At 67.6% G+C, this 99,970-nt stretch carries 76 protein-coding genes and 1 tRNA gene; 35 read left to right on the top strand and 42 right to left on the bottom strand.

Translation table 11 applies throughout. The features are described 5' to 3' along the window. Positions 1 to 158 precede the first annotated feature (158 nt). Both LGY53_RS41005 and LGY53_RS41000 read right to left on the bottom strand, forming a co-directional pair. Positions 159 to 239: transfer RNA gene (locus LGY53_RS41005), tRNA-Tyr, on the bottom strand. Positions 240 to 709: 470 nt separating this feature from the next. Continuing rightward, positions 710 to 1,501: an SAM-dependent methyltransferase gene (locus LGY53_RS41000; RefSeq protein ID WP_225732069.1), complete on the bottom strand. Its 792-nt coding sequence runs from the start codon at positions 1,499 to 1,501 to the stop codon at positions 710 to 712. Between the two features lie 189 nt (positions 1,502 to 1,690). Here LGY53_RS41000 and LGY53_RS40995 point away from each other — a divergent pair, with 189 nt between their 5' ends. Next, positions 1,691 to 2,065, top strand: a complete 375-nt coding sequence (locus tag LGY53_RS40995) for a DoxX family protein (protein ID WP_225732068.1) — start codon at positions 1,691 to 1,693, stop codon at positions 2,063 to 2,065. On the opposite strand, the gene LGY53_RS40990 is transcribed toward LGY53_RS40995, so the two are convergent. After that, complete coding sequence (locus LGY53_RS40990) at positions 2,066 to 2,818, bottom strand: SDR family NAD(P)-dependent oxidoreductase (protein WP_225732067.1); 753 nt, start codon at positions 2,816 to 2,818, stop codon at positions 2,066 to 2,068. Positions 2,819 to 2,862: 44 nt separating this feature from the next. Here LGY53_RS40990 and LGY53_RS40985 point away from each other — a divergent pair, with 44 nt between their 5' ends. Next, positions 2,863 to 3,312 (top strand): MerR family transcriptional regulator, encoded by a 450-nt coding sequence (locus LGY53_RS40985; protein WP_225732066.1) that lies wholly within the window; start codon positions 2,863 to 2,865, stop codon positions 3,310 to 3,312. On the opposite strand, the gene lipB is transcribed toward LGY53_RS40985, so the two are convergent. Beyond that, positions 3,297 to 3,965 carry a lipoyl(octanoyl) transferase LipB gene (gene lipB / locus LGY53_RS40980; RefSeq protein ID WP_225732065.1) on the bottom strand — a complete coding sequence of 223 codons (669 nt, stop codon included), beginning with the start codon at positions 3,963 to 3,965 and terminating at the stop codon, positions 3,297 to 3,299. The two genes, LGY53_RS40985 and lipB, sit on opposite strands and share 16 nt — an antisense overlap. A gap of 185 nt (positions 3,966 to 4,150) precedes the next feature. Between lipB and LGY53_RS40975 the strand changes: the two genes are divergently transcribed. After that, on the top strand, positions 4,151 to 5,011 hold the full coding sequence (locus tag LGY53_RS40975; RefSeq protein ID WP_225732064.1) for a helix-turn-helix transcriptional regulator: 861 nt from the start codon (positions 4,151 to 4,153) through the stop codon (positions 5,009 to 5,011). Here the strand turns inward: LGY53_RS40975 and LGY53_RS40970 are convergent. The 3 genes from LGY53_RS40970 to LGY53_RS40960 all read right to left on the bottom strand — a co-directional run bounded on the left by LGY53_RS40970 (position 5,008) and on the right by LGY53_RS40960 (position 17,137). Further along, the gene (locus LGY53_RS40970; protein ID WP_225732063.1) at positions 5,008 to 5,835 is read right to left on the bottom strand and encodes an ABC transporter permease; all 828 of its coding nucleotides are present in this window, start codon (positions 5,833 to 5,835) and stop codon (positions 5,008 to 5,010) included. The two genes, LGY53_RS40975 and LGY53_RS40970, sit on opposite strands and share 4 nt — an antisense overlap. Then, positions 5,832 to 6,653: an ABC transporter permease gene (locus LGY53_RS40965; protein ID WP_225732071.1), complete on the bottom strand. Its 822-nt coding sequence runs from the start codon at positions 6,651 to 6,653 to the stop codon at positions 5,832 to 5,834. The genes LGY53_RS40970 and LGY53_RS40965 overlap by 4 nt, the downstream gene beginning before the upstream one ends. An 83-nt stretch (positions 6,654 to 6,736) precedes the next feature. Further along, the gene (locus LGY53_RS40960; protein WP_225732062.1) at positions 6,737 to 17,137 is read right to left on the bottom strand and encodes a non-ribosomal peptide synthetase; all 10,401 of its coding nucleotides are present in this window, start codon (positions 17,135 to 17,137) and stop codon (positions 6,737 to 6,739) included. Between the two features lie 348 nt (positions 17,138 to 17,485). Here LGY53_RS40960 and LGY53_RS40955 point away from each other — a divergent pair, with 348 nt between their 5' ends. Further along, a complete protein-coding gene (locus tag LGY53_RS40955) occupies positions 17,486 to 17,983 on the top strand; it encodes a hypothetical protein (RefSeq protein ID WP_225732061.1) in 498 nt (165 codons plus the stop codon). Positions 17,984 to 17,985: 2 nt separating this feature from the next. On the opposite strand, the gene LGY53_RS40950 is transcribed toward LGY53_RS40955, so the two are convergent. Both LGY53_RS40950 and LGY53_RS40945 read right to left on the bottom strand, forming a co-directional pair. Continuing rightward, on the bottom strand, positions 17,986 to 18,438 hold the full coding sequence (locus LGY53_RS40950; protein WP_225732060.1) for a DUF4254 domain-containing protein: 453 nt from the start codon (positions 18,436 to 18,438) through the stop codon (positions 17,986 to 17,988). A 266-nt stretch (positions 18,439 to 18,704) separates the two neighbouring features. Then, entirely contained in the window at positions 18,705 to 19,448 is a 744-nt protein-coding gene (locus tag LGY53_RS40945) for an SDR family oxidoreductase (RefSeq protein WP_225732059.1), read from the bottom strand. Positions 19,449 to 19,498: 50 nt separating this feature from the next. Here LGY53_RS40945 and LGY53_RS40940 point away from each other — a divergent pair, with 50 nt between their 5' ends. Continuing rightward, positions 19,499 to 19,825, top strand: coding sequence for a helix-turn-helix domain-containing protein (locus tag LGY53_RS40940; RefSeq protein ID WP_225732058.1), 327 nt, complete (start codon positions 19,499 to 19,501; stop codon positions 19,823 to 19,825). A 71-nt stretch (positions 19,826 to 19,896) separates the two neighbouring features. On the opposite strand, the gene LGY53_RS43885 is transcribed toward LGY53_RS40940, so the two are convergent. Continuing rightward, positions 19,897 to 20,019 (bottom strand): hypothetical protein, encoded by a 123-nt coding sequence (locus LGY53_RS43885; protein ID WP_255663878.1) that lies wholly within the window; start codon positions 20,017 to 20,019, stop codon positions 19,897 to 19,899. A 78-nt stretch (positions 20,020 to 20,097) separates the two neighbouring features. Between LGY53_RS43885 and LGY53_RS40935 the strand changes: the two genes are divergently transcribed. The 3 genes from LGY53_RS40935 (at position 20,098) to LGY53_RS40925 (ending at position 21,162) form a co-directional block, all read left to right on the top strand. Then, complete coding sequence (locus tag LGY53_RS40935) at positions 20,098 to 20,283, top strand: hypothetical protein (RefSeq protein ID WP_225732057.1); 186 nt, start codon at positions 20,098 to 20,100, stop codon at positions 20,281 to 20,283. Between the two features lie 83 nt (positions 20,284 to 20,366). Beyond that, positions 20,367 to 20,549: a hypothetical protein gene (locus LGY53_RS40930; protein WP_225732056.1), complete on the top strand. Its 183-nt coding sequence runs from the start codon at positions 20,367 to 20,369 to the stop codon at positions 20,547 to 20,549. A gap of 46 nt (positions 20,550 to 20,595) precedes the next feature. Beyond that, a complete protein-coding gene (locus LGY53_RS40925; RefSeq protein WP_225732055.1) occupies positions 20,596 to 21,162 on the top strand; it encodes a DUF6817 domain-containing protein in 567 nt (188 codons plus the stop codon). Positions 21,163 to 21,168: 6 nt separating this feature from the next. Here the strand turns inward: LGY53_RS40925 and LGY53_RS40920 are convergent, their stop codons facing one another. Further along, the gene (locus LGY53_RS40920) at positions 21,169 to 21,696 is read right to left on the bottom strand and encodes a hypothetical protein (protein ID WP_225732054.1); all 528 of its coding nucleotides are present in this window, start codon (positions 21,694 to 21,696) and stop codon (positions 21,169 to 21,171) included. 172 nt (positions 21,697 to 21,868) lie between these two features. Between LGY53_RS40920 and LGY53_RS40915 the strand changes: the two genes are divergently transcribed. Together LGY53_RS40915 and LGY53_RS40910 are read left to right on the top strand one after the other, a co-directional pair. Further along, positions 21,869 to 22,369: a peroxynitrite isomerase gene (locus tag LGY53_RS40915; protein ID WP_225732053.1), complete on the top strand. Its 501-nt coding sequence runs from the start codon at positions 21,869 to 21,871 to the stop codon at positions 22,367 to 22,369. A gap of 384 nt (positions 22,370 to 22,753) precedes the next feature. Continuing rightward, positions 22,754 to 23,152, top strand: coding sequence for a hypothetical protein (locus LGY53_RS40910; RefSeq protein WP_225732052.1), 399 nt, complete (start codon positions 22,754 to 22,756; stop codon positions 23,150 to 23,152). A gap of 4 nt (positions 23,153 to 23,156) precedes the next feature. Here LGY53_RS40910 and LGY53_RS40905 read toward each other — a convergent pair whose 3' ends face one another. The 5 genes from LGY53_RS40905 to dxr all read right to left on the bottom strand — a co-directional run bounded on the left by LGY53_RS40905 (position 23,157) and on the right by dxr (position 29,796). Further along, positions 23,157 to 24,956 (bottom strand): penicillin-binding transpeptidase domain-containing protein, encoded by a 1,800-nt coding sequence (locus LGY53_RS40905; RefSeq protein ID WP_225732051.1) that lies wholly within the window; start codon positions 24,954 to 24,956, stop codon positions 23,157 to 23,159. Between the two features lie 72 nt (positions 24,957 to 25,028). After that, the gene (locus LGY53_RS40900) at positions 25,029 to 25,892 is read right to left on the bottom strand and encodes a GNAT family N-acetyltransferase (RefSeq protein ID WP_225732050.1); all 864 of its coding nucleotides are present in this window, start codon (positions 25,890 to 25,892) and stop codon (positions 25,029 to 25,031) included. Between the two features lie 98 nt (positions 25,893 to 25,990). After that, complete coding sequence (ispG, locus tag LGY53_RS40895) at positions 25,991 to 27,148, bottom strand: flavodoxin-dependent (E)-4-hydroxy-3-methylbut-2-enyl-diphosphate synthase (protein ID WP_225732049.1); 1,158 nt, start codon at positions 27,146 to 27,148, stop codon at positions 25,991 to 25,993. A gap of 148 nt (positions 27,149 to 27,296) precedes the next feature. After that, positions 27,297 to 28,502, bottom strand: coding sequence for an RIP metalloprotease (locus LGY53_RS40890; protein ID WP_225732048.1), 1,206 nt, complete (start codon positions 28,500 to 28,502; stop codon positions 27,297 to 27,299). 154 nt (positions 28,503 to 28,656) lie between these two features. After that, a complete protein-coding gene (gene dxr / locus LGY53_RS40885) occupies positions 28,657 to 29,796 on the bottom strand; it encodes a 1-deoxy-D-xylulose-5-phosphate reductoisomerase (protein WP_225732047.1) in 1,140 nt (379 codons plus the stop codon). 127 nt (positions 29,797 to 29,923) lie between these two features. On the opposite strand from dxr, the gene LGY53_RS40880 reads away from it, so the two are divergent. The 3 genes from LGY53_RS40880 (at position 29,924) to LGY53_RS40870 (ending at position 31,047) form a co-directional block, all read left to right on the top strand. After that, on the top strand, positions 29,924 to 30,193 hold the full coding sequence (locus LGY53_RS40880) for a DUF2631 domain-containing protein (protein WP_167476887.1): 270 nt from the start codon (positions 29,924 to 29,926) through the stop codon (positions 30,191 to 30,193). A 143-nt stretch (positions 30,194 to 30,336) separates the two neighbouring features. Continuing rightward, positions 30,337 to 30,654 (top strand): hypothetical protein, encoded by a 318-nt coding sequence (locus LGY53_RS40875; protein WP_225732046.1) that lies wholly within the window; start codon positions 30,337 to 30,339, stop codon positions 30,652 to 30,654. Positions 30,655 to 30,738: 84 nt separating this feature from the next. Then, positions 30,739 to 31,047: a hypothetical protein gene (locus LGY53_RS40870; RefSeq protein ID WP_225732045.1), complete on the top strand. Its 309-nt coding sequence runs from the start codon at positions 30,739 to 30,741 to the stop codon at positions 31,045 to 31,047. A gap of 58 nt (positions 31,048 to 31,105) precedes the next feature. On the opposite strand, the gene LGY53_RS40865 is transcribed toward LGY53_RS40870, so the two are convergent. Then, positions 31,106 to 32,017, bottom strand: coding sequence for a LysR family transcriptional regulator (locus LGY53_RS40865; RefSeq protein WP_225732044.1), 912 nt, complete (start codon positions 32,015 to 32,017; stop codon positions 31,106 to 31,108). A 127-nt stretch (positions 32,018 to 32,144) separates the two neighbouring features. On the opposite strand from LGY53_RS40865, the gene LGY53_RS40860 reads away from it, so the two are divergent. Further along, on the top strand, positions 32,145 to 32,555 hold the full coding sequence (locus LGY53_RS40860; protein WP_225732043.1) for a DUF5997 family protein: 411 nt from the start codon (positions 32,145 to 32,147) through the stop codon (positions 32,553 to 32,555). Between the two features lie 17 nt (positions 32,556 to 32,572). Here LGY53_RS40860 and LGY53_RS40855 read toward each other — a convergent pair whose 3' ends face one another. Continuing rightward, entirely contained in the window at positions 32,573 to 33,400 is an 828-nt protein-coding gene (locus LGY53_RS40855; protein ID WP_225732042.1) for a MerR family transcriptional regulator, read from the bottom strand. A gap of 126 nt (positions 33,401 to 33,526) precedes the next feature. Between LGY53_RS40855 and LGY53_RS40850 the strand changes: the two genes are divergently transcribed. The 3 genes from LGY53_RS40850 (at position 33,527) to LGY53_RS40840 (ending at position 36,139) form a co-directional block, all read left to right on the top strand. Further along, the gene (locus tag LGY53_RS40850) at positions 33,527 to 33,916 is read left to right on the top strand and encodes a hypothetical protein (RefSeq protein ID WP_225732041.1); all 390 of its coding nucleotides are present in this window, start codon (positions 33,527 to 33,529) and stop codon (positions 33,914 to 33,916) included. Between the two features lie 104 nt (positions 33,917 to 34,020). Continuing rightward, positions 34,021 to 35,550, top strand: coding sequence for an MFS transporter (locus tag LGY53_RS40845; RefSeq protein WP_225732040.1), 1,530 nt, complete (start codon positions 34,021 to 34,023; stop codon positions 35,548 to 35,550). Continuing rightward, positions 35,531 to 36,139 carry a TetR family transcriptional regulator gene (locus LGY53_RS40840; protein ID WP_225732039.1) on the top strand — a complete coding sequence of 203 codons (609 nt, stop codon included), beginning with the start codon at positions 35,531 to 35,533 and terminating at the stop codon, positions 36,137 to 36,139. The genes LGY53_RS40845 and LGY53_RS40840 overlap by 20 nt, the downstream gene beginning before the upstream one ends. A 78-nt stretch (positions 36,140 to 36,217) precedes the next feature. Here LGY53_RS40840 and LGY53_RS40835 read toward each other — a convergent pair whose 3' ends face one another. From LGY53_RS40835 to LGY53_RS40810, 6 genes are all read right to left on the bottom strand, one after another. Then, positions 36,218 to 37,906: an ABC transporter ATP-binding protein gene (locus LGY53_RS40835; RefSeq protein ID WP_225732038.1), complete on the bottom strand. Its 1,689-nt coding sequence runs from the start codon at positions 37,904 to 37,906 to the stop codon at positions 36,218 to 36,220. 11 nt (positions 37,907 to 37,917) lie between these two features. Next, positions 37,918 to 39,069: an ABC transporter permease gene (locus LGY53_RS40830; RefSeq protein WP_225732037.1), complete on the bottom strand. Its 1,152-nt coding sequence runs from the start codon at positions 39,067 to 39,069 to the stop codon at positions 37,918 to 37,920. Then, positions 39,066 to 40,010 (bottom strand): ABC transporter permease, encoded by a 945-nt coding sequence (locus LGY53_RS40825; protein WP_225732070.1) that lies wholly within the window; start codon positions 40,008 to 40,010, stop codon positions 39,066 to 39,068. The genes LGY53_RS40830 and LGY53_RS40825 overlap by 4 nt, the downstream gene beginning before the upstream one ends. A gap of 18 nt (positions 40,011 to 40,028) precedes the next feature. Next, entirely contained in the window at positions 40,029 to 41,636 is a 1,608-nt protein-coding gene (locus tag LGY53_RS40820) for an ABC transporter substrate-binding protein (protein WP_225732036.1), read from the bottom strand. Positions 41,637 to 41,687: 51 nt separating this feature from the next. Next, a complete protein-coding gene (locus tag LGY53_RS40815) occupies positions 41,688 to 43,322 on the bottom strand; it encodes an ABC transporter substrate-binding protein (RefSeq protein WP_225732035.1) in 1,635 nt (544 codons plus the stop codon). A gap of 163 nt (positions 43,323 to 43,485) precedes the next feature. Then, complete coding sequence (locus LGY53_RS40810) at positions 43,486 to 45,267, bottom strand: gamma-glutamyltransferase (protein ID WP_308103100.1); 1,782 nt, start codon at positions 45,265 to 45,267, stop codon at positions 43,486 to 43,488. A 71-nt stretch (positions 45,268 to 45,338) separates the two neighbouring features. Here LGY53_RS40810 and LGY53_RS40805 point away from each other — a divergent pair, with 71 nt between their 5' ends. Both LGY53_RS40805 and LGY53_RS40800 read left to right on the top strand, forming a co-directional pair. After that, positions 45,339 to 46,229 (top strand): LysR family transcriptional regulator, encoded by an 891-nt coding sequence (locus LGY53_RS40805; protein ID WP_225732033.1) that lies wholly within the window; start codon positions 45,339 to 45,341, stop codon positions 46,227 to 46,229. A gap of 74 nt (positions 46,230 to 46,303) precedes the next feature. Continuing rightward, positions 46,304 to 46,480, top strand: a complete 177-nt coding sequence (locus LGY53_RS40800) for a hypothetical protein (protein WP_225732032.1) — start codon at positions 46,304 to 46,306, stop codon at positions 46,478 to 46,480. Between the two features lie 4 nt (positions 46,481 to 46,484). Here LGY53_RS40800 and LGY53_RS40795 read toward each other — a convergent pair whose 3' ends face one another. Next, positions 46,485 to 47,651 carry a hypothetical protein gene (locus tag LGY53_RS40795; RefSeq protein WP_225732031.1) on the bottom strand — a complete coding sequence of 389 codons (1,167 nt, stop codon included), beginning with the start codon at positions 47,649 to 47,651 and terminating at the stop codon, positions 46,485 to 46,487. A 208-nt stretch (positions 47,652 to 47,859) separates the two neighbouring features. Next, entirely contained in the window at positions 47,860 to 48,267 is a 408-nt protein-coding gene (locus LGY53_RS40790; RefSeq protein WP_225732030.1) for a hypothetical protein, read from the bottom strand. Between the two features lie 142 nt (positions 48,268 to 48,409). On the opposite strand from LGY53_RS40790, the gene LGY53_RS40785 reads away from it, so the two are divergent. After that, positions 48,410 to 49,039: a TetR/AcrR family transcriptional regulator gene (locus tag LGY53_RS40785; protein ID WP_225732029.1), complete on the top strand. Its 630-nt coding sequence runs from the start codon at positions 48,410 to 48,412 to the stop codon at positions 49,037 to 49,039. 58 nt (positions 49,040 to 49,097) lie between these two features. Here LGY53_RS40785 and katG read toward each other — a convergent pair whose 3' ends face one another. Continuing rightward, positions 49,098 to 51,329 carry a catalase/peroxidase HPI gene (katG, locus tag LGY53_RS40780; RefSeq protein ID WP_225732028.1) on the bottom strand — a complete coding sequence of 744 codons (2,232 nt, stop codon included), beginning with the start codon at positions 51,327 to 51,329 and terminating at the stop codon, positions 49,098 to 49,100. Positions 51,330 to 51,366: 37 nt separating this feature from the next. Next, complete coding sequence (locus LGY53_RS40775; RefSeq protein WP_167476911.1) at positions 51,367 to 51,810, bottom strand: Fur family transcriptional regulator; 444 nt, start codon at positions 51,808 to 51,810, stop codon at positions 51,367 to 51,369. A 235-nt stretch (positions 51,811 to 52,045) separates the two neighbouring features. Between LGY53_RS40775 and LGY53_RS40770 the strand changes: the two genes are divergently transcribed. Next, entirely contained in the window at positions 52,046 to 53,764 is a 1,719-nt protein-coding gene (locus tag LGY53_RS40770; protein WP_225732027.1) for a tetratricopeptide repeat protein, read from the top strand. A 90-nt stretch (positions 53,765 to 53,854) separates the two neighbouring features. Here LGY53_RS40770 and LGY53_RS40765 read toward each other — a convergent pair whose 3' ends face one another. Beyond that, entirely contained in the window at positions 53,855 to 54,583 is a 729-nt protein-coding gene (locus LGY53_RS40765) for a copper homeostasis protein CutC (RefSeq protein ID WP_225732026.1), read from the bottom strand. A gap of 201 nt (positions 54,584 to 54,784) precedes the next feature. Here LGY53_RS40765 and LGY53_RS40760 point away from each other — a divergent pair, with 201 nt between their 5' ends. The 7 genes from LGY53_RS40760 (at position 54,785) to LGY53_RS40730 (ending at position 67,644) form a co-directional block, all read left to right on the top strand. Next, entirely contained in the window at positions 54,785 to 55,465 is a 681-nt protein-coding gene (locus LGY53_RS40760; RefSeq protein ID WP_225732025.1) for an SGNH/GDSL hydrolase family protein, read from the top strand. A gap of 107 nt (positions 55,466 to 55,572) precedes the next feature. Next, positions 55,573 to 57,081 carry a class I adenylate-forming enzyme family protein gene (locus LGY53_RS40755; protein ID WP_225732024.1) on the top strand — a complete coding sequence of 503 codons (1,509 nt, stop codon included), beginning with the start codon at positions 55,573 to 55,575 and terminating at the stop codon, positions 57,079 to 57,081. Next, complete coding sequence (locus tag LGY53_RS40750) at positions 57,078 to 58,289, top strand: acyltransferase (protein ID WP_225732023.1); 1,212 nt, start codon at positions 57,078 to 57,080, stop codon at positions 58,287 to 58,289. The genes LGY53_RS40755 and LGY53_RS40750 overlap by 4 nt, the downstream gene beginning before the upstream one ends. Continuing rightward, a complete protein-coding gene (locus LGY53_RS40745) occupies positions 58,271 to 59,053 on the top strand; it encodes a phosphosulfolactate synthase (protein ID WP_225732022.1) in 783 nt (260 codons plus the stop codon). Before LGY53_RS40750 ends, LGY53_RS40745 begins: the two co-directional genes overlap by 19 nt. Beyond that, positions 59,046 to 59,444: a VOC family protein gene (locus LGY53_RS40740; protein WP_225732021.1), complete on the top strand. Its 399-nt coding sequence runs from the start codon at positions 59,046 to 59,048 to the stop codon at positions 59,442 to 59,444. Before LGY53_RS40745 ends, LGY53_RS40740 begins: the two co-directional genes overlap by 8 nt. Positions 59,445 to 59,586: 142 nt before the next feature. After that, positions 59,587 to 62,478: a hypothetical protein gene (locus tag LGY53_RS40735; protein ID WP_225732020.1), complete on the top strand. Its 2,892-nt coding sequence runs from the start codon at positions 59,587 to 59,589 to the stop codon at positions 62,476 to 62,478. Between the two features lie 6 nt (positions 62,479 to 62,484). Continuing rightward, the gene (locus LGY53_RS40730; protein ID WP_225732019.1) at positions 62,485 to 67,644 is read left to right on the top strand and encodes a PQQ-like beta-propeller repeat protein; all 5,160 of its coding nucleotides are present in this window, start codon (positions 62,485 to 62,487) and stop codon (positions 67,642 to 67,644) included. Here LGY53_RS40730 and efeB read toward each other — a convergent pair whose 3' ends face one another. The 6 genes from efeB to LGY53_RS40700 form a co-directional block, all read right to left on the bottom strand. Beyond that, the gene (gene efeB, locus LGY53_RS40725) at positions 67,645 to 68,877 is read right to left on the bottom strand and encodes an iron uptake transporter deferrochelatase/peroxidase subunit (protein WP_225732018.1); all 1,233 of its coding nucleotides are present in this window, start codon (positions 68,875 to 68,877) and stop codon (positions 67,645 to 67,647) included. A 28-nt stretch (positions 68,878 to 68,905) separates the two neighbouring features. Continuing rightward, the gene (efeU, locus tag LGY53_RS40720; protein ID WP_255663873.1) at positions 68,906 to 71,092 is read right to left on the bottom strand and encodes an iron uptake transporter permease EfeU; all 2,187 of its coding nucleotides are present in this window, start codon (positions 71,090 to 71,092) and stop codon (positions 68,906 to 68,908) included. A 68-nt stretch (positions 71,093 to 71,160) separates the two neighbouring features. Then, positions 71,161 to 71,904: a respiratory nitrate reductase subunit gamma gene (gene narI, locus LGY53_RS40715; RefSeq protein ID WP_225732016.1), complete on the bottom strand. Its 744-nt coding sequence runs from the start codon at positions 71,902 to 71,904 to the stop codon at positions 71,161 to 71,163. Continuing rightward, positions 71,901 to 72,539, bottom strand: coding sequence for a nitrate reductase molybdenum cofactor assembly chaperone (gene narJ, locus LGY53_RS40710; protein WP_225732015.1), 639 nt, complete (start codon positions 72,537 to 72,539; stop codon positions 71,901 to 71,903). The genes narI and narJ overlap by 4 nt, the downstream gene beginning before the upstream one ends. After that, positions 72,536 to 74,095 carry a nitrate reductase subunit beta gene (narH, locus tag LGY53_RS40705; protein WP_225732014.1) on the bottom strand — a complete coding sequence of 520 codons (1,560 nt, stop codon included), beginning with the start codon at positions 74,093 to 74,095 and terminating at the stop codon, positions 72,536 to 72,538. Before narH ends, narJ begins: the two co-directional genes overlap by 4 nt. Continuing rightward, the gene (locus tag LGY53_RS40700) at positions 74,092 to 77,784 is read right to left on the bottom strand and encodes a nitrate reductase subunit alpha (RefSeq protein ID WP_225732013.1); all 3,693 of its coding nucleotides are present in this window, start codon (positions 77,782 to 77,784) and stop codon (positions 74,092 to 74,094) included. Before LGY53_RS40700 ends, narH begins: the two co-directional genes overlap by 4 nt. 165 nt (positions 77,785 to 77,949) lie before the next feature. On the opposite strand from LGY53_RS40700, the gene LGY53_RS40695 reads away from it, so the two are divergent. The 5 genes from LGY53_RS40695 (at position 77,950) to LGY53_RS40675 (ending at position 87,066) form a co-directional block, all read left to right on the top strand. Continuing rightward, positions 77,950 to 80,301: a BTAD domain-containing putative transcriptional regulator gene (locus tag LGY53_RS40695; RefSeq protein ID WP_225732012.1), complete on the top strand. Its 2,352-nt coding sequence runs from the start codon at positions 77,950 to 77,952 to the stop codon at positions 80,299 to 80,301. Between the two features lie 154 nt (positions 80,302 to 80,455). Next, a complete protein-coding gene (locus LGY53_RS40690) occupies positions 80,456 to 81,241 on the top strand; it encodes a DUF4239 domain-containing protein (protein ID WP_225732011.1) in 786 nt (261 codons plus the stop codon). After that, positions 81,238 to 82,182: a hypothetical protein gene (locus tag LGY53_RS40685; protein ID WP_225732010.1), complete on the top strand. Its 945-nt coding sequence runs from the start codon at positions 81,238 to 81,240 to the stop codon at positions 82,180 to 82,182. Before LGY53_RS40690 ends, LGY53_RS40685 begins: the two co-directional genes overlap by 4 nt. A gap of 168 nt (positions 82,183 to 82,350) precedes the next feature. Continuing rightward, positions 82,351 to 85,218, top strand: a complete 2,868-nt coding sequence (locus LGY53_RS40680) for an FAD-binding and (Fe-S)-binding domain-containing protein (protein WP_225732009.1) — start codon at positions 82,351 to 82,353, stop codon at positions 85,216 to 85,218. 3 nt (positions 85,219 to 85,221) lie between these two features. After that, the gene (locus LGY53_RS40675; protein ID WP_225732008.1) at positions 85,222 to 87,066 is read left to right on the top strand and encodes a thiamine pyrophosphate-dependent enzyme; all 1,845 of its coding nucleotides are present in this window, start codon (positions 85,222 to 85,224) and stop codon (positions 87,064 to 87,066) included. Positions 87,067 to 87,077: 11 nt separating this feature from the next. Here the strand turns inward: LGY53_RS40675 and LGY53_RS40670 are convergent, their stop codons facing one another. Further along, a complete protein-coding gene (locus LGY53_RS40670; RefSeq protein WP_225732007.1) occupies positions 87,078 to 88,037 on the bottom strand; it encodes an acyl-ACP desaturase in 960 nt (319 codons plus the stop codon). A 416-nt stretch (positions 88,038 to 88,453) separates the two neighbouring features. On the opposite strand from LGY53_RS40670, the gene LGY53_RS40665 reads away from it, so the two are divergent. Further along, positions 88,454 to 88,759, top strand: coding sequence for a helix-turn-helix domain-containing protein (locus LGY53_RS40665; protein WP_225732006.1), 306 nt, complete (start codon positions 88,454 to 88,456; stop codon positions 88,757 to 88,759). Beyond that, positions 88,756 to 90,012, top strand: coding sequence for a type II toxin-antitoxin system HipA family toxin (locus LGY53_RS40660; protein WP_225732005.1), 1,257 nt, complete (start codon positions 88,756 to 88,758; stop codon positions 90,010 to 90,012). Before LGY53_RS40665 ends, LGY53_RS40660 begins: the two co-directional genes overlap by 4 nt. A gap of 44 nt (positions 90,013 to 90,056) precedes the next feature. Here the strand turns inward: LGY53_RS40660 and LGY53_RS40655 are convergent, their stop codons facing one another. The 6 genes from LGY53_RS40655 to LGY53_RS40630 all read right to left on the bottom strand — a co-directional run. Next, positions 90,057 to 91,118 carry a hypothetical protein gene (locus LGY53_RS40655; RefSeq protein WP_225732004.1) on the bottom strand — a complete coding sequence of 354 codons (1,062 nt, stop codon included), beginning with the start codon at positions 91,116 to 91,118 and terminating at the stop codon, positions 90,057 to 90,059. 224 nt (positions 91,119 to 91,342) lie between these two features. Further along, positions 91,343 to 91,900, bottom strand: coding sequence for a PIN domain-containing protein (locus LGY53_RS40650; RefSeq protein WP_225732003.1), 558 nt, complete (start codon positions 91,898 to 91,900; stop codon positions 91,343 to 91,345). Then, positions 91,900 to 92,376 carry an excisionase family DNA-binding protein gene (locus tag LGY53_RS40645; protein WP_225732002.1) on the bottom strand — a complete coding sequence of 159 codons (477 nt, stop codon included), beginning with the start codon at positions 92,374 to 92,376 and terminating at the stop codon, positions 91,900 to 91,902. Before LGY53_RS40645 ends, LGY53_RS40650 begins: the two co-directional genes overlap by 1 nt. Before the next feature lie 118 nt (positions 92,377 to 92,494). After that, a complete protein-coding gene (locus LGY53_RS40640; RefSeq protein WP_225732001.1) occupies positions 92,495 to 94,849 on the bottom strand; it encodes an SDR family NAD(P)-dependent oxidoreductase in 2,355 nt (784 codons plus the stop codon). After that, positions 94,846 to 96,234: a cytochrome P450 gene (locus tag LGY53_RS40635; RefSeq protein WP_225732000.1), complete on the bottom strand. Its 1,389-nt coding sequence runs from the start codon at positions 96,232 to 96,234 to the stop codon at positions 94,846 to 94,848. Before LGY53_RS40635 ends, LGY53_RS40640 begins: the two co-directional genes overlap by 4 nt. Next, on the bottom strand, positions 96,221 to 99,970 hold a 3,750-nt coding region (locus tag LGY53_RS40630; protein WP_225731999.1), incomplete at its 5' end, for an SDR family NAD(P)-dependent oxidoreductase. The genes LGY53_RS40635 and LGY53_RS40630, both read right to left, overlap by 14 nt.

Genomic DNA, 99,970 nt, shown 5'->3' with positions numbered 1-99,970 from the left:
CGCCCTCCCCCGCCCCCACCCCGCGCCCCCCCCGGGGGGGGGGGGGGGGCCCGCCCCCCCCCCCCCCGGGGGGCGTGGGGGCTCGGCCCCCACAAAACACGACGATGATCGACCCCAGCGAAGGCGCACCCGCCGAGCAGGACACGCCTTCGATCGAGTGGGGCGCGCGGGATTCGAACCCACTCAGCAATGCGCTCGGTTTACAGCCGAGCCCGACTCTCCAACGTCGGCGCCGCCCCGGTGCTCGACGGCGCGGCGTTTCAGCGCGACCGGTCGAGCGGATGAGAACCGAGATATCGCATATCCGATCTCCCCTCGATGCCAGTAGTCCCACAACTAGTTGTCATGGTGCCGGAGCCCGGTTTTCGGTTCAACTCATTTTCGGCGTAACGCGTTGACCAACAGCGCGATTCAGCCGATACAGGGCGATGGCGGGACTGCGAGATGAACGTACGGCGAGAACGGCTGAGGCTGCTACGCCCGATAGCTGGTGGGGCTGCGGCACTGTCCCTTGTCATCGGCGGATTGCTGGCGTTGGACTACAACGGGCCTGACCTGGGTCCACTCTGCTGCATGCGCCTACTACCGGTTATCGGGCCGCTGCCCCCAAGCCAAAGCCCGCCAACGGGTCCTGTGTCGTTCCACGGGAACATGCGCTCGACCCCGTGCCCGGATGGGGTTCGGTGCGGCGACCGATGAGTAGATCCGCCTAAGGTTTGCGGCAGACGCAGCCGACTATCACCGCGCGGGAGGTGAAGTCGGGCTCGTCGAGCCATTCCTGGATGCGAACCACACCGGGGTCGAGGATTTCGAAGCCGTCCAGGTAGCTTGTCAACTTGCTCCTGGAGCGGTACGTGACCTGTATCGGGCTGTCCTCGATGGCCGCCCTGGCCTGTTCGACGAATACGGGGTCGGATTCGTCGGAGACATGAGTGACCACGAAATAGCTGCCGGGCACCATGGCCTCGCGGAAGCGGGCGATGATCCCGGCCGGGTCCGCGGCATCCATGACGAAGTGCAGGACGCCGACCAGCAGCACCGCGACCGGCTTGTCGAAATCGATCAGTTCGTCGTCGCGCAATCGCCCGATGAGCTCATCGGGATCGCGGACGTCCGCGAGTATCGGTGTGACACCCGGCAATCCGGACAGCGACGCGGTGCAGTGCATGTACACGACCGGGTCGTTGTCGACGCACACGATCTGCGCCGACGGGTCGCGCTCCTGCGCGACCTCGTACACGCTCGGCGAGGTCGGAATGCCCGCACCGAGATCGATGAACTGACGCACGCCCGCCTCGGCCGCCATGCGAACGCCCTTGATCAGAAAGCTGCGGCTCGCCTGTGCCAGAATTCGGGAATCGGGCGCGACCGCCAGCACACGACGGGCGTACTCTTGGTCCGCCTCGTAATTGTCCTTGCCGCCAAGCATGTAGTTGTATGCCCGCGCCGAGTTCGGCTTGTACGGATCGACCCCGCGGGGCGCGCGTCCACTGTTCGACACCGCACCTCCCTGCTATCTGCGCCGATCCTAACAAGCCGACTGCGCTGCTCGAATGGAACGGTGCGGGCAACAGGACCACCTTCACCGCATCGGACGGAAACGGACCCGAAAAACCAACCGCTGGTCGCACACTGGGGTCCGAATCAACCGGCGCGCAGTGTCCGGTCACCGCTGATCGAAAAGGGCATTATGAACCTCGCATTGTGGATCGCGGCAGGCGTACTGGCGATCATCTATGTGCCCGCGGGCACGATGGCGCTGGTGACGCCGAAGGAAAAACTGGCCGAGAACCCGAAATTCGGTGGTGTCGCGGCCTTTTCGGCGCCGGCGATCAAGGCGATCGGCGGCGCGGAGATACTCGGCGCCGCCGGTGTCGTCCTGCCGCAGGCCACGGGTATCGCCGCGATATTCACCCCGATCGCCGCCGCCTGCCTGGCCGTATTGCAGTGCGGCGCCGCGACTTTACATTTCCGGCGCGGCGAATACCAGGTGCTCCCGATCAATTTCACCTTGATCGCCGTGGCGGCCTTCCTCGCGGTCGGCCGCTTCGCCGGCTGGCATTGATCACGAAACCCGATGGTATTCCGCGAGCCACTCCTCGAACGACATCGCGGTGATCCGCTCGTTGTGCACCTCCGCGGCCGCATCCGAGGCCAGCCAGACGATGGACGGTCCCATCACCTCCGGTTCCAGCACCGGCAGCCCGTCGGGCACCTCGTCCGGGAACATGCCGGTGCGAGTCGCACTGCCCGGCAACAGGATATTGACCCGGACCGGGGTGTCGGCGAGTTCGGCCGCCATGATCCGCGACAGCGATTCGGTCCCGGCCCGCGACGGTCCGTACGGCGCGAATCCGGCCCGGAGCATCGACATGTGGTTGACCGACACGTTCACGATCCGCCCGGTCCCGGCCGCGAGCATGCGCGGCGTCATCTCCCGCGCCACCAAGAAGTAGCCGGTCAGATTGGTCTCCACCAGATCCCGGAAGGCCGCGGGCGCGATATTCCAGAACCCGTGCGGCCGGACCAGGAATCCGGGATCTATTGTCCGCATACCTATTCCGGCGTTGTTGACGAGCATATCGATACCGCCGAACCGCTCCCAAGCCTCATCGACGGCCGCCGCCACCGAAGCCTCGTCCCGCACATCCATACCCAAACCGATTGCGCCTGGCAGTTTTTCGGCGACCAGCCGGGCCCGCTCGGGATCGCGGCCGGTCACCGCGACACGAATTCCATTGTCCGCCAGGGCGACCGCCATGGCGTACCCGAGGCCGCCGGTCGCGCCGGTGATGAGGGCGGATTTCACTGAGTTCATTTCATCTCCTAGTGCAGGTTCGCCATGACGCTAGGATTTAGAGCGTGCTCGAAGTCAAGCAGCAGCCGATTCCCGCCGAAGGCCTCAGCATCGCCGAGGCCGCCCACCGCACCGGGGTCAGTGTGCACACCCTGCGCTATTACGAGCGCGCGGGCCTGGTCGTCACCGAGATCGATCGAACGGCGGGCGGCAGGCGCCGCTACCGTCGGCTCGACCTGGAGTGGATCACCATCTGCACCCGGCTGCGCGCCACCGGCATGCCCATCAGGGACATCCGGCGCTACGCCGAACTCGTCACCGCGGGCCGCGGCAACGAGGCACAGCGGCTGGAGCTGATGGAGGCGCACCGGGCCGCGGTGATCGCCAAAATAGCTGAGCTGCAAGACAATCTGGCGCTCATCGACCACAAGATCGACATCTACCGCGACCGACTCGTCGCGGGCGACGCCGACCGCCTCTGGGCCCCACTGCCCGCCGATCAGCTCGACGGCTGATCGTCGACCTCGATAGATTCCGAAGCCTCGAATGCGGCCGCCACCGTGCGCCGCACCTCGTCCATATTCGCCGCGCCCAGTTCACGGGCCACCGAGGTCATATCGACATCGGGCAGCCCGCAGGCCACGGCCCAGTGCCAGGGCTCCAGATCTCCGTCGACATTCATGGCGAAACCATGGCTGGTGACACCGCGGCTCTGCCGCATCCCGATCGATACGATCTTCCGGCCACTCGCCCTGGTCCACACACCGGTGAGCAGTTCGGAACCGGGCGGCGTATCCCGGCGCTCGGCCGCGAGGCCGAGTGCGCCGAGCGCATCGATCAGGCGGTGTTCGACCTCGCGGATATAGTCCACGACGCCCTCGCCCGGACCGAGCCGAACAATCAAATAACCGACCAGTTGGCCCGGTCCGTGGTAGGTGAGCTGCCCGCCGCGGGTCGTCTCGATCACCGGAATGTCGTGGGCCGGATCCGGCAGATGCGCGGCCGGCGTGCGCCGGCCGACGGTGTACACCTGCGGATGGCTGAGCAGCCACAGCGTATCCGGCAGCGCACCGCGTTGGCGCTGATCGACCAGCGCGACCATCCGCTCCATCGCCTTCTCGTAATCGACGAGTTCGTCATGGAGCAGGGTCAACGGCCGCGAGCGCATACCTGCGACCTTACGACGACGCCGTCCGAACCACCGGACCGCTCCGGCCGAATCGCCAATAGCGCTGACCCAGTGCGTAATTCGCCGATATGTCCGGCTACCGGCTCGGCCGACCGCACAGATGTCCGAATACGGCGAGGTGAACCGCTCATGGCGGCCGGGCCGGTGCGATAGTCTCTGATGGCATGGCAGGTAAGCGCACCGTCCTCACGGTCCGGTTGCGCCGGCTGGCGGCGCAGCTGTTCGAGCTGCGCGAACACGCCGGGCTCAGCAAAGAAGAGGTCAGCGGGAAGACCGGGATCAACGTCACCACGCTGTATCGCATCGAAACCGCGCAGGCCAGGCCGCAGCGGCGCACGCTGATGGCGATGCTCGACCTCTACGGCGTCACCGAACAGCAGCGCAGCGACGCGCTGCAACTGCTCACCGACGCGCTCAGGCCCGGTATGTCGCGTCCGTACGAGGGCAGCCTGTCGGAGGTGTACGCCGCGTACATCAATTTCGAAGCCGAGGCGCTGTCCGCGCGGCACTTCGAAACCTCGTTCATCCCAGGGCTTTTGCAGACCGAGCAGTACGCCATGGCGGTAATCGACACGGCCATGCCGAAATTGGAGGCCTCGGTGCTCGAGCAGCGGGCGCGGGCCAGAATGGACCGGGCCGGCGTGCTGACCAAGGAGGACGCGCTCGAACTCTGGGTGGTGATGGACGAGGCGGCCATCAGGCGGGTGGTCGGCGGTCCGACGGTGATGCGCGGCCAACTGGACCGCCTGCTCCAGGAAACCAAGCGCAAGAACGTGATTCTGCAGATCCTGCCGTTCGGCGCGGGCGCGCATCCCGCCATGACCGGTGCGTTCACCCTGCTCGACTTCCACGATCCGGCCGATCCGGAACTGGTGTACGTCGAGGGCATCGCGGGTGACGAGCTGATCGAGGGCCACCCGGAGATCCGGCGCTTCGGCGTGATGTTCGACCAGTTGCGGGCCATGGCGCTGAGCCCGCGCGATTCGATGGAGCTGATCACCGAGGCCGCGAAGGGATTGCGTTAAGTGCGGCTGGCCCGCCCGTACCCCACCGCCGCCGGAATCGCGAAAACCACTATGGCGCCGAGGGAATAGGCGACCGTGACGAGCAGTGGCCCGCGCACCGGACCGCCGAGCGAGAGCCCGCGCATCGCGTCGATGGCATAGCTCATCGGCTGATGCGCCACGATCGGCCGCGCCCAGCCCGGGTAGGCGGGCAGCGGAACGAATCCGCTGCTGAAGAACATCAGGATCGATGATCCGAGCGAAACCGCCTCGACCAGAGCGGCTTTCGCGCTGAATACGGCGATCGCGGTGACCATGGTCGCGAAGCCGAGTCCGAACAGCAGCGGCACCCCGAACAGCGCGACACCCGCGAGCAGACCCTGCCGGAACCGGAACCCGAGCGCGACGCCGACCACGAAAAGCACCACGGTGCACAGCAGGATCCGCACGCCCTCGGCCACGATCCGCGCCGCCAGGCCCGACGCGCGGTGCACCGGAAGCACCCAGAATCGCGCCAGCAGTCCGGCGTCGCGTTCCCGGCCCAGGGTGATCGCACCGGCCAGCGACCCGGACATCACGCCGACCAGTGCGACCATCGGCACCGACCCGTACAGCGCGCTCGCCCCGGAGAACGCCGAAATCTGGCGTCCCAGCACGATATTCAGCATGATCAGCAGCAGCGCCGGGAATACCAGCGACTGGATGACGGTGAGCGGATCACGCCACCAGCGGATCAGCAGCCGCTTGGTCTGGATCATTGTCTGCGGGAACAACAGCCGCAGCGTTTCGGTGCGGCCGGAGACCACGGGCAGGCCGAATTCGGCGGGCGTGGCTACCTCGGTCATGCCGACCTCCTGAGCGAGACCACGACGGCGGCGGCGCCGAAAACCAGTGCCAGACCGAGCGGCCAGGCCAGCGCCGGACCCATGATCGGCCAATCCACCGCGCCCGCATTGGGTGTGGAATCACCGGCCAATGCGCGCAGCCCGTAGACGAATTGCGATACCGGCTGGTTGCGCGCGAAAGCCTGTATCCACGTCGGGAATTGGTGAGCGGGCGCGAATCCGGTGGACACCATGCCGAGTATCAGCTGCGGCAGGATGAGCGCCTGCGTCGTGGCCTCGGGACTCTTGGAGAGACTGCCGAGCAGATCGGCGCCCAAGCAGAGCGCCAACCCGATCAACAGCGCGAACCCGATGAATCCCACTGTGTCCCAACAGGTTCCGTAGAAGCGAAAACCGATCACCCGGCCGCATACCAGCGCGGCGGCCAATGCGATCCCGACCCGGTACAGCGCCGCCGTCAGCCGGGCGGCGAGCGGGATCACCGCAGCCATCGGCAGCGACCCGAAGCGCAGGTTCAGCCCGTCCCTGGCGTCGACCGCGGCCCGGAACGAGGCCGAGATGGCACAGAACGCCACCGCCTGCATCACGATCATCGGCATCAGGAACTGTGCGTAGCTACTGAGTCCGTGCCCGTATAACGACATCACCAGGTTCAGCGGGACATAGAAACCGACGGTGAAGATGGTCGGCGCGAGCAACGCGGTGATCACCTCGCCGTTGCGCAGCGACGGGCGGATCAGCCTGCGCGTCAGCACCCACCACTGCGCCAGGGTGGCCGTGCGCGGTGCGGGCGCGTCGACCAGCACCTCGGCCCGCATCCCGATGCTCATCCCGCCGCCGTTCGTCCGCACCCGTCCATGGTGCTCGACTTCCCCGCCGGAATCCGGCGATCCAGGTCCTTTCAGCATGTCGCACGCAGCTCCGGACGGTCCAGCCGCGCGTGCTCCGCCAGCACCCTGCCGATTTCCGGCAGCGCGCGCGGCGCGGTCATCTCATCGTGGGCGACCGGCAGCGGGTAGGTGGTGATCGCGCCGGTGACATGCGGCCGCCACCGCTGGGCGGCCGCATCCGGGTCGGTCTTCGGCGTACCGTCCGGCTCGTATGCCGCGGCGAAGAAGATCAGGTCGCCGTCGTAGCGGGACGGCCGATAGCCGGGCACCATCCGGACCGCCGCGTTGTAGGAGTCGGTGAGCCGGATCAGGTCGGCGGCGGTGACGTCGAGCGCGCCGGCCAGCGTCGCGCGGATGGTCGCCGCCGCGGCGTCGGCGGTCAGCTCCGGCGAATCGGTGTGCACGCCGAACACCGGTCCGAAGGCGTGCACGAATTCGCCGGGTGTCCACGGTTCGGGCGAATCCACCTGCCGCGCGGCGAGATCCGCGTCGAGCAGGGTCAGCCGCACCGATTCGCCCGCGCGCCGCAGCCGGGCGGCGATCTCGTGCGCGACGAAGCCACCGAACGACCACCCGAGCAGTTCGTACGGTCCGTGCGGTGCTACCTCGCGGATCTCGCGCACATACCTGCGCGCGTACTCGCGAATCGTGCTCGGCGCGAGTTCGCCTGCAGTGCCCGATAATTCGGGCGCCTGCAACCCATAGACCGGGCGCTCCGGCTCGAGGTGCGCGGCGAGGCCGGAGTAGCTCCAGGCGAGTCCGGAAGCGGGGGCGACGCAGAACAGCGGCGGCAGTTCGGGATTCGCGACCGGACGGATCGGCAGCAGCACGTCCAGCGCGGAGCGCGCGGCACGGCGTTCGGCCGCACCCGCCGTACCCGCGCAGATCTTCTCGGCCAGCCCACCGACCGTCGAATCGGCGAATATGGCCAGCACCGCCACCTCGGCACCGAGCGCCTCGCGCAGGGCGCGTACCGCGCGCACCGCGCTGAGCGAATTGCCGCCGAGCGCGAAGAAATCGTCGTCCAGACCGATTCCGGCCGGATCGATGTCGAGCACCCCGGCGTACGCCTCGGCCACCGCACGCTCGATATCCGTCCCGGCGGGCCGGAAGACCCCGGAACGGCGGCGGACCGGAATCCGGTTGCCGTCAGCCAGATTTCGCGCCGTCAGCGCTGCCTGCTCGGCCGGTGAGTCGAACAGGTCGATCGCGCCGACGCGAACCCGCGGATCGGCGAGCACCGCCCGGACGGCCCGATGCAGCGCCGCGCCGAATCCGGTAACCGTGTCCTCGTCGAAAAGCTCGGCGGCATAGTCGAAGTGGCCGTCGATACCGTCCGGCGCGCCGGAATCGTCGAGTTGTTCGGCGATATGCAGGTGCAGATCGAACTGGGAGATCCCGGTTTCGATATCCACTGCCGCGAATTCCAGCCCGGGCAGCGCGAATCGGGTGGGTGCGAGGTTCTCGAACGAGAAGGCCACCTGATACAGCGGATGCCATGCGGTGGACCGGACCGGGTCCAGCGCCTCCACCAACTGTTCGAACGGCACATCGGTGTTGGCCAGCGCGCGCAGGTCGCGCTCCCGGATATCGGTGAGCAGTTCGATGAACGATCGATCCGCCCGCACCTCGGTGCGGAACACCACGGTGTTCACGAACATGCCGACGAGATCGTCCAATTCGGGTGCGCCGCGCCCGGCCACCGGGGTGCCGACGGCAATGTCCGCGGTGCCCGACAGCCGGGCCAGCAGCACCGCGAACAGCGAGTGCAGCAGCATGAACAGCGAAACATTGTGGGCGCGTGCCAGTTCCGCCAGCGCGGCATGGGTGGCCGCATCCAGTTCGAAGGGTATGCGGCCACCGCGCGTCCCGAGCACCCGCGGGCGCGGGCGATCGGTGGGCAGCGGCAGATAGCCGGGCAGGCCGGCCAGTTCCTGCCGCCAGAACGTGAGCTGTTGTGCCGCGACCGATGCCGGGTCGTCCGCCGAGCCGAGCAGATCACGTTGCCAGAGCGCGAAATCGGCGTACTGGACCGGCAGCGGCGTCCACTCCGGTGCGGTCGCGGCGGCGCGGGCCGCATAGGCGACGGCGATATCACGGGCCAGCGGGGTGAACGACCAACCGTCACCGGCGATGTGATGCAGCACCAGCACCAGTACATGCTCGCGCGGGCCGAGCCGCAGCACCGCACCGCGCACCGGAACCTCGGCCGTCACATCGAACGGCGCCATCGCCATTTCCCGGACACAGTGTTCGGCAACGGCTTCGGTGACCTCGCGAACGGGCAGTTCGACTTCGGCGGCGGGCCGGACCACCTGTACCGGACCCTGCTCCGTCTCCGGATACACGGTGCGCAATACCTCGTGCCGCGCCACCAGGTCGGCAATTGCCGAGCGCAGTGCGGCCAGATCCAATTCGCCGGTGAGGCGCAGCGCGATCGGCATGTTGTACGCGCCGGAATCGGTGTCGAGCCGGTTCAGGAACCACATCCGCCGCTGTGCGAGCGACAAGGGGGCCGCGCCGGAACGCTCGTAGCGACGCAATGGCGGACGCGCGCTGCGCTCTTCGGTATGCACGGCGGCCAACCGCGCGGCGGTCGGTGCGTCGAACAGGTCGCGCAGACCGACCGCGACGGACCGGGTCGCGTGCAACCTGCTCACGACTTTCGTTGCGAGCAGGGAGTTTCCGCCCAGCTCGAAGAAGGAGTCGTCGATGCCGATCCCCTCGACGCCCAGCACCTCGGCGAACACCTCGACGATCGCCCGCTCCCGCGGTGTGCGCGGGGCGCGGTGGGTCCGGCGCGCGGCCGGACCGGGCGCTGGCAGCGCGGCACGGTCGAGCTTGCCGACCGGCGTCATCGGAATGCTGTCCAGCACAATGATTGCCGAGGGCACCATGTAGGAGGGCAGGGTGGCCGCGAGCTGTTCACGCGCCAGGTCGGTGTCCACCCGCGCGCCGGGCGCGGGCAACACATAGGAAACCAGCGTCGTACCGCTCGTCTCGACCGCGTGCCCGACCGTGACCGCGAAGTCGATATCCGCGAGACCCGTGAGGGCGCTGTCGATTTCGCCGAGTTCGACCCGCAAGCCCCGGATCTTCACCTGGAAGTCGCTGCGGCCCAGGTATTCCAGCGCGCCGCCGTCCGACGGCCTGCGCACCAGGTCACCGGTGCGATACATGCGCTCACCCGGCCCGCCGAACGGATCGGCGACGAAACGCCCTGCGGTCAAACCGAACCGGCCGAGGTAGCCGCGGGCCAGCGCCGGTCCGGCCAGGTATAGCTCGCCGACCGCGCCCGCGGGGACCGGGCGCAACCAGTCATCGAGAACCAGGGCGGTCGCGCCGTGGATCGGCCCGCCGATGGTGATCGATTCGCCCGCCGTCAGCGGGGCGCTTCCGGTGGCCCAGATGGTGAATTCGCTCGGCCCGTACAGATTCCGCATGCGGCGGCCCGGCGCCCACTTGGCCACCAGCTCCGGCCCGCAGGCCTCACCCGCGACGGCGAGCAGCCGCAGATCCGGCAGCCGCTCCGGTTCCATGGTCGCCAGCGCCGACGGGGTGATCACCGTGTGCGTGACGCCCTCGGCACGCAGCAGATCCTCCAGTGCCGCACCGGCGTACACATCCGGGCTCGCTACCACCAGCCGCCCGCCGTGCACGTGGGCGAGCAGCATTTCGAAGACCGACGCGTCGAAGCTCGGCGACGCGACGTGCAGCACCCGGGCATCCGGTCCGGTGTGCAACGAATCACGCTGCGCGGCGACAACTCCGGCCAGGCCACGGTGACCGAGCTGCACCGCCTTCGGCCTGCCGGTGGAGCCGGAGGTGTAGATCAGGTAGGCGGTCTGGTCGAGGCGGATCGGCGCACCGCGTTCGATATCGGTGATCGGACCGGCGGACCGGCTCAGCGAATCGGCAACGGTGGCAACGTCGTCCAGCACCAGCCAGTCCACGGTCGCGGGCAGGTTGGCGCGGCTGCCGTCGACCGTCAGGCCGATTCCGGCGTGCGCGTCCGCGACCACGTTGGCGATGCGGTCGGCCGGATGGCCGGGATCCACCGGGACGAAGGCCGCACCGGACTTGGCGACCGCCCACACCGCGACCACCGAATCGATCGAGCGGGGCAGGGCGAGCAGCACCCGGTCCTCCGGGCCGACACCGCGTTCGAGCAGCAACCTGGCCAAACGATTTCCCCGGCGATCGAGTTCGCGATACGTCAGCCGGATGTCGTTGTGCGAGAGCGCGACGGCATCCGGATACGCCGCGACCGAAGCGGCGAGCAGTTCCGGCAAGGTACGTTGCGCCGGGGCGGCGGGACCGGTGATGACAGCCGGTCCGGCGGGTTCCAGTGCGACGACACGGGTTTCGGCGTCGATACTACCGATCCGGGCCAGCAGCGCCGCGAAGCGATCCAGCAGTGCGGTCGCGGACTCCGCGTCGAGCACACCGGCCTGGTATTTGAGCGTCACATGCAGGGTCTCCTCCGAAGAACCTCCAGCACCCCGGTGCGGCATGACCTGAAGGCTCAGCGGATAAGGGGTACCGTCGGCGCCGGTCACGTCGAGCACCCGCATCCCGGCGATATCCGGCATGGCGGCCAAGGCGTCGCGGTCCACCGGATAGGACTCGAATACCGTTGCCGTATCGAATAATTCGCCGAGCCCGGCGGCGCGCTGAATATCCGCGAGCCCGAGATGCTGATGGTCGAGCAGTTCGGTTTGCGCGGCGCGAGTGCGGCGCAGCAGTTCGGTGACGGTCAGCCCGGGGGCCAGGCGCACCCGGACCGGGACGGTGTTGATGAACAACCCGATGGTCTGCTCGACACCGGCCAGCTGCGGCGGGCGGCCTGCGACGGTACCGCCGAATACCACGTCATCGCGACCGGTCCTGGCGCGCAGGATGAGCGCCCACGCCACCTGCACTGCGGTATTCAGCGTCGCGCCGCTATCGCGGACCACATCCCGCACGGCCGCAACGGTTTCCGCGTCGATCACCGTGGTGATCGCACCGGCGGGCGCACCCGGGACGGGTGTCGCGGCGGCGAGCGTCGGCGCGTCGATGCCGGAAAGCGCACGCGCCCAGGCGGTTTCCGCGGCTGCGCGGTCCTGGGCGGCCAGCCAGGCGAGGAAATCGCGGTAGGACGGTGCGGGCGGCAGGGCGCTCGCGTCGCCGTCGGTCGCGTAGAGGGTCAACAGCTCCTGTACGAGCAGCGGTGTCGACCAGCCGTCGAGCAGGATGTGATGGTTGGTCAGCAGCAGGCGGTAGGCGTCCGCGCCGATCCGGATCAGGTGCAGGCGCAGCAGCGGCGGCTCGGTCAGGTCGAATGGCGTCGCCGCGTCGGCGGCCAGCAGTTCGGCGTAGGCGTCCGCGTCGGCGATTTCGCTGAAACGCCAGGGTATTTTGCCCTCACCGACAACGAGCTGCCTCGGCCCGTCGTCGGTGAGCGCGAATGCCGTCCGGAGACTGTCGTGCCGGATCAGCAGCGCGGTGGCGGCGCGCCGCAGCCGGGCTCGGTCGACGGTTCCGGACAGCGACAGCACGGTCTGCACCAGGTAGGTATCCGCGCCCGCGGCGAGGCCGGCGTGGAAGTACAGACCGAACTGCAGCGGGGACAGCGGCCACACCTCGGTGAGCGCCGGATACCGGCGCTCCCAGCCGTCGATATCGCCCTGCGCGGTCGCGACGAGCGGGAAATCCGACGGGGTGTGCCCGCCCGCGGCGGCGGATTCGGCGTGCCGGGCCAGTGCGCGCAGCGCGGCAACCCACAGCCGCGCCAGCGCCGCCACCTCCTCCTCGGTGACGATCAGTCCGGCATACGTCCAGGTGGCCCGCAGCTGGTCGCCGTCGGTCAGCGCGTTCACGTCGAGCACAGCGGGCAGCGGCATCGCCGGATCCTGGGTGACCGCGAACGGCGTTGCCGCACCGGACCTTTCCCGGCTCGGCAGCCATGGCCCGGTGAACTCCGCCCGCACCCGGCCGAGATAGTTGAAACCCAGCTGCGGCGCGGGCCGCTCGGCGAGCACCGGCGCCGTCACCGGATTCAGATGGCGCAGCAGGCCATACCCGATCCCGTTGTCCGGCACCGTGCGCAGCTGTTCCTTGATCAGCTTGATCGCCCGTCCGGCCGCGGAACCGCCCGCGAACGCCTCGTCGATATCGATTCCGGTGAGATCGAGCCCGACCGGGAAGACAGTGGTGAACCAGCCGACTGTCCGGCTGAGCTCGGCATGGGCCGAAATCCCCTGCCCCACATGCTCCTCACGCCCGTGACCCTCCAGCGCGACAACCAAACGCGGCACCGGCGCTCCCCCACCGATCGCATGCCGCTCGCGCCCATGATCCGCCAGCGCGGCAACCGAGCAGGGTACCGGTGTTCCGGCGATCGCATAGTCCGCACGATCATGCCCCACCTCGCGCTCCCGCCGCCATCGGGCGACTGCCAGCGCCAACGCCGTCAGCAACATATCGTTCGCACCACCGTGGAAGCGCTCCACAAGAGTGCCGAGTACGGCGGTGGTTATCTCGGCGGGCACCTGAATGTCGATGCGCCCCATGGTTGCGACGGTGTCGATCGCGGGATCGAGCTGCCGCACACCGAGGCTCGTCTCCGCACCGTCGAGCGTGCGTTCCCAGAACGGACGCTCGGCGACCCGTTGCGGCCGCACCGCCTCGTCGACCAGCGCCTGCGCCCAGCGCCGCGCCGAGGTGCCGACATCCATCAGTTCAGGCGCGCGCCCGGCCGACACCTGCCCCCACGCGGTCAACAGATCCGGCAGCAGAATCCGCCAGGAAACCCCGTCCACCACCAGGTGATGCAGCACCAACCACAGCGAACCCGGCTGTCCCGCACCACGATCCAGCCACACCGCGCGCGACACCACCCCCGAGCGCGGGTCCAGCAGGTCGGCTGCGGCCGCCAATTCCCGCTCGACCAATTCGGCCTCGGAAATGTCCGCTCCGATGATCGCGGACGCGGTGCGCGGGTCCAGATCGGCAGTCAGCGCGGCACACACGGGAACGCCGAGATGCGCATGCCACAGCATGGATTCAGCCCGGACAGCGCCGACAGGGCGAGCGTTGAGCGTCCATCCGTCGCCGTTTCTATCGAGCCGTGCCCGCAGCATGTCATGCCGATCGATGACCGCTTGCAGAGTGGCGACGAGGGTCGGCTCGTCGATGCCGACCGGCAGCTCCACCAGCATCGCCTGCGCGAATCTATCGAAATGACCGTGAGCGAGCAGACTTTCGGCGATGGGCAGTGGGCGCATCGGGCCGATGCCGCCGCCCGGCAGCTCATCGAGTACCGGCGCGGCCGCCGCGATATCGGTGGCAACGGCGGCCAATCCGGCAACGGTCTTGCGCTCGAACACATCTCGCGCGCCGAAGGCGATGCCCGCGGCCTTGGCGCGGGCCACCAGCTGCACCGAGACGATGCTGTCCCCGCCGAGTGCGAAGAAACTGTCGTCGGCTCCCACCGAATCGATGCCGAGCACCTCGGCGAACAGAACGGCGATCAGCCGTTCGCGTTCGGTCGCCGGTGCGTGCGAAATGCGCTCGCGGACGGTGAAATCCGGTGCGGGCAGGGCCGCGCGGTCGATTTTGCCCGCGGTGGTGAGCGGGAATTCCGCGACCGGCACGATCGCGGCGGGCACCAGGTGCTCCGGCAGGAATCCGGCGACGAAGCTCGTCAGCTCGTCCGGATCGACGCCCGGATCGACGACGACATAGGAAACCAGAACGGCGCCGCCCGCGGGAGTCGCCGTCGGCATCGTAAACGCCTGTGCCACAGCAGGATGCCGCAACAGCCCGCCATCGACCTCGCCCGGTTCGACACGCAGCCCGCGCAGCTGCACCTGTGCGTCATCGCGCCCGAGGAACTCCAGAACGTAGCCTTCGCCCCGGACGACCCAGCGCACCAGATCCCCGGTGCGATACATCCGCTCGCCGAACGGCGCGGCCACGAAACGCGCCGCGGTGAGCGCGAATCGGCCCAGATAGCCGCGGGCCACACCCGGCCCGGTCAGATACAGCTCGCCGACCGCGCCGACCGGCATCGGCCGCAGCGCGCGGTCGAGCACCACCGCCGCGACCCCGCGCATCGGACCGCCGATGGTGACCGGCTCACCCGCGACCATCGGCGCGCTGTAGGTGGCGGCGACCGTCACCTCGGTCGGGCCGTAACTGTTGCTCAACCGCACCCGATTCGCCCACCGCGCCACGAGATCCGGCGGGCAGGCCTCACCGCCGACCACGACGGCCCGCAGCTCGGGCAGCAGCGCCGGATCCACGGTGGCCAGCACCGCCGGTGCGACGGACAGCGCGTTCACCCGGGAATCCCGCAGCACCGCCGCCAACTCCGCGCCCGCATACGCCCGCGGCGGCACGATCACCGAGGTCGCCCCCGTCGCGAAGGCGACGAGCAACTCCTCGATCGAGGAGTCGAAACTCGGCGAATCCGCGTGTCCGACCCGGGAATCCGGGCCGACCAGCAATGCGTCCCGCGATTCCGCGACCAGATTGGCCAGCCCCCGGTGCGAAACCACCACGCCCTTGGGCATTCCCGTCGATCCGGACGTGTAGATGACATAGGCGGCGTTGTCGAGGTGAACCGGCACCGCCACCGGATCGGAAGATACTGCGGCGCAAAGCGTTTCGAGCTCGTCCAGGACCAGCCAGTCCACCTCGTCGGGTAATCCGGACAGCACGGCGGCCACGGTGAGCCCGAGCGAAACGCCGGAATCTCGCACCATGTGTCGCAGTCGCTCGACGGGCAGCGCCGGATCGATCGGCACGAACGCCGCGCCGGTCTTGGCCACCGCCCACACCGCGAGCACCGATGCGACCGATCGACCGATCGCCATCCCGACCATGGTCTCCGGCCCCGCACCGCGCGCGATCAGCACCCGCGCGAGTCGCGAAGAGCGAGCGTCGAGTTCGGCATAGGTCAGCTCAACCGTTCCGGCCAGTACGGCCACCCCGTCCCGGTTCCGCGCGACACCGGCCGCCAGCAGTTCCGGGAGGGTCACCGGCGCAACCGATTCCGTCCCGGATACCGGCACGAGCGCGGCCAGCTCCGCCGGTTCCGACAATTCGATCTCCGAAACCCGTTGCTGCGCACCCGCTGCCAGGAACCGGTGCAGGTAGCCGACGAAACGCTGATGATGGCGGGCCAATTCGGATTCGGTATAGCGATTCGGATTGGCCTGGAAGTCGATATGGGTGCTCTCCCCCGCGATTCCGGGATACAGGTTGACGAACAGATCCTCGATCAGCCCGGAGGTGAGCACGTGCAGCCGCCCCGTCGCCGTACCGAGCACCACCTTGTTGTCGAAGGCCATGATGTTGACCGACGGCCCGAATCCGGCCATCCGGTCGGCGGCGAAGCCGAGGTCGCGCAGGATGTCCTCCTGCCGATACCGCTGCCTGCGCAGCGCGCCGGTGAGTTCGTGCTGGGTGGCGCGAATCGCCTCGCCCACCGTGGTTTCGGCCGTCCCGATCCGCAGCGGCACCACATTCGCCACCATGCCGCCCGAACGCCGCAGCGCGGCCGTGGTGCGCGCCGAGACCGGCAGGCTCAGCAGCACCTCGTCGTGCGCGGATTTCCGAGCGCCACAGGTCATCCGGGACAGGTAGGCGGCGAAGGCCGCGACCAGCACCGGCGCCGCGCTCGAATTCGCCTGGCGCGCGACCCGTTCCAGCAGTTCGGCGGTCTCCTGCGGCAGCGTCGCGCTGACCAGCAACGGATGTGCGTCGGCGGGCGCCGTCGAGGTGGAAAGGCTCGGCGCTGCGGGCGCGCCGTCCAGCCGTCGCGCCCAGTATTCGCGGTCGGCCCGGAATCGGTCCGAATCCCGGTACGCGGCATCGGCGGCCACGATCTCCGTCAGACATTGCGCGCGCGACGGCGGCTCCGGCTCCCCGTGCACCCGCGCGGTGTAGAGCTCGGCTATCCGCGCGACCATGGTCGCCGCGGCGTATCCGTCCAGCGCGATGTGGTGAATCCGGGTGTACCACAGGTATTTGCGGTCCGCGACGCGCAGCACCGCACCGCGGACCAGGCGGTCGCGCAGCAGGTCGAGCGGCGCGGTGTAGTCGGCCCGCATCCACTCCCGCGCGACGTCGAGCGGATCGGGTGCGCCACGCAGATCGATGACGTCCGGTTCGGTCGCCAACTCGGGATCGACCTGCTGATAAGGGATTCCATCGATCTCGAGCAGCCGCAGATAGCCGGTGCCGAATTCGCGGCCGACCCGCAGCCCCACCTCGGTGAGCACATCCAGGTCCAGCTCGCCATCGATCTCGATGTACTGGGCCATCGAGATCGGCGCGGCGCCCGCCACCTGCTGGGCGAACCAGATGCCGCGCTGCGCCGCGGACAGCGGGAACGGTCCGGCCACCGCATCGCGGTATGTCATTTCGTCGGATTCCATGCGACGCTGGGGCATCGTTCCTCGCTCGAAGTCGTCCTACCCACCGAATCCGGGCGTTCGCCACAAACGCGCCGGTCCTTCGGTTTCAAATCTCGCCCGAGCGGCGGCCTTTCGATACCGCCCCAAGTGTCCGGACCACCGCTCCGAGGGTCAACGGATCCACACCTGGGTGTAAGCGCTGTTCAGACCCGGTGAAGCGGGCGGCTTCCGACCGGTCCGAAGGGGCCGCCGGATGGCCCGAATCCACTGCATCCCAGGTGATTACGCGACACTCCGGGACGGCGGCGCGCAGCCAGGTGACGGCCGCCCCGCGGATGGGTAAGGTATGCGCCGATGACCAGCATGGAAGCTCGTTTCCGTGACGCGACCCGGATCGTGCCCCTCCCCAGCCCGTGGAGCCTGAACGCGTACCTCGCTCAGGTGGCCGCGCACCGGGGTAGGTCGATCGCGATCCGGCCCGTCCCGGCGGCGGTGCTGAACGAATCCGGTTGCCGCGGCAGCGGTCTGTGGATCGCCCGCAAGCATGACGACATCATCGTGTACGACGAGGCCGCGACCGGCCGCAATGCCGACCACATCGTGCTGCACGAGGTGGGGCATATGCTGCTCGGCCACGGCCGGGCGGACACCCATCCGGTGGACCGACTGGCCCCGACGCTAGCGACCCTGCTGCCGTCCATCTCCCCGCATTCGATCGAACATGTGCTGGGGCGCAACGAATTCGGCGCGGAGTGCGAGCGGGAGGCGGAGGTGTTCGCGGATATGACGATGGTCTACGCGACGCTGCCGCGACGTAAGGTCCGCTCGTTTCGGCTGTTCGGGCGGCGTTAGCGCTACCAGGGTCCGGTGACGCCGTCGGGCAGGCGGCGGGTGCCGACGCGTAATTCCTCGACCAGATCCTGATAGGTGTCGGCGAGTTCGACCAGACGCACCCAGGCGTCGTAGAACACCGGCTCGGGCGCCTGCGCGAGCGGAACGAACGCCTGGGCGGTGAGCCGCGCTAGTCGGTCCACCAGCTGTCCGACCGTCTCGGTATGCGGCTGCGCAGCGGCGTCGGGCACGGGCGTCACCAGCGTCACCCAGCGGTCGATGGCCCGGACGAGCTGGGTGCGGCGGCGATCCAACTTGTCCATCTCGCACATCGGGGTGCGTTCGCGGATCTCGTGCAGCTGGGCCAGTTCCCCCGCGGCCTCCAGCATCGGGTGGTCGTCGTGCGGCAGCCCGCGGCACGCGGCGATCAGCAGCTCCTTGCCGGGCAGGATCATGCGCTTGTCGGGATACGTCATAGTCTTCGCTCCCCCCGGCCGGCTGCTCACCACCTGTCATCGCTCTCTGCCGCAGTATGCCACCCAGACACCGGCGTACCGACCGGATCCATCCACCTTCGATGGGGTCACCGATATGTCCTTATTTCGCCCTCCGGTTGCGGTCGGCTCGGGTTTGCGATAGCGCATCGGTCGCCGGATACCATGCAGGACAGGACATTTCGATCACCGGACCACAACCCGGATTCGGTGGAATGGTGCGGCGGGCACCCGTCTGGGGCAGCGGCTCAGGACATGGCGACGAGGTAATCGGGTCCGCCGATATAGCTGGTGTGCCCGGACTCCCCGTCCGCGGTGGTGGCCGCGACGATCGCGGCGGCGAATTCCTCGATGGTGGGCAGCGCCGCCTGGTCACGGCGCGTGGCGACCGCGTCCGGATCCCTGCGCTCCAGCAGGCGCACGATGATGGTGCCATCGATCATGTCGCCGGAGACCACCCGCAGGGTGATGCCGTGATCGGCCAGTTCCGGAATCAGCGCGCGCAGCGCGTCCTCGCCCGCCCGCTTGCTCGCCGCGATCGGTTCGTAGTCGGCCGGAACCGGTTTGCGGCCGTGGAAGTGTGCCTGGTGGCTGGTGATGAAGACGATGCGGGACCCGGATGGCATGAGCGGCAACGCCGTTCGCACCAGACGCAGCTGCGCGTCCCGGTTCAGCGCCATCGCGTAGCCGGGCGCGGCGCCGCGCTCCAACCCACCGGATGCGTTGAGTACCAGCACATCCAGGCGGCCGAATTGTTCCGCGATCGAATCCATAAGCGCCCGAACCGAATCCGGGTCGGCAATATCGGCGCCGATGGCCGAGGCGCCGCCGCCGGACGCGACGATCTCGTCGACGATCGATTCCGCGCGCTTGCGCTTCTCCCGGTAGTTGACGATCACCTGGTCGCCGCCCGCCGCGAGCTGCCGCGCCGTCTCCGCACCGATCCCGCGCGAAGCCCCGGTCACCAGCACGATCCGCCGTTCGGTCGACATAGCTCACCCTCCGCTTTGCTTCTAATTTAGAATCACTATGGTAGTTCGAAATGAGAAGTGCAAGCCGGGCAGGCGACCCCGCACATGCGCCGATGCTGGCCGCCATGGACCTACTCGGCCAGCGCTGGATGCTGCGCATCCTCTGGGAGCTGGAACCGGGCCGCCTCGGTTTCCTGGAACTGCGCCGCCGCATGGACAATTGCTCGTCGAGCATGCTGTCGGCTCGGCTGCAACGACTGCAGGCCGCGGGCGTCGTCGAAAAGCGCGCCGACAAGTCCTACGAACTCACCGTCGCCGGAAAAGACCTCGGCCGCGCCATGGAATCGCTGTGGGCCTGGTCCGAACGCTGGTCCGCGAAACTCACCGATTCCGAATAACCGCTCGGACTAGCGATTTCGCGGTCCGGCACCGGAAAATCGCGGCGTCCCCAGGCAGCCGACCTGACGGTTCACAACGCGACCGGCACCGGCGTTTCGGCGGCGACTCGGCGCGGAATGACGAGATACGAGAGCCCGAGTCCCGCCAGGCTCAACAGCGCACCGGCGGGTCCGGTCCAGCACAGTCCGTCCACCGCGACCAGCGCGTTGTCACCGTCGGCCGCATCCGCAACCTGCTTGCCGCCGGGCTGAACACCGCGACCATCGCGACAGTGCTGCCCTGCCTGCGCGAGGACGACCGCAGATTGATCCCGATCTGCGCCGATCTGGTCGCCGACCTCTGCCGGGAACGCGCTCGAATCACCGCCGCCATCACCGAGTTGCAAAGCTCCCTCGGCATGCTCGATCGGGTGATCGACGCGGCGCCGCCGGATGTCGCCGCGCGCGCCGGTGTGTGACCGATTGCTCCATCGCCCCGCAACGGAACCCGGGCCGTGCCCCGCCGGGCGGCGTTCGAATTCATCGAGTCTTCCCTAGCTCGTTGACCGAATACGAGTCCGCCGCGCAGAACGCCTGGGCGGCCTTCCATTACCGCCCCAACCCGAACGATCCGGAGGTCGAGGGACGTCACCTCACCTCGGACGGCAGTTTCCCCGACTGCCAGGACTTCCGCAGCCTGCCCGGTAATACCGTCGTCACCAGGTACACCATCGAAAACTGGTAGTGCCCCGAGTCTGGCGCATCCGGCTCCGGACAACCAGACTGGGGCCATGAGCGAATTCGGGGCGGGCGATTCGGTGCGGGTGCGCGCCGAGCGGTTTCTGAAAGAGTGTGGCGCCGAGGATATTCCACACCCGGGCGGCACACTGCTCGCCCATCTCGGCCGGGTCGCCGATGCGCTGGCGGAATGGGGCGCCACGACTGATATCCAGCTCGCCGGGCTGTGCCACGCCGTCTACGGCACCGACGGCTTCGACCGGTGGCTGCTGGACCCGGCCGACCGGCACCGGATGGTGGAGCTCATCGGCGAGCATGCGGAGGCGCTGGTGTACCTGTACGGAAGTTGTGACCGCACAACGGTTTACCCGCGGCTGACCGCGACGCCGGTACTGTTCCGGGATCGCTTCACCGGCCGGGAATTCGAACCGGATGACGCCGAACTGCGCGCCTTCCTCGAACTCACCGCGGCCAATGAGCTCGACGTGATGGCGCACAATGCCGAGCTCGCCGCGAAACACGGTGCGGCGCTGTTCGGCCTGTTCGAGCAGACGCGAAACTACCTGTCACCGCGCGCCTGGTCCGCTTGCCGCGCCCAACTCGGTTCCGCCGCTTCGTGATCGGCCCTACGGCTCGTCCGCATACCTGGCCCGCGCCCATGCGGCCTCGAACTCGTCGCGGCCGATCTCGAATTCCACCCATTCCGGGTCGTAGAGGTCGACGAGCGGCGGGTTGAACGCCCAGTCCTCGACGGTGCTGCGGATGGCGGGCCCGGCGTCCCGGTCCTCCACCTGACGCAGGCGGCGGCCGTCCGAATCGACCTCCGAATAGTAGGTGGCGGGCTCGACGCCCTCCGCGCCGTCCCAGTGCCGCTTGACATAGAGGATGGTGCGATCGGCCAACGCGCCGAAGCCGGGCAGCGCGCGCTGACGCACCCGCGCGTCGTGCAGCTCGCGCAGTTCCGCCGGGATATCCGCGCTATCGCATGCTATTTCGGTGAGCGACCAGGATTCGGCCGCCTCGACGGTATTCGGGTCCTCGACCACCTCGACCTCGGCGAAGGTCTCCCGGATGCGCCGGGCGGAATCGGCGGTGATCCACCACCACGCACAGCCCATACCGTAGTCGTGCATGACCAGAAAACGCTTCCCCATATCGCGCGAGTTTAATTGAGCGACAACGGAATACAAGAAATCGGCAACGCATACATCGGAGCGGCGGCCACCGCAAGGGTTTGGTTCGGCCGGAGTTCACCGCGACACGGCGACGGCCGAATTTCGCGAGTATCACCAACACCTCGGATAACTCGGGTTTAGGCTGTCCGCCGTGGTCGAACCCCAGCCCCCCATCGCGCCCCACCCCGCTATCGCCCCGCTGGCGCCGCTGCTCGGCACCTGGCGCGGTGACGGACAGGGCGAGTATCCGACCATCCAGCCTTTCGGATATTTGGAGGAAGTCCGGTTCGGCCACCTCGGCAGACCGTTCCTCACCTATCGGCAGCGCACCCGCGCCGCCGACGACGGACGCCCGCTGCACGCCGAAACCGGCTACCTGCGCTGCCCGAGCCCGGACCGGGTCGAGCTGATCCTGGCCCACCCCACCGGCATCACCGAAATCTGTGAAGGGCCATTGACATTCGAGGACGGCACGCTGCGAATGGAATTCGATTCGACCAGCATCGGCCGCAGCAGCACCGCGAAACTGGTCACCGCACTCGGCCGTTCGATCCGCCAAACCGGTGACACCATCGACTACACCCTGCGCATGGCCGCCGTGGGCGAACCCATGCAGCACCACCTGGCCGCCAGCCTCAAACGCGCCGACTGATCCGGATCCTCAGTCGCGCAAGCGATCCGGCCGCCACGATAGGGCCTGCCGTCGCCCTGGGCCGAGCGCAGCCGATACGGCGTGATACCCCCATGGGCCAGCGCAACCCGCGGCTACTCGCCTGTACGGGCTCGAGCCCCATTATTGATCCGAATCCCGCTGCACAAGCGACGGTTTCGCCACGGCCGTACTCGCATGTCGCACGGTATGTGATCCAGACCACCACATGGCGCGCGATGTGCCCTCGACCACTTCGGCTTGTTCGGCGCAAGCCGCCCGGTTTACCGTTCAACGGCAAGCTAATTTCCAGCAAATCTCACGGCGGGCCGTGGCACTCGAACGCCGGGATCCTCCGCCGAACCCTGAAGCAGTAGGGAGCCGGATATGAAGCGCTCAACCCTCATCCTCGCCTCCGCGGGCATGATCCTGGCCGGTGCGGCCGTCGTCCAGGTGCTCGGCGGCCCCGAGGCGAGCGCCGCCGTACCGATCCTCGACCCGCAGCACCTCCGGGTGGGCCTGTCACTGTCCAACACCGAGACCGCCATGGTCGGCGCGAGCGCCCTCACCGACGGCTTCGACGCCATCGTGCCCAGCAGCGCGGAAGGCATTGCGCTGCAACCCGACTCGCGGATACCGGCACAGGACGGCCACCTCATGGCCGGCACCGGCGCGGTGGCCGCCGAGGCCGCGAACCGCGGCGGCTACGTGAACGTCTACGCCACCTACCCGGGCAACGCCGTCACCGCGGGCTATCCGCTGCTGATCGTCCAGCACTGGAACTGAACGCTCAGTACCCCGGCGGCAGCGCGGCCAACATATCGCGGGTCACCGCGACCGCGTGATCCGAACTGCCGCCCTTGACCAGCAATGTCGCGAAGGCCAGATCGCCGCGGTAGCCGACGAACCAGGAGTGCGACCCGCCCTCCACCTCGGCCTCCCCGGTCTTACCGAAGACCTCGCCCTGATCGGCGATCCGCTCCGCGGTACCGCCGGTCACCACCAGCCGCATCATCGACCGCAGACCATCGACGATCTGCGGCGTCAGCCCCGGACGGTCACCGTCGACCGTGGTGGGGCGTCCCGCGATGAGATACGGAACCGGCGTCGACCCATGCGCGACGGTCGCCGCCATCAACGCCATACCGAACGGGCTCACCACCACCTTGCCCTGGCCGATACCGTCCTCGGTGCGCAGGGTCAGATCGTCGGCGCGCGGCACCGAGCCGCTGGCCGTCGGCAACCCGTCGATCGAATAGTTCTGCACCACACCGAATTTCGCTGCCGCTGCGGGTAGCGCGTCGGGCGGCAGCTCGCTGGCCAGCTTGGCGAAGGCGGTGTTGCACGAACGCTGATACGCCGTCGCCATCGGCACATCGCCGATGGTGAAAAGGTTGTAATTGGGAATCGTCCGCTCCCCGATGACGATCCGGCTTGGGCACGGCACCACGGTGTCCGGCATCGCCACCCCGGTGCTCATCGCCGCCGCCGCGGTCACCGTCTTGAACACCGAACCCGGCGGGTATTGCCCGATGGTGGCCACCGGACCGTCGCGGTCGGCCGCCGGATTCTGCGCGACGGCAAGGATCGCCCCGGTCGACGGGCGCAGCACCACCATCATGGCCTGGTCGTCGGGTCCGTCGACGGCCCGCTGCGCGGCGTTCTGCACATTGCGGTCGATGCTCAGCGAGAACGACGGCGCGGGCTGCGACGGCACCTCGGTGAGCACATCGGTGTCCACGCCGTCGGCGTTCAATGTGACGACGCTCCAGCCCGCCTTACCGTCGACCTCGTCGATCACCGTCTTGCGCACCTGCGCCAGCAAATCCGGGGCGAAATCCCGGTCGGTGGCGACCAGATCCCACTGCTGGGTCAGCGTCACCCCCGGCAGGCCGATGAGATCCGTTGCGGCATCGTTGTATTCGACTTCGTTGAGCAGTATGACGGTGTACCCGCCCTTGGCCGCCCGCGCGCCGTCGAGTATCGCGTCGGGGGTCAGCTTCGGATCGATACGCGTCAACCGGGCGGACAGCGCGTTGGCGACCGAGCCGGGGTCCGGCGCCTCCGCCATATCGAACGCGACGCGAGTTACCTTGCCCGGCACCAGCACATCGCTGCCGGACTGCTCGTTCACCCGGGCCCGTGGCGCCGGTTCGGTGCGCAGCGCCATGGTCTGGGTATCGCCGAGTTGCGGATGGATATCCGATGAGGACCACCGCACCACCCAGCGCCCGCCGGACTTCACCATCTGCAATTGGCCGGTGTAATTCCAGACACGATTCTTGGGCAGCTTCCAGGTGTAGGTGTAGTCGACGGTGGCCGTGTCACCGGTGACCCTGGCCGCGCCGGTATGCGCGGACAGCTGTTCGGCCTGTAGCTTGTCCCACGCCGAACGCAGTGCGGCGCTTGCCTTTTCGGGCTGGTTGGTGAGCCGGGCCGCGGTGCTCACATCGTGTCCGGCGAAGGCGGACACAAAGGCGTCCGCGGCGGGCGTCGGGCCCTGCGGGCCGCTCGCGCATCCCGCAGCGGGTACGGTCAACGCCGCGGCGGTCAGCACGACGGCGAATCTGCGTTTCGTCCGTATCGACATCGGGAGCGATGGTAATGGCCAATCGCGAGCAAACCCGGTGGGCACACCGGATCCGCTCGGCCGGAACGGCGTTCAGTCCAGCAACACCGTGGCGAAGGTGGCGATTTGCCGGAATCCGACGCGACCGTACGCGCGCCGGGCGATGGTGTTGTAATCGTTGACGTACAGGCTGGCCGTGCGGCCCGAGGCGACAACCGCATTCGCCACCGCCGCCGTGCCCGCGGTGCCGTGCCCGCGCCCGCGCCGGTCCGGATGCACCCACACCCCCTGGATCTGCCCGGTCCGCCGGGACAGCGAACCGACCTCGGCCTTGTACACCACCTCGCCGTCCTCGAAACGCGCCCAGGCCCGGCCGGATTCGATCAGGCTCGCGATCCGGCGGCGATAGCCGCGGCCGCCGTCGCCCGCGCGCGGATCGACGCCGACCTCCTCGATGAACATGGCGATGGCCGCGCAGAGGTATCGGTCCAATTCATCCGGACGCACCCGGCGGACCTCCGCGTCCGGGGTGGCCAGCGGCGGCTGCGCGAGCGCGAGCAGCGGCTGCTCGCCGCGCACCTCGCGCTCCGGACCCCACCGATGCGACAGCATCTCCCACAGCGGCAGCGCCAGCTCCTGTCTGCCGACCACCGACGAGCACACCCGCGGCCACCGCGCGGCCCGATCGGCGAAGGCGCGCAACGCATCGTGATCACCGCGCAGCGGCACCAGGTTCGCGCCGGAGAAGCACAGCGACTCCGCCGGACCACCCCGGCTCCACAGTTCCCCTTGCCCGCCACGGCCGTCCAAACCGAATTCCTGCAACCGCGCCGCGACCATGCACGAGGCCACCGGGTCGGCATCCAGGACCCGCAGTACCTGTGCCAGATCCCGGTTCGCCAGCTGACGCGCCGGTGTGTATCTGGCCCGTCGCGTCGGCTCCAGCAGACTCCGCACACGCACAGCCTGCCACGAAAAACGCAAACGTGGTAAGTGCATGACGAAAGCCACCCCGCTATCTTCTGGGACAGCGGGGCGGCGCATCGTATTTCCGGTCAGCCGACGGTGACGACGGGGTCGCCCGCGCCCGCGGCATCGCCCATTTCCTCGGCGATCCGCATGGCCTCCTCGATCAGCGTCTCCACGATCTGATGTTCCGGCACGGTCTTGATGACCTGCCCCTTGACGAAGATCTGGCCCTTGCCGTTGCCGGAGGCCACACCGAGGTCCGCCTCGCGCGCCTCACCGGGACCGTTCACCACGCAGCCCATCACGGCGACCCGCAGCGGAACCTCCATACCCTCCAGGCCCGCGGACACCTCGTTCGCCAGGGTGTACACGTCGACCTGTGCGCGACCACACGACGGGCAGGACACGATCTCCAGCTTGCGCGGCCGCAGGTTCAGCGACTGCAGGATCTGCCCGCCCACCTTCACCTCTTCGGCGGGCGGCGCGGACAGCGACACCCGGATGGTGTCGCCGATGCCCTCGGACAGCAGCGCACCGAACGCCACCGCAGATTTGATCGTGCCCTGGAATGCGGGCCCGGCCTCGGTGACGCCGAGATGCAGCGGGTAATCGCAGCTCGCGGCCAACTGCCGGTATGCCTCGACCATCACCACCGGATCGTTGTGTTTGACCGAGATCTTGATATCGCCGAAGCCGTGCTCCTCGAACAGGCTCGCCTCCCACAGCGCCGATTCGACCAGCGCCTCGGGGGTCGCCTTGCCGTACTTCTCCAGCATCCGCTTGTCCAGCGAACCGGCGTTCACCCCGATCCGGATCGGAATGCCCGCCGCCCCAGCCGCTTTCGCGACCTCCTTGACGCGGCCGTCGAATTCCTTGATGTTGCCCGGATTCACCCGCACCGCCGCGCAACCCGCGTCGATCGCGGCGAAGATGTAGCGGGGCTGGAAGTGGATGTCGGCGATCACCGGAATCTGCGATTTCTTCGCGATGGTCGCCAGCGCGTCGGCGTCCTCCTGTCGCGGACAGGCGACGCGCACGATGTCACAGCCGGATGCGGTGAGCTCCGCGATCTGCTGCAGCGTGGCGTTCACGTCATGGGTCTTGGTGGTGGTCATCGACTGCACGGAGATCGGGTGCTCACTGCCGACCCCGACATTGCCCACCATCAGCTGGCGGGTCTTGCGCCGGGGCGCCAGAACGGCCGCGGGTGCGGTCGGCATCCCCAATCCGATTGTGCTGGTCACGTTCGGCTGCCTACTTTCCTACGTTTTTCGAGTGGGGCCGTTCGCCTACCGAGCTTAACCGCGTGCGGCAGGGGGCCACCTTGTGACGGCCATGACAGCGGGGCGGCAGTCAACTGTCCGCGACTGCCCGGGTCAGACTACCCGCGACCTATGGGAAAAGCTGGATCGGATTGACGATATCGGCGACCAAGGTCAATACCATGTACGCGCCGCCGATCACCACGAAGACATACGTCACCGGCAGCAACTTCAGATAGTCGACCGGGCTGCCCGGTTGCAGTCCGCGCCAGCCGCGAATCGAGTTGCGCACCTTCTCGTAGAGCACCACCGCGATGTGGCCGCCGTCCAGCGGCAGCAGCGGCAGGATATTGAACGCGCCGAGGAAGAAGTTCAGGCTGGCCAGCACCAGGATGAACAGATTCCACTTGCCGTGATCGGCCGTCTCGCCGCCGATCTTGCTCGCGCCGTAGACGCTGACCGGTGTCTCCGCATCGCGCTCACCGCCGGTGACCGCCGTGATCAGCGCCGAAACCTTGGACGGCAGCTGCGCCAGCGATTCGACGGTGCGCGCCGCCATCTGGCCCGTATAGGCGCCTGCGGCCGGAATCGCCGCCAGCACATTGTATTTCAGCGGCTCGTAGTATTCCTGGCCGACGCCGACGGCGCTCACCTCGCGGGCCGGGCCGTTCTTGTCCGCGTAGCGGGCGACCCGCTGCGGGGTGACCTGGATGTCCAGCGTCTTGCCGTCACGGTCGACGGTGTAGCTGAACGGGCCGGTCTGCTTCTGGGTCTCGGCCTGGAATTCCTTCCAGGTGCTCACCTTCACACCGGCGACGGCGTGCACGACATCGCCGCGCCGCAGACCCGCCTGTTGAGCCGGGCCGGGGCCGGTGCACGGCAGCAGCTCGAGGTTCGCCGGGTTCTGGTCTGCGGTGCAGTTCATCGCGCCGATGGTGGTGGCGGGCGGTTGATCGAAGCGCGGCAGCCCCCAACCGACGGCGAGCACGACGATCAGCACATAACCGAGCACGAAGTTCATCGCGATGCCGCCGACCATGACGACCAGGCGCTTCCAGGTGGCCTGCCGGTACATGGCCCGGTCCAGATCCTCCGGGTCCAGTTCGTCGAGCGCGGTCATGCCCGCGATATCGCAGAATCCGCCGAACGGCAGCGCCTTGATGCCGTACTCGGTCTCCCCGCGCCGGAACGACCAGATCCGCGGCCCGAAACCGATGAAGTAGCGCCTGACCTTCATACCCGTCGCCTGGGCCGCCCACATGTGCCCGCATTCGTGCAGCGCGATCGATAACGTGATCCCGAGGGCGAACAACACGAACCCCAACGCGAACACCATTAGCTCTACAGCCCTCCTGCTGTTTCCGACCCGCGACAGCACACGCGCGTCCGGTACGGCCGCGGGCGCCTCGACCACAGTAACCGGACCCGGATCGACGCCGCGCCTTCAGTCTGACAGGCGATGGTCGTGCCGCGCGTCCGGTCCCCGGCGATCAGGCAGCGACACACTGTCTGGCGAATTCGCGCGCCCACGCGTCGGCGGCGAGCACCTCGTCGAGCGATTCGGGTTCGGCCCGCCACCGGTCGGCGGCGTCCACCGCCGCGGCGATGGTGCGGACGATATCCGGGAAGCGAATCGCGCCGTCCAGGAATGCCTGCACCGCGATCTCGTTCGCGGCGTTGTAGACCGCGGTCACGCTGCCGCCGGCCTGCCCGGCCCGGCGCGCCAGTTCGACCGCCGGGAACACCGCATTGTCCAGCGGTTCGAATTCCCAGGTGGACGCGGTGCCGAAATCGCAGGCGGCGGCCGCGCCGGGCACCCGGTCCGGCCAGCCGAGGGCCAGCGCGATCGGCAGCCGCATATCCGGCGGGCTGGCCTGGGCCAGGGTGGAACCATCGGTGAAGGTGACCATCGAGTGCACGATCGACTGCGGGTGCACGGTGACATCGATGCGGTCGTACGGAATGCCGAACAGCAGATGCGTCTCGATCAGCTCCAGCCCCTTGTTCACCAGGGATGCCGAATTCAGCGTATTCATCAGGCCCATCGACCAGGTCGGATGCGCCTTGGCCTCGGCCGGGTTCACCGATTCCAGCATTTCGGTGGTCCAGCCGCGGAACGGGCCGCCCGAGGCGGTGAGCACCAGGCGCGCCACCTCGTCGGCGCGGCCGCCACGCAGGCATTGTGCCAACGCGGAATGTTCCGAATCCACCGGGACGATCTGGCCGGGCGCGGCCGCGCGGGTCACCAGCGAACCACCGGCCACCAGAGATTCCTTGTTGGCCAAGGCGAGTCGGGTGCCCGACCGCAGGGTCGCCAGGGTCGGTTCCAGGCCGAGCGAACCGACCAGCGCGTTCAGCACGACATCGGCCTCGGTGCGGTGGACCAGCTCGGTGACCGCGCCGGGACCGCTCAGCGCGACGCCGAGCCGGGCGCCCGCGGCCGGGTCGGCGACCGCGACGTTGCGCACCCCGGTGGCCGCCATCTGGGCGGCGAGCAGTTCGGTATTGCCGCCGCGCGCGGCCAAGCCGACCACGCGGAACCGGTCGGGGTTGGCGGCGATCACGTCGAGCGCTTGGGTACCGATGGAACCGGTGCTGCCCAGCAGCAGGACTCTCACGATGTCGGACACCCGCTCATTGTGGCCGACGCGGAAACCCCCGCAGACCGCCCCTGCTGGCTACGACGGACGGTCGTATGCCACGATTGATCTCAACCGGCGCCTGGCGCCCGAAACCGACAAGACCTAAGGAGCGATCGTGGCCTCCACGGATATCGAACCCGCCAACAACGAGCGCGCGGTCGTCACCCACGTGGATACCGCCGAGGTGCCCTCCGCCGAATGGGGTTGGAGCGGCGAATCCCGCCGGACCTTCCGCACCGCCGGCTGGATCGTCGCGATCATCCTGCTGTGCATGCTGATCGGTAACCAGAAGGGCCACGTCGAGGATATCTACCTCGTCGGCATCGCGGCCGCCATCGCGGTCGTCCTGATCCGCGACTCGATCCTGCGCCGCAAGCCCCGCTAACTCAGCGCAAACCAGAACCCAACGACCGGAACCGCTTTCCCGCGCCACGGCGCGAAAACGGTTCCGGTCGTGTGTTTTCCGGGCGCGGGCTGCAGTAATGTGCTGCGCGGCAAGACCACACCACATCAGCTGTGAGGGGATACATGCGCAAGTCTTTGTCCGCAGCGTTACTGACCGCCACCGCCGTCGGCACCCTGGCCTCGTTGCCCGCCGTACCGGCCCAAGCGCAGTCGGCCGCATGCGGCCAGGCCATCGACGCGATCAATGCCGCCGTCGCTGCCGCGAGCGGCAACCTGACCCCGGATATCGGTAAGGCGCTATCGATCAAACTGCTCGCCATTGATGCCAGCGGTGGCGACCGGGATGCGATAGCCGCATACGCGAAGGCCCTCACCGACGAGGACGCCAGCGCCGATATGACCGCGGCGACCAACGCGTTCAACGCCGCCTGCGCGGGCTGAGCCACAACCGGAACCCGTTCGGATCCAAGCTTTTCCGGTCGCCACACGCGCGCCCGTCACCCGACACCACCGCAGAGGGAATTCATGCGTAAATTTCTGTCCGCCGCGCTGCCCGCCATCGCCGCGGGCGCGCTGCTGACGCTACCGGCCGCTCCGGCGCAGGCGCAGACCGCCGCATGTGAGATGGCCAGCGAGGTGATCCGCTCGGCCTTCATCGCCGCGCCGGACCACCGGCTCGATCGCGACGCCCAGCGGGCGCTCACCACCAAACTGCAATCCATCTTCGCGCGGGATGCCGAGCGGGATGCGATCGATGCGTTCGTTCAGGCGGTGAACGGCGGCGACGATCTGGATCAGGCGTACGCGACGTTCACCGGCACCTGCAAGGCCTGAATCGGCCGGGCCCGCTGCCGAATTCGGTATTCGGCGGCGGGCCTTGGTATTTCGGATGTCATCGGCCGCGGCGGCGCGGCTGTCCCTTCGCCGGTGTGCGCTTGGCCGGCGCCTTCCTTTTCGGCTCGGCCTGCTTCTTCGTAACAGGTTGCGGTGCTGTGTTTTTCGAGCGTGAGCTGCGCTCCGAGCGGCCGCGCACGACGCCGATGAAATCCTCCACCTGCTCGGTGGTGCGGTCGGTGAGCCAGGCCAGCGCGACCTCGGTGCCGGGCAGATCGGTGACGGTGCGGTAGATCAGGTCGCGGCGGTGGTGCAGGCGGGCGATCGAATGCGGGACGATCGCGAAACCGCCTACGGCAGCGACTATTTCGAGGGTTCCGGCGGCCGCGTCGACGGTTTCGACATCCTGGCGGGTCTCATCGGACAGATCGGCCAGCGCGATCTCGTCGAACAAGGAGATCGGATGATCCTTCTGGACCACCGCGACCGGCAGCTCGTGATAGAGCGGGATCGCGCTCAGGCCCGCACGGTCGATCGGCAGCCGGACGAAGCACATGTCGACACGGCCTTCGCGCAGCGCCCGCTCCTGGTCCGCCGCGGCGAGCTGGATCAGCTCCAGCGGGATGTCCGGGTAGCGCTCGGCCCAGATCCGGCTCCACTTCGCGACGGTGACGCCGGGCACATACCCGATCCGCAGCGTGACCGCCTCCGGCTCCGACTCTTCCGCCGCTCGGGCGATGAATTCCTTTGCCTCACCGAGCAATTCGCGTCCATCATCGGTGAGTCGAGTGGGTTGGGCGCCCGGCACGAACAGCTTCGTACCCAGCTCGTTCTCCAGTTCGATGACGGTGTTGCTCAACCGCTGCCGCGAGATACGCAGCGCCTTCGCCGCCCGCGCGAAATGCAGTTCCTCCGCGACGGCGACGAACCAGCGCAGGCGCGTCACCTCGATCGACTCCAACCGGCTCATTCATCGAAGCGTATTGCACGGAATGTGCCGGGCCGCTCAGGCACCGGTCCCGACCAAGTGACAACGGTCAATCTAGATGGCCACGGCCGTGCGCGGCAGTGCAGACGGCGCCCACTAGGATGTTGCGGTGACCGTGGAGAAGAAACCGCAGACCATGAAGCCGTTGACGGCGGCGAACAAGCTCGGCATCTATCTTCCGGCGGCGCCCGCGGAATTCCGGAACGCGCCGATCACCCGCGCTCAACTCGACGAGTTGCGGACCAATCCGCCCGAATGGCTGCGCGAGCTGCGGCGCACCGGGCCGTTTCCGCGCGATATCGTCGCGCGCAAACTCGGCGTATCCAATAGCGGCCTGGCCCGCGCCCAGGTGTCCGATGCGCTGACCGCCGACGAGATCGCCGCCCTCCTCGCCGACCCGCCGGAGTGGCTCATCCGGGAACGCGAAAGCTACGCGGCGGTGCTGAAGAAAAACGAGCGCGTCAAGGAGAAGGCCACCGAGCGCCGAACCACCACCAACCGCCCGGCCAAGGGTTACTGACACCGGTCGCGCCGATTTCACCGCCCGGCGGCGGTGCGGAAAATGGGCCAGCACACCTCGGTGCGCCATTGCGCCACGTCGTGGGTATCGCGTTGGCCGACAAGGTAATACTCGCGGATAGGGCCGTCGACGGCGAGGGCGTGCCGGGCCACATAGTCGGCGAGGCTGCCGTAGGCGCGGTCCACCTCGGCCGGGTCGCCTCGATGGGTGATGACGGCGAGTTCGGCCGCGGGCACGGTCAGCGCGGTGACCCGGCCCATCGGACGGATTCGGGCCGAGCACGGGACGAAGATGGTGACCTGGCCGCAGTGATGGGTGAAGACCTCGTCGGCGAAGATGCCACCCGCCGGGCCGTCGACCGAAAGTCGTTGTGCGGCAATGGTCGCGTACAGCTCGCCGAGCGCGCCCTGTAACCAGGTCGCGGAGTCCTCGGCGTCGATCACCTCGACGATGGCGGCGGCCTCGGCCCGCGGCTGACTGCGTAGCTCGATGCCCTCCGCCGCGGGTGCGGCCGGTTCGAGCAGGTCGCGCAGCGAGTCGACGGCGCGGCGGGTGCGGTCCAGTTCGTCCTCCAGCCGGGCCAGATGTTTGGTGATCAACTCGTTGCGGGTGGGCAGGTCCGGGGCGGCGAGCACGGCCTGGACGTCTTCCAATGGCATATCGAGGTCGCGGAACCGGCGGATGACCCGCGCCGTCGGCAACTGGTCGGTGGTGTAGCGCCGGTAGCCGGTGTGCGGATCGACATCCGCGGGTTCGAGCAACCCGATCTGGTGATAGTGCCGCAGCGTTTTGACCGTCAGATGGGTCGCGCGGGAGAAATCCCCGATGGACAGATACGCGATCATGCCCACATTCTGCTGGCTCCCCCTACGGGAGAGTTCGGTGCGGTATCGGCATTGACTCTGCGGTGACGGCACCGCCGAACCTTTCTCCAGCGGCCGAAAACGGCCGAGTCAGAAAGGAATCCCATCATGACCGAGACCGCACTCGATATCGACCGCATCGTCGCCCGCTATGTCGAGGTGTGGAACGAGCCCGATGCGGGCGCCCGTCGCGCGCTGGTCGAGCAGTTGTGGACGCCCGACGGTGTCGAATTCGTCGACGGCGGCGTCCAATTCCGCGGTTACGCCGAGCTCACGAACCGGGTCACGGAGGCCTATCTGCAGTTCGTCGCCACCGGTGATTTCACCGTCGTGGGTGCGGGCGACGTCACGGTGCACGACGACATCGTGACGTTCACATCGCAGCTGGTCGCCGACGGGGACGCCGCATGGGCCGCCCGCGTCTTTCTGCTGCTCGACGAGGACGGCCGCATCCGGGAGGACTACCACCTCACCGTGCTGCCGCTGCCGCCCGCGTAGGTCGCGACAGTCACACTTCCGCACCCAGCCGCTCCGGGTCTATGCTCCAAAAATCGGAGTTCACTCCGATTAGAAGTTAGACACTCACAAGGGAGTTGAGTTTCATGTCTGACCTCGGAGCGCGCCGGTGGTGGGCCGTCGGCGCACTCGTACTCGCCTCGCTCGTCATCGGATTCGACGTGACGATCCTGAACCTGGCCCTACCGGCCATGGCCGAGGATCTGCACGCGACCACCACCGACCTGCAGTGGTTCATCACCGCGTACACGCTGGTCTTCGCGGCGGGCATGATCCCGTCCGGCATGCTCGGCGACCGCTTCGGGCGCAAACGCGTGCTGCTCACCGCGCTGGTGATCTTCGGCGCGGCATCGATCGCCGCCGCGTACTCCGATTCACCCGGCACGTTCATCGCCTCCCGGGTGCTGCTCGGACTCGGCGCGGCGGCGCTGATGCCGACCATCCTGGCGCTGCTGCCGGTGATGTTCGCGGAGGAGGAACGGCGGAAGGCGATCGGCGCCGTCGCGGGCGCGGCGATGCTGGCCTTCCCGATCGGGCCGATCCTCGGTGGGCTGCTGCTGGACCACTTCTGGTGGGGCTCGGTATTTCTCATCAATGTGCCGGTGGTGATCCTCGCGCTGCTCGCCGTCGCCATGTGGCTGCCGGAATCGCGCTCGCGGACGGCGAAGCGCATCGATTACCTCGGCATCGCGCTGTCCAGCGGCGCGCTCGCCGCGCTGACCTACGGCGTCATCCAGGCGGGCGAAAGTGGTTGGGGCGCAACCAAAACGTACTGGCCGCTGATCGGCGGCGCGGCGGCGCTGGCGCTATTCGTGCTGTGGGAGAACCGGATCGATGATCCCATCGTCGATCTTTCGCTGTTCCGCACCGGAGGTTTCAGCGCGGGCACCGTCCTGGGCACCGTGGTGAACTTCACCATGTTCGGCGTGCTGTTCGCGATGCCGCAGTACTACCAGGCGATCCTCGGCACCGACGCGATGGGCAGCGGGCTGCGACTGCTGCCCATGGTGATCGGCATGCTTTCCGGGCTGTCGAGTGCGGAGAAGTCGGCCGCGGCGATCGGCCAGAAGGCCGCGGTCGGCCTCGGCTTCGCGCTGCTGGCCGGTGGGCTCTGCGTCGGCACGCTGATGGATGTGCACAGCGGCACCGGATTCGCCGCGATCTGGACCGCCGTCTACGGTCTCGGTCTCGGCCTCGGCCTACCGACCGCGATGAACGCGGCGCTCGGCGCACTCTCGGCGAATAACGCGGGCGTCGGGTCCGGCGTCAACCAGTCCATCAGGACCATCGGCGGCAGCTTCGGCGCCGCTGTACTCGGCTCGCTGCTCAACTCCGCCTACCGCGACCGGCTCGATCTGGCCGGTGTACCGGATGCGGCGGCACATGCGGTGCGGGAGAGCGTATTCGGCGGGCTGTCGGTGGCCAGGGCGATCAATTCGCCTGCGCTCGCCGATGCGGTGAGCTCGGCGTTCGTGCACGGGCTGAGCACGATCCTGCTGGTCTCCGGTGGGCTCGGCATCCTCGGCGCCGCACTTGCCGTGCTGTTGCTGCCGCGCCGGGTTGGTCCGGCGCCGGACCGGATCGCACAATCGGAGCATGAGCAGCCAGCCGTCTGACGACATGCCCCCGGCCCAGGGTCTGCGGGAACGCAAGAAGGCGCGGACCAAGGCCGCGATCCAGCGGGAGGCGGTGCGACTGTTCCGCGAACAGGGTTACGGCGCGACAACCGTCGAACAGGTCGCGGCCGCGGCCGAGGTCGCGCCCAGCACCGTCTTCCGCTACTTCCCGACGAAACAGGATCTGGTCATCGACAGCGACTACGACCACGTCTTCGAGGTGATGATGCGTGGCCAGTCGCCCGACCTCGCGCCGAATCAGGCCGAGCACAAGGCGATTCATGACATACTCGCCGAAATGACCGACGAGGAGCTCGCGGTGCAACGCGACCGGCTCGTCCTCATCCTCTCGGTGCCCGAACTGTGGGGCGCCAGCCTCGGCAGCATCCGGAAATCCATGGCCGTCATAGCGGAACAGGCCGCGAAGCGACGCGGCGGCGACCCCGCCGACCCACGCATCCGCGCCTACAGCGGCGCCGCCTTCGGCATCATGCTGATGGTCGGCCTCGACTGGACCGAGAACCCGGAGATGGACTTCGCCTCCGCATTGGAACAGGCCCTCACCCACCTGCCCGAACTCGAACCCTGACCGGCGAACAGCGGGTGGTCGATCCCGCTGCGGCGGCCGAGCTGGCACCTCGCCGGGGTGAACCGGCGAGGTGATCCGTCAAACCAGAACGCCGACACCGGGAATCGCGTCGAGCAGCTGCTTGGTGTAGCTGTCCGCCGGATCGTTCAGCACGGTGTCGACCGGGCCCTGTTCGACGACCCGTCCTTCGCGCATGACCAGGACCTCGTGCGCCAGCGCGCGCACGACGGCGAGGTCGTGCGAGATGAACAGGTAGCTCAACCCGAGCCGATCCTGCAGCGAGGACAGCAAGGCCAGAATCTGTTCCTGCACAAGAACATCCAGCGCCGAGACCGGTTCGTCGCAGACCACCAGGCGCGGCTCCACCGCCAGCGCTCGCGCGATCGCGACGCGCTGGCGCTGACCGCCGGACAGCTCGTTCGGATACCGGTGCGCCAACGCCGCCGAGAGCGCGACCTGATCCAGCAGTTCGGCGACCCGCTTGCGACGGCTGTCCCGATCGCCGACACCGAAGGCGCGCAACGGTTCCGCGATCAACCGCTCGACGGTCCACATGGGATCCAGCGAGGCGTACGGATCCTGGAACACCGGCTGCATGGCCCGCCGCGCCGCCCGCAGCCGATCACCGGTCAGCCCGATCACCTCGGTGCCGTCCAGCAGGATCGTGCCGGAGGTGGCGGGCACCAGCCCGAGAATCATTCGGGCCGTTGTGGTTTTGCCGGAACCGGATTCGCCGACGATCGCGGTGGTGCGGCCGCGGCCGATGGTGAACGTGACATCGTCCACCGCGCGCAGCACCCCGCCGCGGCCCCGGATCCGGTACTCCTTGGTCACATTCGTGACTTCCAGGATCGGCGTGGACTTCTCGGCAGGCTGTGCCTTCTTGGGACCGGCCTTGCGCCCGGACTTCTTCTTGCCGTTGCCCGCCTGCTGCTTCGCGGTGCCGGAATCCGCTGCGGCGTCATTCGATTCGGCCCGGCGGCCCGGTCCCGAATGCGCGGGCGCGGCGGCCACCAATCGCTTGGTGTACTCCTCCTGCGGATCGGTGAGCACCGCGCGCGCCGGACCGGTTTCCACGACGCGGCCGTCCGACATCACCACCACCCGGTCCGCCCGTTCGGCGGCGAGGCCGAGATCGTGCGTCACCAGCAGCAGTGCGGTGCCGAGCTCCTTCGTCAACTCCTCGAGATGGTCGAGGATCTGCCGCTGCACGGTCACGTCGAGTGCCGAGGTGGGCTCGTCGGCGATGAGCAGGTCTGGGCGGCAGGCCAATCCGATGGCGATCAGCACGCGCTGGCGCATGCCGCCGGAGAATTCGTGCGGATACTGTTTGGCCCGCCGCGCCGGATCCGGCAGCCCGGCCTGGCCGAGCAGTTCGATGGTCCGGGCCTTCGCCGTGCGGCGATCGCAAACTCGGTGGGCCAGAAGGGTTTCCGACACCTGCGTGCCGACCCGCGACACCGGGTTCAGGTTCGACATCGGATCCTGTGGCACCAAACCGATTTCCCGGCCGCGCAGCTGACGCAGCCGCTTCTCCCCGACCGTGGTGATGTCCTCGCCGCGCCAGCGCACGCAACCGCCGGTGATTCGGCCCGATCCGGGCAGCAGGCCCATGATGGCATGCGCCATGGTCGATTTCCCGGATCCGGAGGCGCCGACCACCGCGACCCGCTCGCCCGGCGCGATCACCAGATCGGCGCCGCGCACGGCCGAGACATTGCCGAAGGACACCTGAAGATCGCGGATCTCCAAAAGAGGCTCACTCATGACCGAACCTTTCAGCGACTGGTCTTCGGGTCGAGCGCGTCCCGCAGGGCGTCGCCGAACAGGTTGAATCCCAAGCAGATCAGCGCGAGCGCCACACCGGGGAAGATGCCCGGCCACGGCGTGCGCAGCAGATACTGCTGGGCGTCGGACAGCATGATGCCGAGGCTGGGCGCCGGCGGTTTGATGCCGAGCCCGAGGAAGGACAGGATCGCCTCGCCGATGATCGCCGTCGGCATGATGACGGTGGCCTGCACGATGATCGGCGCGAGCGCGTTCGGCAGGACATGCTCACCGAGGATGCGCCACGACGGTACGTGCATGGTGCGTGCGGCCATGACGAAGTCGGTCTCCTTGAGCCGCAACGTTTCCGCGCGCACCACCCGCATCATCACCGGCACCTGCGCGATGCCGAGCGCGAGCGCGGCGTCGGTGAGCCCGCCGCCGTTGATCGCGGTCAGCGCCACCGCGATGATGATCGCAGGGAAGGCGAGCAGCACGTCGGACACCCGCGAAAGCACGGTGTCCAGCCAGCGCCAGTACCCGGCGAGCAAGCCCAGCGGTACGCCGATGACCACCGCGAACAGCACCGAGAGCACGCCGACCTCCAGCGAGGCCCTGGTGCCGTAGAACACCCTGGACAGGATGTCGCGGCCCAGATCGTCGGTACCCAAGGCGAATCCTTCGGTTCCCGGGCGCTGGAACGGGGTGGAGAAGTGCACCGCGGCCGGTGCGTACGGCGCGAGCAGCGGGGCGAATACGCCGATGAAGACGACGATCAGCAGCAGCACCGCGCCGATCATGCCGAGCGGGTTGTGCCACAGCAGGCGCAGGATCCGGCGGCGGTCCGCGATCGGCGGGACCGGCGTCTCGGCCGCCTTCGTCGCCGCGGCGTCGGCCTCGGCCACGATCGGATCCGTCGCGATCGCAACGGAACTCGCCTCGGCGGCGGACTCGCCCACCCCGGCAGCGGATTCCGGTCCGGCAACCGAATCCGCCTCGGGGGCATCCGCTTTCGCCGAGTCGCTGCCGGACTTGTTCGCCGCATCGGCAGCAGCGGATTCCGCCCTCACCGCGGAACCCGCCGCATCCGTTTCGGCCACGGTGTCCTTCTTCTTCGGAGTTTTGGGGTCCTCGGGAACTTTCGGGTCTTCGACCAGAGTCATCGTGCCCTCCCGGACACTCGAACGCGCGGGTCGATCACCGTGTACAGCACGTCGACCAGCAGGTTGATCACGATGTATGACGTGGTGATCACCAGGATGACCGCCTGGATCACCGGATAGTCGCGGCTGAACACCGAATCCAGGGTCAGTTTGCCGATGCCGGGCAGGCTGAAGATGCGTTCGGTGACCACCGCGCCCGCGATGAGCAGGCCCAATTGCACACCGACGATGGTGGTCACCACGATGAGACTGTTGCGCAGCCCGTAGCGGAAGATCACCGCGCCGCGGCCGAGCCCTTTGGCGCGGGCGGTGCGCACGAAGTCGGCGGTGAGCGTTTCCACCATCGACGAGCGGGTCTGCCGTTGGATCACCGCGGCGTGGGTGATGCCGAGGATCACCGCGGGCAGGGTGAGGAAGTAGACGCCGCGCACCGGATCGTGCAGCGGCGAAACGTATCCCGAGGCCGGGAACCAGCCGAGCTGCACGGACAGGTAGAGCACGCCGAGGATGCCGAGCCAGAACGTCGGCACCGAAAGGGCCAGCAGCGAAACGCCGTTGGCGGCCCATTCCGGCCAGCGCCCGCGGTAGACCGCGGCGACGACACCGCCGATGACGCCGACCAGGATCGCGACCAGCATGGCGTAGACCGCCAGCTGGACGGTGACCGGCAGGGTCTGTCCGATCATGCTGCGCACCGGCGTTCCCGTCCGGATGGACCGGCCGAAATCGCCTGTCAGCGCGTGCTTTACGAATTCCCAGTACTGGACCGGCAGCGGCCGGTTCAAACCGAGCTTCTCGCGCATGGCGTCGACGGCCGCCTGATCGCCCTGCTCACCGGCCATCACGCGGGCCGGGTCGCCGGGTAGGGCGCGCACGCCGAGGAATACCACGATGGATGCGATGACCAGCGTCACCGCGGATTGCCACAAACGGTGGAACAAGTACTGCAACAACGGTTTTCAGCCCTTCTGATCCGCTGTGAACGCGGCCTTGCCGAGCCTGATGACGCCATCGGGATACGCCTCGATGCCGGTCACCCGCGTGGAATGCACGGTGAGGACCCGAATGCGATAGGTGTACAGGTACGGGTTGTCCTGCTGGATGATCTGCACGGCCTGCCCGTACAGCTCGGCGCGCTTGGCGACATCCGTTGTGCGCGAAGCCTGCCCGAGCAGATCATCCAGTTTCGGCGAGCTGTACCCGCCGTAGTTGCCGCCCGATCCGGTCTGCAGGAATCTGGTGATGTTGCCGTCCGGATCGAGGCGGCCCGACCAACCCAGGTACAGCGCCTCGAACGTGCCCCTCTTCTGCACGTCCAACAGCGTCGAGTACTCGGTTGGCACGACCTTGATATCGAATCCGCCCTCGGCGGCGCTGGCCTGCAACGCCTGCGCGTAGCGGAGTTGGTCCTGCTGGTTGGTCACCTGCAGTTTGACCGGGTAGGGAATCGGCACGCCCGCCTCGGCGAGCAGCTGCCGCGATTTCTGCGGATCGTATGCGGGGCAGGCGGTTCCGTCCGGTGTCGCGAACGGACTCTGCGGCGAGATCGGCGAGCAGGCCAGCTCGAACCAGTTGTTGAACACCACGTCCACCAGCTGGCGCCGGTCGATGGCCAGCGAGAACGCCATCCGCACCCGCGGATCCTTGGCCAGCGGTGTGTCGATCTGCTTGGTCGGCTTGCCGACGCCGTCGACATTGCCGATATTGAGCGTAATGCCCTGGTAGCCCAGCGAACTCGACTGCAACAGGTGCAGCCCCTTGTTCTTCACCAGCGCGTCGACATCCTGCGGGGAGATGGTGTCGGCCACCTGGATATCACCCGAACGCAGGTTCGCCGCACGGATATTCGCATCCGACATGATCCGATAAGTGATCTTGTCCAGGTGCACGTTCTTCGCGTCGTAATAGTTCGGATCGCGCTCGACCACGATCGAGGTCTGCGGCACCCGCTCGACGAATTTGAACGCCCCGACGCATACCGGGTGATCGCCGAAGTTGTCGCCGCGCTCCTTGATCGCCGCAGGCGACATGATCATCCCCGCGCGATCGGCCAGCGCGGCCGTGATGGGCGAGAACGGCTTCTTGAACTTCAGCACCACATGCGCGGGATCGGCCGTCTCGATGCTCGCGATCGGACCCATCTCGCTGGTGCGCTGCGAACCCTTCATCGACAGATGCCGCTGCAGGCTGGTCTGCACGGCCGCGGCGTCGAACTCGGTGCCGTCGGCGAATTTGATACCGGTGCGCACCGGGATGGTGACCGTGAGCCCGTCCGGCGAGACATCCGGCAGCGCGGTGGCCAACTGCGGAACCAATTGGCCCGCCGCGTTGTTGTCGTAAAGCTTTTCGCAAATCGAGTTCATCACGTAGCGCGTGTAAAGCGAACTCGACGTGGTCGGATCCAGCCGGTCGGGCTCCGAGGATAGACCCATTACCAACTCGCCACCCTCGCGCACCGATTGGCTACCCACCGGGGTGCCGAAATCATCGATGTGCGTTGCGCTTCCGGTCGGATGCTGCACCGGAGCACAGGCCGCGAGCGCGACGACGACCATTCCGGTCGCCACCGCACCCGCTGGGCGTCTGGACGCCCGAAACAGGTACCGCAACATGGCTTTTCAGCCCTTCCAATCCGTCACATAGGCCGCGTTGCCCAGCCGTACCGCGCCGTCGGCGTACACCTCGATGCCGGTGACCTTGGTCGAATGCACCGTCAGGCTGCGAATACGGTAGGTGTAGATGTAGGGGTTCTCCCGATGGATGACCTGCATCGCCTGCTCGTACAAGGCGGCCCGCTGGGCCGTGTTGGTGCTGCTCGCGGCAGCGGTCAACAGTTCGTCGAGGGTGGCGTTGCTGAAACCGCCGTAGTTACCGGTGGATCCGGTGGTCAACATTCGGGAGGTGTTGGCGTCCGGGTCGATTCGGCCGGACCAGCCGAGGAACAGTGTCTCGTAGTTTCCGCGCTTCTGCATGTCGAGCAGCGTCGGGTAATCGGTTGGGATGAGCCGGATGTCGAAACCGCCCTGTGCCGCGCTGGCCTGTAGCGCCCGCGCGTAGTTGAGCTGATCCGGAATGTTCATCACATGCATCGCGATCGGGTACGGCATCTGCACGCCGGCCTCGGTGAGCAGCTTCTTCGCCGCATCCGGATCGAAGACCGGGCATGCGGTGCTGGTTCTGGTCGCGAACGGACTGGACGGCGAGATCGGCGAGCAGGCCGTCTCGTACCAGTCCTTCCATACCGTGTGCACCAACTTGTTCCGGTCGATGCTGAGCGAAAGCGCCAGCCGCACACGGGGATCCTTGGCGAGCGGCGTCTCGATCTGTTTGGTCGGCTTGCCGACGCCGTCGACATTGCCGATGTTGATGGTCAATCCTTGGTAGCCGAGCGAACCGGTCTGCAGCACATGCAGTTGCGGATCCTTGGCCAGTACGTCGATGTCCTGCGGGGACATGGTGTCGGCCACCTGGATCTCACCGGTGCGCAGGCTCGCGGCGCGGGCCGACGCATCGGTCATGATCTTGTAGGTGATCGTGTCCAGGTGCACGTTCTGCGCGTCGTAGTACAGCGGATCGCGGGCCACCGTGATCGAGACGCCCGGCACGCGGTCGACGAATTTGAACGGGCCGACGCAGACCGGGTGATCGCCGAAGTTGTCGCCCTCCGCCTTGAGCGCGGCGGGCGACATGATCATGCCGGCGCGGTCGGCCAGCGCGGCGGTGATGGGTGCGAACGGCTGCCGGTACTTGATCGCGACATGGGTGGCGTCGACGAGCTCGACGCCGTCGACCGGCCCCATCTCACCGGTGCGCTGCGAACCCTTCATCGTCAAGTGACGTTGCAGGCTGGTCTGCACGGCCTGCGCGTCGAATGCGGTGCCATCGGCGAACTTGATACCGGTGCGCACCGGGATGGTGACCGTCAACCCGTCGGAGGAGATATCGGGCAGCGCGGTGGCCAGCTGTGGCACGATCCGGCCCGCCAGGTCGACGTCGTAGAGCTTCTCGCAGACCGCGGTCATGACGTAACGCATGTAGAGCGAGCTGGAGGTGGATGGGTCGAGGCGGTCGGGATCGTTGGACAGCCCCATCACCAGATCGCCACCCTGGCGAACCGGCCGCGTACCCACCGGTGTGCCGAAATCGTCGGTGTGCGCGGTCGCGACCTCAGGAGCTTGATGCGCCGGCGCACATGCGGCGAACATGGCGGCGGCCACAACGAGCGCCGCCATCCGGGTGAAGCGGATCAGCATGCGCTACAACATACTTCAAGGTCTTTCACTTTTCTCCCCCACCAATTCCACTTTTCGGATTCCGTTCTTTTTCTGGCAATCACCGTGAAAGTCATTTTCAAAAAGGCATGCGAAATAGCGGTCCGGCGCCATTTCCGGACCGCTATTCGGCTGCTTGATTCGGTTATCGACCCACCGCGTAGCCCTGCATACCGCGAGGATTCGCGGCCGCTGACAATACACCGGTCTCCGGATCGCGGGCCACCGCGCACATCCGCCCCTCCGACCAGGCCTCGCCGACCGTCACCCGGTGGCCACGCCTGCGCAGATCGGCGATCACCTCATCCCCGATCCGCGATTCCACAACCACCGCACCGGGATTCATCATGCGCGGGTAGAACGAGCCGGGGAAACTCTCCTGATGCCAGTTGGGCGCGTCGATGGCGCCCTGCAGATCCAGGCCGCCGCGCACCTTTTCGCGCAGCGCGACGGCGAGGAAGAAGTGCAGGCTCCACTGATCCTGCTGATCGCCGCCCGGGGTGCCGAACGCCATGATCGGCACGCCGTCCCGCAGCGCGAGCGTCGGGCTCAGCGTGGTGCGCGGACGGCGGCCCGGCCGCAGCGAATTCGGCAGGCCCGGTTCCAGGGTGGTCATCTGCAGGCGGGTGCCGAGCGGGAAACCGAGCTGCGGCACAACCGGATTCGATTGCAGCCAGCCGCCGCTCGGGGTGGCCGCGAGCATATTGCCCCAGCGGTCGACCACGTCGACGTGACAGGTGTCGCCGCGGGTCGCGCCGGTCGCGGCCACCGTCGGCTCCCCGACGCCGAGTGAAAGTTCAGCGGGCGCAACGGAATTCGTCTTCGCATACTGGCCCAGCCGGGGCCGCTGACCATCCGGGCTACCCGGCCGCAACTCATAGGAGGCGCGTGGCGCGATCTTGGAACGGCGGCATACGTTGTAGTACGGGGACAGCAGCGTTTCGAGTGAGACATCGGTGCCGTCGCCGTACCACGCCTCCCGGTCGGCCATGGCCAACTTCGAGCCCTCGATGAGGGTGTGATAGTACTCCGGCGTGCCGTATTCGAGTTGGTCTGGCAGGAGCGCGAGTTGTTGCAGGAACACCGGTCCCTGGCTCCACAGTCCCGGCTTGGCCACGGTCCAGCCGTTCCAGTCGTAGGTGACCGGATCTTCGTAGGAGGCAGCGAAATTCGCGAGATCGTCACCGGTGAGCGTGCCGGCGTGCCGTTCGCCGGAGGTGTCCATGGTCGGCTTCGCCGCGAATTCGGCGATCGCCTCGGCGATGAAGCCCTCACGCCACACCTTGCGCGCCGCCTCGATCTGCGTCTCCCGATCGGAGCCCGCGGCCTCGGCCTCGGCGATCACCCGGCGCCAGGTGGCGGCCAGCGCCGGATTCTTCAGCAGCGCACCGGGTGCGGGCGCGCGGCCGTCGCGCAGGTAGAGCTCGGCCGAGGTGGTCCACTCCGTCTCGAACAATTCCCGCACGGTGCCGACGGTTTCGCCGATCCGCTCCACCGCCGGATGCCCGTTCTCGGCGTAACCGATGGCGTAGGAAAGGATTTCGGACAGCCGCTTGGTGCCGTAATCACGCAACAGCACCATCCAGGCGTCGAACGCGCCGGGCACGGCGGTGGCCAGCGGGCCGGTGCCGGGCACCAGGTCCAGGCCGAGTCCGGTGTAGTGCTCGATCGTCGCGCCCGCCGGGGCGGGGCCCTGGCCGCACAGCACCCTGGGCGCCTGGCCCGCGGGTGCGAGAATTACCGGAACCTCACCGCCGGGTCCGTTCAGATGCGGCTCGACAACGTGGAGCACGAATCCGGCGGCGACCGCCGCGTCGAACGCATTGCCGTCGTTCTCGAGTACCGCGAGCGCGGTGGCCGAGGCGAGCCAGTGCGTGGACGACACCATCCCGAAGGTGCCCTGCAATGTGGGACGCGTGGTGAACACCCGCTGAGTATCGCCTGAGAACGGCACGTGCGTCCAAGACATCTATAACACCACACCGATAGCGTCAGGACATGGAACGCAGACAGCTCGAATACTTCGTCGCGATCGTCGAACACGGCGGTTTCACCCACGCTGCCCGCGCCCTGCGGGTGGCCCAGCCCTCGCTGTCCCGCGCCATCGGCAAGCTGGAGAAAGAGCTCGGCGTCGAGCTGTTCCACCGGGTCGGCCGCAGCGCGGTGCTGAGCAACGCGGGCGAACTGATGGCCGACCGCGCCCGCCAGGTGCTGCGCGACCTGGACGCGCTGCGGGCCGCCGCGCAGGCCGTCGGCGCGGGCGTCGTCGGCCGGGTCGATGTCGCGGCCACCTCGTCCTCGGCGCTGGAACCGGTGATCAATACGATTGCCCAACTGCGCGACGATCATCCCGGCGTCACGGTCAGCACCTGGTCCGCGCTATCCGCGGCCGAGGTGATCGCGACCGTGCTGCGCGGCCGCTGCGAGGCCGGGGTGTGCGGCAGCGCCGAACGCCCGGCGGGGCAGGGGCTCGTCGCGCACTATCTGCGCGACGAGGATTTCCTGCTCGTCGCCCCGCCCGGCACCCAGCTCGGCGCGAACGGCACGGTGACCCGCGACGATCTGCGCGGTATGAGCTTCGTGCTGCCGCAATCGGCGACGGCCGTCCGGGCCCGGTTCGACCGGCTCGCCGCCGCGGTCGGCGACCTGCATATCGCCGCCGAGGTCGGGGACCGCAGCATCGTGCTGCCGATGGTGTTGCGCGGCGTCGGCTGCGGACTAATGCCCGACGGATGGGAATACCTGGCCCGCCGCGCCGGGGCGGAGATCTATCGCTTCGACCCGCCCGAACGACTCCCCCAGTGGCTGGTGCACCGCAGCGGACCGCTGACCGCGGCCGCGCAGGCCTTCATCGATACGACCCTGGCCAATGCCGGGGAGGTCCACTGAACGGACCGGGGCCTGTCGGTGCGGCCGTCGCCGACGCATGGTGGAGCGACGGCTTCGCGGGAGGAGGTGAATCGATGACACCCAACTCCACCGAAGTGCGGCTGACGACCGATATCGCACTGCTGCAACAACTTCCGGAAACCGATCCGGGCGCCGGGCACGCACGGCTGCTGGCCAGAGAACTGCATTCGTGCGCGCACGGCATTCCGACCTGCTGTGAGACGGTATGCATCACCAGCGGGATCGTCTGAGCGATCAGCCCTCCGCCCTGGCCGGATCCGCGGCCGCATGCCGGTCCGGGTCGTAGGTGTCCGCGCCGGTGTAGTGCATCCAGGCCAGGACCCGCGCCAGCGCGGCGGCCCGGCCGGTCTCCGGGGCGGCGACCTTGCCGGTGCGGATATTCAGCGCCACCTCGCCGCCGAGTTCATCGCGGATCTCGGCGGCCGTGCTGCCGGACAGTTTGCGCGCCGTACTGTCCGACACCCGGACGCCGCGCGGCACCGGGAGCGCGGCGAACGCACCATCGATCGCGCGCCGTGCCGAGCGGAGGGCGGTGCGCGGGCGACGCAGGCGTTCCACGTCTATCTCGTTGCGCGCCTTCGTGATCCGTTCCACGTCGACGCCGGTCATGGTGCCGTCCTCGGTGCGGCGCTGTATCTCCGCGAGCAGTCCGGCCGCGACCTCGACCACCTCGTCGAGCACCTGCGCGCAGCCTTCGAGCGCGGCCGCCAGATCGCCGGGGGCGTCGCCGGCGCGGTGCGTCCAGTTCGCCGCGTAGCGGTTCAGCTCCTCGTGCGCCCGCCAGATCGGCGCGGCCGGGGTGCCGGGCACCACGTCGCGCGCGTTCACCAGATGCTGGCCCTCGCCGGAATCGGCCAGCCGGGTGGTCGGCACCCGCCCGCCGAGCAGATGCCGAACCCGATCGTTGTCGGCCAGGTCACGAGCCGGATCCTCACCGGGCTGCGGCAGCGAGCGGCGCGGACCCGACGCACACCACAGGTGCTGGCTCGGATACAAGGTCTGCGAAATCGCCCGCCCACCAAGCAGCTCGGGCAGTTCGGCGATCACGCCCGAGGATACCGCCGACCGCTCGGCATACCGTTCCAGATGGTAAATCCATTTCCGCACTTGGGAACTCGCCTCATCCAGCGAATCGACTTCGGCGCCGCGGGCCGCGAGCGCGGCGTGATCGGTGGCCAGTCGGTGCGCGACCGCGAGATGCTGCGCCGACGCCGCGAAATTCCGCGCGACCATCACCGCGACCGGCACCGGCAGCGCCGCACCGGGCAGCGCGTCCAAATCCTCCGGCCGCCTGATCTTTCCGGATTCACACCCGACCGCGCGGGCCGCCTCGGTATACGACTCCCCCGTCCGCGCCATCCGTGCCCGCACCTGCCGCTTACGCGCCTTGTCAGTGGTCACGGTCGATCCCTTCCACGGCGACGCCCCCACACCGCCCCGCCGCTACTCCCGAATCGCCGAAACGCGCACAGCACAAGTAGATTCATCGCGCGAGGCGAAGCCCCTTGTCCTCATCTCGCCCGGCGGTGTGGGCGCCGGAACGATCGGAAGCGGGCGGGCGCGGGCAGCCACTGCTCAGCAGAATACAACCCACACAACGGATTCGAGCCTAGGCACCGTTGCGCGCTGGACGCAGCAGCGCGAGTCCGGTGAGCAATCCCGTGGTCGAGGCGACGTGGATCAGCAGCGCCTTGCGGTTGGGCGCCCACTTGCCGGTGGTCGGCCCGCCGGACCACATCGCGGCGGCGAATCCGCCGGCGCCGCAGGCCATCGCGCGCCACAGGACCCGGCCGCGGCCGGGTCCGGCGAGCAGCCCGACACCGATTACGCCGAGCGAACCGAGCGTGATCAGCGCCTCGCGCGCCATGTGGTATTGCACGTGCCCGGCGCCGTGGCGCACCTCTGGCGTGCGGTAGGTCTCGTCGGTGATGTGGGTGACGGTCTGCCACACCGACGGAACCGCCGCGGCAAGCCCAGCGACGGTCACCGCGACTCCGATACCTTCGCGCAGCGGCATTTTCAACTCCTGAATCTCGATGCGTGACAGGCGTTATCGACGACCTGCCGCTGAACCATTGCTCAGCAGAACGATTTTCAGCGTAGACGCAACGCTACGTCAAGTCTAGAATTTGGGTACATTGTCCCGAGGAGGTCACCCGATGCACCCGACCGAGACGACCGGCCGGCCCGAACGTCACCACGGAAACCGGCACGGCCGTAGCGAATCCGCGCGCAAAGCGGTGTTGGAGGCCGCCGACGATCTGCTCGCCGAACGCGGCTTCGCCGGATTCACCATCGAGGGACTCGCGCTGCGGGCCGGCGTCTCCAAGCAGACGATCTACCGCTGGTGGAAGACGAAGACCGACATCCTCGTCGACACCTACCTCGACGACGCGGCCGAACATCTCGTGCCACCGGACCTCGGCGCCCTGGATCGGGACCTGCGGGCGCACCTGCGCAACCTCGTCCATTTTCTACGCGACTCGGACTCCGGCATGGTGCTGCGCGTCCTCATCGCCCAGACGCAACACGATCCGGCGATCGCCACCACATTCCGCGACCGCTGCCTGCTGCCGCAGCGTGAGCGCGACCGAATCCCCTTGCGGCGAGCGATGATCCGGGGCGAGTTGGCCGCCGAGACCGATATCGACGCGGCACTGGACCGGCTCATCGGGCCGATCTACTACCGAGTGTTGGTGACCGGCGAAGATATCGATGACAGATTCATCGACGAATTGATCGAGATGTTGCTCCGCACATTCGGAAGCAAACGGGGCGCGGGCAGCTAACCCACACAACGCAAAGACACCCGGCCCCCGAGGTCGGGAACCGGGCGTCATCAGCGGATCAGGCCAGATCGAAGCGGTCCAGGTTCATCACCTTGGTCCAGGCGGCGACGAAATCGTCGACGAACTTCTGCTTCGCGTCGTCGGCGGCGTATACCTCGGCGAGGGCGCGCAGCTGGGAGTTCGATCCGAAGATCAGATCGGCTCGGCTGCCGGTCCACTTGGCCGCGCCGGTGGCGCGGTCGGTGCCGATGTAGGTGCCGTCGTCGGCCGGGGACGGCGACCACTTCGTGCCCATATCGAGCAGGTTCACGAAGAAGTCGTTGCTCAGCGTGCCGGGGTTGTCGGTGAAGACGCCCAGCGGCGAACGCTGGTGGTTCGCGCCGAGCACGCGCAGACCACCGATGAGCACCGTCATCTCGGGCCCGCTCAGGGTGAGCAGGTTCGCCTTGTCGACCAGCAGGTACTCCGCCGGGAGCCGGGTGCCCTTCCCGAGGTAGTTGCGGAAGCCGTCGGCCGTCGGCTCCAGCGCGGCGAAGGATTCCACATCGGTGTTCTCCTGCGTCGCATCCGTGCGGCCCGGCGTGAACGGCACCTGAACGTCGAAACCGCCGCTCTTGGCGGCCGATTCGACCGCCGCGACACCGCCGAGCACGACGAGGTCGGCGAACGACACCCGCACATTGCCGGTCTGGGCGGAGTTGAACGACTCCTGGATACCCTCCAGCACCCGCACCACCTGCGCGAGCTCGTCGGGTTCGTTCACCTCCCAACCGATCTGCGGTTGCAGCCGGATCCGGCCGCCGTTCGCGCCGCCGCGCTTGTCACTGCCGCGGAACGACGAGGCCGCCGCCCACGCGGTCGAAACCAGTTGCGGCACGGTCAAACCCGAGGCCAGGATGCGGCTCTTCAGATCCGCGATCTCCGCGGCGCCGACGAGTTCGTGGTCCACCGCGGGCACCGGATCCTGCCAGAGCAGGGTCTCCTCGGGAACCAGCGGCCCGAGGTAGCGGACCTTCGGACCCATATCGCGGTGGGTCAGCTTGTACCAGGCCTTGGCGAATTCCTCGGCCAGTTCCTCCGGGTGCTCCAGCCAGCGGCGGGTGATCTGTTCGTAGATGGGATCGAACCGCATCGACAGATCGGTGGTGAGCATCGCGGGGAGCCGGGTCTTGCCCGGTTCGTGCGCGTCGGGCACCGTGCCCGCCTTCGCGGGGTCCTTGGGGGTCCACTGCCAGGCGCCCGCGGGCGACTTGGTCTTCTCCCACTCGTTGCCGTAGAGGACCTCGAGGAAGGTGTTGTCCCACTTGGTCGGGGTCGGCGTCCAGGTGACCTCGATACCGCTGGTGATGGCGTCCTTGCCGACGCCGGTGCCGAACGAGCTGCGCCAGCCGAGGCCCTGTTCCTCCAGCGGGGCGGCCTCGGGCTCGGGGCCGACGAGCGCGGCGTCACCCGCGCCGTGCGTCTTGCCGAAGGTGTGGCCGCCGACGATGAGCGCCGCGGTCTCGACGTCGTTCATCGCCATCCGGCGGAACGTCTCCCTGATGTCGATGGCCGCCGCCAACGGATCCGGATTGCCGTTGGGCCCTTCGGGATTCACGTAGATGAGGCCCATCTGCACCGCGGCGAGCGGGCTCTCCAGATCCCGGTTGCCGGTGTAGCGCTCGTCGCCGAGCCAGGTGTGCTCCGGCCCCCAGTAGACGTCCTCCTCGGGCTCCCATTGGTCGACGCGACCGCCGCCGAAGCCGAAGGTCTGGAAGCCCATATCCTCGAGCGCGACGTTGCCCGCGTAGACGATCAGGTCGGCCCAGGACAGCTTCTTGCCGTACTTCTGCTTGACCGGCCACAGCAGGCGGCGGGCCTTGTCCAGGCTCGCGTTGTCGGGCCAGCTGTTGAGCGGTGCGAAGCGCTGCATGCCCGCGCCCGCGCCGCCGCGGCCGTCGTTGATCCGGTAGGTGCCCGCGGCGTGCCAGGCCATCCGGATGAAGAACGGGCCGTAGTGGCCGAAGTCGGCGGGCCACCAGTCCTGCGAGGTGGTCATCACCTCGATGATGTCCTGCTTCACCGCGGCGAGGTCGAGGGTCTTGAACTCGGCCGCGTAATCGAAGTCGGCGCCCATGGGGTTGGCGACGGCCGGATTCTTCTGCAGGATCTTCAGATTGATCTGATTCGGCCACCAGTCGCGGTTGCCACCGCCCTCGGCGGGGTACTTGAGGCGACCGGAGACTACGGGACAACCACTTTCGGCCGGTTCCGTACTGGCCTCTCCGATTGGCGGATGTTCCTGGGCCACGGTATTTCCTTTCGCCGGTGCGTATTTCGGGCTGTGATCACGGTTGTGATCGGGTTTTTTCCGCTGTCGAGCAGCTGGGGCACAGGCCCCAATAGATGACTTCGGCCTCATCGAGGACGAATCCGTTGTCGTCGGATGCGGTCAAGCAGGGCGCCTCGCCGACGGCGCAGTCGACATCGGCGATGGCGCCGCAGGAGCGGCATACGACGTGATGGTGGTTGTCGCCGACCCGGGTCTCGTAGCGCGCCACCGAACCCATCGGCTGGATCCGGCGGAGCAGACCCGCGCCGGTCAGAGCCCGCAACACGTCGTAAACGGCCTGGTGAGAGACCGCACCGAGGCTCTCGCGCACATGAGCGAGGATGGAATCGGTATCCGAATGCGGATGCTCGTGCACCGCGCTCAGCACCGCCATCCGCGGCGCCGTCACCCGCAGTGATGCGCCCCGCAACATGCGTTCGAAGTCCGAAGTCGTGGACACATTCCAGAGTATGACCCAGTCAAGTCTTGGCCGGGCGGGATTCGCGGGTATTTCATAGGTTCGTCCGTATCCGGTAACCATCGCCGGGCGCGGCTTCGGAGCTTCGACCAGACCGGGCGCGGTTGCCCACAACGACTTTCGCGCCGCGTCCGCAATGACGGAATCAGGTTAAGCGACGGTCAAGGATCGTTGTCCAGGGCTGCCGAGCGGGGGCGCGGTGGTATAGCGTCGCCCGGTGCTGGAAGAGTTGTCGACGCGGGCAACGGCTATCGGGGTGGCGGGATCCGCACGCGCGGCCCGGCAGATATTGGACCAGGTACTCGCGCACGAACCCACCGATGAGTCCGCGCTGCTGCGCGCGATCGAAAAGCTTTACGCGGGTGAACATTTCGCGGAGGCACGCACCGCTACCGCGACACTGCTCGAGCACAATCCGGACCATATCGACGGCCTGCACTACATGGCGGGCATCATGCTCGCCTGCGGCCTGCCCGAACACGGGCTGCCCTACGTGCGCCGCGCCGTCGCACTCGAACCGCGACTACCTGGGCCGATGTGCACGCTGGCCGAATTGCTGTACGCCATCGACCAGGACGCGCCGGAGGCGATGGACTGGCTGCTGCGCGTCATCGATATGGCCCCGGATTACGCCACCGCACACCTCGTCCTCGGCTGGTGGCACTGCCAGGCGGGTCGCTGGGCGGCCGCCGAACCGGCGCTGCTCGAGGCGGCGCGGCTGGCGCCGTACAGCGATGCCGCGGAGCTGCCGCTCGCGCTGGCCAGGGCCGGACGCGGACGTTTCGCCGAATCACGCTCGGCCGTCCGGGAATTGATCCGTACGAATTCGAAACAAGATCAACTACAACGAGTTTGCCGCGTGATCGAGCGCGTCGGCCTGCCCGGCGAGCTGTCCGAACTGTACGAGATGGCGCTGGCGGCGCTCGGCGAAACCGATCTCAGCCGACCGGGCGCGGCCGGAGCCGACCCGGAACTGCTTGCCGCACAGGGTGAACTCGCGCGCCGAGTCTACGAGTCGAAGTTCTCCGGCGCCGCGGCGCGCGCGAAGGCGGCCGAACTGGCGTACGCGGTGCTCGCGCAGCGCCCGGCGGACCGCAACGCCCGCTACGTCTACGATCGGTCGACGGAATCCACTCGGCGGGAGAACCTGCAGCGAACCAGGTCCCGGCAGGGCGCGGGCGAGATCGCAAGGGCCAGAATGCTGGTCGATCAGGGCGATACCCGGGGGCCGGTGGCGCTGTACGCGGCGCAGGTCGCGGCCGGCGATCTCATCGCGGCGCGGCAGACGGTCCGCGACCGGCTGCGCGCCGACCCGGCGTCCTCGCTGTGGCTGTATCTGGCCTCCACCATCGCGCAGGCGCTCGGAAACCATACCGAGGCACTGGATTACGCGCGCCGAGCCACCGCCGCCGCACCCGCGCACGCCCACATCAACCATCGGCTCGGTCTGGCCGCCAAGGCGGCGGGCGAGCTGCCGCTGGCCGAGCAGGCGCTGCGCCGGGCCGTGCAGCTGGCGCCGGATCTCGTTGCGCCGCTGGCCGATCTGGCGCTGCTGCTGGGCGAGATCGAGCGCTGGCAGGATGCGGACGCACTGCTGGCCCGGCTCACCCCCGAACTCCCCGAGCTCGGAACCGCCCGCGATCAGCTGGCCCAGATCGTCCGGCTCTGCGTCGCCAATTCCGAACCGCTCCGGCGTGCCGTAGTACACCGGATCGCCGACGAACAGGTGGCATCGGAACTGGCGCAATGGTATCGGCTGATCCTGTCCTGCTACCCGGTACTACACGCGGGCAACCCGGACTGGGCGACGTCCGAATACCGAGGTCTGGCAACGCAACTACACCGAATGCGGGATGCCTTCACCTTCCCCGCCCCACCCCGCTTCCTCGAAATCCTGCACCGCTACGACGAACTCACCACCATCCGATCGCGGTAATCGCTGCCCATGCCCTACTGGAGCGACGGCCGCCCGCCGGTACCGATGCGCGGACTCTGGTTGATTCCGTTGCCGGACAATATGTTCCGGCTACCTGCGTAACGCTGCGCACAGCGCTGAGACACCGTCGGCGTCGGTTTCGAAGCGATCGAATCCGTCCGGCACGCCGATACCGGCGAATGACACCTCGCCATCGGCGCCCCGCACCGGGGTGCGCACTGCGGCGTGTATATCGGAAACCCCTGTGGCAGCGATGATTCGGGCGACGTTCGCGGCTCTTACCCCGCCGCACGCCATGATCGCGATGCGCCCGGCCGCCTGCGTGACCAACTCCGCGATCAGTGGTGCGCCGTCCATCGCCCGTGGCCGTGCGCCGGAGGTGAGCACCCGGGTGAAGCCCAATTCGATCGCCTGATCCAGGACCTGTCGCGGTGACGCGCTGGCATCGATCGCGCGATGCAGGGTGATCTGCCGGTCTCCCGCCGCGTCGACCACCGCAGCGCAGGCGGCGCGATCCAGCAGGCCGTCCGGTCCGAGGGCGCCGACGACGACACCGTGCGCGCCCGCCTGTACCGCGGCGCGCACATCGCGCACCATCACCGCGAGTTCGTCCGCCGTATACCGGAAATCGCCCGGCCGCGGCCGGATGAGCGGATGCACCGCAACGCTTTCCGCGCGCTGAACGGCGAGCTCCAACAATCCCTGGCTCGGTGTCAGCCCGCCTTCGGCCAGCGCGCCGCACAGTTCGACCCGGTCCGCGCCGCAGCGCGCCGCGATCTCGACACCGGCGATCGATTCGACAACGATTTCTATCCGCATCGGGCTCATTTCGACCGTGTAGCCTGCTCTCTCCTTGACCTCCGGCGCACCCGCCGACAGACTGTCGGCGTGGGTCGCACTCTGATGCGTTGGCTCGCCATCGGTTTGGCAATGCTGCCATCGCTCATAGTCTCGTGCGACGCCGGTCTGGTCGCAACAAGATCGCGACCGGTTGCTTCTAAGCCAGCCGCCCCGCCACCCGTGATCCGCGACGCAGCGGCGACGACACTGCCCGCGCTCGCCGTGCTCGGTGCGTCCTTCTCCTACGGCACGGGCGCCGAATCACCGGCGCAGGCGTGGCCGCAGGTGTTGGCGGCGGCGCTCGGCCTGCGCGCGGTGGTCGCCGCCGAACCCGGCGCGGGTTATCTAGCCGTCGGTGCGCACGGGCGGGGGCCGATGGCGCGGCTGCTGCCGGAGCTGGGGTTGGCGCGGCTGCGTCCGGCGCTGGTCATCGTGCAATCCGGACACAACGATATCGACCAGCCCGAACCGATGCTGCGCGTCGCGGTCGAGCGGCTGATCGGGCAGATCCAGGCCGAATCGCCAGGAGCGGCGATCGGTGTGCTCACGGTGTTTCCCACCGGGGACCATCCGGCGAAGTCCGTGTGGGATACCGATGCCGCCATCGTGGCCGCCGCCCGTGCCGCGGATCCACAGGTGTCCGTCTTCGATCCGCTCGCGGCGGGCTGGCATTTCCCCCGCCTCGCCGACGGCCTGCATCCGACTGCCGCCGGGCATCGGTGGATCGCGGAACAACTCGCCGAGCAGATACGCGCGGACGGACTGCTGTCGAACACCGAACCGGCCCGGCCCGTGACAGCCGCCGACAAGCTCGCCACGCAATCACACACCGACAGGCCGACGCATCCCATCCACAGCTGACGCCCTGGATCGGTGTGGCCGCCCAATTCGCCCGCCCGCCGCGCCCGCACAGCAAGTTCACAGAACCGGGGCACTGATGTCACAGCTTCGGCGAGAACGATATGGGAATGGATGCGATCGCCGAGCGCCACAAGCCAGGCGAGAACCCTTCGCCCACAGGAACATTCGCGGACCTGCTGACCGAGCGGGCCAACGAGCGGACCTTCCTGGAGGATGCGCGTGACGGCCGGACGATCACCTATCGCGAACTGCCCGGCGCGGCGAGCGCCTGGTCCCGCCGCCTCGACTCGCTGGGCGCCGGGCCCGGCGCGATCGTGGTGGTGGATCTGGCCGACCCGCTATCCTTCGCGGTCGCCTTCCTCGCGATAATCGCCTGCGGCCGCTGCGCGCTACCGGTGGATCCGCGGGCCCCGGTCGCGGAATTGCGGCGGACACTGCGGGCGGTTCACCCGATCGCCGCGGTGACCGCGCGCCCGGAACTGGCCGCCGCGCTGGGCATTCCGCCGCTGTCGCTCGACGACCCAACCCCGCCGCCGGACACCTACCCGGTGCGGTATGCCGGACGCGGTTCGGTATTGCTGTCCACCTCGGGTTCCACCGGTGAACCGAAACAGGTTCTGCTGAGCGAACATCGGCTGCTGCACGTCGCCCGCGCGGTGGCCGAGCACCATCGGCTCACCGCCGCAGACCGCGGATACAACTGCCTGCCGCTGTTCCATATCAATGCCGAAGTCGTTGCGCTGCTTGCCACCTCGATCGCCGGTGGCTGCCTGGTGCTCAACCGCCGGTTTCGCGCATCCGGATTCTGGCCGCTGCTGGCGGCCCGGCGGATCACCTGGCTCAACGCGGTCCCCGCCATGCTCGCGGTGCTCGCCGCCGGCCCAGCGCCGGAATCCGTTGGCGCACTGCGGTTCATCCGTTCCGCCTCGGCCCCGCTTCCCGCCGCGGTGCGATCCGGTATCGCCGAACGCACCGGCCTGCCGATCGTCGAGAGCTACGGCATGACCGAGGCGGCGAGCCAGATCACCGCCACACCGTTGGACGGATCCGCGCCGCCGGGATCGTGCGGGCGGCCCGTACGCGTCGAGCTCGAGATCCGGGACCGCGACGGCATGACGCTGCCGCCCGGATCCATTGGCCGCGTGCATATTCGCGGCGACGGCGTGATCGGCGGCTACCTCGGCGGAAGCGCACGCGACTGCTTCGACGACGCGGGCTGGCTGGACACCGGTGACCTCGGGCGCGTCGATGACGCCGGATACGTCTACTTGACCGCCCGCGCGGACGATGTGATCAATCGCGGCGGCGAACTGCTCTACCCGCGGGAGATCGAGGAAGTGCTGCTCCCCGATCCCGGCGTGCGCGAGGTGGTGGTGATCGGCCGCCGCGATCCCGTACTCGGTTATGTGCCGGTCGCTTTCGCCATTCCGTCCGCGCCGGACGGCGACGGCGACGCGCTGGCCGAGCGCCTGCACCAGCGCTGCGCGCGACAGCTCACCCCGTTCAAGCGCCCGGTGGAGATCCGGTTCGTCGACGAGTTCCCGCGCTCGCCGACCGGCAAGGTCCGCAGACACCTGCTGCGCGACCGGGCCGATGCGGTGCGCGGCGGAACATGATGTCCACCACCGTGATTCGGCCGACCACCGTCGAACGGCGGCGGCGTCCACAGCTGCCGCAGCTGGATCTGTTCCGCATCCTCGTTTTCGCCTGCGTCATCGCCGTGCACGTCACCGACAAGGCGAACGATCCCGGCAGCGTACCCGCCAACGCGGCACTCATCCTGCTGCACTTCACCCGCAACGCCTTCTTCGCGCTGACCGGATTCGTGCTCGTCTACCAGTTCGCCGACGGTCCGCTGCGCGCAGGCGGCTTCTGGCGGCGGCGCCTCGGGCTGGTCGGCATTCCGTATGTCGTTTGGTCCGTGGTGTATTGGGCGTACACGATCCATACCGGACAGAACACCGGCTCGGCGAGCCGGTTGCTGGGGCGGCTCGGACTCGACCTCGTCTCCGGGACGGCCTACTACCACCTGTATTTCCTGCTGGTCACCATGCAGGCGTATCTGCTGTTCCCGCTGCTGCGAAAGCTGTTGCGGGCCACCGAGGGGCGGCACCGGTGGGTGCTTGCGGCAAGTGCCGCACTGCATTTGCCGCTGCTGTGGTATCTCGCGCATCCGCCGTTCACCGTCGGTGTTCCGGGCCAGATCTGGACGCACCTGTACGCCACCGTCTTTCCGTATCAGTTCTTCACCGTGCTCGGCGCGGTTACCGCGTGGCATATCGATGCCGTCAACGCGTTCCTACGCGGGCACGCCCGTGCGATCGTCGCGGTGACGCTGCTGGCAGCCGTTGCGGCGGAATGGAATTACCTGATCGCGATACACGGCGGCCAGCCGCCCTGGGGGGCCAGTGACGTATTCCTACCGCAGCTGACCATCTGGTTCGTCGCCATCGCGGCCTGCCTCTATCTGATCACCACGCGCTGGGCGGCGCACCGACGCGAACAGGGCATGGCGGCCCGACTGGTCCGCTACGGGGCGGACCGTTCGTTCGGCGTCTTCCTCCTACATCCCCTCGTGCTCGACATCCTCCTCCAGACGGTGCCCGCATCCGGGCAGCCCGGCCGCACCATCGTGCTGTATCTGCTGGTCGTCGCGCTGACGCCGGTCGGCGCCGAGGTGCTGCGCCGGATACCGGCCAGCCGCTGGCTCACCGGGCGCCCGATGCTGCGGACCGATCCATTCATCCTGGTACCCAACCGATTTCGCAGTCCGGCGCCCAGCGATGGCGCCTCGAAGGAGGTCGTATGTTCGCCCACACCCTGACGCTCCCGAGCCGGGACGCCAAACCGCGCCGCCGAGGCCGCACGATGGTCATCGATCCGGGACTGCCCACCGGCTACTTCGCCGACATCATGACCAGCTACGGCGATCTGATCGACCTGGTGAAGTTCGGCTGGGGCACCTGCCTCGCCACCGCGGACATCCTCGGCAAGGCCGACGCGGCACGCGAGCACGGCATCGAATTCTATTTCGGTGGAACGCTTTTCGAAAAGTTCCTGAGCAACGACAGGGTCGACGAATGGTACAAGCTGTGCAGCGATGCGGGCGCGACCACCGTGGAGATCTCCAATGGGACCATCCCGCTGCCGAATTCGGACAAGGCGAGCTATATCCGGCGCTTCGCCGAGGAATTCACCGTGCTGTCCGAGGTCGGATTCAAGGATCCGGCGCGGGAGCTCACGCCGCGATCCTGGGTCGAATGCATCCGCGAGGATCTCGACGCGGGCGCCGATCTGGTGATCGCCGAGGCGCGCGAGAGTGGGCGCAGCGGTATCGGCCTGCCGAACGGCGAACCGCGCCACGAGTTGATCGAGACCATCGCCGCGTCCGGTATCGATATCGACCGGGTGATGTTCGAGGCGCCGACCAAGGAATTGCAGATCTATCTGCTGCGGCGGCTCGGCCCGCAGGTCAACCTGGGCAATATCCACACCGGCGACGTGATCGGCCTGGAAACGCTGCGCTTGGGGCTGCGCGCCGACACACTCACCGATTTCCAGCACACCGAGGAGGCCGCGGATGCGTGATATGCACGACACCTTTCACCTGGCCATTCCCGCCGACGATCTGGCCGCGGCCGAGGATTTCTACGTGCGTGGGCTCGGCGCGAAGCTGGCCCGCCGCTATCCGGACCGGATCACCCTCGATTTCTTCGGCGACCAGGTGGTGTGCCATCTGTCGGACAAGATCGACCGCGATCCGCAGATGTATCCGCGGCATTTCGGCGTGACCTTCCGCGAGAAAGCGGATTTCGACCGGCTCGTGCGCCTGGCCGAAATTCGCAAGCTGCCGTTCTTCGCCGAACCGAGCACCCGGTTCACCGGAACCGTCGAGGAACACCTGACCATGGTGCTGCGGGACCCGTCGAACAATCTGCTGGAGTTCAAACATTATCTGGATCCGCGCATGATGTATTGAGTCCGCTCAGCGGATCGGACCCTTCCGCGCGCGGAACCTCCGGCGCACCATGGGGCGGTCGATCGACGCGGGGGCGGGAATCCTTCCATGACCCACGCAGCGCCAGCGCGGCCCGTCGCTCGGCCGATCTGGGGGTTGCACCATGGTTGAGCTGTTCCGTTTCATCCAGCAGGCGTTCGTGGTGTCCGGCGACACCGATTCGATCGACCTGACATCGCAGTCGGCGTTTCAAAACGCGTTGCGCGATCTGATCCACTCCGGCGCGCCCTATACCGCGGTGCGCGCCAAGGCCGAGCAATACCTCGGCACCGTCATCAACGGACCGTCCTCGGCATCCATCACACCGGCCGCATTGGCCGATCCCGGACTCGCGCGCCTGGCGAAATACGGTGCGCTGCGGGCGAAACTGCTCGCGCTGCCCTGCCCGCCGCAACCGACGGCGGCGCAGGTGGATGCCGCGATCAAGGATGTATTCGGGCAGAACGCCGCCGATCTTGTCGCCTCGCAACAGTTTCCGGCTGAGCGCGATGTATCCGGCGATGTGCTGGTCGCGGTGAAGCTCACCACCCGGTTCGATCTGGTCGACGCGCCGTCGATCACCGCCATGCGCCAGGTGATCGCGTTCATCGTCGATTTCGCCGCCGGTCACGTGACACCCTTGACGATCGAACACATTCGCGCGCTGCTGGACCGACCCGTGCGGATCCCCAAGGTCTTCCTGCCGCAACCGCCCGCCGCGGCCTCGCAGGCCGCGCCCGCCGCACACGACGAGTCCGCGGCGCACCGCGAATCGATGCTGGCCGAACAGGATTCGTTGCGCGGCGCGTACGAGACCCTACTGACCGTTCGCCCCGACCGGCTCGCGATCAGCGCCCCGGCAACGCCGCACGCCGATATCGCCGCGCCGGACGGCCAGCCGACGGCCAGCGCGACCGCATCGGCGGCACGGGCCGTGCTCACCGTGGCGCCCGAAATCGTCGCCTCGATGGATGGCGTTGTCCGCGAACGGCTTCGGACCGAACTCGGCGATACCTCGGCCGCCTCTTTCGCCGACATCCTCGACGTGGTCAAGCGGCGCTGGGTCGCGGTGTCGCGCGAGGTGGAGCCGAACAAGGTGCCCGCGCCGCTGCGCACCTATCGCCTGGGCGCGAACGTATTCGCGGTGCAGCCCGCCCAGGCGGAGGTGGCCGCCGCCGATCCGCCGCCGCCGGACTTCAGCCATGCCGTCACCCGTCCGGTCGGCGTCGGCGATCTGCAGGTGGTCCGCCAGGAGCTCATCGGCTATGTGGCCGCGGACATTTCGCATATCGAGAATGTGCTGCCCGGTGAGCTGCTGAAGAAGACGACAACGCGCGAGGAGACCTCCGAGCTGATCGTCACCCAGGAGACCGAAACCACCCAGACCGACGAGCGCGACACCCAGACCACCGACCGCAACGAAATGGTCTCCGAGACACAGAAAGAGGCGAGCCAGCAGAGCACCGCCACCTCGGACCAGACCTCGACCAGCACCTACGGCAGGCTGGTGGAGAACAGCAAGACCGACTATGCCCGCAGCGTCACCGATCGTGCCGTGAACTCGCTCACCCAGCAGGTGAAACAGCAACGCGTGCAACGGGAAAAGAAGGTGTACACCGAGGAGGCCGAGCATCAGCTCGACAACTCCAAGGGTCTGCGCCCGATTCGCGGCATCTACCAGTGGGTGGACAAGAAGTACAAGACCCGCGTGCTCAACTACGGCAAGCGGCTGATGTACGACGTGGTGCTGCCCGAGCCCGCGTCCTTCCTGATCGAATCGCTGAAAACCGCTGCGCAGCCGGAGAATTACCAGCTGGTCCGGCCGGTGGCGCCGACGGTGCAACCCGGCGATCTCAACGCGGGCAACTACATGGTCTGGGCCGCGCAGTACGGCGTCACCGGATCGGTCACCCCGCCGCCGGACGAGATCACCACCGTGGTCGGGCACGCCGACAGCAACGATATAGCTCGCAAAATCCAGGCGTACGGGTCGTCGTTCGACGCACAGCAGTTCGGCCAGTTCACCATTCGGATTCCGAACGACTACAGCGCGATCAGCGGCTACGTCCAGCACACCAATCCGCACGAGGTCGTGGACACCACCCAGACCGAGAACCGGATCTTCGAATTCTTCATCGGCGAAAACACTTTCGTCCGGCAGCTGGAAAACGATGTGCTGAACAAGTCGTTCCCGATGAACGGCGAGACCGGCGATATCCCGGTGACCTTCAACACCTTCCGCAAGATGCTGCAGTACAACTTCGCCGTCGGCATCACCTGCCGCATCGATCGGCCGAAAATCGAAGAGTGGCAGCTGAAGACGCACGCCCAGATCGTGCAGGGCTATCAGCGCCAGCGCGCCGACTACCTCGATCAGCTCTCCCGCTTCCAGGCCGCGGTGCGCGCCCAGATGGGGTTGGCGCAGGGCCTGGCGCACGACGCCACCGCCGAACGCGACGAGCTGAAGAAGGCGTTCATCCAACTGCTGATGAGCGAGCATTTCGGCCAGGTGTACTTCCAGACGCCCGATCCCGGTGCGTTCCCGTCGGATCCGCAGTACGTCAAGACCTGGGGCGCCGTCGTCGCGTTCTTCGAGCGCGCCTTCGAGTGGGAACACCTGATGTACCTGTACTACCCGTACTTCTGGGGCCGTCGCGCCCGCTGGGGCGAGCTGGTGCTGATCCAGGACGTCGACCCGCAGTTCGAGGCCTTCCTGAAGGCGGGCGCGGCGCGGGTGGTGATCCCGGTGCGGCCCGGCTTCGAGGCCGCGCTCGCGCACTTCCACGAAACCGGTGACGTGTGGATGGGCGAGGAGATCCCGGATATGTTCAGCGATCAGTACGTCTCGATCATCGCCGAGATCAAGGCCCGCAATTTCGCCGAGAACGCGGAGGTCTGCGTCGACGAATGGGAGCTGCGGCTGCCCACCACCCTGGTCATGCTCAAGGACGACGCCGAACTGCCCGAGTGGACGCCGACACCGTGCAAGCCGGGCGCCGACACCGAGTCGCGGTGATCCGCGATGGGGGACGGTGATCTGCGGGCCGAGTTGGAGCGGCGGCGCAAGTGGTTCTTCGAAACCCAGCTGCGGCGCTTCAATGTCCAGACGTGGCGCGGGATTTCGCGCACCAGCTCAGATCCTGACGATATCCGGCTGGTGCACCTGATCAGCGAGCCGTTGCCCGCGCTGGGCGCCGGTCCGCTGAAGGTGACGGTGGGCGAAAACCCTTTGGGTCCGGTATATCTCGACAGCAAGACGCAGGTGTGGGATGACGACGAGCGCGTCCGCCGCGACGAGTTCCTCAGCCTGGCCGGGGATTTGGGCGCCTGGCTGGAATTCCGGGAACCGCAGCGGCTGCGCGCGAAAATCGCCGACCTGGCGACCGCATTCGAACGGGACAAGTTCGCCTCGGTGCTGGAACCGACGCCGCTGAGTGCATTCCGGCGCAAGGCGGCCACCCTGGATCCCGATCCGAATCAGCAACCGTGGGACAAGACCGACGGGCGCGGCGCGGCGATCAGCCGCGCCGTCGTCGGCGAGGCCAAACCGTGGCTGTTGGCCGAGCTGTACCACCCGAAGCACGTCGACAGCTCGAATCCGCAACAGTGGCTGGAGAATCTGGAGCAGTTCCTCACCGACTACGAGTCGGAGCTCCAGCTGGTGCTCGGCGGCGCGGTCGACCAGCGGGTCACCTTCGATTCGGCCGCGCCCGAGAAGTATCGCGAGGCGATCCGGGAGGCGCTGCGCAAATCCACGTCGGTCGATCCGGCTGCCGCGGTGCGGGCGGAGCTGCTGCACCAGGAGCAGAAACGGTGCGGGAAGCCGGGCGAACAGGCCTACAAGTTCCAAATAAAGGTCGCCACAAATGGATTCGACCTCGGCGACCCGAAGGACTTCCCGTACTCGTCGATGGTGAAGTACTGGACACGGGTGCTGGGGAACCCGCTGAAGGAGGTCTACGTCAACCACCCGAACTCCGATATGGGCCTGATCCACCTGGTGCGGACCCTCTATCTGTTCGGCACGATTCCCGAGCATGTCGCGAGCGGGGATCAGCTGCGCTGGCGTAAACGCACCGCACCGGGGCCGGAATTCGCCGAGTTCTTCGCCAATCGTGCCGCCGCGCAACCTTTTACGAAAGATCCACAGCTTCTGAGCAGGCTCACCGACGCTCGGCAGAGGCTGAGCATCGTGATGGAGGAGAGCGCCGCCGCACCCGGCAGCGCCTCGGTGACGTTCTCCCCGATCACCCAGCAGGTGCTGCGCACCGCCATTCACAGCTACAAGTTCTGGCTCGATGAACCGTTGCGCGCCAAGGACAACGGCAAACTGCTGCAGGCGCGCAACGATATCGGCCTCGGCGGCCCGGACGAGATGGAGTACTGGTCGGAGAACCACTACATCATGTTCGCCTCGTCGGAGTTTCTGGCCGGGCAACTGTGGGACACCGACGAATTCCAGCCCGGCGCGATATTTCTCGATCCCGGGAAGCGCGACGGCGTGCTGACCGGCAAGCAGCGGATGGAGCGCGGCAAGGCGCGCGCCCTGCGCTGGCTCAACCATCGGCTGATGTTCGGCTGGACGGAATTCAACTCCTCCGGCTACTACCGCGAACACTTCTGGTCGCTGTTGAACCTGATCGATTTCGCGCAGGACCGGGAGATCCGGGAAAAGGCAACGCTGGCAGCGGATCTGATGATGTTCGACGTGGCCAGATTCCTGCACAAGGGCGGGATGGGCGCGGCGGGCGGCCGCAGCCAGTTCAAATCGAGGAACAGCGGCTGGGACAACGCGCTGGGCGACGTCATCGAGATCCTGTTCGGCACCCGCGGCCTTTTCTCCGATTCCGACTCCGAGATCGGCGCGGGCATCGCGACCTCCACCTACCGGGTTCCCGATGTGCTGCTCGAAATCGCCACGCGCCCACCGGTATCCGGATTCACCGATCGCTCGCGCGTCTCCATCACCTTCGAGGAATCGCCGAAGTACGGGATCTCCACCTCTCAGCAGTCGGATCAGATCGATTCGCTCCGTGACGGTTACGCGCCCAAGCTGGCCAAGCGCTTTCCGTTCATCGACCAGACCCACAAGGAATTGGCGCGCACCCACACCGGATATGGTGCGACAGAGGACAGTATCGCCTTCTGGTGGAGCACATCGGCGTTCTTCAACAAACAGGTTGTGCATGGCACGCTCGACTGCGTCCAACAGTTCGGTCTGGAGCAGACGGGCGTCTTCGCCTCGCTCACCTCGCTGATCGGCACGCTCAGCGTGTTGAAACGCGTGGGCGACGGCATCCTCGGGTCGGCCATCGGCGCGGTGGTGGGCGGCGGTACGGTCGGCGCCATCGCTGGTGGGTTGATCGGCGCCTTCTCGGGTGACAAGACCGAGGACGTGGTCGACGATCTGTCCGTCTTCCTGGAGGGTTCGACGCGGACGCGGGCCAACATCATGACCTACCGCAATCGCGACGTCATGCTGTCGAGCATCCAGAACTTCCGGGTCGGGCAGCTGAACTACCAGTCCAATGTCAATCAGGCCACCGTCAATGGCGCCGTAAATGTCTTCACCACATCGGATTTCGCGGGATTGGACATCTCGGAGGAGCTGGCCGGACTGATCAGCGTGCTCGCGGGCGCCACCGCGACCCTCGTCGGCGAGGCGATTCTCGGCATCACCGGCATCGGCGCCGTCGCGGCGGTCGGCCTCGGCATCGCGGCCGGTGTCGAAACATTCGAGAAGATCGAGGACACCAAACATTCGAATCCGTTCAACCCGCACAACGGCGATGAGGACGGCCCCGGCTGGTGGACCGGCTACTGGTCGCTGCCCATGGTGGTGCAGCAGGGGCCTGCGGCGATCATCGCCTACGACTTCCACGAGATGCAGACGCTGCTCGCCGACTGCGGTTCGCATCTGTGGTTTCCCAAACATGGCTTCGACAACGCCGACGAGGTGCGCTGCTCGGGCTACGACGACGCCGACTTCTTCCTGCTCGATATCGGCGATATCGGGCCGAAGGGATTCTGGGTATTCGGCAAATACACCCATCCCGCCGACGGTGTCGCGGCAGCCGATCGGCCCGAGGCGTACATCGGTGTGTTCTCCAATCAACGCCCGGCCTGGCTGGACAGTTCGGAGGACAGCGATCCGGACTTCTACCACCGCCAAGTGGATGACGCGGGTAAGGCCAAGATCGGCGACCTCGCGAACCAGATCGACAACGAGTGCGATCCCGACCGCAAAAAGCAACTGCAGCAACAGAAGTCGGATCTGGAGCGAGCCTGGCACAAACCGCTGGCCCGCGACTATTTCGCCGATCAGGACTGGTACGTCGGCGGTAAGAACCTCTGGATCGTGCACGTCGGCAACAAGGACGAATACGGCGATTACCAGACGTTCAAGGATCGAGTCAGCAGCGCCCGGGTGCACCTGAGCGATTCGGGCGACATGGAATGCACCTATCACATGCCGCTACCGGAGGGCGGTAGCCAGACCCTGCAACTGCACTACGGCGACGGCGGCGAATTCCATTACGGCGACGCACCTTTGCAGACCGACCTCTACCCGCGCTTCGAGAATCCCTTCCTGCGCAGCGGCCGGGCCGAATGGGGGCAGCGGGCCTACGTCATCGAGTACAACGGCAAAACCCTGCTGCACGACTTCTCCGATTTCACCGAACCCGTCCGCACCGAACAGGTTCCGGCCGACAACCCGGACGATGTCCGCGCGCTGGTCGCCTTCGTCCGCACCCGCGACGACGATCTGGACGCGAAGAATCGCTGCGTGGCCACCGTGCGAATCGCCTGTGCGACGGTCACCACCGACGAGATCATCGCGGTCGGCCCGGTCGACGACAACACCACCCACGACGCGGAGTGGATCTTCCTGGACACCTCCGCGCGGTACAACCCGGATATGACCATCGAACTGACCAAGGAGGCGTTCGACGACGGCGACGCCGACGACGGCTGGAAGATGAGTTTCTCGCTGCGGGCGCTGATGGGCGATTACACCCTGCGCGACTGCACATTGTCGTTCGACTCGGTGGATTTCGACGGCGACCGGCACGGCTCCGGGGTGTTCCCGGTGTCCATCCGCACCGACCGGTGGCGGCGCTGGGAGCCGGTCCCGGAGGGCCGGGCCGACGGACGCGTCGTGCTCGCGGCGCGACCGTCCTGGGACAAAACCTATTACGACTACTGCGATCTGCTGGTGATCGGTCCGAAACAGGTTGTGCGGCACCGCAAATTGCCCGCCTGCCTGACGGCGGCACCGCAGTGGGCCGATATTCCGGGCGGTCCGGGATTCACGCCGTCCTGTTCGGTCGCCGCGGCATCCACCGTCCCGGGGCAGTTGATCGCCGTAGTGCTCGATGCCGGAGCGCTTTTCGCCGCGTCACCCGATCAGAACCTGCGGTGGACGGCGTGGACGGCGCAGCAGCCGATGGCGGGAGATCTCTCGGCGCAGACCCCCGTGCCGCTCGCCTCCCCCGGCACCGTCAGCGCCGGGCCGTCCCAATTCTCCGGCAGCGGAGCCGAACTCGTCGTCACCGGGGCCGACGGGCACGTATACGCCCACTTCGATTGGCACCCCGGCGAAATCTTCCCGTGGCGGCAATTGGCGGTGAGCGGGTTCACGCTGCGTCAGGACGGTGCTTGCGTTCTGGTGGGCAATCAACTGTACGTCCTCGATACCGACGGCGCGATCTGGGCCGCGTTCATCGATCGGTTCCCACTGATCCCGCTTCCGCCGGTGTGGGCGAAGGTCTCCGCCGACCTGCCGCCGATCCGAAACCTCACCGCCGCCAACGAAACCCGCCTGCTCGCGGTCTCCGCGGACGGCCGGATCTGGGATGGCAGCCTCCCATCGGACGCACAACCCACCTGGACCCCGCTCGCCGCACCCGCCGACGCCCCGGTGCCCGATGGTGTCGGAATAGCCTGTGCCACACCATATTCCGATCACATCGACGCATTCGTCGTCGGCGCGAACGACACCGTGTACACCGCGGCATGGGATAAGGCGACCGCCTGGACCGCCTGGCGCCCGGTTACCCAGGAAGCTCAGGGATTCCACGCCGCGCCGCGAACGCCGCTGGCGGTCCATCGGGTCAACCGGCAACTGGAACTGTTCGTCGAATCCACCGACGGCGATCTCTTCCGCGCGTGGTGGTCGTGATCAGCTCAGCAGTGCCCGGGCGTACCAGTCCTTGTTGTCGACCACGCCCGGCAGCACGAAGAAGTAGCCGCCGCCGAACGGTTGCACATAGTCGGTGAGCGGTTCACCGGCGAGCCGGGTCTGGATGGCCTCGAACTGGCGCTGCACATCCTGCTGGAAACAGGTGAAGATGTGGCCGGTCGCCATATTGCCGTTCGGGTCGAGGCCGAGATCGTAGTTGTAGGAACGCCGAAGCAGCTGCTGGCGTGCGGTTTCCGGGGTGCGCGGGTTGGCCAGCCGGATGTGCGAGGTGGCCGGGATCACCGCGCCGTCCGGATCGGCGGCGTAGTCCGGCACGTCGAATTCCTTGTTGCCGTCCAGCGGTGCGCCGGATTCGCGGCGGCGGCCGAACATGTTCTCCTGCTCGGCGATCGAGACCCGGTCCCAGAACTCCACGAGCATGCGGATCAGGCGCACCACCTGATACGTGCCGCCCTTGGTCCACTCCGGTTCGTCGGAACTGTCGGTCCAGACCAGCGACGCGGCGTCCGAATTGGTCGGATTCGCGGTTCCGTCCTTGAATCCCAACAGATTTCGCCCGGTGCCCGACGGCCGCGGCGGTGAGTTGTAGCCCTGGATCTTCCAGCGCAGCTGCAGCGCGCCGCGAGTACGGCGGGTGATGTCGCGGATGGCGTGGTGGATGGTGTCCGGATTGTGCGCGCACAGCTGCAGGTGCAGATCGCCGTGCATCCAGGCCTGATCCGGCGAATCGTCGGGGAAGATCCGCATCGGCGTCAACCGCGCGGGCTTGCGGCTCGCGAGCCCGAAGCGCTGGTCGAACAGGCTCGCGCCGACACCCGCGGTGATGGTGAGGCCGTCGGCGGGAATATCCGGGCCGAGCACGGCGCTGTCGGCCGGCGGCTGCCCCGGCCCGAGGTCCGGCGGCGGGCCGCCCGCGGTCAGCGTCCGGGCGCGATCGGTGAGCGTCTTCATCAGCTCGACCAACTCGCCGCGGTTGGCCGCGGTGACATCGAACGAGGCGAAGCAGGCGGCATTCTGCCGGTCTGCCGGCGCGGGCGTGAGGATACCCGCCTGATGCACCCCGTGGAACGGGAAAGACGGTGCGGCCGTTGGCGTTCCGGTGGCGGTCGCGGCGTCCACCCGCGCGCCCTCGGCGAGGACACCCGCGGTCAACGCGGTTCCGGCGGCGCCTGCGGCGGTGCCGGAGAGGAAGCGGCGGCGGCTGACATTCATCGGTGGGCCTTAGTCTTTCGTGCGGGGGTCAGTGGGCGCGGGTTTCCAGCAGCCGGGGCACCCGATCCAGCTGTTCCAGTGCGCCGCCGATCGCGGCGAGTACGGCCTGCCTCGCCTGCTGCGGCGTCTGTGCCGGTGCGCGCCAGCGGCCGTTGTCCTGGGTGGCGAGCAGCGCGTTGCGCAGGGTGTCGAGCCGGGCGTTGATGGTGGCGCGCAGCTTCGGTTCGCGCTCGTCCACCAGCTGGCCGAGTTGATCGAGCACCACCCGGGTGACATCGATATCGGCGAGGGTCGCCGGGTAGGCCGAGCCGGAGCCGAGATCGTCGAGGCCCGTAAGGTGGTCGCGCAGCGCGTCTTCCAGGATCTCGTGTGCCCGGATCGGCAGGTTGGTCGGCTGTCCGGCGAGGTCGGTGCTGCCGAGGTTCTGCTGCATCGCGTCGATATCGGCGTTCAGCCGATCCAGCACCGGCAGCAGTTGCTCCGGTCCCTGGCCGTGCCACAGTCCATACTCCAAGCGGTGCAGTCCGGTGAAGTCCGGATCGTCTACGCCGCCGGGCAATCCGTTCGCCAGTCCGTCCACCGCGGTGCCCGCGGCGCCGAAGCTGTTGTACGACGCGCCGACTCGCTCCCACTCCAGTTGGGCGTTCAGCCAATCCGCTTGTGCGGCAGGGATATTGCGCGCCCGCAGATCGCGGCCGACGGCGCCGAGCGCACCGGTGAGCCGGGTGAGCACCTGATGCACGTAGGCCTGGTAGGCCTCGTTCGGCGCCTTGAGTTCGGTGGCGCGGACGGGCTTGACCACCTGCGGCGCATCCGTCGCGGCGCCGGTCGCCTGGACCCGCCGCGAGGACACCGGCGCCTGACCCGACATCGCGCAGTAGATCGTGTACGCACCAGGATTCAGCGTCGCGACCAGATCGGCAGTCGTTGCGGGACCGATGTTTTCGATCTCCGCGACCACCGCGCCATCGGCGTTGACCACATTGATCTCACCGGCCTTGTTCGACTTGTTGTGCACCGAGATGGTCTGCGTGCCGGTGCGCGCCGCGGTCCACTCCGGGGCGCACGCGTCCGCGGTCACCGTCACCGTGCGCTTGGAATCCGCGGAACCCGAAGGCAGCAGCGCGATGGCCACTCCGGCGATCAGCGCCGGAACCACCACCAGCGTCGCGCCCACCAGCACCGGGCGCGGACCGGCCAGCCGCTCCCACCAGTCCGGAGCGTGCTCGTCGACCGCCGTGGCTTGTGTTGCGGGCGCGGCCGACTCGGCCGACGGCGACGGTTCGATATTCGTCGCGGCCCCGGTTTGTGTTGCGGGCGCGGCAGATTCGGCCGATGCCGCCGGTTCCGTCTTCGGTGCCGGCTTGGCCGGGACCGTACGCCCCGCGCGGACGAACAGCGGAATCACGATGGCCAAGTAGACAACCCAGGCCACCACCTGCAGCACCGTCATCTTCGGCGCGAGTTCGGTGATGCCGGTGATGAGCGAGACCCACCAGGAATTCGGGTCGACGTGTGCGGTGAGGTCGAAGGCCATCCAGCGCGCACCGGGCAGCAGGCCCGCCTCCTGGATGTCGCCGAGACCGTAGGCCAGCACACCGGCGGCGATCACGATCAGCAGCAGCGCGGTCCGGTTGAAGAACACGCCGAGGTTGAGCCGCACCGCCTGACGGAACAGCAGCCAGCACAGTGCGATCGCGGCGAGCAGGCCGAGCGCGGCGCCGACCACCGGCGCGACGGTCGTGCCCGCCGCCTTCACCGCCGTCCACACGAACAGCGTCGTCTCCAGGCCCTCCCGGCCGACCGCGAGGAAGGCGGTCACCGCGAGCGCACCGGCGCCGATTCCGGCGGCCCGCGCGACCTCACCGCGCAGCTGTCCCGACAGCGTCGCGCCGACCCGGCGCATCCAGAACACCATCGCGGTGACCAGTCCGACGGCGAGCACGCTCAGCACGCCGCCGACCGCCGCCTGCGCGGAGTTGGTCAGCACGCTGGTGGAGTAGCTCAGCACCGCCGCGAAACTGCCGGCCAGCGAGACCGCGCCGAGTAGGCCGAGCCACACCGGCGCGGTCGATATCGGCCGCTCGGCGGTCGATATCCGCCGCACGGCCGCCAGCAGGATGGTGACGACCAGTCCTGCCTCCAGGCCCTCCCGCAGGCAGATGAGGAAATTGGGCACTGCCTCGGTAACGCTCACGCTGCAAAGGTAAGCCATACCTATTTGTCAGTCCAGCTCGGGCCCGGATTCGGCAACGCGGGTCACAGCTATCCCGCCGGATCTGCTCAGCGCGGCGTGCCGATGCGCTGCCAGCGGCGTCCCCCGGTGCCTGGCTCGCGGGGCCGGATCGGCTCGCGGCTGCGGTAGACGACATAGGGCCGCCACAGGTACCACAGCGGGTAACTCCACGCGTGCACCAGCCGGGTGAACGGCCACACGGCCAGGATCGCCCAGGCCGCCGTCGCATGCACCTGGTAGAGCAGCGGCGCGTGCGCGATCGCCGCGACGTCGGGATCGGCGACGAACAGGCCGCGGAACCAGAGCGCGACGCTGGCCCGATAGTCATAGCCGGATCCGAGCAGGTTCACCCCGACGGTCGGGACGATGCCGAGCACCACGACGATCGCCAGCAGCGCGAAGGCCACCCAGTCGAGGGTGGTGGTCGCGGCGCGGACCCGCGCGACGAACAACCGGCGATAGATCAGCACGGCGGCGCCGATGACGATGCCGATCACCGCGACGGTTCCGGCGGCGGCCGAGAACCACCGGTAGAGCGCCTCGGGAATGCCGACGGCGCGGGTGAACGACTCCGGGATCAGGATGCCGATCACATGCCCGCCGATCGCCGCGAAGGTCGCGTAGTGGAATGCGGGCGCACCCCACCGCAGCAGCTTGCTCTCCTGCAGCTGGGTCGAGCGGCTGGTCCAGCCGAACTGGTCCTGCCGCCAGCGCCAGATATGCCCGAGCACGAAGGTCGCGATCGCCAGATACGGCAATACGACCCACCACAGCGCATCCCACGCGCTCATCGCGGCACCCCCGTCAGATACTCCGGCGGCGCGAACGGCTCCAGCCCGATCCGCTCCTCCGGCGGCCCGTCGACGGCCAAGTCGCGCAGGCGTTTTCGCTCCGAGGACGGCAGCGGCGGCAGCTGTGCGCGAACCGTATCGACAAGCGGCGCATAGGGACTCGCCATCTCCCGCAGCGCGTCGGCGAGCAGTTCGAGTCCGTCGCGGCAGCGGGAGAGGATATCGCGACCGGCATCCGGTTCGTGGACCGCGAATTCGAGTATCAGCGGCAGGAAGTCGGGCAGCTCCGATTCCGGTGGCCGGTGACCCGCGCGGCGGTAGCACTGCTTCAGGGTCAGCAGCGCCATGCCGCGCGCCCTGGTGTCGCCGTACCGGTAGTAGGTCAGGTGCATGCTGCGGCGACGCGCCAGATCGAAAGTGGCCACGTAGTTTTCGGCGGCCTCGGTCGGCGTCCGCGCGGTGAGCCAGGTCAGCAGGCCGGCGACGGCCGCCCGCGCGTCCGCCCGCGCGATCGCGGGCAGCGCCGCACCGATGGTGTCGAGTTGCCGGTACAGCTCCTGATCCGGATAGCGCAACAGGATCGAGCTAACCGCATGCAATAACGGCTGTGCCGCAATCGTTTCGGACTTCCTCATCGATGCGCCTCCGCACCGAACAGGTTGGGGGCGGGGGCCGAGCCGTTCCAGCCCAAGAGGTTGAACCGCACCTGCCCATCGCTGTCGCGGAATTGACCGCCGTGCCCATCGGAGGGCGGCGACCCCACCGGACAGTGCTGCGCCATCTCCGCACCGCTGCCCTCGGCGTGCGCCCGCGGAACCACATAGCGTTCGTCGTATTTCGCGATGGCGAGCAGTCGGTACAGATCCTCCAGATCCGCTCCGGTCAAACCGACCGCCGCTGCCGCCTTTTCATCGGTCGGATCGCCGAATTGCTTGCCGCGCATATGGGTTCGCAACGTGGTCAGCGTGCGCAGCACCCGCCGCACCGGTTCGGTGTCACCGGCGGTGAACAGGTTCGCGAGGTATTCGATCGGGATGCGGAGCTGATCGATGGTGGCGAAAACATCGTCGGCGTCCTCGTCGGACCCGCCGGTGGCGCGGGCCGCGTCGAGCACCGGTGACAGCGGCGGTATGTACCAAACCATCGGCAGCGTACGGAATTCCGGATGCAGCGGCAGCGCGACCCGATACTTCTCGATCAACGCGTAAACCGGCGAGCGCCGCGCCGCATCGATCCAGTCGCGGGCGATGCCGTCGCGCTCGGCCTGTTCGACGATCAGCGGGTCGTGCGGGTCCAGGAATACCGACAGCTGCGCCGGATAGAGCTGGGCGTCATCGGCCACCGACGCGGCGGCGCGCACCGCATCGGCGTCGTACAGCATCACCCCGAGATAGCGCAGGCGTCCGACACAGGTCTCCGAGCAGATGGTCGGCTGGCCGTTCTCGATCCGGGGATAGCAGAACGTGCACTTCTCCGCCTTGCCGGTGCCGTGGTTGAAGTACACCTTCTTGTACGGACAGCCCGAGACGCAGAATCGCCAACCGCGGCAACGGTTCTGGTCGACGAGCACGATGCCGTCCTCGGCGCGCTTGTACATCGCGCCGGACGGGCAGGACGCGACGCACGACGGGTTGAGGCAGTGTTCGCAGATGCGCGGCAGGTAGAACATGAAGGCGTTCTCGAAGTCCAGCCGGACCCGTTCGGCGATCGTGGACAGGTTCGGATCGGCCGCCGCGTGCTCCGGGCTGCCCGCGAGATCGTCATCCCAGTTCGGGCCGCGGCGCGGCGCCATCGGCGCGCCGGTGAGCCGGGATCGCGGCGCGGCGGTCGGCGTCGAATCCGAGAGCGGCGCGGTGACGAGTTGGTCGTAGTCGTAGGTCCACGGCTCGTAGTAGTCGTCCAGCGACGGCAGATCGGGATTGTGGAAGATGTTCAGCAGCTTGCTGATTCGTCCACCGCCGCGCAGCACCAGTTTGCCGCGCCGGTTCAGCTTCCAACCGCCGCGCCAGCGCTGCTGATCCTCGTAGCGGTGCGGATAGCCGGAGCCCGGTTTGGTCTCCACATTGTTGAACCAGGCGTATTCGGTTCCCGGACGATTGGTCCAGGTCTGCTTGCAGGTGACCGAGCAGGTATGGCAGCCGATACATTTGTCCAGGTTCATCACCATCGCGACCTGAGCCATGACTTTCATCGGTAATCCACCTCCTGTGCCCGCCGCCGGACGACGGTGATCTCGTCGCGCTGTGGTCCGGTCGGGCCGATGTAGTTGAAGCCGTAGCAGAATTGGGCGTATCCGCCGATCAGGTGCGTCGGTTTGATCAGCACCCTGGTCAGCGAGTTGTCACCGCCGCCGCGGCGCCCGGAGCGCTCGGCCTTCGGCACGTTCACCTGACGCTCGGTGGTGTGGTAGAGCAGCACCGTGCCCGCCGGAATCCGGTGCGAGACAACGGCACGGCAGACGACGACGCCGTTGTGGTTGTAGCTCTCCACCCAGTCGTTGTCGCGGACCCCGATCGTTTCCGCGTCGGCGGGGCTCATCCACAGCGCGGGTCCACCGCGGAACAGCGTCATCATGTGCAGGTTGTCCTGATAGGTCGAGTGGATCGACCATTTCGAATGCGGCGTCAGATAGCGGACGACCACCTCCGGGCGGCCGGGATCGTCGCCGACCGGAATTCCGAAGTGCGCCATCATATTCAGCGGCGGCCGATAGATCGGGAGCTGTTCGCCGAATTCGCCGATCCAGTCGTGGTCGAGGAAGAAATGCTGGCGGCCGGTGAGCGTATGCCACGGCTTGTGCCGCTCCACGTTCACGGTGAACGCCGAATACCGGCGCCCGCCCGTCTCGCTGCCCGACCATTCCGGCGAGGTGATCACCGCGCGCGGCTGGATCTTGGTGTCGGCGAAGGTTATCCGGTCACCGGACCGCTCCTCGGCGAGATCCGCGAGCTCAACCCCGGTCCGCCGCTCCAGCTCTCGGAATCCGGCCACCGCGAGCCGCCCGTTGGTGGTGCCGGACAGCGCCAGAATCGCCTCGCAGAACAGGTCGTCGCGGTCGATGGCGGGACGCCCCGCCGCCACGCCTCGGCGCACGGCGCCGTTATTGCGGCGCAGGTAATCGATTTCGGCATCGGGGATCAGGGTGATCCCCTTCGTCGTGGTGCCGAGCGATTCGAGCAGCGGGCCGATCGCGCCGAGCTTGGCCGCGACCGCGCCGTAATCGCGTTCCACCACAATCAATTTGGGCATCGTCACCCCCGGCACCGGCGCGCACTCGCCGCGCCGCCAGTCGCGGACCGCACCGTGCGGTTGCGCGAGTTCGTCGGCGGTGTCGTGGGCGAGCGGCGCGGCGATGACATCGCGGCGCACGCCGAGATGCTTTGCGGCCAAAGCGGAGAACTCGGCGGCCAGGGTGTGGAAGATGTCGAAATCGGTGCGCGTCTCCCATGGCGGCGCGATGGCCGGATTGAAGGCGTGCACGAACGGGTGCATATCGGTGCTGGACAGATCGTGCTTCTCGTACCAGGTCGCGGCGGGCAGCACGATATCGGAGTACATGCAGGTGCTCGTCATCCGGAAGTCGATGGCCACCGCGAGATCGAGCTTGCCGACCGGTGCGGGCGAACGCCAGCGCACCTCGCTCGGCCGCAGGTGCGGCGGCGTCTCGGCGGAGGTGACCGCGTCGTCGGTGCCGAGCAGATGGCGCAGCAGATATTCGTGCCCCTTCATCGACGAGCCGAACAGGTTGGCGCGCCACACGGTGAGCACGCGCGGAAAGTTCTCCGGGGCGTCCGGATCCTCGGCGGCGAATCCCAATGCGCCGCTGGACAATTGCTCGACGATGTATTCGGGCACCGGCCTGCCCGCGCGCTCGGCCTCGTCGCACAGGTCGAGCGGATTGCGGTCGAAGGCCGGATGCGATGGCATCCAGCCCATCCGCACGGCCTGCGCGTACAGGTCCGGCACGCTGCGGCCGGCGAGTGCGCCATCGGCGAGCGGGCTCGCGAAAGCGTCCGCGGCATAACCTTCATAGCGCCACTGATCGGTGGCCAACCACCACAGCGGCGTGCCCGCCATATGCCGAGTTGGTCGCTGCCAGTCCAACCCGAAGGCCAGATGGGACCAGCCGGTCAACGGCCGCACCTTCTCCTGTCCGACGTAGTGCGCCCATCCCCCGCCGTTGACGCCCTGACAGCCGCACAGCTGCAGCAACGCCAGGAAGGTGCGGTAGATCTGGTCGGAGTGGAACCAGTGGTTGGTGCCCGCACCCATCGCGATCATCGAGCGTCCGCCGCTGCGTTCGGCATTGCGTGCGAATTCCCTGGCCACCCGAATGGCCGCGGCCGCGGGCACACCGGTGATCGCCTCCTGCCACGCCGGGGTGTACGGTGCGGCGTCGTCGTATCCGCTCGGCCACTCGCCCGGCAGACCCGGCCGGGATACGCCGTACTGCGCCATGACGAGATCGAAGACGGTGGTCACCAGCCGACCCGCGACGCGCATCACCGGAACGCCCCTGCGCACCCGCTCACCCGAACCGCCGTCGAACCGGGGCAGGTCGACCGGCACCGCGACCCCACCGGGGCGGTCGTGCAGCGACAGCGCGGGCCGGATATCGCCGAGCCGCAGATTCCAGCGTCCGGGTTCGGCGCTCCAGCGAAAGCCGAGCGATCCGTTCGGTACCGCGGGCTCGTCCGAGACCTCGTCCAGCACAACGGTTTTGAAGGCCGCCTCGGCGTCGTCGGCACCGAGGTCGGCGGCGGTCAGGAACTTCGTCGGGACGAAGGCCGTCCCACGCTCGGCCAGGGTTACCAGGCACGGCAGGTCCGTATAGGTCGCCGCGTACTCGAGGAAGCGCGGCACCTGCCGGTCGCGGTAGAACTCGGTCAGGATCACGTGCCCCATCGCCATCGCCAACGCGCCGTCGGTACCGGGCGCGGCGGCAAGCCACTCATCCGCGAACTTGGTGTGGTCGGAATAATCCGGCGAAACGACGACCACTTTCTGTCCCCGATATCGCGCCTCGGTCATGAAATGCGCGTCGGGCGTGCGCGTTATCGGCAAATTGGTGCCCCAGAGTATGAGATAACTCGCATTCCACCAATCGCCCGATTCTGGTACATCGGTCTGATCGCCGAATACCTGCGGCGAAGCGATCGGCAGATCCGAATACCAGTCGTAGAACGAGGAGATGGTCGCGCCGATCATCGATAGAAATCGGGTACCGACCGCGTAGGAGACCATGGACATGGCCGGAATCGGCGAAAATCCGACTATCCGGTCAGGGCCCCAGCGATCGATGGTGTGCACATGCGCGGCGGCCATCAGCTCGATGACCTCCGCCCAGGTCGCCCGCACGAATCCGCCCTTGCCACGGGCCCTTTTGTAGGCGGCCGCCGCCTCCTGATCGGCGACCAGGCTCGCCCAGGCCGCCACCGGATCGCCGTGCCGGGCCCGCGCGGCGCGCCACGATTCGAGCAGCACACCGCGCACATACGGGTAGCGGACCCGGGCGGGTGAGTAGGTGTACCAGGAGAACGACGCACCGCGCGGACATCCGCGCGGCTCGTACTCCGGCGAATCCGGCCCGATCGCCGGATAGTCGGTCGCCTGGGTTTCCCAGGTGATGATCCCGTCCTTGACGTGCACCTTCCACGAACACGATCCGGTGCAGTTCACCCCGTGCGTCGAGCGGATCTCGCGATCGTGACGCCAGCGCTCCCGGTAGAACTCCTCGGCGGCGCGCCCGCCGTCGCGGTAGAGTACGCGCCGATCATCGGATTGTTCGCCGGGAAAGAAGAATTGCACCGACCGCAGCAAACGGTCGGCCGCGTCCATCGCGTCCGATTTGCCCGGGTGTTCCGAAACATCGAAGTTCATCGAATGGTGCCTCCGTGGCGGTAATCAGAACTCTGTAAAAGCGCGTGGCGCGCCTGAGCGCACCGATGTTCGCGGAGCTACCGTTAGTGTCATGAGCGCTGCTTGCGAATTCCCTGCGGTTCGTCGGTACAGCGGTTCGGCTGCCGACCGGACGGCGTAATGCAAATGACGGAAGCGTCGCGGAATTGCGACAAATCCGGCTCAGCCGAATTCTGCGGACCACATCCGGTCGAGATCAGGCTGCTGGGCCGGTTCGCGGTCGTCCGGGACGGCGTTCCGGTCGCGCCGCGGTTGTTCGGCGGGCGGCAGGCACGGCGGCTGCTGCGGCTGCTCGCCGTGCGGCGCGGCACCCTGGTCTCCAAAGGAGTTGCGGCAGAGGCGCTGTGGCCGGGTAAGCAGCCCGCCGACCCCGTCGGCAATGTGGAGATCCTGGTCAGCCGCATCCGCACCGCGCTCGGCGACCGCACCCTGGTGGAAACCGGGCCCGCCGGATACACGCTGGTCGGCGACGATCGCATTCGGGTGGACACCGAGACGTTCCTGAGCAGCCTCGCCCAGGGGCACCTGGCGCTCGCGCAGGATCCGGCCGCCGCGCTTGCCGCATTGACCGCGGGACTGCGGATCTGGCGCGGCGACCCGCTGACCGAGGACGCCGACGCCGAATGGGCCCGCGAGCACCGGCGCCTGCTCTGCGACAAATACCTGCAGGCGCTGGAGGACACCGCGGCGGCAGCGCTGGCGATCGGTGACGCCGCGACCGCCGCGGCCTGGGCGCGAACGGCCACCGAACGCCAGCCGTTCCGCGAGGGTTCGGCGCTGCTGCTGGTGCGCGCGCTGGCCGCGGCGGGCGATCGCGCCTGCGCCCTAGAGGAATTCGACCGTTTCCGGATCAGGCTGGTCGACGAACTCGGTGTCGATCCCTCGGCCGAGGCGATGGCGCTGCGCCAGCGCATCCTCTGCGACGAGCTGCCACATACCGCGGAACCCGATGTGCCGCAACGGGATTCCGGTCGCCGCGCCGAGGTCCTCGCACTGCTCGCGGTCGCTAACCAACCCGTGCCCGCAACGCTTTTGGCATCGACGCTCGACGCGGAGCTGCGTTCCGCGCTGGCGGAGCTGGCGGTCCTGCACGAATCGCAGCTGGTCCGCGCTGACCGAGACGGTTGGCGGATCGCCTCGCCCGCACTGGAATCCGAAATCCGCGACGGTATCGAACCGGCCACCGCGATGCGGTTGCATCTGCTGTTCGCCGAGGCGCTGCATCGGCGCGGCGGCGATCCGGGCGCGGTGGCTGCGCATCTGGCGGCGGGCGGCGACGACCAACGCGCGACATCAACCTATATCACCGCGGCCGAGGAGCGGCTGCGCTGCGTATCCGACGACGACGCACTGCGTTACGCCGAGGCCGGGCTGGCCCTTCCGGTGCGCGGCACGCATCGGGCCGCACTGCTCGCGGTGCGGGCGGAGGCGCATCGGCGGCGCGGCGCACTCGACGCGGCCCGCACGGATCTGCGTGCCGCACTGGATGAAACCACGGTGGGTGTGCACAGATCGCGACTGCTCTCCCGCCTGGCGATCCTCGAAACCCGTTCGCGCGCAACCGCACTCGGCGAGCAGCTGGCGGAGCTCGCGGTCGCCGAGGCGGGGGACGATCCGGCGGCCCGCGGGCAGGCGCTCGCCGCCGCGGCGATCATCGATCTCACGCTGCCGAATTTCCAACGCGCACGGCGCAGATTCCGCCGCGCGCGTCAGCTGCTCGAACTCGGCGGCGATCCGAACGGGGCGGCCCGGGTGGTGTATTGGCGCTCGATGGCCAACTTCATGACCGGCCGGATAATGCGCGCCGAACGCCACCTCGACGCGCTCGTCGACCTGCCGCTGCTGCCCGACGAACTGCTGCGCCTGTGGAATCCGCGTGCCGCGCGCGGCTACCTCAAAGTGCTGATGGCACAACCGCACAGCGCGCTGGTGGATATCGAGGCGGCGCTGGCCTGGGCCGCCGCCGTCGACCATCCGGTGGTGCGCTGTTGCGGCCTGCGGCTGCGCGGTGAGGCGTCGATCGCGCTCGGCGATCTCGATCGGGCGCTGGAGGACGCCCAGACCGGCCTCGCCATCGCCCAACACATGGGGCATGCCGAGGAGACGGCCGCCGCCCTGCGGACGATCGGCATGATGTGGCAGGCCCGCGCCGAATTGGATCGCGCGGAGCAGGCCTTTCGCGCCTCACTCGATGCGGCACGGGCGGTCCCGCTCTATGCGGGCTGGGCGGCGGCCCGGCTCGGCCTGGTACTGGTCCGCCAGGGGCGGCACGCCGAGGCGGCGCCGCTCATCGAGGACGCCGTACAGCACCGGATCCCCCTGGTCCGGCACGAAGGACGTTGGGCCTACGCGGAATTGCTGTCCGCGCGCAAGGACGCGGCGGCTCGCACGGTCGCCCGCGACGCGCTCGACACCGCCCGGTCATCCGGGCATCTCGCGCTGGTCCGGCACTTGGCCGAGCTGGCCGAGGCGGGATAGCCCACCGAACTTCACCCAAGGCGGTCCGCAGACCGCACGGTACGAGTACGCTTCGAAACTGCTCCAGCTACGTTGCAGCTATATCGCGCTGAGGCCGTACGAATCGGCCGTTCGACCACGCACTCGGTAACAGTTCGACCGGGAACGGAGTGAGATGGCTGAGACCTTGCTCGTCGCCGTCTGCGCCGCCGCGATCGCGGTGGCGATATTCCTGGCCGGAGACCGGCTGCGTCCGCAATCCTGGCGGCAGTCCGGCGACGAAACATCGGGCGCGCTGGCCCTCGATCTGGTCAAGACGTTCTTCACCGCCGTTGTCGCATTCATCTTCATCGTCTGCTGGCAACAGCACCAGAACGCGCACGATCATACCGTCGCCGAGGCGAAGGGCCTGCTCGACACCTATTGGGCCGCGCAGGCCCTGCCGCCGTCGGAGCGGACACAGGTGCAGTCGCTGGTGCGCGGCTACACCGGTCAAGTGATCGAGCAGGAGTGGCCGCTGATGGAGAATCGCGGCCGGCTCAGCGAATCCGCCGCGGATACGCTCACCACCCTGCGCGAGACGACGGCGGCGCTGCGTTCGCCCGACCCGATCGTCACCGACGCGCGGTCCCGAACGCTGGCCGGCCTCGACCAGGTGGTGCGCGCCCGCAGCGACCGCGCCATCGACCTGAACCGCAATATTCCGCAATTCCTGTATCTCACATTGTATTTCGGCACCGCCCTGGTCTTGCTCAATCCGGTCCTCACCGGAATCAGGGTTACCTGGCGCAGCGTCACGATGATCGCGCTGCTCGGGATCGTCGTCGGTTGTGCGCTGTTGGCGCTGCGCGATATGGAGCGGCCGTTCTCCAGCGTCATGGGGATCTCGAAGGATGCGTTCGTCTACACCCAGTCACAGATCCAGCAGCCGCCTGGCGAACCCGGTGACAGCGCCAAATGAACCCGGGGGCCGCCGCACGCCTGCGCGGGTTGCTGACGGCCGGTGCCGTCCTGTCCGCGGCGATGCTCTCCGGAGGCAGGTCCGCCGCCGAACCGGTGATCCCGAATCTGCCGTTCATCGCCGATATCGCGACCGGCAGCACCGCGCCATCGGCCGCGCCGACCGGCAGTGCGGAAATCGGCAAACCACTCGCGTTCGCACCCGAGATCGTCAGCGCCGCAGCAGATTCCGATTCAGTAGCGGATCCCGGCTATCACCCGATCGCGCTCGGCCCCGCCGACGGCCCCCTCTCGGCGGCATGTGCGGGCAGTGCGGCGGCGGCCGGGTCGGCGCTGCTGCTCGGCTCCGCGACGGGCAGCGGCCTGCTCGGGCCCGCGGCGATCATTCCCGGCTCGGCCGAATTGGCGATGGGCTCGGTCGCCCCCATGCTGCTGGGTTCGGCGGCGCCCGCGATCGGCTCGGCGACCGTACTGCTCGGCGTCACGGGCTCCGCGATGACCGGCTCCGCGACCGCAGCCCTGCTGGCGGCGACCGGATCCACGCTGACCGGCTCGGGCGTGCCCGCGCTGCTCGGCTCGGCGGCGACCGACTCGGCGGCCGCCGCGCTGCTGCTCGGCGTGCTGGCCGCGCCGGGCGCGGGCAGTGCCGCGGCCGCGGGTAGCGCGCTGGTTCCGTGTCTGCTCGCCGTACCGGTGATTCCACCGACGCCCGGATTTCCGCTCGTCATCCCGCCTGCCGGCGCGCCGCCCGGCGCACCCGTCGTGCCACAACCCCCGGCGCCGCTACCCGCCGCCGCGCCGCAACCGGTCGCCGCGATCCCGTCGATCCCGGCGGCGGCCGAACCGGCGCCACCGGTCGAATTCGGCACCCTGGAACTGGTCACGGTGCTGATCGTGACGATCATCGCCGCGTCGGCGGCCAAGCGTGCGACCCAAGGGTGACCGACAGGCCGATCGAATTGCCGTGAGCTCGACGCCGACATCGTGTGGTGGCCAGGCGCATCGGCCGTAGCCGCCGAGCAGTGAGATCCGTTGCGCGCTGCCCGGTTTCGCCGGGGAAGAGCAGGGTATGGCGGCCCTGTCCCTGATCCCATCGGTGGAGGAGCCACCATGCGGGAGGCCGAACGACGGCGGCTCGCCGAGGCGCTGCGCGGGTGCGTGGCGGGCGAGGTGCGTTTCGACGACGGCAGCCGGGCGCTGTACGCCAACGACGCGTCAATCTACCGGCAGGTCCCGGTCGGGGTCGTCGTGCCGCGCGACGCCGACGACGTGCGCGGCGCGCTGGCGGTGTGCCGCGATTTCGGGGCCGCGGTCCTCGCGCGCGGCTGCGGCACCGGGCTGGCCGGTCAAAGCGTCAATGCCGCAGTGGTTTTCGATTTCTCCAAATATCTGAACTCGATACTCGAGATCGATCCGGACCGGCGGCTCGCCCGGGTGCAGCCGGGTGTCATCTGCGATGAATTGCGCTCGGCCGCAGCACCTTTCGGTCTGACCTTCGCGCCCGATCCGGCCACCCACGACCGCTGCACCATCGGCGGCATGATCGGCAACAACTCCTGCGGCACCCACTCCGTACTCGGTGGAAAGACCGTGGACAACGTGCTGTCGATGACGGTATTGACCGCCGACGGAACGGAATTCACCGTTGGCCCGACACCCCCGGCCGAACTGGCCGCCCGGCAGCGCGAACCGGGACGGACCGGCGACATCTACCGCGCGCTCACCGAGCTGCGCGACGAATACACGGCCCTGATCCGCACCCGCTACCCCGATATTCCCCGCCGGGTGTCCGGATACAACCTCGATGCGCTGTTGCCCGAGAACGGCTTCGACACCGCCAAGGCGTTGGTCGGCACCGAGTCCACCTGTGTTCTCGTGCTGGAGGCGACGCTGCGGCTCATTCCGAATCCGAGTCATCGCGCGCTGCTCGTGGTCGGCTATCCGGATGTGGCGACCGCGGCCGATCATGTCACCGAATTCCACGATCCGGAGCTGGTCGGTCTGGAATGCTTCGACGCCGGTGTCCTCGAGAACCTGCGCAAACACCTTGGCAGTCAATCGAGTTCGGCGGAATTGCCGTCCGGGCGGGCCTGGCTGCTCGCCGAATACGGCGCCGACGACCAGGATCGGGCGACCGCCGCCGCGGCACGAGTCGGGGATCGGATCGGCGCGCCCGGCTCGGCCCGGATATTCGAAGATCCGGACGAGCAGGACGAGGTCTGGGAAATACGCCGCAGCGCAATCGAATTCACCCGCATTCCGGGCGAGCACGCCGGACTCGCCGGCTGGGAGGACGCGGCGGTCGCGCCGGAGGTGCTCGGCGACTACCTGCGCGACTACTGTGCGCTGGTCGCGCGGTACGGCTATCACACCGTGCTGTTCGGGCATTTCGGCCAGGGCTGCGTACACAACCGGCTGGACCTGGATTTCCGCACCGCCGACCGGGTGGCCGCCTTCTCCCGATTCCTGGCGGACGCGGGCGATCTGGTGGTGCGCTACGGCGGATCATTGTCCGGCGAACACGGTGACGGGCAGTTGCGGGCCGACCAGCTGGTCAAGATGTTCGGGCCCGATCTGGTGACGGCCTTCCGGAAATTCAAGGCGATCTTCGATCCCGAGGGCCGGATGAATCCGGGCAAGGTGGTGGACCCCTTCCGGCCCGACCAGAATCTGCGCTCCGGACCGGACAGCAAAGTGCGAACCGTCCGAACCCATTTCGCGTACCGGGATGACGAACGCGGATTCGCCGACGCCGCCAACCGATGCTTCGGCATCGGCAAGTGCCGACATCTCGATGGCGGCGTGATGTGCCCGAGCTTCATGGTGACCCGCGAGGAACAGCATTCGACCCGCGGCCGGGCCCGGCTGCTGTTCGAGATGATGGAGGGTCATCTCGCCGACGGGCCCGGCTGGCGCGATCCGCACGTCAAAGGCGCACTCGACCTTTGCCTGTCCTGCAAGGGCTGCCGCTCAGACTGTCCCGTCGGGGTCGATATGGCCACCTACAAGGCGGAATTCCTGTCGCACTATTACGCCCGCCGACTGCGACCGCGCGCGGCCTACGCGCTCGGGTTGATTCCGTTGTGGGCCAAGGCCGCCAGCCACGCGCCCCGGCTCGCCAACGCGGCCCTGCGCGCGCCCGGCCTCGGCCGGATGCTGAAGTTCGCGGCGGGCGTCGCACCGGAGCGCGCCGCGCCCTCGTTCGCGCACAACACCTTTCGCGCCTGGTTCGGCGGACGGCAGTCGGCGGCAGGCGAACCGGTGCTGCTGTGGCCGGATACCTTCACCAACTATTTCCAGCCCGGCATCGGAATGGCCGCGGTCGAGGTGCTGACGGACGCCGGTTGTGCCGTGCAGCTGCCGGACCGCCAATTATGTTGCGGCAGGCCACTTTACGACTACGGCATGGTACCGACTGCCAAGCGGTGGCTGCGCCGCGCCGTCGACGCGCTCGGCCCGGCCGCGGCCGCCGGACTCCCGGTGATCGGGCTCGAACCCAGCTGCGTCGCCGTATTCCGCGACGAGCTGCGCAACCTGTTCCCCGACGACCTGGACGCGCATCGGGTCGCCAACGCCACCCGCACCCTCGGCGAATATCTGGTCGAACACGGCTATCACCCGCCCCGCCTGGCCCGGGAGGCACTGGTGCAGACCCACTGCCACGACCATGCCGTCCTGCGTCCGGACGCCGACCGTGAGCTGCTCGCCGCGATGGGTATCTCGGCCCGGTATCCCGATTCCGGATGTTGCGGTATGGCGGGCAGTTTCGGCTTCGAACGCGGTGAGCGCTATCGGGTGTCGATCGCCGCCGCTCAGCGGGTCATCCTGCCGCAGGTGCGGCAGGCCGACCCCGAAACCCTGCTGATCGCCAATGGTTTCAGCTGCCGCGAGCAAATCGCCCAGGCGACCGGGCGACAGCCGCTGCACCTGGCCCAAGCGATCCAATTGGCCATCGACGACGAGAAGGGCATGAAGTAACCCATGAGCGAACAGCACACGGCCGCAGACGTTCTCGTCGACCGACTGGTCGACTGGGGCGTCGACACGATATTCGGCCTGCCCGGCGACGGGATCAACGGTCTGATGGACGCACTGCGCAAGCGACGCGACGATATTCGCTACATCCATGTGCGCCACGAGGAGGTCGCCGCGATGGCGGCGGTCGGCTACGCCAAATTCACCGGCAAGCTCGGAGTCTGCTTCGCGACATCCGGGCCCGGCGCGATCCACCTGATGAACGGCATGCTCGACGCCAAGGTGGAACAGGCTCCCCTGCTTGCCATTACGGGCATGACCTATCACGACCTGATCGGAACGTCCTACCTGCAGGACATCAACACCGACTACGTGATGAACGACCTCGCCGTCTACAACGCCCGCATCATGGGCCCGCAGCACGTGCTGAACGTCACCGACTACGCCTGCCGCACGGCGCTCACCCAGCGCGGTCCCGCACATCTGGCCTTCCCCATCGATTACCAGGCCGCCGACGCCGAATCCGGAACCCGCTTCCAGCGCAACGTGTCCGGCCACACCTCAGCGAACTTCCAACCGCCGGTGCGCATTCCGGAACGCGAACTGCTGCGCCGGGCCGCCGACCTGCTCGGCGGGCGCAGCCGGGTCGCCATACTCGCCGGGGCGGGCGCCCGCGGGGCGGGATCGGAACTGGAGCAGGCCGCCGAGAAGCTCGGCGCGCCGATCATCAAGGGCCAGTTGGGCAAAGACTGCGTGCCGGACGACAGCCCGTACACCACCGGACCCGTCGCGCTGGTCGGCAGCCGCCCCAGTGAGGAGGCGCTGCAGGACTGCGACGCGCTGCTGATCGTCGGCAGCACAATGCCTTACCTCGAGTACTATCCGGAGCCCGGCCGCGCGGTATGCGTGCAGATCGATGACAAACCCGAGCGCATCGGCCTGCGTCACCCCGTCGACGTCGGGCTCTGCGGCGATGCCAAGGCCACCTTGGCCGAACTCGTCGCGTTGCTGCCGCGCAACGAGGACCGCACCTTCCTGGAGGAGGCGCAGCGCGGTATGCGCGACTGGTGGGATCTGATGGCCGAACGCGGCACCCACACCGACATTCCGATGCATCCGCAGGTGCCGACCTGGTATCTCAACGACGCGCTGACCGACGACGCCATCGTGTGCGGCGACTCCGGCACCGTAACCACTTGGGCGGCAAGGCTACTCAAGATCCGCGGCAACCAGCGGTTCAGCTTCAGCGGCACCAACTGTTCCATGGCCGCGGCGCTGCCGTACGCCATCGGCGCCCAAGCGGCGTATCCGGGACGGCAGATCGTCGCCTACACCGGGGACGGTTCGCTGACCATGCAGCTCGGCGACTTCCTCACCTGCGTTCAGCACGATCTGCCGGTCAAGGTCGTCGTCATCCGCAACGACACGCTCGGGTTGATCAAATGGGAGCAGATGGTCTTCCTCGGCAATCCGGAATACGGCGTGAACATGGCGCCGTTGGATTTCGTGAAATTCGCGGAAGCCTGCGGCGCCAAGGGATTTCGCATCGACGATCCCCGCCGCTGCCGTGATCAGCTGCTCGCGGCGCTCGGCCATCCCGGCCCGGTCATCGTCGAATGCGTAGTCGACGCGCACGAACCGCCGATCCCGGCCAAGGTCAAGAAGGACCAGGTGCGAAAGCTCGTCAGCGCCCTGCGCGAAGGCACCCCGAACCGCCGCCGCATCGCCCTGCAAATGGTCAAGGACATGCTCGACGAGGCCAGCTTCGACGCCAGCCCCGGCCACGTCATCCCCAACGCCGTCGGCCGAGCCGCCAGCCGCGTCGTCCACCGCCACGACGGAAAGGAATAAGAGGGGTCCGGTCAGGCACGGGCCGCCTCGCGGGCCAGCGCCCGATCGCGCTGCTCCTCGAACCTAGGGATCTTCACCTTTTCCATATCGTCGAGGAAGGCGGCGAGCCGTTCCCGGGTCTGTTCGCCGCGGGCGCCGAAATCGGTGCGGCCGAAGATATTCCACTGTCGCAGCACCGGCTGGAGCACTTCCTCCAGGTGCTGGCGCAGGTCGTAGACGCCATGTTTGGCCATCAGCACGCCGTTGCGGCGGAAGTTCGGCATTTGGGCGCCGGGCATGCGGAAGTTCTCGACGATATTGTCGATCGCGGCGATGGTCTGGTCGGGCGCCAGATCCAGGGCCGCGCCGCAGACGGTGCGGTAGAAGATCATGTGCAGGTTCTCGTCGGCGGCGATGCGTTGCAGCATCCGGTCGGCGACGTCGTCGGCGCAGACCCGGCCGGTATTGCGGTGGGTGACCCGGGTGGCCAGCTCCTGAAAGCTCACGTAGGCCACCGAGTGCAGGAATCCGGCGCCGTCGTCTTCGAGCGCGACGGCGGCGCGCGGAGCGAACCCGTTGGTCATGTGAACCATGCGCGCCTGCTCCAGCGCGATCGGGTCGACGCCGCGGGTCACCACCAGATAGTCGCGAATCACGGTGCTGTGCCGCATTTCCTCGGCGGTCCACCGACCGACCCAGGTGCCCCACGCCCCGTCCTGCGAGAAGTTCTCGGCGATCTCGCGGTGGTACGAGGGCAGGTTGTCCTCGGTGAGCAGATTGGTGATCATGGCGGCCTTGGCGACCTCGCTGAGCCTGGATTGTTCCGGCTCCCAATCGATTCCGCCGAGCATGGCGAAATTGCGCCCCTCGTCCCACGGCACATACTCGTGCGGCTGCCAGTCCTTGGACATGGCCAGATGCCGGTGCACACAGGTCTCGGCGACGGGTTCCAGTTCGGTCAGCAGCTCACGCTGGGTCAAATCACGCACCAATGTCGTTGTCCGCCTTTCCATTCGATGGCCCGGACGGCGATTTCGGCGCGCTGCCACCGATCTCGCCACGTGGCATGACATCACCGCGCCGAGCCCTCCCAGTAGGGCAGCAGGTCCCATGCCCGAAGGACCTTGGCCCACTCCCCGCCTCGCCAACCACGGCCTCGCCCCCAGACCCCGCCGACACCAACGAACGCGAGCGCGCCTCCGCCGAGCACAGCCACGGCCGCGGCCGACCTTCGTGCAACACCGCTATCGCTGCGATGGCAACGATTATCGACACGACAATCGAATGGCGCCCCGATCCACTAAGCTATCGTTGACATAGCAATGTTAATAACCCCGGAGACGCAGCCATCTGAGCAATCAACCCGTGCAACGATGCTAACGTCGACATAGCAACGATAGGAGCAGTGATGTCCAGGCCGAAACCCCGTAGACGGCCCCGCACGGAGATCGGCCCGCTCCCCACCTTCGGCGCTGCCATCGCCGAACGTCGTCATGCGCTCGGGCTGACCCAACTCGACGTCGCCGACCTCGCCGATGTCGGGCTGTCCTCGGTGCGCACCCTCGAGGCAGGACAGGCCTCACTGACGCTTGCGATAACACTTCGGATCCTCGACGCCCTCGGGCTGGCGCTTGTCAGCATGCCGCACACGGATGCCCGAGCCCTGCCGGGCAGCGCCATCGAACTGCGCACCATCCGGGAGGAGCAACCGTGACGACGCCGCCCGACCCGGCACAACTCCGAACCATCGATGAGGCCGACGTCTACAAGGCCGACCGCATCGCCGGACAATTGCGCCGCGAACGTGACGACGTCGTATTCACCTATGCCGAGCCATATCTCGCCGATCCATCGACGCCACCCGTCGCATTCACATTGCCGAAGCAGCGAGGCGGTTTTCGAGCGACCGGCGGATCGGTCCCGGCCTTTTTCGCGGGTCTGCTACCCGAAGGTCTCCGACTCACCGCCATCACCACGGCCACACGGACCAGCGAAGACGATCATTTCAGCATCCTTCTGGCAGTCGGCGCGGACACGATCGGCGATGTCCGATTATTACCCGGCGGAGCCGTCCCGGATGACCCGCCGCCACTGTTCGATACGACGGATACAACCGATGCCGATTTCACGGCCTTGTTCGCCCGCGCCACCTCGGCGAAGGCCGACGATCTCGACCGGACCGCGATCCCCGGCGTGCAGATCAAGGTATCCGCGCAAATGGTCTCCACACCGATATCAACCGCGGGCGGCCCGGCCATTCTCAAACTCAACCCACCCGACTATCCATATCTGGTCGAGAACGAGAACTTCTTTCTCGACATGGCCGCCTCATGCGGCATACACGTTCCGAGCCACCACCTCGCCGCCGACAGGAACGGCCGGACAGCGCTTTTCGTCGACAGATTCGACCGCATCGTCGAACGCGGTCAGGTTCGCCGCCTCGCACAAGAGGACGCCTGCCAGGTCTTAGGGCGATACCCGGCCGCCAAGTACCGAATTACCTTGCAGGAGGCCATCAAAGGCCTTGCCGATGCGGTCGCGGACGGCCGCGGCTCGCTTCCACAGGCCATGCTGCGAATGCTGGAAATCGCGGCCTTCAGTTATCTCATCGGCAACGGCGACCTACACGGCAAGAACTTATCGATCCGGCAGAACGCCGAGGGGATCTGGGAGGTGACCCCGGCATACGACCTTCTCAGCACCCAACCGTATCTGAGCTGGAACGATCCAATGGCACTGCAGTTGTACGGCCGCGACCGAAAACTTGCTTATCGCTGGTGGTCAGAAGCGGCCACCCGCCTCGGAGTCCCCACCCGTGCGATCAACCGCAGCTTGACCCGAATCGTCCGAGCGGCGGAGCCATGGATCGACCGCATACCCGAAATCGGATTCGACGAAAAGACCACCCAACACCTGGCAACCTTGATCGCCGAACGACGCAAAGAACTCCACCCGACGACACCTTGAATGCCCTGCTCGATAGAGTCCGGCGGCTGACCGTACTGACTGCGCTACCGCCCGGTGGCGTTCATGACGGTCTCCGCGACGTCGAGGGCGGGTTTGGGGTCACCCTGGTCGGTGAAGAGGCCGAAACCGCTCAGGCCGGGGATCAGGTTTGGTACGTCGGTCAATTCGTAGAAATAGAGTGACCGAACACCGTAGGCGCCACGGAACAGCGAGACCGCGGCGAGGATCCGCTGCCAGAATTCGGCCTGCGCCTCGTATCCGGCCGGACCGGTCGGCGTGGGATAGCCGACCTCGGTGATGTCGATCGGCAGCGTGACCGGCAGCCCGATGTATGCCATCCAGCACCGCGCGGACGCCATTCCCTGCAACTCACCGGCCTCGAGGTAGTCGCCGATCGGTGTCGCGGCGCTGGCCGGATTCGGATAGGTGTGCAAGCCGAAGAAGTCCACCGAACGAATGAATTCCGGAGTCGATATGGCTCGTAGCTGATCCCAGAAGCCCGGGAAAATGCCGAAATCGTAGTCCCAATCGAATGCCACCTGCAGCCCGTAACCGTGACCGACCGCCGTCTGTTTCGCCACGATCACGCCGTCGACGACATCGCGCACCACGTCGGGACTGCTGCCGTCGGTATTCGGCGTCCCGGGCAGGTTCGGTTCGTTGGTGATTTCCACCGCCGACAACCAGGCTCCGTTGTCGGCGATGATCCGGCGCACGAATTCGACGAACGCGTCGTGCGGTACGCGATCGCCGCCCTTCGGTTCGTCATTGATATTGAGGCTGATCCGAAATCCCTTGTCCGCCAAGGACCGCAGCGCACCGAGCGTATTCGACAGCATCTCCGGCGTATTCGCCGCCGAAACATAGGAGTGCACGGTGAAATTCGGCAGATCCCCCCGCATCCGGTGCGCCAACGCCGCCGACCGAGGCGTGAGTTCCTCATCGATCACACCGAATGTCATCGGCCCCGCGGACGGCAGTGGCGGCAGCAGCGGCAGCGCCGAGGTGCAGGGAATGAGTGGTTGCGCGATAACGGGCGCCGGAAACACGACTCCTGCGCACACAAGCACCACGACGCCGCTGAACAACCTCCTGCTGATCGACATCGCTACCTCCGCTCGCGGGTAACAAACCGAATCAAATGCTAATCCCCCACAGACCGCCGACCCGGAATTCCCCGGCAGTGTCCCCCATCGAATTCCCGCTGGTAGACACGCAGCGGCACAACAACCGCATTCCTCGGAGCTGGAATATATGGCGACACAACCAAAGTCACCGACCAACCCTCATCGATCGGCAGGCCGAGGCGACCAACCACGGCCGAAGCCGCTCAGTCGAGGCGCCTGCGCACCTCTGCCGCGAAGCCCGGTACGCCGGAGCGATCAAGCACGTCGAGTAGGCCCTGAATGTGTTTCGGAGGGCGTTTATGCTCGGCCACTTGTCGGCGCAGCAGCTTTATCACCTGCCCAGGAGCCAGATCCAACATGTCCAGTAGGAAGGCGTCTGGGTGCGATAACTCGGGGAAGCCCTCACCGATGGGCCTGACCTCGAAGTCTTTGAGATTGAAAGTGAGCAACACGTCGGCACCGCCGTACAACGCCGCAGCGAGCACATGGCGGTCCTTGGGATGATTCTCCATCCTCTCGACGAGGTCCTCATACCCCTCGACCAACGCGTCGGTGAAGAAGCCTTTCAAAGTGCTGATGAGGCGATCGACCTTCGCGGCGGCATCGTCGCCGTCGCACCTTGCACACAGATTCCGCCGCAGTTCAAATAGTATTTCCGCCGACCACAACGGTTGAATCAGATCCGCTTCGGCGAGACGCAGAATGGTGTCGCGCAGATGGGCCGGGTAAAGGACACAGGTGTCGATGAATACTCGTTGCATCAGTCGTGCCGCCTGAGCAACTCCGGTGGATCGTCATCGTAGAGGCCGAGGTCTTCGGAAATCCTGGTCAATTCGGACAATCCAGCGGTCCGCTCGGCACGCCGATATTCCCGGAAGGCCAGCACATCGGTCAGCCGAACACGACGGTGCCGTCCGGGTCGGGTGAACGGAATATCTCCCGCATCAAGAAGTTTCACGAACGTGGGTCTGCTCATACCCAACAGCTCGGCCGCTTCCTGCGTCGTCAGCGTGGTGTGCAGCGGCGCGACGGTGACCGCTTTGCCTTCGGAGAGCGCGAGCGCCACCAGGCGAAGGCCCTCGAACACTTCAGCAGGCAAGGTCACTACCTCACCAGCAGCCGACTGAAGGACGGTCGCCTCGGCCGACGGTGGTGTGGCCTCCAAGAATCTCCGCACCTCGGCAATCTCGTCCAGATGCTCCGGCAGCAGCGTGCGCTCGCTCAGCTTCTCCGTCATCACGCCTCCTAAGACCAGCCATTATGCCGCACTTTCGAATAAATCGAAAGCAACCGTCGCGTATCGAGAACGGCTCGCCGACGGCGGACGGAAAGCCGGTGGCATTCGGTAAGAGGCGTTAACGGAAAGTCGCTCGCCGCATGGTCAGTCGTTCGGCTCCTTCGGGTGTGAACGCGGTGCACCGGTCCCCGGTGATATCGACAGGACCGGACGAGCCGGTGTGGGTGCTGATGTCGACCGCGTCGATGGTCAGGACGGCTGGGTGTGCTGGGGCCTGGGTCCGGTACAGCTGGCGTACCAGCGTTTCCAGCTGGTTCAGCGGGAGGTCCGCGCGGGGGGCCGGGGTGATCGGGACGAGGTCGCGCATCCGGTCTGCCTCGATGTGGGGATCGTCCGATGACTGTCCGAGCCGAAACATATGGCCTGCCCAGTCCAATCGCCGCACCGGCGTGCCTTCGATCGCTTCCACAGCGTCCGGCAATGGCGGGGCCGCACCGTAATACACCTCCGCTCGCGCGACGAGCGCACCGTCGGGCCGGGTGACGCGAATCCGAGTCCGCCAGCTGCCGCGCGCGTACCAGGCTCCCTCGACCGTCCCCCGCAGCCGGACCCCGCCGTCGACCCGCAGCGCGGACAGTGCCACGGTGACCTCCCGCAGCGCGACCAGGGGAAGATCGGCGTTCTCCGGCTGCACCCAATCAGCCAGGGCGCGCATGCCTTCCAGCAGGATGCTCAGGGGGATGGCGGGCGCGCCGTCGACGCGAAAGTCGTTGCAGCACGGCCACGTTGCCGGATCGATGTCCAGCTCGGTCTCCAGCAGAGCGCCGCTGACGAATCGCCGCGGTCGCCCTAGGAACAGGCGGCGGTTGGCGAGGCGGTCCACCGCCGCGAACTCGGGGCTGGGCGGATAGCCGCGTAACACCGTCGGCAGCAGTGCTTTACCGAATTCGCCGATGTAGGTGCGTTCCCCCGAGCCACCGGCCAGGATCTCCCGATGCCAGTGGTGCAGCCCTTCCGGCACCGCCATGGCCGACATGTAGGCAAGGGTCGCTTCGTAATTCGTGATGATGCCCAAGCGCTCCCAGGTAGGCCAGCACATCGTGGTCACCGGGATGCGCCGCGACCGGCCCGCCTGCTCGGCACGGGTGGCCGCCCACAGGCCGATTCGGCTCAATGCCTCATTGGCGGCGGCATATTCGAGTTGCCCGACCATGCCGCCCATCCGGCCGGCGAGCGAACCCGCGATGCTGAAGAACCGCACCGGCGGACGATCGGCGAGCGCGTCCAGGAGATTCAGCAGGCCAACGACTTTCACCGATACGGTTCGGCGGATATCGTCGGTCCTCTTGGCGGGCAATCGGACCGGTGTATCGACCCCGGCATTGTGCACCACTCCGGCCAGCCGGGTTCCCGCGGCGGCGAGCAGGGCGCGTACCTGGTCCGGATCGGTGACATCGCAACGGTGATAGACGATGTCGAGTCCCTCGTCGCGAGCCGCCGCCAGTGCGCACACCAGATCTCGATTCCAGCGGGCGCGAGCCAGGTCGGCGCGAGTCGCGGCGATCGTCCCGGTAGTCCGTGCGGCAATCAGCAGGTTGTCGCGACGGTCGCGAAACTCGCTGTCGGACAGGCTGTTCACCGGATCATCGGGGTCGGGCGCCGGCCCGCGACCGCTGACGATCACCCGGCAACCGTGCGCGCGGCACAGGGTTTTCGCCAGTTCGAAACCGATGCCCCGCCCGCCGCCCGACATGACGACGACATCGCCGGGCCCCAGGGACAGCGCCGGTTCGGGCACCTCGGCCCGCTCGGCGACCAGGCTGTAGCGACGTCCGTCGGCATATCCGATTTCGAAGTGATCCCACCGGTACGGCTCGCGGCAGATCGCGTCCGCGTCGAGCGGGTCATCGGCCAGGTCGACGATGCGAACGTTCACATTGTCGAATTCGCGTGGCAGGCTTTTCGCCAAACCGGCCCACAGCCCGCCCAGCGGCTGGGAGATCGGACCGTCGGCGAACCCATGCCTGCCGCCCATGCGGGTGACGACGAGGTAGAACAAACGGTCGGTGTCGGTTTCGGCGCGCCAGTCGTCAAAACACTGCCGCAGCAACCCGATCGATTGAAGCAGTGGCGGCTCCCACTCGTACCGACGCGAAATATCCAACTGCGCTTCGATATTCAGGTCGATCACGCCATCGATACCGCCCGCGGACCGGTAGAAACCGGCTACGTCGGCGTCGGGGGCCAGCCGATGTGGTTGTGCGCCCGCCCTATGCAACGCGGCAACGATGGCGTCGGCGGAGGCCGCGCTGCCGCCGACGACGGCCACCCGGCGCCCGGCCAGCCGCGGGCTCGGTTCCGGCGGCAATGCGGGCACCTGGATCGGACGCCAGACGAATCGCTGCACGGGCAGCACCGAACGGTCGGCTGGGTAAACGATTTCCGCTTGTCCGGCATGCACTGTCACGTTCATCGCGACCTCGGCTCGACCCGCAGCACAACCCCGTTCTCGGGCCGCAACGTCACATAGGTGGACAGCTCGGCGGAATGCCCTGGGACCGCGGTGATCCGGAACCGGGACACGATCATCGCCAGCGTCAGCTGCATCTGCATCAACGCCATGGCGTGTCCGATGCATTTGCGCTGCCCGCCGCCGAACGGGAAGTACGCGTACTTCGGCCGGTCGGCCGCGACCGTCGGATCGAACCGGTCCGGGTCGAATTGCAAAGGGGTGGACCAGAACTCGGGGTGCCGATGGGTAGCGTAGGAGCACAGGAACAAACTGTCCCCGGCCGGGATGTGCCAGCCGTCCACCTCGTCGTCGGCCAGCGCTTGGCGCGGGTAGACGTAGACCGGCGGATGCAGTCGTAACGTCTCGTCGGTGACCGCCTTCGTATACGCGAGCCGCGATAAATCGGAGAGCACGGGGTCGCGGCCCGCGAACACCTGCTGGGCTTCGGCGAACATCCTTTCCTGCACCTCGGGATGTCGCGCCAGCTCGTACAGCGCCCAGGACAGGCCGGTACCGGTGGTCTCGTGCCCGGCGATGAACACCGTCATCAACTCGTCCCGTACGTTCTCGGTGGTCAACGGCCGCCCGGTGGCCGCATCGGTGGAATTCAGCAGCAGATTCACCAAATCCCGCCGGTCGCCGTGCGTTCCGCTGCGATGCACCTCGATGATCCGGCCGGCCATATCGAACATCGCCGCCTGCGCGCGGGCCACGCGACGGTGATAGGGCAAGGACAGCCACGACGGCAGCAGCTGAACCACGGTGCCCTGGAACACGATCGCCTCGATCACGGTTTGCATGGCCGCCCCGATCCGGGGCCAATCCGGCTCCAGGTCGGTGTCGAACATGATCCGGCCCAACGCACCCAGGCTGATCCGCATCATGTCGGGCACCACATCTTCGATGACCGGGCCACCGGACGCGGCCCAGCCGTCGAGCACCACGGTGGTGGACCGCACCATCTCGTCGGCCATGGCATCGATCGCGGTCTTGTGGAACAGCGGATTGACCAGCCGGCGCCGATTACGCCACGATTCGCCGTCCATGGTCAGCAGACCCCGACCCATGAACAGCTTGAACCATTCGTAGGCGATACCGCGCACGTAATTGCCGTTGTTCTCTTGCAGCACATGCTGAACCGCATTCGGATGGTAGGCGATGTTCACGGTGAACAGGCCCAGCGGCAACCGCACCATATCGCCGTACCGACGGTGCAAGCCGGCGAGGAATTCGGGCGCATTGTCGCCCAGGGCTCGGGCATTGCCGAGGATGTGGCGAAATCCGTTAGGGCCTGGCGGGATTCGGTTGGTGGACGGGGTGGTGACGGTCATTTCAACGGCTTTCACTGCTAGAGAGAATTGAGTTGGTCTGTTGCGTTGCGGGAGTGAGGAATCCGATCGGAGCCCAGTCGACGTCGGTGAACGACACGACGACCCGGCCATCCCGGCGGACCGCCGCGAAACGGTTGTCCCCGGCGGCCGGTACGACCGCGTAGAGCTCGATCGGTTCCGGTGCGAGCAGTGCGTCATTGGTGTGCTCGTAGAGATCCAGGCGCCCGATGCGGCGCGGTGCCACGATCGGGATTGCCCCGTCGGCGTCCGGTTCGGCGAGTGCGCCGGTGCGCAGCAATCCATCGAGCAGCAGCGTCGGCACCCGGAAGCGGGAGAACAACGGGTCATCGGGTGCCACCCGCAGCCGAGCGGTGGCGCGCTTGCCGAGCGGATGCAGCCGGGTATCGGTGGTCGAGACGAACGGCCCCCGCAGCGAAATCGGGGACGCCGCATCGTGATACGCGTCGATAACCGGTATTTCGTCGGCCGGATACCAGTCCGGCCACCGCGGCGCGGGCGGCAGCACCGGTGACAGCAGAGCGGTCACGGTGAAGTGTGGCCGGTCGGTGATCAGCACGGTGCCGTTCGGCGCGACGACATCGCCGGTGACGGTGACCGCCACCCTCGTTCGGACCGGATCCTGTCGAATCACCTCGGCCCGAATGCGTTTCACCTGCGGCCGGTTACCGAGCTTCAGGAAATGGTGCAGCTCCAGATCCTCCAGCGCGTGGACTCGCAGTCCCGGCAGCAGTGCGGCGGCCGCCTCCACCGCCATCTCGGCGGCGAAAGTTGCTGGCAGCGTGGGTGATCGGTGCACCTGATGGTCGGCCAGGTAGGGATCCGTCGTCAGGTCGAAGGTCCGCTCGTGCACCGCCCACGGCCTGCCCTCGGTGGCGCCGGAGGCGATCAGGCGATCGCGGTAGAACGGGCGCGGAGACGGGCCGAGGAAACCGGGTAGCAGGGCGTCGATGGTGCCGTACTCCGCGACACCCAGATGCGCCACCTGCGGCCGAGGATGCTCGATGTGCTCCATAAAGCGGTGCACGCCTTCGGCGTTGGTGAATTTCGAGTACCGACCGCTCTTGTCGTAATAATCCTTGGCCAGCCCGTCCGCCGCCAAACCCACCTCTGCCCAACGGGTCCAGCCGATAGTGGTTTCGCGACCGGGCTCCCGCACCGCGCGAGAAGAGGCGGACGTGGCGAGAAAATCGTTGCCGCAGGTGTAATCCACCTCTCCGACCTGACCGGTGATACCGACCAGTGAGCCGAAATTGCACCACAGCCGCGGCGGGTGCGCGGCCAACGCGACCCGCAGGTTGGTGTACCCGACGAGCTTGATATCCCGGATGGCGCGGAATTCGGCGAAATCCTTGACCGCGATCCGGGACGACCGATTGCGCCCGGCCGCATTGACCAGCAGGTCGATCCGGCCGGACTCACCCAGTATTCGATCGACCGCATGCCGCACCGAGGCCAGGTCGGTCACATCGCATTCCAGATAGGTCACCTCCGCGCCGACCGCGGCGATCCGTTCCAGGGTGGACCGGGCGCGGCGCACATTGGCGATGTTCTGGTATTCGGCGTTGAGCGCACCCGGCCTCCGGGTCGGATCGGCGGCCAGCCGGGTACGAATGAAATCGCGTTTGGCCGTGGCGAATTGCTCGTCGGTCAGACTCAGGTAATCGGCGGGCGCGCCGTCGATATCGGAACTGCCGAGCAGATAGAAACGGCCACCGAACCGTTCGGCCACGGCCACCATCAATTCGGCGGTAATGCCACGCGCACCACCGACCGCGACGATTACCGAGTCCCGGTCCAACTGCGCGCCACCTTCGGTGCCGCCCGATTCGACTGTGTGCCAACCGATGCCGCGGTCGGTGACCGGCGGAACGCCCGGCCACCCGGCGGGCTCCGCCTCGGCGACCAGTCGGCCCGTGTGCCGAATTCCGGCGGCGTAGTATGCGACCGGCAGGCCGCGCGCCCGCATCGATTCCGACTCCGCCTCGGCGACAGCGGATTTCGCCGCACTGTTGGTCACGATGGCGAAAGTGAGACCCTGTTCGCGCTCCAGGTGGGCGACCTTGACGAATCCGGTGAACACCCCGACATAAGGGTTTGGCGTTGTGCCCGTCATCGAGTCCGTCAGCACCGCGATGGTGCTCGACTCGGGCATCGCCAACGCCCGGGCCCGCTGCCGAGTGACCAGGAACAGCAGATCGTGCAGCGCCTGGACGCGCGCGGTCAGCTCCGACGTCACCTCGGTGCCGAGCGCGGTCACCAGTCGCAGATGCCGCAACCCGGCCTCGGGATCGAGCCGATCCAGCAGCGCGGCAATGGTTTCCGGCGTCACATCGGCGATATGCACGGCCCGCGGATGCCGCGCCAGCGCGAGTACGGTCACACTGTCCGGCAGGGTGAGCTCATCCAGGACGGTCGCGTCGTCGGTGAGCAACAGCGTCGGCGCGTCGGGCCAGAACGGGGTGGGCGGCCGCACCACCGTGCCGGGGTCGGCGACGAGCTGCCAGGTGTGCACATCAATGCTCGCAACCGGATTCGCGCTGTCATCGGTGAAACCGGCGCTCTGCTCGAGCCGCTTGACAGTGGGTTCCTCGGCTCGGGCGTCGGCGCCTTCGACCCCGATGATGAGATCGGGAGCGTCAGCGCCGCCTCGGCACACCACGAGGGCTCTGCCGTCGCGGCCGACCGTGCGGAGAGCGCGGAGTATGCCGACCGCACCCTCGGCGGCGAGGAATGTGGCGCGCTGTGCCGATGGTGTTGCGCCGCACTCGATTACGGAAGGTACATCGTTCGTGGCAGGGTTGGTATCGAGATAGCCGAGGATCGGCAAGTCCTCGGCCCGAGCGGTTTCGGGGGTGGTGAGGGCCAGCAGGAACGCGCCCTCCGCCAGCTCCACCTGCTCGGGCAGCATCGTGGCGAGCAGTTCGCGCTGCTCCGGGGTGCTGTTGCCGTTGATCCCGCCCACCAGAGCCATACTCAGTTCACCGGTCCGCAGGTAGCGGCCCGCGATATCGATGGCGCTCACCGCCGAGGTGAACCCGGTGTCGACGGTCATATTCAGGCCGTTGAGCCCGAAGTAGTTCGCCACCCGTGCGGGAATGACATTCGGCATCATGCCGGGAAAGGTGTCCTCCGTCGACGGCGGCACCAATGCCTTGATGTCGGCCGCGATGTCGGCGAGCACCTCATCGAGCCAGGGGCCGCCCTCATCCTCTCCAACGAGATCGGCGTCACCGCGCAGCGCGGTAGCGACATCGTCGAGGTAGCAGCGCAGCGCGTACAGCGTCGCATTGCGGGTGCCGCCGAAATGGCCGAGCACCACACCGGTATCGCCTTGCCTGCGGGTCCAGAAGTCGCCGAGCTCATCGCGGATCGACCGAGCGCAGGCCAACACCATCAGCTGGCAGCGGTCGATGGCGCGCATGGTCGGCGGCGGCATCTTCACCTGGGTGAGCGGCGGCAGCGGGTACCGGTCACCGAAGCCGACCCGCGCCGCCGGATCGGCAAGCCACTCGTCGAGCGACATCGCATCCGGCAGATGCGTCGCGACCGCGACCACCGCGAGCCGTGACTGTTGCGCGCCAACGCCTTTCGCACGAAGCGAGGAAATCGTTGATACAGCAGCGGGTTCGACTACGATCGGCTCGGCCGCAACGGGCTCGGCCGCAACGGGCTCGGCCGCAACGGGCTCGGCCGCAACGGGCTCGGCCGCAACGGGCTCGGCCGCAACGGG

The organism is Nocardia sp. JCM 34519.1 (assembly GCF_020361265.1).
In the GTDB taxonomy this organism is placed as follows: domain Bacteria; phylum Actinomycetota; class Actinomycetes; order Mycobacteriales; family Mycobacteriaceae; genus Nocardia; species Nocardia arthritidis_A.
Note: the sequence above shows the minus strand (reverse complement) of the source record. Positions and strands in the feature narration are given on the sequence as shown.

Coding starts and splice junctions, on each gene's coding strand:
- LGY53_RS40995 (WP_225732068.1), top strand. CDS start 1,691: ATGAACCTCGCATTGTGGATCGCGGCAGGCGTACTGGCGATCATCTAT.
- LGY53_RS40990 (WP_225732067.1), bottom strand. CDS start 2,818: ATGAACTCAGTGAAATCCGCCCTCATCACCGGCGCGACCGGCGGCCTC.
- lipB (WP_225732065.1), bottom strand. CDS start 3,965: ATGCGCTCGCGGCCGTTGACCCTGCTCCATGACGAACTCGTCGATTAC.
- LGY53_RS40975 (WP_225732064.1), top strand. CDS start 4,151: ATGGCAGGTAAGCGCACCGTCCTCACGGTCCGGTTGCGCCGGCTGGCG.
- LGY53_RS40970 (WP_225732063.1), bottom strand. CDS start 5,835: ATGACCGAGGTAGCCACGCCCGCCGAATTCGGCCTGCCCGTGGTCTCC.
- LGY53_RS40965 (WP_225732071.1), bottom strand. CDS start 6,653: ATGCGGGCCGAGGTGCTGGTCGACGCGCCCGCACCGCGCACGGCCACC.
- LGY53_RS40960 (WP_225732062.1), bottom strand. CDS start 17,137: ATGACATACCGCGATGCGGTGGCCGGACCGTTCCCGCTGTCCGCGGCG.
- LGY53_RS40955 (WP_225732061.1), top strand. CDS start 17,486: ATGACCAGCATGGAAGCTCGTTTCCGTGACGCGACCCGGATCGTGCCC.
- LGY53_RS40950 (WP_225732060.1), bottom strand. CDS start 18,438: ATGACGTATCCCGACAAGCGCATGATCCTGCCCGGCAAGGAGCTGCTG.
- LGY53_RS40945 (WP_225732059.1), bottom strand. CDS start 19,448: ATGTCGACCGAACGGCGGATCGTGCTGGTGACCGGGGCTTCGCGCGGG.
- LGY53_RS40940 (WP_225732058.1), top strand. CDS start 19,499: ATGAGAAGTGCAAGCCGGGCAGGCGACCCCGCACATGCGCCGATGCTG.
- LGY53_RS40925 (WP_225732055.1), top strand. CDS start 20,596: ATGAGCGAATTCGGGGCGGGCGATTCGGTGCGGGTGCGCGCCGAGCGG.
- LGY53_RS40920 (WP_225732054.1), bottom strand. CDS start 21,696: ATGGGGAAGCGTTTTCTGGTCATGCACGACTACGGTATGGGCTGTGCG.
- LGY53_RS40910 (WP_225732052.1), top strand. CDS start 22,754: ATGAAGCGCTCAACCCTCATCCTCGCCTCCGCGGGCATGATCCTGGCC.
- LGY53_RS40905 (WP_225732051.1), bottom strand. CDS start 24,956: ATGTCGATACGGACGAAACGCAGATTCGCCGTCGTGCTGACCGCCGCG.
- LGY53_RS40890 (WP_225732048.1), bottom strand. CDS start 28,502: ATGGTGTTCGCGTTGGGGTTCGTGTTGTTCGCCCTCGGGATCACGTTA.
- LGY53_RS40875 (WP_225732046.1), top strand. CDS start 30,337: ATGCGCAAGTCTTTGTCCGCAGCGTTACTGACCGCCACCGCCGTCGGC.
- LGY53_RS40870 (WP_225732045.1), top strand. CDS start 30,739: ATGCGTAAATTTCTGTCCGCCGCGCTGCCCGCCATCGCCGCGGGCGCG.
- LGY53_RS40865 (WP_225732044.1), bottom strand. CDS start 32,017: ATGAGCCGGTTGGAGTCGATCGAGGTGACGCGCCTGCGCTGGTTCGTC.
- LGY53_RS40855 (WP_225732042.1), bottom strand. CDS start 33,400: ATGATCGCGTATCTGTCCATCGGGGATTTCTCCCGCGCGACCCATCTG.
- LGY53_RS40850 (WP_225732041.1), top strand. CDS start 33,527: ATGACCGAGACCGCACTCGATATCGACCGCATCGTCGCCCGCTATGTC.
- LGY53_RS40845 (WP_225732040.1), top strand. CDS start 34,021: ATGTCTGACCTCGGAGCGCGCCGGTGGTGGGCCGTCGGCGCACTCGTA.
- LGY53_RS40840 (WP_225732039.1), top strand. CDS start 35,531: ATGAGCAGCCAGCCGTCTGACGACATGCCCCCGGCCCAGGGTCTGCGG.
- LGY53_RS40835 (WP_225732038.1), bottom strand. CDS start 37,906: ATGAGTGAGCCTCTTTTGGAGATCCGCGATCTTCAGGTGTCCTTCGGC.
- LGY53_RS40830 (WP_225732037.1), bottom strand. CDS start 39,069: ATGACTCTGGTCGAAGACCCGAAAGTTCCCGAGGACCCCAAAACTCCG.
- LGY53_RS40815 (WP_225732035.1), bottom strand. CDS start 43,322: ATGCTGATCCGCTTCACCCGGATGGCGGCGCTCGTTGTGGCCGCCGCC.
- LGY53_RS40805 (WP_225732033.1), top strand. CDS start 45,339: ATGGAACGCAGACAGCTCGAATACTTCGTCGCGATCGTCGAACACGGC.
- LGY53_RS40800 (WP_225732032.1), top strand. CDS start 46,304: ATGACACCCAACTCCACCGAAGTGCGGCTGACGACCGATATCGCACTG.
- LGY53_RS40790 (WP_225732030.1), bottom strand. CDS start 48,267: ATGCCGCTGCGCGAAGGTATCGGAGTCGCGGTGACCGTCGCTGGGCTT.
- LGY53_RS40785 (WP_225732029.1), top strand. CDS start 48,410: ATGCACCCGACCGAGACGACCGGCCGGCCCGAACGTCACCACGGAAAC.
- LGY53_RS40765 (WP_225732026.1), bottom strand. CDS start 54,583: ATGCGGATAGAAATCGTTGTCGAATCGATCGCCGGTGTCGAGATCGCG.
- LGY53_RS40755 (WP_225732024.1), top strand. CDS start 55,573: ATGGATGCGATCGCCGAGCGCCACAAGCCAGGCGAGAACCCTTCGCCC.
- LGY53_RS40750 (WP_225732023.1), top strand. CDS start 57,078: ATGATGTCCACCACCGTGATTCGGCCGACCACCGTCGAACGGCGGCGG.
- LGY53_RS40745 (WP_225732022.1), top strand. CDS start 58,271: ATGTTCGCCCACACCCTGACGCTCCCGAGCCGGGACGCCAAACCGCGC.
- LGY53_RS40740 (WP_225732021.1), top strand. CDS start 59,046: ATGCGTGATATGCACGACACCTTTCACCTGGCCATTCCCGCCGACGAT.
- LGY53_RS40735 (WP_225732020.1), top strand. CDS start 59,587: ATGGTTGAGCTGTTCCGTTTCATCCAGCAGGCGTTCGTGGTGTCCGGC.
- LGY53_RS40730 (WP_225732019.1), top strand. CDS start 62,485: ATGGGGGACGGTGATCTGCGGGCCGAGTTGGAGCGGCGGCGCAAGTGG.
- efeB (WP_225732018.1), bottom strand. CDS start 68,877: ATGAATGTCAGCCGCCGCCGCTTCCTCTCCGGCACCGCCGCAGGCGCC.
- efeU (WP_255663873.1), bottom strand. CDS start 71,092: ATGGCTTACCTTTGCAGCGTGAGCGTTACCGAGGCAGTGCCCAATTTC.
- narI (WP_225732016.1), bottom strand. CDS start 71,904: ATGAGCGCGTGGGATGCGCTGTGGTGGGTCGTATTGCCGTATCTGGCG.
- narJ (WP_225732015.1), bottom strand. CDS start 72,539: ATGAGGAAGTCCGAAACGATTGCGGCACAGCCGTTATTGCATGCGGTT.
- narH (WP_225732014.1), bottom strand. CDS start 74,095: ATGAAAGTCATGGCTCAGGTCGCGATGGTGATGAACCTGGACAAATGT.
- LGY53_RS40700 (WP_225732013.1), bottom strand. CDS start 77,784: ATGAACTTCGATGTTTCGGAACACCCGGGCAAATCGGACGCGATGGAC.
- LGY53_RS40695 (WP_225732012.1), top strand. CDS start 77,950: ATGACGGAAGCGTCGCGGAATTGCGACAAATCCGGCTCAGCCGAATTC.
- LGY53_RS40690 (WP_225732011.1), top strand. CDS start 80,456: ATGGCTGAGACCTTGCTCGTCGCCGTCTGCGCCGCCGCGATCGCGGTG.
- LGY53_RS40685 (WP_225732010.1), top strand. CDS start 81,238: ATGAACCCGGGGGCCGCCGCACGCCTGCGCGGGTTGCTGACGGCCGGT.
- LGY53_RS40680 (WP_225732009.1), top strand. CDS start 82,351: ATGCGGGAGGCCGAACGACGGCGGCTCGCCGAGGCGCTGCGCGGGTGC.
- LGY53_RS40675 (WP_225732008.1), top strand. CDS start 85,222: ATGAGCGAACAGCACACGGCCGCAGACGTTCTCGTCGACCGACTGGTC.
- LGY53_RS40665 (WP_225732006.1), top strand. CDS start 88,454: ATGTCCAGGCCGAAACCCCGTAGACGGCCCCGCACGGAGATCGGCCCG.
- LGY53_RS40655 (WP_225732004.1), bottom strand. CDS start 91,118: ATGTCGATCAGCAGGAGGTTGTTCAGCGGCGTCGTGGTGCTTGTGTGC.
- LGY53_RS40650 (WP_225732003.1), bottom strand. CDS start 91,900: ATGCAACGAGTATTCATCGACACCTGTGTCCTTTACCCGGCCCATCTG.
- LGY53_RS40645 (WP_225732002.1), bottom strand. CDS start 92,376: ATGACGGAGAAGCTGAGCGAGCGCACGCTGCTGCCGGAGCATCTGGAC.
- LGY53_RS40640 (WP_225732001.1), bottom strand. CDS start 94,849: ATGAACGTGACAGTGCATGCCGGACAAGCGGAAATCGTTTACCCAGCC.